The organism is Pedobacter sp. Bi27 (genome assembly GCF_918698255.1).
Taxonomy (GTDB): domain Bacteria; phylum Bacteroidota; class Bacteroidia; order Sphingobacteriales; family Sphingobacteriaceae; genus Pedobacter.
This window is the reverse complement of sequence record NZ_CAKKMW010000006.1, coordinates 230,687-346,029: the sequence shown is the minus strand read 5'-3', so window position 1 is coordinate 346,029 and position 115,343 is coordinate 230,687. Positions and strand designations below refer to the sequence as shown.

The 115,343-nt window shown below is 39.5% G+C and carries 88 protein-coding genes, 1 tRNA gene and 1 pseudogene (2 of these 90 running past the window's edge); 38 read left to right on the top strand and 52 right to left on the bottom strand.

What is annotated here, in order from left to right; genetic code table 11:
* Positions 1 to 2,034 carry the 3' portion of an ATP-dependent helicase gene (locus LQ227_RS20565; protein ID WP_230145372.1) on the top strand. 270 nt of this gene lie to the left of the window's left edge, so 2,034 of the gene's 2,304 nt are visible here — the last part of the coding sequence; the start codon falls outside the window, past its left edge; the stop codon is at positions 2,032 to 2,034.
* Between the two features lie 175 nt (positions 2,035 to 2,209).
* Here the strand turns inward: LQ227_RS20565 and LQ227_RS20560 are convergent, their stop codons facing one another.
* A complete protein-coding gene (locus LQ227_RS20560; RefSeq protein ID WP_230145156.1) occupies positions 2,210 to 2,629 on the bottom strand; it encodes a hypothetical protein in 420 nt (139 codons plus the stop codon).
* A 124-nt stretch (positions 2,630 to 2,753) separates the two neighbouring features.
* Between LQ227_RS20560 and smc the strand changes: the two genes are divergently transcribed.
* On the top strand, positions 2,754 to 6,293 hold the full coding sequence (gene smc / locus LQ227_RS20555) for a chromosome segregation protein SMC (protein WP_230145155.1): 3,540 nt from the start codon (positions 2,754 to 2,756) through the stop codon (positions 6,291 to 6,293).
* 358 nt (positions 6,294 to 6,651) lie between these two features.
* Positions 6,652 to 7,626 (top strand): M28 family peptidase, encoded by a 975-nt coding sequence (locus LQ227_RS20550; protein ID WP_230150805.1) that lies wholly within the window; start codon positions 6,652 to 6,654, stop codon positions 7,624 to 7,626.
* Between the two features lie 79 nt (positions 7,627 to 7,705).
* On the opposite strand, the gene rsmG is transcribed toward LQ227_RS20550, so the two are convergent.
* Together rsmG and LQ227_RS20540 are read right to left on the bottom strand one after the other, a co-directional pair.
* Complete coding sequence (gene rsmG / locus LQ227_RS20545; protein ID WP_230150803.1) at positions 7,706 to 8,341, bottom strand: 16S rRNA (guanine(527)-N(7))-methyltransferase RsmG; 636 nt, start codon at positions 8,339 to 8,341, stop codon at positions 7,706 to 7,708.
* 26 nt (positions 8,342 to 8,367) lie between these two features.
* Complete coding sequence (locus LQ227_RS20540) at positions 8,368 to 9,585, bottom strand: glycosyltransferase (RefSeq protein WP_371824751.1); 1,218 nt, start codon at positions 9,583 to 9,585, stop codon at positions 8,368 to 8,370.
* A 141-nt stretch (positions 9,586 to 9,726) separates the two neighbouring features.
* Between LQ227_RS20540 and tgt the strand changes: the two genes are divergently transcribed.
* The 5 genes from tgt to LQ227_RS20515 all read left to right on the top strand — a co-directional run bounded on the left by tgt (position 9,727) and on the right by LQ227_RS20515 (position 18,168).
* Positions 9,727 to 10,857, top strand: a complete 1,131-nt coding sequence (tgt, locus tag LQ227_RS20535) for a tRNA guanosine(34) transglycosylase Tgt (protein WP_215126823.1) — start codon at positions 9,727 to 9,729, stop codon at positions 10,855 to 10,857.
* 1 nt (position 10,858) lies between these two features.
* A complete protein-coding gene (locus LQ227_RS20530) occupies positions 10,859 to 11,962 on the top strand; it encodes an LptF/LptG family permease (RefSeq protein ID WP_230150800.1) in 1,104 nt (367 codons plus the stop codon).
* A 2-nt stretch (positions 11,963 to 11,964) separates the two neighbouring features.
* The gene (locus LQ227_RS20525) at positions 11,965 to 12,843 is read left to right on the top strand and encodes a DMT family transporter (protein ID WP_230145151.1); all 879 of its coding nucleotides are present in this window, start codon (positions 11,965 to 11,967) and stop codon (positions 12,841 to 12,843) included.
* A 2,237-nt stretch (positions 12,844 to 15,080) separates the two neighbouring features.
* The gene (locus LQ227_RS20520; RefSeq protein ID WP_230150797.1) at positions 15,081 to 17,885 is read left to right on the top strand and encodes a hypothetical protein; all 2,805 of its coding nucleotides are present in this window, start codon (positions 15,081 to 15,083) and stop codon (positions 17,883 to 17,885) included.
* Between the two features lie 4 nt (positions 17,886 to 17,889).
* A complete protein-coding gene (locus LQ227_RS20515) occupies positions 17,890 to 18,168 on the top strand; it encodes a lipopolysaccharide assembly protein LapA domain-containing protein (RefSeq protein WP_230032635.1) in 279 nt (92 codons plus the stop codon).
* A 224-nt stretch (positions 18,169 to 18,392) separates the two neighbouring features.
* Here the strand turns inward: LQ227_RS20515 and LQ227_RS20510 are convergent, their stop codons facing one another.
* From LQ227_RS20510 to LQ227_RS20500, 3 genes are all read right to left on the bottom strand, one after another.
* A complete protein-coding gene (locus LQ227_RS20510; protein ID WP_230145148.1) occupies positions 18,393 to 18,686 on the bottom strand; it encodes a hypothetical protein in 294 nt (97 codons plus the stop codon).
* A gap of 152 nt (positions 18,687 to 18,838) precedes the next feature.
* Positions 18,839 to 19,561, bottom strand: coding sequence for a pirin family protein (locus tag LQ227_RS20505; protein WP_230145147.1), 723 nt, complete (start codon positions 19,559 to 19,561; stop codon positions 18,839 to 18,841).
* A 108-nt stretch (positions 19,562 to 19,669) separates the two neighbouring features.
* Positions 19,670 to 20,350 (bottom strand): DNA alkylation repair protein, encoded by a 681-nt coding sequence (locus LQ227_RS20500; protein ID WP_230145146.1) that lies wholly within the window; start codon positions 20,348 to 20,350, stop codon positions 19,670 to 19,672.
* A gap of 309 nt (positions 20,351 to 20,659) precedes the next feature.
* Between LQ227_RS20500 and LQ227_RS20495 the strand changes: the two genes are divergently transcribed.
* Entirely contained in the window at positions 20,660 to 21,799 is a 1,140-nt protein-coding gene (locus LQ227_RS20495; RefSeq protein WP_230145145.1) for a hypothetical protein, read from the top strand.
* A 183-nt stretch (positions 21,800 to 21,982) separates the two neighbouring features.
* Here LQ227_RS20495 and LQ227_RS20490 read toward each other — a convergent pair whose 3' ends face one another.
* The 3 genes from LQ227_RS20490 to ispE all read right to left on the bottom strand — a co-directional run bounded on the left by LQ227_RS20490 (position 21,983) and on the right by ispE (position 24,591).
* The gene (locus LQ227_RS20490; protein ID WP_230145144.1) at positions 21,983 to 23,149 is read right to left on the bottom strand and encodes a PLP-dependent aspartate aminotransferase family protein; all 1,167 of its coding nucleotides are present in this window, start codon (positions 23,147 to 23,149) and stop codon (positions 21,983 to 21,985) included.
* A 133-nt stretch (positions 23,150 to 23,282) separates the two neighbouring features.
* A complete protein-coding gene (locus LQ227_RS20485) occupies positions 23,283 to 23,708 on the bottom strand; it encodes an OsmC family protein (protein WP_230145143.1) in 426 nt (141 codons plus the stop codon).
* A 79-nt stretch (positions 23,709 to 23,787) separates the two neighbouring features.
* Positions 23,788 to 24,591 carry a 4-(cytidine 5'-diphospho)-2-C-methyl-D-erythritol kinase gene (ispE, locus tag LQ227_RS20480; RefSeq protein WP_230145142.1) on the bottom strand — a complete coding sequence of 268 codons (804 nt, stop codon included), beginning with the start codon at positions 24,589 to 24,591 and terminating at the stop codon, positions 23,788 to 23,790.
* A gap of 476 nt (positions 24,592 to 25,067) precedes the next feature.
* Between ispE and LQ227_RS20475 the strand changes: the two genes are divergently transcribed.
* From LQ227_RS20475 to LQ227_RS20450, 6 genes are all read left to right on the top strand, one after another.
* Complete coding sequence (locus tag LQ227_RS20475) at positions 25,068 to 25,862, top strand: thymidylate synthase (RefSeq protein ID WP_190326103.1); 795 nt, start codon at positions 25,068 to 25,070, stop codon at positions 25,860 to 25,862.
* Positions 25,863 to 25,989: 127 nt separating this feature from the next.
* Positions 25,990 to 26,361: a four helix bundle protein gene (locus LQ227_RS20470; protein ID WP_230145141.1), complete on the top strand. Its 372-nt coding sequence runs from the start codon at positions 25,990 to 25,992 to the stop codon at positions 26,359 to 26,361.
* Between the two features lie 74 nt (positions 26,362 to 26,435).
* The gene (locus LQ227_RS20465; protein ID WP_230145140.1) at positions 26,436 to 26,945 is read left to right on the top strand and encodes a dihydrofolate reductase; all 510 of its coding nucleotides are present in this window, start codon (positions 26,436 to 26,438) and stop codon (positions 26,943 to 26,945) included.
* A 475-nt stretch (positions 26,946 to 27,420) separates the two neighbouring features.
* Entirely contained in the window at positions 27,421 to 30,402 is a 2,982-nt protein-coding gene (secDF, locus tag LQ227_RS20460; protein ID WP_230145139.1) for a protein translocase subunit SecDF, read from the top strand.
* A 359-nt stretch (positions 30,403 to 30,761) separates the two neighbouring features.
* Positions 30,762 to 32,096 (top strand): NAD(P)/FAD-dependent oxidoreductase, encoded by a 1,335-nt coding sequence (locus LQ227_RS20455; RefSeq protein WP_230145138.1) that lies wholly within the window; start codon positions 30,762 to 30,764, stop codon positions 32,094 to 32,096.
* A gap of 133 nt (positions 32,097 to 32,229) precedes the next feature.
* Positions 32,230 to 33,090: a hydroxymethylglutaryl-CoA lyase gene (locus LQ227_RS20450; protein WP_230145137.1), complete on the top strand. Its 861-nt coding sequence runs from the start codon at positions 32,230 to 32,232 to the stop codon at positions 33,088 to 33,090.
* Between the two features lie 161 nt (positions 33,091 to 33,251).
* Here the strand turns inward: LQ227_RS20450 and LQ227_RS20445 are convergent, their stop codons facing one another.
* The 4 genes from LQ227_RS20445 to fbaA all read right to left on the bottom strand — a co-directional run bounded on the left by LQ227_RS20445 (position 33,252) and on the right by fbaA (position 35,846).
* Positions 33,252 to 33,545 carry a GIY-YIG nuclease family protein gene (locus LQ227_RS20445; protein ID WP_230145136.1) on the bottom strand — a complete coding sequence of 98 codons (294 nt, stop codon included), beginning with the start codon at positions 33,543 to 33,545 and terminating at the stop codon, positions 33,252 to 33,254.
* A gap of 177 nt (positions 33,546 to 33,722) precedes the next feature.
* Positions 33,723 to 34,145, bottom strand: a complete 423-nt coding sequence (locus tag LQ227_RS20440; protein WP_116252822.1) for a GNAT family N-acetyltransferase — start codon at positions 34,143 to 34,145, stop codon at positions 33,723 to 33,725.
* A complete protein-coding gene (locus LQ227_RS20435; protein WP_215131748.1) occupies positions 34,120 to 34,626 on the bottom strand; it encodes a low affinity iron permease family protein in 507 nt (168 codons plus the stop codon). Before LQ227_RS20435 ends, LQ227_RS20440 begins: the two co-directional genes overlap by 26 nt.
* Positions 34,627 to 34,766: 140 nt before the next feature.
* Entirely contained in the window at positions 34,767 to 35,846 is a 1,080-nt protein-coding gene (gene fbaA / locus LQ227_RS20430; protein ID WP_029276269.1) for a class II fructose-bisphosphate aldolase, read from the bottom strand.
* Positions 35,847 to 36,167: 321 nt separating this feature from the next.
* Between fbaA and accD the strand changes: the two genes are divergently transcribed.
* The 3 genes from accD (at position 36,168) to LQ227_RS20415 (ending at position 39,560) form a co-directional block, all read left to right on the top strand.
* On the top strand, positions 36,168 to 37,013 hold the full coding sequence (gene accD / locus LQ227_RS20425; RefSeq protein WP_057933455.1) for an acetyl-CoA carboxylase, carboxyltransferase subunit beta: 846 nt from the start codon (positions 36,168 to 36,170) through the stop codon (positions 37,011 to 37,013).
* Between the two features lie 298 nt (positions 37,014 to 37,311).
* Positions 37,312 to 37,776 (top strand): YciI family protein, encoded by a 465-nt coding sequence (locus LQ227_RS20420; RefSeq protein ID WP_230145135.1) that lies wholly within the window; start codon positions 37,312 to 37,314, stop codon positions 37,774 to 37,776.
* Positions 37,777 to 38,012: 236 nt separating this feature from the next.
* Positions 38,013 to 39,560 (top strand): M20/M25/M40 family metallo-hydrolase, encoded by a 1,548-nt coding sequence (locus LQ227_RS20415; protein ID WP_230145134.1) that lies wholly within the window; start codon positions 38,013 to 38,015, stop codon positions 39,558 to 39,560.
* Positions 39,561 to 39,701: 141 nt separating this feature from the next.
* Here LQ227_RS20415 and LQ227_RS20410 read toward each other — a convergent pair whose 3' ends face one another.
* The 6 genes from LQ227_RS20410 to glmM all read right to left on the bottom strand — a co-directional run bounded on the left by LQ227_RS20410 (position 39,702) and on the right by glmM (position 47,831).
* Complete coding sequence (locus tag LQ227_RS20410; RefSeq protein ID WP_230145133.1) at positions 39,702 to 40,706, bottom strand: cytochrome d ubiquinol oxidase subunit II; 1,005 nt, start codon at positions 40,704 to 40,706, stop codon at positions 39,702 to 39,704.
* A gap of 109 nt (positions 40,707 to 40,815) precedes the next feature.
* Positions 40,816 to 42,135: a cytochrome ubiquinol oxidase subunit I gene (locus LQ227_RS20405; RefSeq protein WP_230150794.1), complete on the bottom strand. Its 1,320-nt coding sequence runs from the start codon at positions 42,133 to 42,135 to the stop codon at positions 40,816 to 40,818.
* 619 nt (positions 42,136 to 42,754) lie between these two features.
* Entirely contained in the window at positions 42,755 to 43,654 is a 900-nt protein-coding gene (locus tag LQ227_RS20400; protein WP_230145131.1) for an MBL fold metallo-hydrolase, read from the bottom strand.
* Between the two features lie 80 nt (positions 43,655 to 43,734).
* Positions 43,735 to 43,938 (bottom strand): hypothetical protein, encoded by a 204-nt coding sequence (locus tag LQ227_RS20395; protein ID WP_230145130.1) that lies wholly within the window; start codon positions 43,936 to 43,938, stop codon positions 43,735 to 43,737.
* 1,226 nt (positions 43,939 to 45,164) lie between these two features.
* On the bottom strand, positions 45,165 to 46,313 hold the full coding sequence (locus LQ227_RS20390; protein WP_230145129.1) for a cysteine desulfurase family protein: 1,149 nt from the start codon (positions 46,311 to 46,313) through the stop codon (positions 45,165 to 45,167).
* Between the two features lie 132 nt (positions 46,314 to 46,445).
* Positions 46,446 to 47,831 carry a phosphoglucosamine mutase gene (gene glmM / locus LQ227_RS20385; RefSeq protein ID WP_230145128.1) on the bottom strand — a complete coding sequence of 462 codons (1,386 nt, stop codon included), beginning with the start codon at positions 47,829 to 47,831 and terminating at the stop codon, positions 46,446 to 46,448.
* 272 nt (positions 47,832 to 48,103) lie between these two features.
* On the opposite strand from glmM, the gene LQ227_RS20380 reads away from it, so the two are divergent.
* From LQ227_RS20380 to LQ227_RS20360, 5 genes are all read left to right on the top strand, one after another.
* On the top strand, positions 48,104 to 48,835 hold the full coding sequence (locus LQ227_RS20380; protein ID WP_230150791.1) for a bifunctional 2-polyprenyl-6-hydroxyphenol methylase/3-demethylubiquinol 3-O-methyltransferase UbiG: 732 nt from the start codon (positions 48,104 to 48,106) through the stop codon (positions 48,833 to 48,835).
* Positions 48,832 to 49,395 carry a phosphatase PAP2 family protein gene (locus tag LQ227_RS20375; protein WP_230145126.1) on the top strand — a complete coding sequence of 188 codons (564 nt, stop codon included), beginning with the start codon at positions 48,832 to 48,834 and terminating at the stop codon, positions 49,393 to 49,395. The genes LQ227_RS20380 and LQ227_RS20375 overlap by 4 nt, the downstream gene beginning before the upstream one ends.
* 3 nt (positions 49,396 to 49,398) lie before the next feature.
* Entirely contained in the window at positions 49,399 to 50,115 is a 717-nt protein-coding gene (locus LQ227_RS20370; protein WP_215132493.1) for a ZIP family metal transporter, read from the top strand.
* A gap of 157 nt (positions 50,116 to 50,272) precedes the next feature.
* Complete coding sequence (locus tag LQ227_RS20365; protein ID WP_230145125.1) at positions 50,273 to 50,878, top strand: Uma2 family endonuclease; 606 nt, start codon at positions 50,273 to 50,275, stop codon at positions 50,876 to 50,878.
* Positions 50,879 to 50,950: 72 nt separating this feature from the next.
* A complete protein-coding gene (locus LQ227_RS20360; protein WP_230145124.1) occupies positions 50,951 to 51,556 on the top strand; it encodes a Uma2 family endonuclease in 606 nt (201 codons plus the stop codon).
* A gap of 45 nt (positions 51,557 to 51,601) precedes the next feature.
* Here LQ227_RS20360 and LQ227_RS20355 read toward each other — a convergent pair whose 3' ends face one another.
* The 4 genes from LQ227_RS20355 to LQ227_RS20340 form a co-directional block, all read right to left on the bottom strand.
* Positions 51,602 to 51,748, bottom strand: coding sequence for a DUF5522 domain-containing protein (locus tag LQ227_RS20355; protein ID WP_230150789.1), 147 nt, complete (start codon positions 51,746 to 51,748; stop codon positions 51,602 to 51,604).
* A 131-nt stretch (positions 51,749 to 51,879) separates the two neighbouring features.
* Positions 51,880 to 52,824 (bottom strand): MBL fold metallo-hydrolase, encoded by a 945-nt coding sequence (locus LQ227_RS20350; protein ID WP_230145123.1) that lies wholly within the window; start codon positions 52,822 to 52,824, stop codon positions 51,880 to 51,882.
* A gap of 42 nt (positions 52,825 to 52,866) precedes the next feature.
* Positions 52,867 to 53,484, bottom strand: a complete 618-nt coding sequence (gene coaE, locus LQ227_RS20345) for a dephospho-CoA kinase (protein ID WP_230145122.1) — start codon at positions 53,482 to 53,484, stop codon at positions 52,867 to 52,869.
* The gene (locus LQ227_RS20340) at positions 53,484 to 54,431 is read right to left on the bottom strand and encodes a YbbR-like domain-containing protein (protein WP_230145121.1); all 948 of its coding nucleotides are present in this window, start codon (positions 54,429 to 54,431) and stop codon (positions 53,484 to 53,486) included. The genes coaE and LQ227_RS20340 overlap by 1 nt, the downstream gene beginning before the upstream one ends.
* Positions 54,432 to 54,611: 180 nt before the next feature.
* On the opposite strand from LQ227_RS20340, the gene LQ227_RS20335 reads away from it, so the two are divergent.
* Complete coding sequence (locus tag LQ227_RS20335; RefSeq protein WP_230145120.1) at positions 54,612 to 55,544, top strand: energy transducer TonB; 933 nt, start codon at positions 54,612 to 54,614, stop codon at positions 55,542 to 55,544.
* Positions 55,545 to 55,597: 53 nt separating this feature from the next.
* Here LQ227_RS20335 and yajC read toward each other — a convergent pair whose 3' ends face one another.
* From yajC to LQ227_RS20315, 4 genes are all read right to left on the bottom strand, one after another.
* Positions 55,598 to 55,918: a preprotein translocase subunit YajC gene (yajC, locus tag LQ227_RS20330; RefSeq protein WP_116253395.1), complete on the bottom strand. Its 321-nt coding sequence runs from the start codon at positions 55,916 to 55,918 to the stop codon at positions 55,598 to 55,600.
* 71 nt (positions 55,919 to 55,989) lie between these two features.
* Positions 55,990 to 56,448: a DUF1573 domain-containing protein gene (locus LQ227_RS20325; RefSeq protein WP_230150785.1), complete on the bottom strand. Its 459-nt coding sequence runs from the start codon at positions 56,446 to 56,448 to the stop codon at positions 55,990 to 55,992.
* A 2-nt stretch (positions 56,449 to 56,450) separates the two neighbouring features.
* Complete coding sequence (nusB, locus tag LQ227_RS20320) at positions 56,451 to 57,401, bottom strand: transcription antitermination factor NusB (RefSeq protein ID WP_215132507.1); 951 nt, start codon at positions 57,399 to 57,401, stop codon at positions 56,451 to 56,453.
* Between the two features lie 51 nt (positions 57,402 to 57,452).
* Positions 57,453 to 58,541, bottom strand: coding sequence for a Glu/Leu/Phe/Val dehydrogenase (locus LQ227_RS20315; RefSeq protein ID WP_230145118.1), 1,089 nt, complete (start codon positions 58,539 to 58,541; stop codon positions 57,453 to 57,455).
* A gap of 495 nt (positions 58,542 to 59,036) precedes the next feature.
* On the opposite strand from LQ227_RS20315, the gene LQ227_RS20310 reads away from it, so the two are divergent.
* Together LQ227_RS20310 and LQ227_RS20305 are read left to right on the top strand one after the other, a co-directional pair.
* Positions 59,037 to 60,827: an ABC transporter ATP-binding protein gene (locus LQ227_RS20310; protein WP_230145117.1), complete on the top strand. Its 1,791-nt coding sequence runs from the start codon at positions 59,037 to 59,039 to the stop codon at positions 60,825 to 60,827.
* A 79-nt stretch (positions 60,828 to 60,906) separates the two neighbouring features.
* Positions 60,907 to 61,230 carry a DUF3276 family protein gene (locus LQ227_RS20305; RefSeq protein ID WP_029275977.1) on the top strand — a complete coding sequence of 108 codons (324 nt, stop codon included), beginning with the start codon at positions 60,907 to 60,909 and terminating at the stop codon, positions 61,228 to 61,230.
* A 69-nt stretch (positions 61,231 to 61,299) separates the two neighbouring features.
* Here the strand turns inward: LQ227_RS20305 and LQ227_RS20300 are convergent, their stop codons facing one another.
* Positions 61,300 to 61,761: a hypothetical protein gene (locus LQ227_RS20300; RefSeq protein ID WP_230150778.1), complete on the bottom strand. Its 462-nt coding sequence runs from the start codon at positions 61,759 to 61,761 to the stop codon at positions 61,300 to 61,302.
* A 280-nt stretch (positions 61,762 to 62,041) separates the two neighbouring features.
* Between LQ227_RS20300 and ychF the strand changes: the two genes are divergently transcribed.
* Complete coding sequence (gene ychF, locus LQ227_RS20295) at positions 62,042 to 63,142, top strand: redox-regulated ATPase YchF (RefSeq protein WP_029275975.1); 1,101 nt, start codon at positions 62,042 to 62,044, stop codon at positions 63,140 to 63,142.
* Positions 63,143 to 63,732: 590 nt separating this feature from the next.
* Here the strand turns inward: ychF and LQ227_RS20290 are convergent.
* Positions 63,733 to 64,347: an HAD hydrolase-like protein gene (locus LQ227_RS20290; RefSeq protein ID WP_230150776.1), complete on the bottom strand. Its 615-nt coding sequence runs from the start codon at positions 64,345 to 64,347 to the stop codon at positions 63,733 to 63,735.
* 9 nt (positions 64,348 to 64,356) lie between these two features.
* On the bottom strand, positions 64,357 to 65,733 hold the full coding sequence (gene mgtE / locus LQ227_RS20285; RefSeq protein WP_029275973.1) for a magnesium transporter: 1,377 nt from the start codon (positions 65,731 to 65,733) through the stop codon (positions 64,357 to 64,359).
* A gap of 296 nt (positions 65,734 to 66,029) precedes the next feature.
* On the opposite strand from mgtE, the gene LQ227_RS20280 reads away from it, so the two are divergent.
* Positions 66,030 to 66,101: transfer RNA gene (locus LQ227_RS20280), tRNA-Arg, on the top strand.
* Positions 66,102 to 66,115: 14 nt separating this feature from the next.
* On the opposite strand, the gene LQ227_RS20275 is transcribed toward LQ227_RS20280, so the two are convergent.
* A complete protein-coding gene (locus LQ227_RS20275) occupies positions 66,116 to 66,691 on the bottom strand; it encodes a hypothetical protein (RefSeq protein WP_230150774.1) in 576 nt (191 codons plus the stop codon).
* Between the two features lie 141 nt (positions 66,692 to 66,832).
* Here LQ227_RS20275 and LQ227_RS20270 point away from each other — a divergent pair, with 141 nt between their 5' ends.
* Complete coding sequence (locus tag LQ227_RS20270) at positions 66,833 to 67,780, top strand: EamA family transporter (RefSeq protein ID WP_230145011.1); 948 nt, start codon at positions 66,833 to 66,835, stop codon at positions 67,778 to 67,780.
* A gap of 107 nt (positions 67,781 to 67,887) precedes the next feature.
* Here LQ227_RS20270 and LQ227_RS20265 read toward each other — a convergent pair whose 3' ends face one another.
* Positions 67,888 to 68,421 (bottom strand): DUF6252 family protein, encoded by a 534-nt coding sequence (locus LQ227_RS20265; RefSeq protein WP_230146676.1) that lies wholly within the window; start codon positions 68,419 to 68,421, stop codon positions 67,888 to 67,890.
* A 272-nt stretch (positions 68,422 to 68,693) separates the two neighbouring features.
* Positions 68,694 to 69,716 (bottom strand): LLM class flavin-dependent oxidoreductase, encoded by a 1,023-nt coding sequence (locus tag LQ227_RS20260; RefSeq protein WP_230150772.1) that lies wholly within the window; start codon positions 69,714 to 69,716, stop codon positions 68,694 to 68,696.
* Between the two features lie 120 nt (positions 69,717 to 69,836).
* Here LQ227_RS20260 and LQ227_RS20255 point away from each other — a divergent pair, with 120 nt between their 5' ends.
* Positions 69,837 to 70,361 (top strand): hypothetical protein, encoded by a 525-nt coding sequence (locus LQ227_RS20255; protein WP_230150770.1) that lies wholly within the window; start codon positions 69,837 to 69,839, stop codon positions 70,359 to 70,361.
* Between the two features lie 214 nt (positions 70,362 to 70,575).
* Here the strand turns inward: LQ227_RS20255 and LQ227_RS20250 are convergent, their stop codons facing one another.
* The 9 genes from LQ227_RS20250 to LQ227_RS20210 all read right to left on the bottom strand — a co-directional run bounded on the left by LQ227_RS20250 (position 70,576) and on the right by LQ227_RS20210 (position 92,070).
* Positions 70,576 to 71,337 carry a DUF72 domain-containing protein gene (locus tag LQ227_RS20250; RefSeq protein ID WP_230150768.1) on the bottom strand — a complete coding sequence of 254 codons (762 nt, stop codon included), beginning with the start codon at positions 71,335 to 71,337 and terminating at the stop codon, positions 70,576 to 70,578.
* A gap of 521 nt (positions 71,338 to 71,858) precedes the next feature.
* Entirely contained in the window at positions 71,859 to 73,793 is a 1,935-nt protein-coding gene (locus tag LQ227_RS20245; RefSeq protein WP_230145006.1) for a RagB/SusD family nutrient uptake outer membrane protein, read from the bottom strand.
* Positions 73,794 to 73,802: 9 nt separating this feature from the next.
* Positions 73,803 to 76,898 carry a TonB-dependent receptor gene (locus LQ227_RS20240; protein WP_230150766.1) on the bottom strand — a complete coding sequence of 1,032 codons (3,096 nt, stop codon included), beginning with the start codon at positions 76,896 to 76,898 and terminating at the stop codon, positions 73,803 to 73,805.
* Positions 76,899 to 77,586: 688 nt separating this feature from the next.
* Entirely contained in the window at positions 77,587 to 79,521 is a 1,935-nt protein-coding gene (locus LQ227_RS20235; protein ID WP_230145004.1) for a glycoside hydrolase family 97 protein, read from the bottom strand.
* Positions 79,522 to 79,531: 10 nt separating this feature from the next.
* On the bottom strand, positions 79,532 to 82,003 hold the full coding sequence (locus LQ227_RS20230) for a glycoside hydrolase N-terminal domain-containing protein (protein ID WP_230150763.1): 2,472 nt from the start codon (positions 82,001 to 82,003) through the stop codon (positions 79,532 to 79,534).
* Positions 82,004 to 82,305: 302 nt separating this feature from the next.
* A complete protein-coding gene (locus LQ227_RS20225) occupies positions 82,306 to 84,720 on the bottom strand; it encodes a beta-L-arabinofuranosidase domain-containing protein (protein WP_230150761.1) in 2,415 nt (804 codons plus the stop codon).
* A gap of 19 nt (positions 84,721 to 84,739) precedes the next feature.
* On the bottom strand, positions 84,740 to 86,683 hold the full coding sequence (locus LQ227_RS20220) for an alpha/beta hydrolase-fold protein (protein WP_230150760.1): 1,944 nt from the start codon (positions 86,681 to 86,683) through the stop codon (positions 84,740 to 84,742).
* A gap of 33 nt (positions 86,684 to 86,716) precedes the next feature.
* Positions 86,717 to 87,688, bottom strand: coding sequence for a glycoside hydrolase family 43 protein (locus tag LQ227_RS20215; RefSeq protein WP_230150757.1), 972 nt, complete (start codon positions 87,686 to 87,688; stop codon positions 86,717 to 86,719).
* Between the two features lie 212 nt (positions 87,689 to 87,900).
* Entirely contained in the window at positions 87,901 to 92,070 is a 4,170-nt protein-coding gene (locus tag LQ227_RS20210; protein ID WP_230150754.1) for a hybrid sensor histidine kinase/response regulator transcription factor, read from the bottom strand.
* Positions 92,071 to 92,586: 516 nt separating this feature from the next.
* On the opposite strand from LQ227_RS20210, the gene LQ227_RS20205 reads away from it, so the two are divergent.
* On the top strand, positions 92,587 to 95,211 hold the full coding sequence (locus LQ227_RS20205) for a glycoside hydrolase family 3 C-terminal domain-containing protein (RefSeq protein WP_230150752.1): 2,625 nt from the start codon (positions 92,587 to 92,589) through the stop codon (positions 95,209 to 95,211).
* Positions 95,212 to 97,257, top strand: coding sequence for an alpha-glucuronidase (locus tag LQ227_RS20200; protein ID WP_230150750.1), 2,046 nt, complete (start codon positions 95,212 to 95,214; stop codon positions 97,255 to 97,257).
* Positions 97,258 to 97,426: 169 nt separating this feature from the next.
* Here LQ227_RS20200 and LQ227_RS20195 read toward each other — a convergent pair whose 3' ends face one another.
* From LQ227_RS20195 to LQ227_RS20170, 6 genes are all read right to left on the bottom strand, one after another.
* Entirely contained in the window at positions 97,427 to 97,840 is a 414-nt protein-coding gene (locus tag LQ227_RS20195) for an ester cyclase (RefSeq protein ID WP_230150748.1), read from the bottom strand.
* A 122-nt stretch (positions 97,841 to 97,962) separates the two neighbouring features.
* On the bottom strand, positions 97,963 to 98,478 hold the full coding sequence (locus LQ227_RS20190; protein ID WP_371823062.1) for a Crp/Fnr family transcriptional regulator: 516 nt from the start codon (positions 98,476 to 98,478) through the stop codon (positions 97,963 to 97,965).
* 674 nt (positions 98,479 to 99,152) lie between these two features.
* Complete coding sequence (locus LQ227_RS20185) at positions 99,153 to 100,154, bottom strand: aldo/keto reductase (RefSeq protein ID WP_230144994.1); 1,002 nt, start codon at positions 100,152 to 100,154, stop codon at positions 99,153 to 99,155.
* A gap of 81 nt (positions 100,155 to 100,235) precedes the next feature.
* The gene (locus LQ227_RS20180) at positions 100,236 to 101,141 is read right to left on the bottom strand and encodes an AraC family transcriptional regulator (RefSeq protein WP_230144993.1); all 906 of its coding nucleotides are present in this window, start codon (positions 101,139 to 101,141) and stop codon (positions 100,236 to 100,238) included.
* A gap of 171 nt (positions 101,142 to 101,312) precedes the next feature.
* On the bottom strand, positions 101,313 to 101,705 hold the full coding sequence (locus LQ227_RS20175) for a nuclear transport factor 2 family protein (protein WP_230144992.1): 393 nt from the start codon (positions 101,703 to 101,705) through the stop codon (positions 101,313 to 101,315).
* A gap of 66 nt (positions 101,706 to 101,771) precedes the next feature.
* Positions 101,772 to 102,170: a nuclear transport factor 2 family protein gene (locus LQ227_RS20170; protein WP_230144991.1), complete on the bottom strand. Its 399-nt coding sequence runs from the start codon at positions 102,168 to 102,170 to the stop codon at positions 101,772 to 101,774.
* Positions 102,171 to 102,316: 146 nt separating this feature from the next.
* Here LQ227_RS20170 and LQ227_RS20165 point away from each other — a divergent pair, with 146 nt between their 5' ends.
* Positions 102,317 to 103,354: an AraC family transcriptional regulator gene (locus LQ227_RS20165; protein WP_230150746.1), complete on the top strand. Its 1,038-nt coding sequence runs from the start codon at positions 102,317 to 102,319 to the stop codon at positions 103,352 to 103,354.
* 130 nt (positions 103,355 to 103,484) lie between these two features.
* On the opposite strand, the pseudogene LQ227_RS20160 reads toward LQ227_RS20165, so the two are convergent.
* The 4 genes and pseudogenes from LQ227_RS20160 to LQ227_RS20145 form a co-directional block, all read right to left on the bottom strand.
* A pseudogene (locus LQ227_RS20160) lies at positions 103,485 to 104,075 on the bottom strand (DUF6266 family protein); the annotation flags it as partial.
* A gap of 548 nt (positions 104,076 to 104,623) precedes the next feature.
* Positions 104,624 to 105,883 (bottom strand): DUF2264 domain-containing protein, encoded by a 1,260-nt coding sequence (locus LQ227_RS20155; protein WP_230150740.1) that lies wholly within the window; start codon positions 105,881 to 105,883, stop codon positions 104,624 to 104,626.
* Between the two features lie 8 nt (positions 105,884 to 105,891).
* Positions 105,892 to 107,115: a glycoside hydrolase family 88 protein gene (locus LQ227_RS20150; protein WP_230150738.1), complete on the bottom strand. Its 1,224-nt coding sequence runs from the start codon at positions 107,113 to 107,115 to the stop codon at positions 105,892 to 105,894.
* 339 nt (positions 107,116 to 107,454) lie between these two features.
* A complete protein-coding gene (locus LQ227_RS20145; protein ID WP_230144986.1) occupies positions 107,455 to 108,342 on the bottom strand; it encodes a LysR family transcriptional regulator in 888 nt (295 codons plus the stop codon).
* 92 nt (positions 108,343 to 108,434) lie between these two features.
* Here LQ227_RS20145 and LQ227_RS20140 point away from each other — a divergent pair, with 92 nt between their 5' ends.
* The 5 genes from LQ227_RS20140 to LQ227_RS20120 all read left to right on the top strand — a co-directional run.
* Positions 108,435 to 109,157, top strand: a complete 723-nt coding sequence (locus LQ227_RS20140; protein ID WP_230150736.1) for a class I SAM-dependent methyltransferase — start codon at positions 108,435 to 108,437, stop codon at positions 109,155 to 109,157.
* Positions 109,158 to 109,590: 433 nt separating this feature from the next.
* Positions 109,591 to 111,000 (top strand): S41 family peptidase, encoded by a 1,410-nt coding sequence (locus LQ227_RS20135; RefSeq protein ID WP_230150734.1) that lies wholly within the window; start codon positions 109,591 to 109,593, stop codon positions 110,998 to 111,000.
* Positions 111,001 to 111,072: 72 nt separating this feature from the next.
* Positions 111,073 to 111,663 (top strand): RNA polymerase sigma-70 factor, encoded by a 591-nt coding sequence (locus LQ227_RS20130; RefSeq protein WP_230150731.1) that lies wholly within the window; start codon positions 111,073 to 111,075, stop codon positions 111,661 to 111,663.
* 329 nt (positions 111,664 to 111,992) lie between these two features.
* Positions 111,993 to 113,015 (top strand): FecR family protein, encoded by a 1,023-nt coding sequence (locus tag LQ227_RS20125; RefSeq protein WP_230144982.1) that lies wholly within the window; start codon positions 111,993 to 111,995, stop codon positions 113,013 to 113,015.
* A 169-nt stretch (positions 113,016 to 113,184) separates the two neighbouring features.
* Positions 113,185 to 115,343, top strand: partial view of a TonB-dependent receptor gene (locus LQ227_RS20120; protein ID WP_230150728.1) — the 5' portion only. It continues 1,093 nt past the right edge of the window; the window shows 2,159 of its 3,252 coding nt (coding positions 1-2,159); the start codon lies at positions 113,185 to 113,187; its stop codon lies beyond the right edge, outside the window.

Here is a 115,343-nt window from a genome sequence, read left to right as displayed (position 1 = left end):
GCGAAAATTTTACGGGTAGAGGCCGAGAAAATAGGTTATCCAAGCAATTTTACCATTTACGACACCGATGATAGTAAAAGTGTAATCCGGGCGATTTTGAAAGAAATGCAGCTGGATGATAAATTATATGCGGCAAACTTTGTTTTCAATAGAATTTCATCAGCTAAAAATAATTTAATTTCCTGGGGTGAATATCAAGCTAACGACCAGATACAGGCTGAAGATATTCAGAATAAACGCCCATTGATTGGCCAGATTTACGAGACCTATGCTAAACGCTGTTTCAGAGCTGGGGCAATGGATTTTGACGATTTGTTGTTCAAAACCAATATTTTATTGAAAGAACATCCAGATGTTTTAAATAAATATCAACAGAAATTCAGGTACCTGATGGTGGATGAGTACCAGGATACCAACTTTTCGCAGTATACCATTGTAAAAAAACTGGCTGCTGCTTATCAGAACATTTGTGTGGTAGGTGATGATGCACAAAGTATCTATGCCTTCCGTGGTGCAAACATCCAGAATATTTTAAATTTCGAACGCGATTATCCTGATTTAAAGGTTTATAAATTAGAACAGAATTACCGTTCTACCCAAAATATTGTTGATGCAGCGAGCAGTATTATTGCCAACAACAAAAACCAGCTCGAAAAAAACGTTTTCTCAGAAAATGCAGAAGGGGAAAGAATTAAAGTTTCGCGGGCTTTTACCGATAACGAAGAGGGTAAACTGGTTGCTGAAGCCATTATTCAGGAACGCAGTACAAAAGGCTACCACCACAACGATTTTGCCATTTTGTATCGTACGAATGCACAAAGCAGGGCAATGGAGGAGGGTTTACGCAAACTCAATATTCCTTACCGGATATATGGCGGTCAGTCTTTTTACCAACGCAAAGAAATAAAAGATTTAATTGCGTATTTCCGTTTAACTTTTAATCCGAAGGACGAAGAGGCTATAAAACGTGTAATCAATTACCCTAAACGTGGTATTGGCGATACTTCGATCGATAAAATTATTGTTGCGGCAGACCAGCATGGAAAAACCATGTGGGACGTAATTTCGAATGCACACGAATATGTAGATGGGCGCTTAGCTAATCAATTGAACGATTTTGCCATGATGGTGCAAAGTTTTCAGGCAGAGGCAAAAAAGCTCGATGCTTATGATACAGCTTTGTTTATTGCCCAACATGCAGGTATTTTAAAAGAATTATACACTGATGATAGCGTTGAAGGACGTGCGCGGTATGAAAATATCCAGGAGTTATTAAATGGTATTAAGGAATTTTCAGAACGCGAGGATATTGAAGAAAAAGGCCTCGATATCTTTATGCAGGATGTTGCCCTTTTAACCAACGATGATAAAGATGGTGATAAGAATAAGGATACGGTTTCTTTAATGACGATCCACTCGGCCAAAGGTTTGGAGTTTAAAAACGTGTTTATCGTAGGATTGGAAGAAAATCTGTTTCCATCACAAATGTCGTTAACCAACCGTACTGATTTAGAGGAAGAGCGCCGTTTGTTTTATGTGGCCATTACCCGTGCCGAAGTAAAACTGACACTTACTTATGCCACTTCCCGCTACCGCTGGGGAACTTTAACCAATTGCGAACCAAGCCGTTTCATTAACGAAATTAGTCCGAAATTTTTAGAATTGGATGTTAAACCAGCCAAGTCGAACAGTTTTGAAGGTAATTTTGACGATGACCGCAAAACATGGACCTCGCAGCCGCGTGATTTCTTTAGCAAACCGAAATCAGCGGCCGGCGCAACTACTTCTGCCCCACCTGTCCGCCCGAAAACAACATCGTTATTGGCAAAAGCACATGTGCCAACACCTGGATTTACCCCATCGCAACCGCACGAATTTCAAGGCGGTATGGAAGTTGAGCACGAAAAATTTGGTTTTGGAAAAATTATCAGCCTGGAGGGCACCCTGCCTGATGTTAAGGCTACTGTATTCTTCCAGGGTTTAGGCAATAAACAGCTACTGCTTAAGTTTGCGAAACTGATGATTGTGAAGTAAACGCAGATTTCCTTTTTGCCACGGAAACGGAGAGGCACGAAAAAAACAAAGATTCACCATCCTGATTCCGATTTTCCATCGGGATCAGGCTTTAATAGATAAAACGTAAAGATGCTGAATCAAGTTCAGCATGCCGAGTGCCATTAAAATACGCCTAACCTTGCGTTCTCAATTTTTAATAAATAGATCGATCTTCGAGAAATTCTCCAATCTTGAGTGTAATTAATTGCTCACTGTCCAATGATTTAGCTTGCACATTCCATTCATCTGTTATTTCAATAATTTCTACCATAATACCAAATGGAAAAGATTCGCCTTTATTATCAACTGTAATTTTAACCCTTTCCCCTACTTTTGGCGCTTTAAAGAATAATTGATTTCCGACTATACTCAGCGCTTCAATTTTTTCCAAATCTGATAAAAGATATTTTCGATAAGGTGATTGCGGATTTTGTGAAACCAATACAAAAGACTGGGTCTCCATTTCATATTGAACCTGCATTTTATAGAAAAATTTACCCCTTATTTTATCTCCCAGATAAATTTTCTCGCCTTGCGCTGTAAGACAGCCTGTATAAAAAGATTCTATATCCATAAATTGATTGATAAGATCTGATTTTCCGTTTTAAACACCAAATATGGCTTAAACTTTTAGGATTCTTATTGAAAAAGCACAAAATTATCCTTATCATTGAACTCGGTTCTCCCGATTACAAACCATGCAACTTACTAGGTTAGAAATTAAAGGTTTTAAGAGCTTTGGCGATAAAGTGACCATCAATTTTAATGAGGGTGTTACCGCTATTGTTGGGCCCAATGGTTGCGGAAAATCCAATGTAATAGATGCCATGCGCTGGGTTTTGGGCGAACAGAGCACCAAAGCACTTCGTTCAGAAAAAATGGAGAACATCATTTTCAACGGAACAAAAAACCGTAAACAGGCGCAGCTTGCCGAGGTTTCATTGAGTTTTGATAATACCAAGAACATCCTGCCAACAGCCTATTCACAGGTTACCGTAACCCGTAAACTCTATAGAAATGGCGATAGTGAGTACCGTTTAAACGATGTTCAATGTAGGTTAAAAGACATTACCGACCTTTTTCTGGATACCGGAATCGGCTCTGATAGTTATTCCATTATTGAGCTGAAAATGGTTGATGAAATTATTACCAATAAAGAACATAGCCGCCGTTCTTTGTTTGAAGAAGCATCGGGGATCTCGAAATACAAATTACGTAAAAAACAGACTTTCAACAAATTAAAAGATACAGAAGCCGATTTAGAGCGGGTTGAAGATTTACTTTTCGAGATCGAAAAAAACCTTAAAACCTTAGAAAATCAGGCACGCAAGGCTGAACGTTATTATAAGTTAAAAGAGCAATACCGCGAGTTGAGTGTTCAGTTGGCTACACACCGCATTGCCTTCTTCCGTACCGATTTAAATGCATTAGAAACTCAGGAACAAAATCAGCTGGTAAACCGTGCGGCACTCAGTACCAAAATAGATACCGGTGAAGCCGAACTGCAAAAACTTAAACTAGGCAGTATCAGTCAGGAAAAGAACCTTTCTGTACAACAAAAGGCCACAAATGAGTTTGTTTCCAAAATCCGTGCTTACGAAAGTGAGAAGAAAGTAAAGAACGAACAGATGCGTTTTTTACAGGAAAAAGAAACACGTTTATCGGGTGAGCTCGAAAAAGATAAAAACCAGGTTAACCACATCAAATACAATATTAAACGTTTAAATGAAGAAGTTTTAACAGAAACTGAGGTTTTTAACCGTTTGGAGGCTGATTTAAAAACCTTAAAATCTACACTTGATACTTTACGCGAGCAACAACAAACTGAGAAAAACAGGATTGATAACCTCATCAAATCGGTTAACGAGTTGCAAAATCAGGTCTACCAATCGCAGAAGGAAATTGATATCCTGAATATCCAAAAAGATGCGCTGGTGCAGGAAACCAACAGGAATGTTGATGATACCGAAACCAAAACGTTAGAATTAAAGGCTTTCGATCATGCCTTGGCCGAACTTGATATTCAGGTTAGGGAGAAGCAAGCCAATATTAAAAACCTAACGGAAGCTGAAGGACTTTTAAAAGAAAAACTGGCTGCTTCAGAAATCAATTTAAGTTCGAACAAGGAAAAACTTACGGCCGAAAACCGTAAAAAAGATGCCAAGCAGAACGAATATAACCTGACCAAATCGCTGGTTGATAGTTTAGAGGGTTTTCCTGAGTCGATCCGTTTCTTAAAGAAAAACAACGCTTTTGCTAAAAGCGCCCTGCTCCTTTCCGATATTTTATTCTGTAACGAAGATTACCGTATAGCCATTGAAAATTACCTTGAACCGGTAATGAACCATTATGTGGTTGATCAATATGCAGATGCAGTACAGGCCATTAACCTTTTAACCGATGCGAGCCGCGGACGGGCAAACTTTTTCATTTTAGAAAATGTACCTGATAAAAACCCAATTATTGGTACGCATGAAGGCCTGGTTTCAGCGTTATCAGTTATTGAAGTTGATAAAAAATACCAGCACCTCTGCAATCTGCTTTTGCAAAATGTGTACATCGCAGTAGCTGAGCAAGAAAATCTTTTCAAAGCCACACCAACAGATAGTTTAACCATTTTGGCTAAAAATGGAAAATATGCTCAAACCAAATTTACTTTGGCGGGTGGCTCTGTGGGTTTATTTGAGGGTAAAAGGATTGGTCGTGCCAAGAATTTGGAAAACCTGGCCAAAGAAATTAAAGCTTCAGAATCATTGATTAATCAGTATGATGCTGCAATTAAAGCCGAAACTGATAACATATTTAACCTAAAAGAAGCTTCAAAAATCAATCAGATCAATGCTTTGCAACAAGAAATGAACCGTTTAAACAACGAACATATTTCTGTGCAGACCCGTCGCGATCAGTACCAGGAGTTTATTACGACCAGCGAAAACCGTAAAACAGATATTGCCCAAAAGATCGTATCAATAGAAAAAGCCTTATCTGAAAAATTGCCGGCATTGATTCAATTACAAAAAGACCAGCAAGAAGCACATGTAAATTTACAGGAACAACAACTTAATTATCAGGAAATTGCCGATCAGGTAAACGAAAGTGCTGGCAAATATAACCAGGATAATATCCGTTTTCACCAACAACAAAATAAGTTATCAGGCTTAGAAAAAGATTTAGATTACCGTTTTGTACAGGAAGAAGCTTTAAATAAGCGCATCGCCCAAAACGATAAAGAATTACAGGAGGCATTGACCCAAATTACAGCAACGTTACAGCATACTGACCTGAATGACGATACGCTTTTAGAGATGTATCAACAACGTGAAGAAATGGAAAAAGGGCTAGCAGAAGCTGAACAAGCCTATTTCACGAGCAAAGGAAGTATTAACGAGGTTGAAAACGACCTGACCAATATCCGCAAAACCCGCGAAGAAACCGATTTCTTATTAACCGAGATTAAGGATAAAAAGAACGCATTAAAAATCGATCTGAATGCCTTAAAGGAACGTTTAGCTGTCGAATTCAACATCGACATCAATGATCTTTTAGAAACAGATACCGAAATTGAAGCTTTAGAAAGTGAGTTCGATCTCCGCCAAAAGGTAGAGCGAATGAAACGTCAACTTGATGAGTTTGGCGCCATTAACTCCATGGCAATGGAGGCCTTTAAAGAAATGGAGGAACGTTATACTTTTATCCAGAACCAAAAAAAGGACCTTAATGCAGCAAAAACCGATCTTTTACAAACAATTAAAGAGATAGACGATACAGCTAAAGATAAATTTATGCAAGCCTTTACCCAGGCCCGTGAGCATTTTATCGTAGTTTTCCGTTCTTTATTTAACGAAGAAGATAGCTGCGACCTGATTTTATCCGATATCAATAATCCTTTAGAGGCCGATATTGATATTATTGCCCGTCCGAAAGGGAAAAGACCTTTATCCATCAATCAGTTATCCGGTGGAGAAAAAACATTAACGGCTACGGCACTATTGTTTTCGCTTTACCTGTTAAAACCTGCGCCTTTCTGTATTTTCGATGAGGTTGATGCACCTTTGGATGATACCAACATCGATAAATTCAATAATATTATCCGTAAATTCTCCGATCAATCGCAGTTTATCATCGTATCGCACAACAAACGGACTATTGCAAGCACTGATATTATTTACGGGGTAACCATGGTAGAACAGGGCGTTTCCAGAGTTGTAGCGGTCGATTTAAGGGAAGTAGCGGCTTAGCTCTATGTTTTCGTCATTGCGAGGAGCTACGACGAAGCAATCTTTTATTTGTATTTTCCAATTTGAAAATGAAAGCAATAGCCTTTGGCAGTCCTCAGTCCTGCTGTGCACTATTAGCCTCGCGAAAAGCTCGGGCTGCCGTTTCCATCAGGTTTATAAACGCAATACAGTACTAAAAACAGCGTTTTCTCTTCTATAATCTAATAATTAATATCTTTAAGAAAATTTAACGCGATGGTCGTCCTTTCGAGCGGAGTGCAACGAAGTCGAGAAATCTATTCCGATAGATCTCTCTCCCGACTTAACGTCGGGACGATGCTCCAGTCGAGGTGACAACCCTAACTTATTACAAAGAAATATGAAAATCCTATATATCCTTCCCTTAGCCATAATGCTAAGCTGCTGTTCATCAGTAAAAAACCAAAACAATACGGTTTCCGGCAAGTTAGATACCCAATTGTTAAAAGATGTTGAGGTATTATCATCAGATGCTTATCAAGGTAGGAAAACTGGAACAAAAGGGGCTGAAATGGCCAGGGCATACATTATAGAAAGATTTCAAAAATTAGGGCTAAAATCTTATCCTCAGCATGTAAACTATGCCCAGGAGTTCACTTTTAACGGCAGAGGCAACACAAAAATAAATGGCACCAACATTATCGGCTACATTCCGGGCAAAGGAAGTAATGTTATTGTGGTATCTGCCCATTACGACCATTTAGGCGTAGTAAAAGACGAAGTTTTTAATGGTGCTGATGATAATGCATCGGGAACTGCAGGATTATTAAAAATTGCCGCCTATTTTGCTAAAAACAAACCAAATAACACGATCATTTTCGCTTCTTTCGATGCGGAAGAAATGGGCTTACAAGGTGCAAAGGCATTTGTAGGCAATCCACCAGTGCCTATTAATACTATAGCCATTGATTTAAACATGGATATGATCAGCCATAGTGATAAAGGTGAACTCTATGTCTGCGGGACTTTCAAATATCCTGATTTAAAGAAGTATGTAGATACGACTAAAACCAATATCAAATTACTTTTCGGCCACGACGATCCAAAACAAGGTCACGATGATTGGACAAACCAAAGCGACCAGGGCGCATTTAATGCCAAAAATATCCCCTTTTTATATTTTGGTGTAGAAGACCACAAAGATTATCATAAACCTACAGACGAATATGCTACCATTACCAAACCATTCTTCAGCAATGCAGCTAGTGCTGTATTGGATGTTGTAAAAAGTATCGACAAACAAACCGGCTTACAACAGTTGTTAAAGGATAAAATGATCATGATGGACAATCCAAGAAAGTCAGAAAAATTCTAACAAACGGATTGATATAAATCTAAACCTGCCCTATCCGGCAAGAAGTTACAATTAAAGGCTATCCTCTAAAGAACTATAACTACTGCGGTACGTAAACCACATATTTAGTCTCAAAAAAATCTTCCTCAAAATAAGCTGAAAGCGGGTATAATTCTGCTTTCAGTTTTGATTCTTTGATCTCCTCTTCCAAATCGCCTCCTTTTAAATACAAAATCCCGTTCGGAATGGCATTTAGCGAGTCTTTTTTAAATTTGCCCTGTATCCATGGATAAAATTCGCCCAAACGCGTAACCGCTCTCGATACTACAAAGTTAAATTTCTCTTTAATCTGCTCAGCTCTTAAATGGTCGGCCCTTAAATTCTCCAAACCTAAAGCCGAAGCCACCTCTTTTACCACTTTAATCTTTTTTCCTATAGAGTCGACCAGATAAAATTCTGTTTCAGGAAACAAGATGGCCAATGGAATGCCCGGAAAACCACCACCTGTACCTACATCTAAAACCGATTCGCCAGCTTTAAAATTGCATACTTTAGCGATCCCCAACGAGTGCAGTACGTGGCGCTCATATAGCTCTTCGATATCCTTTCTCGAAATTACATTAATCTGTGCATTCCAAAAGCTATATAAATCGAACAATTGTGAGAATTGAGCAATCTGTTTTTCACTTAGGTTAGGAAAATATTTTAAAACGATATTGGGCTTTACATCAAGCATATTGTAATTGCTAAAGGATTATTGAATTATTTCCAGTTTACTTTTTTCTTGCCAAACAAGGCTAAAAATCCGTTCAGGGTTAGAAACAGAAACAAAAGTATGTCTAAAATCGGGAACCACCAACGCAAATCGCTATAGTTTAAGCGTTTCAGCAATTTTGGATAGATAAAACACCTGATGATGATGCTTAATCCGAGAATTCCCAGCGCTACATATTGCGCCTCGCGGCTAAAAAACATACATGCGGCAAAGAACGCATAAAACAAAAACTGAAAAACAATCTGAAGGCTCAAAATAAACTTGTGCTTCGATTTATAGAACTTTCCAGCACCAAAATGACGTTTTTTCTGCCTCAGGTAACCTCCCCAGGTATTATTGGGTTCGCTCCAAACATGGCTATCGTGGTGTAAGCGGATCTCAGTATTGTATTTATTGGCGTGTGCGTTTACGAATAAATCATCATCTCCTGATGGAATATGCATGTGCGCTGCAAAGCCCTTATTTTTAAAAAAAAGTGATTTTTTATAGGCCATATTACGTCCAACCCCCATATACGGCATGCCTTTTAAGGCGAAAGCCAGGTAATTTACAGCAGTAAAAAAGGTTTCGAACCGGATTAACGCATTTAGCAAACTTCTTTTCTTCATATAGGGCGAGTAGCCCAAAACAATTTCGGTATTCTCATCGGCAGGCTGTTGCATATCCTTTAACCAATGTGCAGAAGCAGGTGTACAATCTGCATCAGTAAAAACCAACCAATCGTACTTAGCGGCCTTTATACCCATGGTTACCGCGAATTTCTTACCTGCTATAAATTTATCGTTATCTAAAATCTTAACAACTTTCAGGTTACGGTGTTTCTTCTCTAATTGTTCTAAAAACTCCTCTGTACCATCCCAAGAGCGATCGTTAACCACCACAACTTCGAACTCCGGATAATCCTGGCTTAATAATGCAGGCAGATACTGCTCTAAATTTACAATTTCGTTTCGGGCACAAACAATTACACTTAGCGGTTTTTGTGCCGATAACGGGATCTCCTCTATGCCTACATTAGCCAATTTCAAATGAACAAAAAGGACATAGTAGAGCTGAACCAAAAGGCAAAAAGCCAATATAGAGAGCAGAATAATTTCAAGCAGGGTTAATATCACGATGGTAAAATAAATAGGCGCAAATTTCTCATTTTTAATCTGTAAATCACTTTTATGTGGATAAAAAATTAAACAAAAATATGCCCTCAATTTTTGCTATTTTTGGCAGATTTTCGACGAGAAAAAACACATATAAACCGCCAACCGTCAAAATAACAATTAGTTTTAATAAAAAGTAATTTGATGGTGGTAAGCTCCACCTAACAATTGGAGAAAAATAAATAGAAACAGATGAAATTTAGTTTACAGGCTAACGATCCACTATCTAAAGCCAGAGCCGGAACGGTAACAACTGCTCATGGCGAAATACAAACCCCTATTTTTATGCCTGTGGGCACCGCAGGAACGGTAAAAGCCGTACATCAGCGCGAACTGAAAGACGATATTGACGCAAAAATCATTTTAGGCAATACTTACCACCTATATTTAAGACCAGGGTTAGATATCCTGGAAAAAGCTGGCGGATTACATCAATTTATTGGCTGGGACCGCCCAATTTTAACAGATAGTGGCGGCTACCAGGTGTATTCTTTAAGTAAAGTTCGTAAAATTAAGGAAGAAGGCGTTACTTTTCATTCCCATATTGATGGATCAAAACACCTTTTCACGCCAGAATACGCAATGGATATTCAGCGTACCATAGGTGCCGATATTATTATGGCCTTTGATGAGTGCACGCCATACCCATGCGATTATACTTATGCAGCGCAATCAATTAAAATGACGCACCGTTGGTTAAAACGCTGTTGTACCCGTTTTGACAGTACAGAACCTAAATATGGTTTCGACCAGACCCTTTTCCCTATTGTTCAGGGTTCGGTATATAAAGATTTGCGCATAAAATCGGCAGAATTTATTGCCAGCATGAACCGCGAGGGCAATGCTATTGGTGGTTTATCTGTTGGTGAGCCAGCTGAAGAGATGTATGCCATGACAGAAGTGGTATGCAATATATTACCAGAAGAAAAACCGCGTTATTTAATGGGTGTGGGCACACCGATCAATATTTTGGAGAATATTGCACTGGGTATCGACATGTTCGATTGTGTAATGCCAACCAGAAATGCCAGAAATGGCATGCTTTTTACCAGAAATGGGATTATAAACATCAGGAACAAAAAATGGGAGAACGATTTCTCGCCGTTGGATGCAGAGAGCGATCTTCATGCTGATTTAGTAACCAGTAAAGCATATTTAAGACATTTGGTACATAGTAAGGAGATGCTTGGCGCTCAAATTGCTACCTTGCATAATCTGCATTTTTATCTTTGGCTGGTAAAACAGGCCAGAGAAAAGATCATTGCTGGTGAATTTTACGAATGGAAAAACAAAATGGTTAAAATATTAGGCAATAAGCTATAAAATGAATCTGTTAAAAGGAAGGATAAAAATCATCGATCAGTATATTATCGGAAAATACCTGGGTACATTTATTTATACGCTGGCCATTTTTGTGATCATTATTGTAGTGTTCGACCTATCTGAAAAGATGGATGATTTTATGAAAAGTGGCCTGAGTTTTTGGGGAATCCTCTCTAAATATTACGCAGGCTCTATTCCTTTTTATGTGAATATGCTTTCACCGCTGATCAATTTTATTGCGGTAATTTTCTTTACCGCAAAAATGGCCGATCAGACTGAAATTGTACCAATTTTAAGCGGTGGTGTGAGTTTTAACCGCTTTTTATTTCCTTATTTGGTATCGGCTACGATTATTTTCTCAGCCAATTTACTTTCAAATCTATACATCCTTCCTTATACCAATACCTTAAAAAATAGCTTCGAGAATACGTATGTAAAACGTAACGACCCTTCCACAAAATCAAACATCCATATGAAACTGGATGACAAAACCTATATCTATATTGATAATTTCGACAACAAAACGAATTCAGGATACCGGTTTTCTTTAGATAATTTTAGTGGAGATGTACTCACCAAAAAGATCGTTTCCGAAAATATAAAATGGGATTCGCTTAAACGCAAATGGCAGTTGAACAACTATTCCATACGCAAGATTGAGGGATTGAAAGAAACCATGATTTACGGTAACGGAAAACAAAAAGATACCATTCTGGATATGCGTCCGGATGATTTTTCGGCATATGACAATGTGGTGCAAAATTTAACCACAAAGGAACTTTCTGATAAGATCAGGAAAGAAAAAATCCGCGGAACGGGCGTAATGAACGATCTTCAGTTTGAAAAATACAAACGTTACCTCCACCCGCTTTCTGCTTTCGTATTAACGCTCATTGGCGTAGCCCTATCGTCGCGTAAAGTACGTGGAGGTGTCGGTGTATCCTTAGGCATCGGAATCTTCATCAGCTTTGCTTATATCGTATTTAATCAGTTCACACAGATGTTTTCTACCAAAGGTGGATTACCGCCTTTTGCGGCTGTTATTATGCCTACATTATTCTTTGGCTTATTAGGTTTTTACCTATTAAGAAAAGCACCAAAATAGCGATGGACGTTACCAAAAAGAATTTACTCATCCTTCATCTTACTGTATTTGTTTGGGGCTTTACGGGTGTGCTCGGCAAACTGATTTCTATCGATGCAGTGCCTATGGTCTGGTACCGGGTATTGATTGCCGCAGCTACACTTTTTGCATGGTTTTTAATCACCAAAAAGAACATTAAGATTACTAAAAAACAGTTTATCCAATTCTTTTTAACTGGAGGAATTGTAGCCATTCACTGGATATTTTTCTTTCATGCCATTAAGGTTTCTACTGTTTCAGTAACCTTGGTTTGCCTCTCTTCCTTCACGTTATTTACCGCAATTTTAGAACCGCTGATCAAAAAACAGCCAATACAAATGGGCGACATTCTGATCGGTTTATTGATCATTCTAGGAATATATATGATCTTTAAATTCGAAGGCCAGTATACTTTAGGAATTATTTTTGGTTTGCTGGCAGCAGTTGCATCAAGTCTTTTTTCAACTATAAATTCTACTTTGGTACAAAAAAGCGAGCCTTCCATCATCAGTTTTTACGAGCTTGTTGGTGCACTTTTCTGGATCACGTTATACCGCTTATACGATGGAACACTGTTACACACAGCATTCAACTTAAATACCAAAGACTGGTTCTATCTTATTCTTCTCGGTACACTTTGTACATCCGTTGCTTACGTTGCAGGTGTTGCGGTAATGAGAACTTTATCGGCTTTTAGAGTTGCATTAATCACCAATCTGGAACCTGTATACGGAATAGTATTAGCCTTCGTTTTCTTTCAAAGCAAAGAGCAAATGACAGGTGGATTTTATATTGGCGCAACCATTATCCTGGCCTCTATTTTTCTCTATCCGATCTACAAAAAGAGAAAGAATCAACTGTAAACACAAACGATAGAAATTTAAATTTTCTTTAGAAATGATACCAGCTGAATGGACAGTTTCGGTTGTACCTATTGGTGGTAGCTAATCCATTCTGAACAGCACAATGCTTACAATTTCTAAATTAAATTTCTTGGTAAAGATTAGATAAAAGTGTAATGAGGAAGCTTATCAAAAATAGTCACTCTAACCTTTATTTAGTATCATAAAAGCCTCCGACTCGCCTTATATAGAGATGCAAAATCACATATTAAAAGCAGCGAACAACCACCCAAAAACATTAGGAATCTAATGTTTCAGAGACATGCAACATAGCCAAGCTTAATCAAATCATCGGAACAAAAAGGATAGTTTCAAATAAGGAAAACCAACTTAAAGAATGCAATTTATCGGAAAGTGAAAGATCAAAAATAAGCATCGGTCACAAGCATGCAAATCTCCATCAAGGTAGATAATGCCCATACAAGAGCATACTTAAAACGAGACGAATAACTATTACAAACCGTTAATCTGAACTAATGTCTCTTTTCAAAATCTACGGATTACCCAACTAAACTTGCTACCATCCGTTGCGGTATTTCAGCCAGATAAAGAAGATAGATAGCCATAACAATAAGTCAGACAAAAGCGAATAAAAACTAAACAAGCAGCTTCAAATCCGACACTACAATACAAGCACATATACCCAATCCTTATGCTTGACAAATGATGGATTTAGTGCTGAAAAACCCTAAAGGGAGACGAAACAAAAACCTGAGTTAAAGGCAGTAGTTCACGTTAAAAAAAGCCAAAATTCAGAACAAAAAAATTGAGCAAAATATTAACAATTTTAAATCAGAAATAGTAGCCTGGTTCTAAGTTTACCCTTGGTCAATATCATTGTGTTTTTAGCTAAATAAGGGTTAAAATAAAAGACAAAAATTAAGAAAAATTACACGCTAAAACCGGATGATTAAGCCGATCAAAACGCTAACAAAAAATTGATTTAAAGCAGTATAAAATAGCGCTAAAATCACAATGGAAAAGATCAAAAATCATATTCAAAATCGACACCATATCCAAGGTATTTTCTATTTAAATTTCATACAGCATTGAGTTGCCAAATTATAAGTAAACCAAGATGACTTGTCTAAACTACCCCAACCTTCCGTACAGGATAGTTTTTAACCACAATAAAAATCTGGCAAAGCAGCATAAAAACATAAAGCATTTTATAGCTAATCAGCATAAAAATAACGGTAAAAATTACAATCAAAACCTAATTTTCAACGTGCTTTTCCCATGCAACTACGGAAAAGTGATCAATTTCGAGTTTCCAGAGGACAAAGCCTAAAAGCGTAAAAAACCGTATTTAAACACCAATAGACAAGCTTTTTTGAGCAAAACAAAAACCAACCTAAAGCATTCCGAAAACACCATTATTCACGAATATCGTCAGGAAATTGCATTATAAGGCTAAATTATTACAGATTTCGAAGTTCAAAACAGCAAAAAAATATACAATTTCAACATTTGAGATCAAATTTAAAGCAAGAAATTGAAGTTAAAAACCAGACTTGAAGCTTGACTAACCCCACAATTCACGGGACATTACCTGCATTTCAACCGCATAATATTCATCAAAACTTAGTAACAAACAAGAAGAGCGAAAAGAAATATTACCAAATTACTCCTCAAGCAATCGCTAAAAAACAAAGACATTTTGTCACATCAATCTAATCTCAAATATTAATAGCGATTTTGAATAGCTAATTTACATCATACATTTTGTTTAAAAGTATTACAAACAGAATGCATTTTACAAGCGGATTTTCGCATGCTTAAAGTCAATTTTAAAGCAGGTAATCCTGACCAAAATGTTAACCATTCGTCCAGCATTAAAAGCCAAAAAATATCCATGAGAATTACAAAATCCAGTTGCATTTTAAGCCATTCCCTGAGCCTGATCTAATTCTAAAAAACTATACAAGAATTTAAAAAGGCAATAAAATTTTTGAAGAAAATCGATTAATAAGTGTAAATTAAATCAATAAAGATAATGCGATTAAAAATATTGAACAAAGCAATAATTAGCCGTAAAATTCAAAAAAAACAAAAGTAAAATAGACAAATAAAGGATTTATATAAAATTCATTAATATTTAAAAATCAACAACTTAAATAAATTTATATAAACTAAGTATTTACAAAAATTAACATTTGTAAATTTTAAAAAACTAAATATTTTAGCAAAGAATTTAGATGAATTTAAACATATCAAACAAACAACTAATTATCAAGTATTTAAGTATAGCTACCTTAAGTTTCACATCACTATCGGTTTTTGGGCAGATTTTCAGCACCGCACAAAACCCACTTAGTGTAAAATGGAACTATATTTATTCAGGTGGCTTTAAAATCATCTATCCGCAAGAACTGGAGAAAGAGGCACAAAGAATGGCCAATACCCTACCCTTTATCTATCCCAAAATAGGACTGGGTTTAAGGCAGCAAAAAACCACTATTCCACTCCTGCTCCAGAACCGCGGAACCGTAGCAAACGGCTTTGTTCAACTCGCACCCAAGAAGTCTGAATTCTATGCAACTCCACCTCAGTTTTTCGATAGTCAAGATTGGCTAAACAACCTGGCAGTACATGAACTTAGACACATTGCTCAGTTTGACAAATTGACAGGAACGCAAGCACACCCCTTTCCTGAACTCGCTTACTTTGCTTACTTTGGCGCGGGCATCCCCATCTGGTTTTTTGAAGGTGATGCCGTAGTTAACGAAACCGCGTTGACCTATTCGGGCCGGGGCAGACAGCCTAATTGGATCATGCCTTACCGGGCTTCAATTTTAGAAGGCAAAAAAATCTCATACAGTAAAGCCTATTTCGGTTCGAACAAAGACGTAACTCCTGGCTACTATCAAACCGGATATTTGATGGTATCGGATATGAAAGAAAAATATGGGCAGTTCATTTCCGATAGCATATTTAGCGACATTAGAAAAAGACCAGTAAGACTGTACCCCTTTTCGCAGAGCTTAAAAAAATTCACGAAGCAGAATACCAGAACCTACTTTCTTTCTACCCAAAACAAGCTCGCTGAAAAATGGAAAATACAGCAAGAAAAATCTATTACAGAAAGCTATGAAAGCTTAAATAAAAAAGCTGACCTGGCAACCGATTATTCTCTTCCTATCCGGCTAAATAAAAACCAGGTTTTAGCCCTAAAAGAAAGCAAGACAGATGCGCGATATTTCGTGATTATTAACGAGGATAAATCGGAACAAAAATTATTCGGAATTGGTTATCAGGAACAGCCTTGGTTTAGCTTAAAAAATGATCTTTTGGTTTGGGATGAAATACGCTACGATCCGCGCTACAAACAACGGAGCTACAGCGTAATCTGTTCTTATAATTTGAAGACCAAAAAATTCAACAAATTAAGCAGCAAAAGCAGGCTCTTCTCCCCCAGCCTTTCTAACGATGGAAAGAAAATCATCGCTTCAAAAGTGGCGCTGAACAATCAGTTCAATCTGGTTGAGTTGGATGCGGTCTCGGGAAAAATTTTAAGGACCTACCCTAACCTCGAAAACGAAATCCTGCAGATGCCTTCATTTGATCAATCAGGAAATAAGGTTACTTATATCAGTGTAAATGAAAAAGGAAAAAGTTTATGGTTGATTGATGGAGAAAAAAAAACGAAATTGATTTCTAACAGCCGACAACAGTTAAGCCGACCGATCTTTATCAACGACAAAATTGTTTTCAATGCGCACTTTAATGGGATCGATAATATCTACAGTATAGATCCCGATTCGAAAAAAATAAATGCACTCAGCGCGTCCAAGTATGGGGCCTTTAACCCTAGCGAAACCACCGATGGAAAAATCATTTTTAACAATTATAAAATCAATGGTTATGAAATTGCAGAAACCGCATTAACCGAAAAACCAATTGGCGAAAATAACTTTGTGGATTTCTCGGCCGCCGCAGAAAAGCAGGAAAACGTAGGGAATGTTTTCGATAAGATTCCCGATAGCACCTACCAAGCCAAGCGCTATCATCAGTCCTTAAATCTTTTCAGTTTCCACAGCATTATTCCGGTTATCGACAACGAATATGTTTTCGGTCTGGAGTTGCAATCAAACAATCTGCTCAACACAATGGACTTTTATACCGGTGCAAAATACCACCGTGATTTAAAACGTTTTGAGTACACAGCAGACATTAGCTATAAGGCACTTTACCCAGTATTTAGTGTATTGTATCGCAACCGCCCGAAAAGAACATTCTACAGAGCTAAAAACGCGGTACAACAAGGTGATTGGAGAGAGAACTACATCAAGCTTAATGCATCGGTTCCGCTATCGTTCAACATGCGCAATGAGAACTATGCTTTTACCTTAAATGCGGCAACTAGTTTTACGCAAAGATACATGCCAGAAAATATGCCTACCGGTTTTATACACGAGCTTAAATTTCCGATGGAATACAATTTTACTTTCAACCACAGTGTGCGCACTACGGAAAGAGATATTGCCCCCAAGTGGGCACAAGTGTTCAGGGCAACTTATAATCACCAACCCTTCGATAAAAACTTAAACGGAGAAATCTTAGCACTCGAAAGTTTCCTTTACTTTCCTGGATTTGCAAAAAACCATTCCTTTTTAGCGAGTTTCAATTACCAGAAAGCAAGTGGTGTAAACCAATACGCTACTGAGATTGCAACCGTTTACGGCTACAACAATATTTTAGCGAAAAGTAAACTGCAAAACAGTCTGCTTTTTAACTACCGTTTCCCCTTTGCTTTTCCCGATTGGGAGTTGGGTCCTTTCGCTTATGTCAGAAATTTTAGGGCGGGTTTGTTTTGCCATTACGAGAACATTGGCAAGGGCACAACCTTTAACGATCCAAAAACTTATGGATTAGAATTAAATACCAGCGTAAACCTTTTGCGCTATCAACCTGTTGTAGATTTAGGAGCGAGATTGGTTTTTGTTAATCAGATTTACAATCAAAATCCGATATTAGAGTTTTCATTTAATTATAGCTTTTAAAACCATGAGTGCAAAAACAATCTCCATCATTATTCTGACTGCATTACTTACCATATTTTTAATGGTGAATACCGAACCTGTTGATTTCGATTTCCTGGTTACCACACTTCCAGTATCTAAACTTCTGGTTATCGGTATTTGCATCATCATCGGTTTTATCATTGGATTTGTTGTGGGCCGACCACGGAAAACAGTGAGCAGTTATGACGATGAGATCGAAAGGCATCAACCGGGTTCGAATAAAAAGGAATTGAGCGACGAGGATAGGGATTATATCAGCTAAGCGTTAGGATTAGTAGGGTTCTACGATCTGATACTCAATAGCAAAATCGTCATCTCGACTGGAACGCAGTGAAATGGAGAGATCTGCTTCGATAGATCTCTCGGCTTCGTTGCACTTCGCTCGAGATGACGGCGACTTGGGACAAACTCTTCTTAAACTTTCCGCCCACATTGGTTTTTATGCAATAGATTATTTATCGAAATGACGGCTATTTTTGTTCGTAGTTAAAGTGCCGACATTACCTCGCCATATAACAACCCACTACCACCTCCGTAATGCTGGATAATTTTTAGGCCTGGCCTTAACGCGAGAAGTTTATTTTTCAGTTCAGCTTCTGATTCCTGATCAATTCCATTTCCAAGTAAAACCAAGTCAATGTGCTGTTCTTTGCAAATGGAAATGGCTTCTTCATTTTTGCAAACACACAAACCTTTCCACTCAGGCCTGGCATTTAAAAGGCGGTTCATTACTGCAGTAATTTCTGTATCCCGGCCAATATAAAGTATAATAGTTTGCATAGTATTAAGTTTAAAATATATCAAAAAACAAATCGCCATTCCGACTGATACACCGATTTTCGTCGGTAAGAAAAATTTGGTCTCTACTCCAAGATTTCTCCTCCAAAGGAATTCCATTGGAACATTTCTGTCGAAATGACGATTCTTTTATATTAATTCAGTTCCATCGGAACATCCATCAATAAAACCTCTGCATCTGCAGTATTGGCTTTAAAACTAATGCTATCAGTGTCCCAAACACCTAATCCATCTCTTTTGCTCAACACTTGTCCGTTTATGGTTACTTCGCCATTGATTACGAAAGCATAAACACCGTTTCCAGCTTTTTTGATTTTATATTCCGTTTCAAAACCTTCATCAAACTTACCTAACGAGAACCAGGCATCCTGATGAATCCAAACACCGGCATCTTCAGCATTTGGCGATAAAATCTGCTGAAAATTGTTGTGCCTCGCTGCAACATCCAATGTTTGCTGATCGTAACGCGGCGTAACATTTTTCTTGTTAGGGAACAGCCAGATCTGCAATAAGTTTAATTGCTCGTCTGCATTTGCGTTAAACTCGCTGTGGCTAACACCTGTTCCGGCGCTCATCACCTGGATTTCTCCATTTTTAATTACCGCCGAATTGCCCATACTATCTTTGTGGGCAATTGCACCAGCCAATGGAATGGTAATAATTTCCATGTTATCGTGCGGGTGCGAGCCAAAGCCCATTCCACCATCAATACTGTCGTCATTTAAAACCCTTAAAACTCCGAAGTGCATCCTTTCTGGATTGTAGTAATTAGCAAAACTGAATGAATGGTGTGCATCTAACCAACCATGATTAGCATGACCTCGGGTGTTTTCTTTGTGCAAAATAAACTGTGACATAAATTTCCTTTCTTGTTTATGATACAAATTTACAGCAGCGATGTTTACCAAACATTGATGTAGGGTAAGAAAGTAGTCGGGAGTCCAGAGTCCTAAGTCTTGGGTCAATCACCGATTGTGCCTTGCCATTACAGCATTGCTGTTAAGCTCCCTTAACGCGTCTAGCGCTACCCAATTTGCTTTTTTATTGTTTTGGGCAAGGATATTGTTTGCGGTTTGGATGGCATGCTCATGCAGGAAAACATTTCGCTTGCCAATTTGCCTCAATGCCCAGTTGATTGCCTTTTTAACAAAATTCCGGTTATCGTAGGCTTCTCTTTCGATGATCGGAAGAAAACCCAGAAAAGTTTCGTTGGGTTCTTTTTTAAGGTGTACAGCTGCCTCGGCCATCAACACAAAACCGGTTCGTTTTACAAATTCGGCTTCAGCCTGAACAAACTCAAAGGCCTTCGACTTAAAATAAGGCGTTTTAACGAAAAGATTTCCGCAAGCCTGATCACATATATCCCAGGAACTAAAATCATTTGCCCACGCATTTATTTGCGTTTCTGATACCTGTTTAAAATCGCCAATAATGGTTGCTAATAGACGGGCTTCATGAAATCCAGTCTCCCAGAGCAATAAAGACAGTTCCTGATTCTTGCCAATTTGCTTTGCCAGTTTTCTGATATTCGGCAAACGGATACCAAAAGCTTTAGAAATATCGATCCCAAAATGAGCCATCTTTTTTAGATAATCAGGCTCGCTCATGGATTTTAATTCGGAAAGGACAAAATCTAGATCATTCATTATACGAATTTAATTTTTTTGAAAGACTTCCGAAGTTTCAAAGACCTGCGCCTTAGGCAAAATCAGGAGTATAGACAAAACAATTGGGGTTATTGCAACATAACCAATCCTTAATACTGTTTCAGCTTTAAGTTTACATCGATCATTTAAACTTGTTTAAATTTAACCATAACAATCAACCTTTTAAAACCCATGCAAAAAAACATCATTTGGATGCTATTAGCGTCTTGCCTATTCACATTTTCCTGCAAAAAGAACAAATTAGCTGAAGAGGAGGCTAGCACAACAAACCAAAAGAAAAATATGCTAATGGCTAACACTACCTTAGCCAGCGCTGCCGCAAGCGTAAATGCCTATTCAAACACATCAGCCTACATCAATACTGGTTTTTCATTTTTAAATCCAACACAAATTGATAAAAACCGCCAGGCTATTGGCGGCAGTGCTTACACCGAGGTATATGGCTTTAATGTCCCAGAAGAAAACCGGGTAAGGGGTATAAGATGGAATGAAGATGATGAAACTACATCCATATGGCGGCCACAGGGAATTGCCGGTTTCTCCAGAAATGGTGTACGTTACTTATTGGTAAGCTGGTACGCCAAAGATGCTGCCGAGAGCAAAGGATCGAGAATAACCCTCATCGACATCAGCCCAAGTTCGAGCACTTATTTAACTTACCGACATATATTATTGGTACAACCTACCCTTCCAACCGGCACACTTGATTATACACAATATGGCACTTATGCGCCCTTAAACGTACATGCCGGTGGTGTAGCTTACTTTAATGGTAAAGTTTATTTAAGCAGTACAAGTTTAGGATTAAGGGTATTTGATTTAGACAAAATTATTGAAGTAACTACAGGAACTGGTACTGATGATAAGTGTGGCAAAGATGCCAGTGGAAATCTTTACGCTTTTAATTACAGATACATCCTTCCACAAATAGGTTATTATAAAATTAACGATGCAAGTCCTTTTTCAACCGTACAGGTAAATTACGAAAACAATCAATTATGGACAGGACAATATTATGCCGGAAGTGCAGATGCATCGATTGTTCCCAAAATATTTGGATTCCCGATAAACACATCAGGAGAATTGCAGAATTCGGGCATACAGACAGTGATTCCAAAAAACAGTCTGTTTACTTCAGATCATGCGCATGGCATACAAGGTGTTTTTAGAAAAGGAAACAGGACCTGGCTTTCTTGCACCGGATCGCCTAGCGAATCGTACGGATCAACCGCCCGCTTAGCAAGATATACAGATGGCGATACCAATACGGTCCGTTACAGGTGGCCATACGGTGCTGAATCTTTATATCTTGAAGCACAATACGGGTATTTATGGAGCTTAACTGAATTTGAACCCAATGCCGGAGCTCAAAACGGCAGTCAGGTTAACCGTTGTATATTTGCTGTAGATTTTTCAAAATACGAATAGCAACCTTATTCAAATACAAGAGGCTGTATCATATCTATAAATTCTATCCGTTGAGAAAATTCGTCATTTCGACTGAAGCGTAGTCCCGAACATTCGGGAGAGAAATCTTTTATCATAGTACAAAGATCTCTCCTCCGAAGGAGTTCCTTTGGAACACTACGGTCGAAATGACGATATCATGCATTAAGCTAATGCTTGTTCAATATCAGCTAAAATATCATTGATATGCTCCAAACCAATTGATAGGCGGATTGAACCTTGCTCAATACCAACTTCATTACGTTGTTCTTCGGTAAGTTTGCTGTGGGTACTGGTAGCAGGGTGCGTTGCAATGGAACGGGTATCGGCCAGATTTGCTGAGATAGAAAACATTTGCAGACCGTCCATAAACTTACGTGCAGCATCGATACCGCCTTCAACCACAATGGTTACAATGCCCCCACCCTGTTTCATTTGCTTTTTGGCAATATCGTACTGCGGGTGCGAGGGTAAAAACGGATACTTTACCAGTTTAATTTTCGGGTGTTTTTCTAAATATTTTGCAACTTTTAAAGCGTTTTCGCAATGGCGGTCCATACGGATGGCCAAAGTTTCTAAACTTTTAGATAAAATCCATGCGTTAAAAGGCGATAACGCCGGCCCACTGTGACGGGCAAAAGCAATCACATCTGCAATTAAATCTTTGGTCCCTAAAATAACGCCACCTAATACTCTTCCTTGTCCATCAATATATTTGGTAGCCGAGTGGATCGAAATGTGCGCACCATATTTAATAGGTTGTTGCAGATATGGCGTAGCAAAGCAATTATCAACAACTAATAATACATTGTGTTTTTTAGCCAGATCGCCCAAAAATTCCAGATCGATAATATCGATGCCAGGATTAGATGGCGTTTCTACAAAAATCATTTTGGTATTGGGTTTAATCAAAGCTTCCCAATCCTGTGGTTTATCCAGATCGGCATAATCGAAAGTTACGCCCCAGTTAGAAAAAACATTGGTTAATAATTGATGTGTAGAACCAAAAACCGATCTGCTCGAAACCAAGTGGTCGCCATTTTTTAAAAATGCACCAAATGTGGTAAAAATCGCAGCCATTCCAGTTGCAGTGGCAAAACCATCTTCGGCACCTTCTAAGAGGCACATTTTTTCGATAAACTCTGATGTATTTGGATTTGAATAACGGCTATATACATTCCCTTCCTTTTCGTTAGCAAACAAAGCACGCATTTCTTCCGCATCTTCAAACTTATAACTCGAAGTAAGGTAAATTGGCGACGAATGCTCTTTGTGTAAACTGCGTTCGGTTTGAGTGCGTATAGCTATGGTTTCAAAATTTTCGGATTTCATTTTTAAGTATCAAGATTTGAGTATCAAGAGATGGGTATCAGGATTTGAGTATCAAGTATCAAGACGTGGTGTGAGAATAAAGTCGTCATCATAAATTTTAAGATGTGCTTCTCGATACTTGCTACTTGGTACTTTATACTTCTCTTTTGTTTATTTTATAAGTAAAATTAATCGTTGCAGAGCGGCCTAAAATATTCGATACAGAGCAATATTTATCGAAAGTCATGGCTAATGCACGCTCAACTTTTTGAACGCTTAAATCGCCGAATAAATCGAAGTGAATATCGATTACATCAAAAATCGGCGGCATTTCTTCCTCTTTTCTGGTCGCGTTTATAGCGATTTTAATATCATCAAGTGGCTCCTTCTGCTTGGTTAATACATTTACCATATCAATGCCACTACAGCCACCCAATCCAATTAGTAACATCTCCATCGGCCTGAAACCTTTTCCTTCGCCACCAATGGCAGCTTTTGCATCCAACTCTACAGTAAAACCGCTCTCGTTTTCTGCTTCAAAATTAAATTTACCGCTCTTGCGGATTAGATTTATGTTCATTTTGTTAGTATCGAGTATTTAGTATCAAGAATCAAGACGCATTTGCTTTAGTCTTTCTGCTTTAACCTTTAAGCTCTATTTAAATATTATAATAAACTAAGTTATTTTTTTCCAGTTCTGGCAACTTAACCGGATGGTTAAAAAGTGCAAAAACCGACGAACCACTACCACTCATTAAAGCGAATGTTGCGCCTGCATCGTATAAACTGGTTTTTATTTGACGAATTTGGGGATACTTTACGAATACCGATGGTTCGAAATCGTTGATAACCTTATTTTTCCATGTTGTTGGATGCAAATGTATAATTTCTTTTAACGATTGCAAAGGTTTTTGCGGTTTTACATGTGCATAAGCATCGGCCGTACTTACATGTACAGGCGGTTTTACCAAAACTTTAAACCAGGCTGACAAATCTACATCACACTTTTCAAATTCATCACCTCTATTAAATGCATAAACAGGTTTATTCTCGATAAAAAAAGCACAGTCTGCCCCTAGTTGGCGGGCATAATTTTCCATCTTATCAACCGACATCCCCAACATGAATTTATCGTTTAATAATTTGATCAGGAAAGCACAATCTGCCGATCCCCCACCCAAACCTGCACCAACTGGAATGTTTTTCAATAAATTGATCTGTTGCGCCGGAATATCAAAATCTTTCTTTACCAATTGATAAGCTTTAAAACACAGGTTATCGTTCGGGTCGCCAGGAATATCAATCCCATGGATTTTGCACGAAGTTACCTCGGCATCGGTAATTTCGACTGAATCCTTAATATTGATCGGATAAAAAACGGTTTCGAGGTTGTGGTAACCATCAGCACGTTTTTCGGTGATATTTAAGCCTAGATTTATTTTTGCGTTGGGAAAAGATAGCATGATAGTCGTGAGTCGTGAGTCTTAAGTCATGAGTCCATGGTGCCGAAACCAGCAGCCGTCTCATATTGCAAACATACAAAAGTGTTTTTACTGGCTTGGGTTTCTTTGCATTTTATGTCTTAGTCTTTTTGGAGCGCAATAACAGTAATCATGGGATACTTTGTTCCCGTGTTACGCTTTTACGCTTCGCTTCGTCATAACCTCCTCGCATCAGGGTAACACTGCACTGGGGCTAAGGGGTCAGTTGCTACTGCTATCGGGGTTGATGAAGAAACCGTAAACTACAAACCTGATTGTAGTGGAAAGCCCACGCAGCGAGGACTTGAAACGAAAATCAGGACAGGTGGCTGCCATTGGCACAGCACATTCATTTCCAAAAAACAATTATCATTACAATGTTAGTAAGTGAACAGTGTGTATAAAAATGATTCTCAACACCTGATAAATTTTAGATATTTGTAAATTATCAGAACAGTATGAAACAATATTTAGATTTAATGCAACATGTGCTTGATCATGGCGCTCAAAAGCACGACCGTACCGGTACCGGAACAATAAGCGTTTTTGGTTACCAGATGCGCTTTAACCTTCAGGAAGGTTTCCCGATGGTGACCACAAAGAAACTGCACTTAAAATCTATTATACATGAGTTAATCTGGTTTTTAACCGGCGATACCAATATTAAATACTTAAAAGATAATGGTGTACGTATCTGGGACGAATGGGCTGATGAAAACGGCAATCTAGGCCCAGTTTATGGTTCACAGTGGAGAAGCTGGCCAACACCAGATGGGCAGCACATCGATCAGATCACCAATATCATCAATACGATAAAGAACAATCCCGATTCGCGCAGGATTATTGTTTCTGCATGGAACGTTGCTGAAATCGAAAATATGGCTTTGCCTCCTTGTCATGCCTTTTTTCAATTCTATGTGGCCGATGGCAAATTAAGCTGCCAGTTATATCAGCGCAGTGCCGATATTTTCCTGGGCGTTCCTTTTAATATTGCGTCTTACGCTTTATTAACCATGATGGTGGCACAGGTATGCGGTTTGGAAGCCGGAGATTTTATCCATACCCTTGGCGATGCACATTTATACAATAACCATATCGAACAGGCCAACCTACAATTAAGCCGCGAGCCTAAAGCATTGCCAACCATGAAAATCAATCCTGATGTAAAAAGCATCTTCGATTTCAAATTTGAGGACTTTACCCTGGAGAATTATGAAGCGCACCCGCATATAAAAGGGATAGTGGCGGTATAATTGGTTCACTGGTCATTGGTTAATTAGTCATTCGTTCATTAGCCATTAGTTCATTTGTTTGGGTGCAGAATTGAATGCCCTATTTAAAAAAAAATCATCCCTTTAATTTACTTAATCAAGAGAAATCATGAATTATAAATTAGAGGACTTAGAAGTGTATAACTTGTCAGAGGTAATTTCAGATAAAATCTGGGATATTGTTATGGAATGGGAATATTTCGCTAAAGATACTATTGGGAAGCAATTATGCAGAGCAGCCGATTCCATTAGTGCAAATATTGCTGAAGGATATGGGAGGTATCATTTCAAAGAAAACAAAAACTTTTGTTATTATAGCCGCGGTTCGATTCTAGAAGTAAAATCATTTCTTCAGAAATCAAAAAACAGAAATTTGATCTCTGAAAATTGTTATTCAGAACTTTATACCGAATTGCAAACAATCCATTTAAAGCTGAATGCGTACATAAAATATATTGGGAAAAATTTAAACAAGTTTTAACTTGTTGACGATGCTGGGATCATACTTAGAAATTATGCTTAATGCACTTGCAGAAACTAATAAACAAATGACTAATGACTAATGAACTAGAAAGCCCTTCGCTTTCAATTGCCGTAGCTGTAGGCGAAAATTTTGCAATAGGCAAAAACAACCAGCTTTTATGGCACATGCCAGCCGATTTAAAATTCTTTAAACAAACCACTTCGGGGCACACAGTTGTAATGGGCCGTAAAACTTTCGATTCTGTAGGTAGACCGCTGCCTAACCGCAGGAATATTGTGATCACCAGGGATTCCAGTTTACAAATCGATGGTGTTGAAGTGGTAAATAGTTTAGATGAAGCTTTAGCAATTACCAAAACAGAAGAAAAACCGGTATTTATTGTTGGTGGTGCTGAGATTTACAGACAAGCCTTGCCCAAAACCACCACGCTTTATTTAACCACCATTCATCACAATTTTGATGCAGATACTTTTTTCCCTGAAATTGACCGGAATGAATGGAAAGTAATCAGCAGTGAAACCCATAAAGCCGATGAGAAGAACAAATACGATTATACTTTTGAGGTTTTAGAAAAAATTTAACTCAAATTAACCGCCAAGAACGCAAAGTTTATCTGATAAGCTATTCCGCTTCTACCCCTGCTAGCTAAACCCGATGGGAGTGGGCATCCCGATTCTTCATCGGGATAAAACGGACAACGGGACTATCGGAGCCGAAGAACCACAGTTATTGCTTTTCAATAAAAAGATCTATTATGCGTCTTGCGTCTAAAACCCACTTGAAGATGCTTCGTACCTCAGCATGACAGCAGAAAAAAGATTAATACATTAGTGGGATGAGATCAAGTCCAAAAGCTGCTACAATTGCTTTCAAAATCAATTTCATTCTAAATTTAGTCCTCCGAAATGAATTCTGCCTGATGAATCTCGAAGGATTATTGCCCAATAAAAATTAATGTTAATAAATTATCAATTAAGGGGTTCTATAATTTAAAAATTTAATTAGATTTGCCGACTTGTTAAAAAACAGCGAAAGACAAATTATTTTAAACAAACAATGCAAGGAAAAGGTTTTATTAAGTTTATAGCGATAGTATTGGCTATCGTTTGTGCGTACGCACTTTCTTTTACTTTGGTAGCATCCAAGGTGGAAAAAGACGCAAAAAACGCTGCGAAGGGTGATTTGGCCAAAGAAAAGGCTTACTTAGATTCGATGAGTACCGTGAAAGTTTATCCAGTAGTTGGATTTACTTATCAAGAGGTAAAAGCGAAAGAGATTAATTTGGGTTTAGACTTAAAAGGCGGAATGAACGTAACGATGGAGATATCGTTAGCAGAGTTGGTAAAATCATTAGCAGGCAACCCTACTGATGCTAACTTTAACAAAGCAGTTCAGAACGCACAGATCCAGTTAAATGCCGGTGGTAAAGATTACATCAAAATTTTTGTTGATGAATTCGAAAAATTAAGCCCTGGAGTAAAACTTGCAGATTATTTTTCTAACCAGGATAACGCATCTCAATTAAAACCTAGCGCAAGCAATGGCGATGTTGAATCTTTCTTGGAAAAAGAAGCTACTAGTGCGATCGATCGTTCATTTACAGTTTTACGTTCACGTATTGATGGTTTCGGTGTAGTTAGTCCGAACATGCAAAAACAAGAAGGTAGCAACCGTATCTTAATCGAAATGCCAGGTGTACAAGATAAAGAGCGTATTGCTAAACTTTTACAAGGTTCTGCAGAATTACAGTTCTGGCAAGTATATCAGGTGCAAGAAGTTGCGCCATTGTTAGAAAACATTAATAAAATTTTAGCTGCAACATTAAAAGCTGATGCGCCTGCAACTAAAGATACAACTGCTGCTCCCGCTGCTGGTGGTAAACTTGCCGGTTTAGAAAAAGCTGCTGCTAAAGATACTACGGCTAAAGGTGGTAAGCTTGCTGGCTTAGGTAAAAAGGATTCAACTGCGGTTAAAGCTGAATTGCTTAAATCTAACCCATTGTATGCTGTTCTTAACCTTCCTATTTACCAAGGCGAAAACGGACAACAACAATTAATGCCAGGTGCAGTTGTTGGTATGTCGTTACAAAAAGATACTGCAAAGGTTAACTCATATTTAAAACTTCCAGAAGTTGCTGCATCTATTCCATCTACGATGAAATTTATGTGGAGTGTTAAACCTAGAGAAGGTTCGAAAATTTTCGAACTATATGCTATTAAAGTGGTTAGTGCTGATGGCAAACCAGATTTAGGTGGTGAGGCAATCAGCGATTCACGCGCAGATTTTGATCAAAAAGGTAAACCAGAAGTAACCATGTACATGACCAGCGAAGGTTCTGCTAAGTGGAAAAAAATTACTGCCGAAGCCGCTGCTGATCCAAACAACAAAAAATCTATTGCAATTGTATTAGATAACCAGGTATATTCTGCGCCTACCGTACAGAACGAAATTGCTGGTGGTGTTTCATCAATCACCGGTAACTTTACACAAGCCGATACTAAAGATTTATCCAACATCCTAAAAGCTGGTAAATTACCTGCTCCTGCACGTATTGCAGGTAGCTATGTAGTTGGTCCAACTTTAGGTGCACAGGCTATTCACGATGGTTTAATCTCATTCGTAATTGCCTTTATCGTAATCTTAATCTTCATGGCGTTGTATTATCACCGTGCAGGTTGGGTTGCTAACTTTGCATTGTTAATCAACTTATTCTTCATCATTGGTATCTTGGTATCACTTGGTGCAGTATTAACATTACCTGGTATTGCTGGTATCGTATTAACCATTGGTTTATCGGTAGATGCAAACATCCTTATTTTTGAGCGTGTACGTGAAGAGCTTGCACATGGTAAAAACACGGCCACTGCGATTAAAGAAGGTTTTAAACATGCAATGCCTTCAATTATCGACTCAAACGTTACCTTATTTATTTTAGGTGCTATCCTTTACGTTTTTGGTAGCGGTCCGGTTCAAGGTTTCGCAACTACATTATGTATCGGTATCCTTTCTTCATTATTTGCAGCTGTAGCCATTTCGAGAGTAGTTTTCGAATCGTTATTAAACCGCAAAATTGATGTAAGTTTCGATAACAGCATTACCCGTAACGCATTTAAAAACATCAGTTTCAACTTCGTTGGCCGTCGTAAAATTTACTACGTAATCTCTACCATCATTATTATTGCTGGTATTGGTATGTACTTCAAAAATGGTGGTTTAAATTTAGGTGTAGATTTTAAAGGTGGTAGAACTTATTTAGTTCACTTCGATAAAGCAGTTAATACTGAAGATTTAAAAGCTAAATTAAACCCGGTTTTCGGTAACGAAACGCCTGAGGTTAAAACTGCAGGTGAAGATAGCCAGGTAAAAATCACTACTACTTTCCACATCGAAGATCAGGACATTAAAACTGATAAAGTTGTAGAAGATGCTTTAAACAAAGGTTTATCAGGTTCTAAATACGAAATTGTAAGCTCACAAAAAGTAACGCCTATCATTGCAAGTGATATCGTAAACGGTGCTTTCTACGCAGTATTGATCTCATGTTTATTCATGTTTATCTATATCGTAGTACGATTCAAAAAATGGCAGTATGGTTTAGGTGCGGTAATCGCATTGTTCCATGATGTGTTAATGGTATTATCTTTCTACACCATTTTAGATGGTATTATGCCATTCTCATTAGAAATCGGTCAGGATTTCATCGCAGCAATTTTAACGGTAATGGGTTACACCATGACGGAGACAGTTGTTGTATTCGACCGTATCCGTGAGAAATTAAAAGAATCTGGTAAAGAAGATTTACACGGTGAAGAGCGTAACAACTTAATCAACTTCGCGTTGAACAGTACATTAAGTCGTACCATCTTAACCTCATTAACCGTATTCTTCGTGTTATTGGTTATCTTTATTTTCGGTGGCGACAGCATCCGCGGATTCATCTTCGCCTTGTTAATCGGCCGTATCATTGGTACATATTCATCATTATGTATCTCTACTCCTATCGTAATCGATTTGGGTAGCTCAGCCGAGAAAAAATAAGAGATTAAGATCTTAAAATATATAAGCGTTCCGATTTATCGGGGCGCTTTTTTTATGCAGCTTTTTTACCACGAAGACACAAAGAACACAAAGTGGTTTCCTATATTTTTTGTTTTGGAAAGCAGTATCTGTAGCGTTTCGGTTCCGATAGTCCTGCTGTTCGTTTTATTTCGCTGCGCTCCATGTTCACTACCATCAGGTTTAATTAATTTAAAACAGTGCTAAGAAACTTACAAAACCCCGCTTCGTCATGCCAGCGTTATATCTTTATTATTAAACAAGAATAACTGCCAAAACCTCATTTATCAAACCTTTTGGCTATCTTTTTGTTACATTAGCAATAGATAAACGATACGAAAATGGATTTACAACTTCCTAAAAGCGAATACCCTAGAGTAGTTATAGTTGGCGGTGGATTTGGAGGAATTGAGTTAGCTAAACGTTTAAAAAACAAACCCTTTCAGGTGGTTATGCTCGATAAACATAACTACCATACTTTTCAACCCTTACTTTATCAGGTGGCTACAGGAGGTTTAGAAGCCGATTCGATCGCTTTCCCATTAAGAAAGATTTTTAAAGGACAAAAAAACCTGATTTTTCGCGTAACCAAGGTTACCGAAGTTAATGCGGCTGAAAATTGTCTACAAACCGACATTGGTAAAATCAATTACGATTATTTGGTTATCGCCACAGGTTCTACCAGTAACTTTTTTGGCAATAAGGAAATCGAGGCTAATTCAATGCCGATGAAATCCATCCCGGAAGCATTGGATTTGAGAAGTTTGATTTTACAGAATTTCGAAAAATCGCTGATCGAAAAAGATTTAGATAAAAAGAGTGCCCTATTAAACTTTGTAGTGGTTGGCGGAGGCCCAACAGGTGTTGAAACCTCTGGAGCCATAGCAGAGCTTAAAAAACATGTGATTCCGAACGATTATCCAGAGATGGATCTGAGCAGGGTAAACATTTATCTGATCGAAAATTCGCCTGAATTATTAGGTGTGATGTCGCCACAGGCACAGAAAAAAGCCAAAGATTTCCTTACCGATATGGGCGTTCAGATCATGAACGAAACCAGGGTAATGAGTTACGACGGACATACCCTTACCTTACAGGATAAAGCACCAATTTTAAGTTCTACCGTAATTTGGAGTGCTGGTGTTAAGGGCGAAGTTTTAGGTGGTTTAGACAACGCAGAAATTGTTCGTGGCGGCCGATTGAAAACTGATACGCAGAATTTAGTGGTGGGTTATCAAAATGTATATGCCATTGGTGATGTGGCCGCTATTATTGATGAAGAAACACCGAATGGTCACCCCGGAGTTGCTCCAGCCGCCATACAGCAAGGACACCAACTGGCCAAAAACCTGGTGAACATCAAAGAAAATAAACCTTTAGAGAAATTTAAATACTTCGATAAAGGCTCAATGGCTACAGTGGGTAGAAACAAAGCCGTTGTAGATATTGGAAAAATCCGTTTTCAAGGCGTTTTTGCATGGTTTACCTGGATGTTTGTGCACTTAATGACTTTGGTAGGCTTCAGAAACAAGATTATTGTTTTCGTAAATTGGGTTTGGAGTTATTTCAGTTATGACAGAGGAACCCGTTTGATTATCAGAACCTTTGCAAAAGACCGAAGCGTTGATTATAGAGACGAGGTACCATCAGTAAAGGAACAAGTTAAAGTATCTTAGTCTTTAGTCTTTAGTCTTTAGTCTTTAGTCTTTAGTCTTTAGTCTTTAAGGTAACTTTTGATGATAAAAATTGTTTCCTTTTTCTTCTTTTCTTTGCGAAAAACTTTGCGCATTTTGCGGGTAAACCAAAAATATGAGCCAAAACGACTTCAAATTAGTAGAATGTCCACGCGATGCCATGCAAGGACTACACGATTTTGTTCCAACTGAACTTAAGGCAGAATATTTGAATCTTTTACTTCAGGTAGGTTTTGATACACTTGATTTTGGAAGTTTTGTTTCGCCTAAAGCCATTCCACAAATGGCCGATACAGCCGAAGTTTTAGCACAATTGGGTTTGAGCAACACGGCAACTAAGCTCTTGGCTATTGTAGCCAATTTAAAAGGCGTAGAGAACGCTGTAAAGCATGAAGTAGTCGATTACCTTGGTTTCCCTTTTTCGATCTCAGAAACGTTCCAACAGCGTAATACCAATTCAAGCATATTGCAATCATTAAACACGGTGGAAGAAATGCTTTCACTTTGTGCTAAAAACAATAAGAAAGCGGTTGTGTACTTGTCGATGGGTTTTGGGAATCCTTATGGCGACGAATGGAATTATGAAATTGTAGAAAAATGGGCTGATGTACTGGTGGGTAAAGGTGTAGCGATTTTATCATTAGCTGATACGGTTGGTGTTTCTACGCCAGAGAAGATAGAAAGCATATTGCCAAAACTGATTTCGAAGTTTAAAAATACCGAAATCGGCATCCATCTGCATTCAACCCCTGCCGAACGGTTTGAAAAAATAGAAGCTGCTTATCGTTCGGGTGTAAAACGTATAGATTCTGCCTTAAAAGGTTTTGGAGGCTGCCCAATGGCTGCTGATGACCTCACAGGCAACATTGCTACTGAAGATGTAATTGCATTTTTGAATGCCAAGGGAGAAAATATCAACCTTAATATGAATAAATGGAATGAGGCAATGGCTTTATCAGGAAAGATATTTGGGTAGATTAGCTTGGTCACCGCCTAGAGTCGTCATTGCGAGGCACGAAGCAATCCTACTACTATAGGTGGGAATAAACAAATTTAGCTCATGCCTAGCGATCGCTTTAAGGTTGCTTCGTACCTCGCAATGACGGACCTGCACAGTACTTCGAAGCAAGGTATTGATCAACCCAACTCGTCATATAAGTCTTTCCAATTTGGATTCATAGATTCAATCAAATCTATTTTCTGTTGGCGGTTTCCTCCTTTAATTCTCTTTTCTTCATCAATGGCTTCTTCGATATTTGGAAAGAATGAGTAGTAAACCAGTTTATAGCATTTATACCTTGAAGTAAAGCTTTTTGGAAATTCGTTGTTTTTATGTTGCCAAACCCTACCCTGTAAGTCTGAAGTTACTCCAGTATAAAAAACAGTATTAAAAGAATTCGCCATGATGTAAACGCATCCTCCTTTTTCCATTATATTTTAGTTGGTATTGGTAATTGTTAGGTCGTCATTGCGAGGTACGAAGCAATCCTACTACTATGGGGGGGGTAAATAATCAATCCAGCGATCGCTTTAAGATTGCTTCGTGCCTCGCAATGACGATTTTTCGTTGAATGCGCTATGCTTTCTGTGCCTCCTGGCTAACTATTCCTAAACCTTCTTCACCATTTTAAAATGCTGTATCCCAGCCTCCTCAAATTGCTCTCCCTCTGCTACAAAACCAAATTTAGCATATAAACTCATGGCATCTAACTGCGAGTTTAGGTAAATATAATGCGCATCTTCTGGCAGATCAGATAAAGCCTCGGCAATTAGCGCACGACCTACACCCTGCCCTCTAAAATCTTTTAAAACTGCGAAACGTTCCAGCTTATATCCATTATCTGTTTTACGCCACCTGCAGGCACCGCAAGGCTGGCCATTATTTGTTGCCAGAAAATGTACAGATTCATCTTCATGCTCCCACTCCAATTCTGGCGGGCAATTCTGTTCGTCTACAAATACAATCTTACGGATCGCAAATACTTTATCTAAATCTTCGGGATGATTAACTTTTTGAACGTGCAGACTCATTATCGTGGTGTTTAAAGTGTTTATTCGATTTTAATTTCGATTCATTTAATGCCTCAGCAACATCAATTGAATGCGAACAATGAATATCGGCCTCTTTTTTGGCAAGTGTGGCAATCGTAACGTAAAATTTATGTAACTGATCCAGTTCTTTTTCGCTCAAATCTTCTATATCAACCATCCGGTTGCTTGCACCCTGCTGCGCAGCAATTAATTCATTTAATTTTAACTGAATGGCCTTGCCATCTTTATTCTGTGCTTTCTGAATCAAAAAAACCATCAAAAAGGTAATAATCGTTGTACCTGTGTTAATCACCAACTGCCAGGTTTCAGAATAATCGAAAAGTGGGCCTGTAACCGCCCAAATCACTACGATTGCCGTTGCCGATATAAATGCAGCAGAGCTACCCGTAAATTTGGTTGCCGCGTTGGCAAATTTCTCGAAAAAATTATTTCTCTTGGTATCATTTTTAGATTTTGCCATTACAATTTGTTTGCTTAAATATAACCATAAAACAAACAAAAGCGCCATAAGTTTTTAAACCCATGGCGCTTTTGTAATTATTGAATGATTGATTTTTTGAATGATTGAATAGACTTTCAATCTTAAAAAATAATCAAAAATTATAGCTTATCGTTAACGTTGATACAGTTCAGATCTTCGAAAGCAGTTGTTAAACGTTTCACAAAAGTTTCTTCACCTTTACGTAACCAAACACGTGGATCGTAATATTTTTTATTTGGTTTATCATCGCCATCAGGATTACCAATCTGACCTTGAAGATAAGCTTCATTCTTTTTGTAATATTCTAAAATACCTTCCCAAAATGCCCATTGCATATCAGTATCGATATTCATTTTAATTGCACCATAAGAAATTGCTTCTCTGATTTCTTCCTGAGTAGAACCAGAACCACCGTGGAATACGAAGTTGATCGGTTTCTCTGCTGTTAAGCTGAATTTTTCTTTGATAAAATCCTGAGAATTTTTCAAAATTACCGGTTGCAATTTTACGTTACCTGGTTTATAAACACCATGTACGTTACCAAAAGCAGCAGCAACTGTAAAACGAGGAGAAACTTTACTTAATTCTTCGTAAGCATAAGCCACTTCGCTTGGTTGAGTATATAATTTAGAGCTATCTACATCGCTATTATCAACACCATCTTCTTCACCACCTGTAACACCAAGTTCGATTTCGATAGTCATGTTCATTTTAGCCATGCGTGCTAAGTATTTAGCAGAAATTTCCATGTTTTCTTCAATCGACTCTTCCGATAAATCCAACATGTGTGATGAAAACAAAGGTTTTCCAGTTTCAGCGAAGAATTTTTCACCGTGGTCTAAAAGTCCATCAATCCAAGGCAATAATTTTTTAGCGGCGTGGTCGGTATGTAAAACCACGGCAACACCATAATGCTCTGCCAATAAATGTACATGTTTAGCTGCCGATACAGCACCTAAAATACATGCTTGCAATTTCTCATTATCTAAAGATTTGCCTGCATAAAACTGTGCACCTCCATTAGATAGTTGAATCATAACAGGCGAATTTACTGCCTTAGCAGTTTCCAATACCGCATTAACCGTATTTGTACCGGTTACGTTAACTGCTGGTAAAGCAAACTGATGTTTTTTAGCCTGCTCAAACAATTCTTGAACGGCATCTCCGTAAATTACGCCTTTGTAGCCTTTTAAACTCATTTCTTGTTAATTTTATTAAGTCCGAAGTTATAAAAAAAAATAACATTCCAAGCTTTTCTAACAACAGAATTATTTGCCTAACAGCAAAATAAGGCCTATTTAGTGTAAAAAAGACATTATCCTTAGTGTAAAAAAGACACACTTAAGTTTTACAATTAGCAGTTAACAGTAGCCCGAGCCGAGTTTTCAATTACCTGTCCAACGCTTGCATTATTGCCAATCGACTATCAACCAACTCACCATTGACTATTTTTACAGCTAATAAGGGTCGACTTTATTATATTTTTCGTTTCTTTGCAATCCAATTCTTCAAAAAATTATATGGCTTGGTTTAAGAGAGAAAAAAAAGGTATCATCACCACAACAGAGGAGAAAAAAGAAGCACCAGATGGTTTGTGGAATAAATGTCCAAATTGTAAAAAACCGCTACATCAGGCAGAACTTCAGGAAAACAAATACGTTTGTCATTACTGCGATTACCACTTGAGAGTAGGCTCAAAAGAATATTTCGAGGTTTTATTTGATAATAACGAGTTTAAAGAGCTGTTCCCTAACTTAACATCAGGCGACCCTTTAAATTTTAACGATAACAAACCTTACACCGATAGAATTAAAGAAAGCCAGGCTAAAACAGGCTTAAAAGACGCTATCCGTGCCGGTGTTGGTAAAATCGAAGGGCAAGACCTCGTAATTGCCTGTATGGATTTTGCTTTTATTGGCGGTTCGATGGGTTCAGTTGTGGGCGAAAAAATTGCAAGATCGATCGATTATAGCATTAAACATAAAGTTCCGTTCCTGATGATTTCAAAATCAGGTGGTGCCCGTATGATGGAAGCCGCATTTTCATTAATGCAAATGGCCAAAACATCAGCCAAACTCGCCTTATTAGGTCAGGCTAAAGTTCCATATATCTCTTTATTAACCGATCCAACTACCGGTGGTGTAACTGCATCATACGCCATGTTAGGCGATATTAATATTGCAGAACCAGGCGCACTGATCGGCTTCGCTGGTCCGCGGGTAATTAAAGAAACCATTAAAAAAGATTTACCAAAAGGTTTCCAAACTTCAGAATTCGTTCTTGAACACGGCTTCCTCGATTTCATTGTAGATAGAAGAGCCATGAAAGCTAAATTGGGCGCTTTTATTAAAATGATGAACAACTAGTTGGTTCAATAGTTCATTAGCCATTAGTTCATTGGTCTACGTACTAAAAAAATCATAATATTTAGAAAAGCAGGGCTTGAATAAATCGGTGAATTCAGTCCTGCTTTTTGCTTTAAGTCCTCGCTACACTCCGGGCTTTCCGCGGCAATCAGGTTTAATTAATATGGGCCGGTGGTTCTTTTGAGGGGTTTTTCCAGCGAATGCTACAACCACCCCGCCCTGCGGGCACCCCTCCAAAGGAGGGGAATAAATAACCGCAATTTTTCTTATTTTTAAACTAACCAAACCATAAACTAAAATGAAAAAGTTATTCCTATTAATCTCCCTAATCACCGTTACGCTCGCTATACAAGCGCAGGAGAAAAAAGCCAAAGCCCCTTATGATGAAGCCTTAGCCAAAAAGCTTGGTGCCGACAACTACGGCATGAAAATGTATGTTCTGGTTATGCTGAAATCGGGTACGAATACCACAGAAACCAAAGCCAAAACAGATAGTTTATTTGCCGGACATATGGCAAACATGGGCAAAATGGTCGAAGCACAAAAACTCGTAATTGCTGGCCCGATGGGTAAAAATGATAAAAATTACCGTGGCATTTTCGTTTTAAATACAAAATCGATCGAAGAGGCAAAACAACTATTGGAAAGCGATCCGGCCATAAAAGCCAAATTACTGGAACCAGAATTGTACAATTGGTATGGCTCTGCAGCACTAGCTGAGTATTTGCCGTTTCACGATAAGATCCAAAAGAGCAGTTTTTAGGGTTGTCTGCCACGGAAGCACAGAAGGCACGGAGAAGTTAATATAGTGAGGTCAGATGTTACATCTGACCTTTTCAGCTTAGTGAATCATTAAGGATTCAACTTGTGAGATTGCCACGGTGATGAAAAATCACCTCGCAATGACGATCCTATTTACTGCAACATTTCCATTAACATCCTTCAACCCCACTCCTTATTTCATAAATTAGCTTATCAAATAATCAACCCTAACTAATTATGAATAAAAAACTACTCTTTTCTGCGCTATTGCTATGCACTTCAACCTGCATATTTGCGCAAGACAAAAAAATAATCGACAATATTGTTAAAGAAGTGAACGAAAACACTCAATTAGAGAAACTCGCTCACGAACTTTTAGATGTTGTTGGACCACGTTTAGTTGGTTCACCACAAATGAAACAAGCCAATGATTGGGCCGTAAAAAAATATAGCGATTGGGGCATCTCTGCAAAAAATGAAAAATGGGGCGAATGGGCCGGCTGGGAAAGAGGCATTACGCACATCGATTTAATAAGTCCGCGGGTTAGAACCTTAGAAGGCACACAATTGGCCTGGAGTCCATCCACAAACGGTAAAACCATTAATGCAGAAGCGATTATTCTTCCAGCAATTACAGACTCGGTATCTTTTCAAAAATGGTTGCCAAATGTAAAAGGTAAAATCGTATTGATTTCGATGAATCAACTATCTGGCCGACCAGAAAAAAATTGGGAAGAATTTGCCACCAAAGATCTGTTCGAGAAATTTAAAAAAGAAAAAGCCGATGCCGCTAAAGCATGGATAGCCAGCATAGCCAAAACGGGTTTAACAGCAAAAACACTTCCCGTAGCGATAGAAAATGCAGGTGCAGTAGCAGTAGTGATCAATAACTGGTCGCAAGGTTTTGGTGTAGATAAAATTTTTGGTGCAAATACGAAAAAGGTCCCAACTTTAGATTTATCTGTTGAAGATTATGGCTTGGTTTACCGCTTGGCGCTCAATGGAGATAAACCTAGGCTTAAAATTGAGGCAGAATCTAAAAAATTAGGTACTGTACCTACTTTTAATACCCTTGCCGAAATAAAAGGCACACAGAAACCAAATGAATACGTAATGCTTTCGGCACATTTCGATTCGTGGGATGGCGCAAGTGGCGCAACCGATAATGGTTCTGGTACCATCTTGATGATGGAAGCGATGCGCATTCTAAAAAAAATCTATCCTAACCCTAAACGTACCATTTTGGTTGGGCATTGGGGAAGTGAAGAGCAGGGCTTAAATGGCTCAAGGGCTTTTGTAGAAGATCATCCGGAAATTGTAAGCAATCTTCAGGCTTTATTTAACCAGGATAACGGTACAGGCCGAGTGGTGAATATTGGCGGGCAAGGCTTTGCTAAATCGAAAGACTACATTACCCGTTGGTTGGCTGCAGTTCCTGATACCATTAAAAATCAGATCAAAACCAGTTTCCCTGGGTCGCCTGGTGCAGGAGGTTCTGATTTTGCTTCTTTTGTTGCTGCCGGAGCTTTGGGTTACTCGTTAAGTTCTACCAGCTGGGATTATGGCACTTATACTTGGCACACTAACCGCGACAGTTACGATAAACTGGTTTTCGATGAGATTAAAAGCAATGTAATTTTAGCAGCCATTATGGTTTATATGGCATCAGAAGATCCTGAAAAAACCTCAACTGAAAAAGCAACAGATTTACCTGTAAACGAACGTACCGGAAAACCAGCAGCCTGGCCGGTACAAACCAAATCGAATAGAAAAGGCGGGTTGTAGATAAAGAATATTTTAAAGAGCATTTGGAAACAGATGCTCTTTTTTCTTGCAGCAACCCTGAATATACTGTCATGCTGAGGCACGAAGCATCTGTTTCATTTATTGCAGATGCTTCGTACCTCAGCGTGACAACAATCGGCATTACTCCTCTTTCTTCTGAAACTTATAAAACAAATATCCCAAAAAAGGCAGAATCAATACACTCCCCAATAAAAGTGCTAAACCTAAACTATAAATGGTTTTTTCGGGCCCTGCAGTTTCGAGAAGTGAGATTGCATCACCATTTTTTAAGCGGATAAAGTTTGGAAAATGCGCGTAGCTAATGGCTAAAAGGATCATCGTTACCTGAAAGCCAGCTAAAATGCGTAAAACTTTTGTTTTACCTTTAATTAGCAGGTACCATAACAGCACAAGAGATAAACTGGCCAAAATAATGGCCGATAACCCGACATTGCTCTTAAAAACCCAATCAATCAACGGAATTTTATCCCGCTGTGCGGCAATAAACACCATGGCACCAAAAACTACGGCAGCCACATTCATAAATTCCGCCTTTTTAATAAAACGGCGTTTATCATGTGCTTCTTTTGTTTCACCTATAAGGTAAATCGCGGCAAGAAAACCGCAGAGCGCGACCGTAAATAAGCCCACAGCAACAGAAAACCAATTCAACCAACCCGAAATATACGCGGTATAAAAATCGTTCGCCTGCGTATCGATATGCCCTGAAATTAAGCTTCCGGCAATAATGCCAAGAAACAACGCAGTTACAAAACTCGAATACCTGAATATGCGGTTATAAAACCACTGCATATCATCTTTAACAGCATCGTAATGGCGGAATACAAAGGCGGTACCCCGGGCAATAATTCCGATGAGCATAATCGCCAATGGAATATGCAAATAAACCGACATGGTGGTATAAATATGCGGGAAACCTACGAAAAGGATTACAATGGCAATAATTAACCACATGTGATTAGCCTCCCAAACCGGACCGATGGCCTGATACATGGTTTTACGGGTTTTACTCCTATTTTTTGTTGAAGTGAATAGCTCTATAATCCCTGCACCAAAATCGGCCCCACCCAATAAAAAGTAAAGCAGAATGGCCATGCATAAAAATGTAATTACAACTTGTTCCATTATTTATTTTTTTACCACAGATTTGCACAGATAAACACAGATTTTGATAATTCGACTGCAAGTCTCAAGCCTTCATTCGTGTTCATCCTTTTTATCTGTGGTTAATTAATTATTTTGTTTCAGGTTTGTTATAGAGCACTGGCACCATTTTAATCTGGCGGTAAAGCAAAAACGTTACAATTAGGCTTAAAGAAACGTAAATGGCCGAGAAGATATAAAATGAGTAAGCAATGCCCGGCATCGGTGTAACGGCATCCTTAGTGCGCATTACCCCATAAATAATCCATGGCTGTCGACCAACCTCTGTAACTACCCAGCCGGCCTCTAAAGCGATGTAACCAAGCGGAATGGCCACAACAAATAATTTCAACAGCCAGCGTTTCTCGGTTAAAGGTTTCTTTTTAAATAAAGTGAAGAAATAAGTTAAGGATACTAAAAGTAGTAGTGTGCCAATTCCAACCATAATCTGGAAAGCATAATGTGTGATGGCTACCGGAGGATGCTCATTTTCTGGAATCTGATCTAAGCCCTTTACCTCAGCGCTAAAATCGCCATGCGCCAGAAAACTTAAAGCACCTGGAATTTCGATTGCACCTTTCACGGCTTTATCTTTTTCGTTCACAATTCCACCAATCAATAGTGGGGCAGGCTTTTCGGTTTTGTACAATGCCTCCATAGCCGCAAGTTTAGCAGGTTGCCTTTTGGCTACATCTTTTGCCGAAATATCGCCACTCAAAGGCTGCAATAATGCGCCAATGCAAGCAAATATGGCTGCTATTTTAAAAGCTTTTAGATGAAATTCTTTATTACGGTCTCTCAGGATCATTAAAGCATGTACACCTGCCACAGCAAAGCCCGTAGCGGTAAATGCGGCCAAACACATGTGTAGCGCCTGACTAAACCATGCTTTATTGAACATGGCCTGTATGGGATCGATATTCAGGTATTGTCCGTTTACAAAATCAAAACCTGCCGGACTGTTCATCCAGGCATTTGCAGCCACAACCAATATTCCGGAGGCTAAACCACTTACCCCTACAACCATCCCGGTAAACCAATGGAACCATTTATTTAACTTATTCCAGCCATACAAGAAAAAGCCAAGGGCTATTGCTTCGATAAAAAAGGCTGTTCCCTCCAGCGAAAAAGGCATCCCGAATATTGGTCCTGCATGATCCATAAACTTTGGCCAGAGCAGGCCTAATTCGAAAGATAACATGGTACCTGATACCGCGCCGGTAGCAAAAAATATCGCTACACCTTTACTCCAGGCCTTGGTGAGATTTTTATATACCTCATCGTTTGTTTTAAGCCATTTATAATGCGATACGGCCATAAAGAAAGGCATAACCATGCCTATGCAGGAAAAAATGATGTGGAAGCCTAACGATAAGGCCATTTGGGAACGGGCTGCGATAAAATCATCCATGAGCTGTAGATTTTGAATTGTAACAAATATAGTTGTTAAACACTAAAGCCTACGGTAATTCAATGATGTTGAAAGGATTATTTTAAATATAGAACGTTTATAAATTGGAAATAGATTTGGATGTTCTTTAACACATAAATACTAAATATCGCTATTTGTCATCCTGAGGGGTAATTTATTGTATAAAAATCAATATGAATGACGTATATATTTGGTTATTGCCCTTGGCTCAACCTTGCCTCGGCTCGCCGCCGCCTAAGGGCTCTTTCTTTTTGGCATCAAAAAGAAACAAAAACTGCCGGCTGAAAATTTTTCTTTCGAAGCCAGCAGGTAGGCTTGGGCAGTGCAGCCCGAAAAATTTGTTAGGCCGGATTTAAGTAGAACGGGGATACCGTACTATGGCCTAGCTGGATGGAAATGCGAAATTTGTTAAAATGTTGATTAATAATTATTTGCAAAATAACGTCAATGGTAGCGTAGTCGAAGGATTAGCCATGGATTAACGCGTTCAAAAATTAACAGCAAAAAAATCCTTTCCTAAATTAGGATAAGATAATAATCACCGCTTATGAGATTGCTTCGTCGGCTGAAAAAGCCTTCTCGCAATGACGAAAATCTTCTAAACCCCTTTCAGCTCGTCATAAGCAGCACCTAAACTCCTTTGAATACCCTCTCCCTTCCATTCTGTTGAATTTGGAATTGAGCTTGCTTTTAGGATGTCTTCTTTGCTTTTTCCTGCTTTGATTTCTCCGCCCACAAAAGTTAAAAGGTTCTGCAGGTAATTTTGAAAAGCTTTAACATCTGCTTTGTTTCCTGTTACTTTCTCAGGATCTAAGCTGTGCCCCCAGATAAACAGGGTATCGTTATCAAACTGGGCCAAAATTTTATCCAATGCCGTGATCCAATTACCGATGTGTGCACCATTTTCCCGATCAATGTAAGGAAACTTACGGTTGAACACCAAATCGCCTACATGCACAATATTTGCATGCTCAAAATGATAAACGGCATCACCATTGGTATGACCAGAGCCATAATAAGAAGCTTTTATGTTCTCATCCCCTACTTTTGCTGCCCATTTTGTTCCAAAAGTAGTATCAGGCAACAACTGTTTGTCTAAATTATTTGCTTTCTCGGCACCTCTTTTCTGGTTAACCAAGGAGTTTTGATGCGCCACAACCTTTTCGGCCAATCCTTTAAAGGAGATATTGCCAGCGGTATGATCGCCATGATGATGGGTATTAATCAGGTATTTGAAAGGTTTTTCGCCTAATTTTTTTAATTCTTCGATTACATGCGGCGCCGAAGTTGGGAACTGGGCATCTACCACCACAAAACCATTGCTCGAATTTAACCAGCCTATTGTACCGCCCTGTTCGGTAAATATCCCTACATTATTGCGCAATGGTTTAAAGTTGTAAGCACGCGTTAGCGCTTGCTGTGCAAAAACATCTGTTTTATAAATTGAAAGCAAGGCCATGGCCAATGCTGAATTTTTGATAAAATTTCTTCTTTCCATTTTGGGATTTAGCTAAAAAACCACAGCAATTGCTGTGGTTTAAATTTAGTCATTTTGTTCGTAAATTATATTCCAACCAGTTATATTCCTGAACCTGGTGTTGGTCCGGGTTCGTGTCCTGGCCCTAGTGGATTATTCTTGCGTTTATCCTCTTTATCAAAAAGATTGGTGGTTATTTTCGATGATTTATTTTCATCTAAAGAATCATGATCTCTCACATCTTCTACTTTTTTATCTAGCAAATCGTTCTCAACAACTTTACCTTTTTCCTTATTTGTTTCCATAGTATTGTAAATTGATGTATTAAAGAAACAAGTGAAAAATAAGATTGTTTTTCTTAATTGTTTTGGGAATGGGTTTATTGCTGAGTAACTTATTAGCCCGTTAATGATAGTCATTGATAAAAGATTCTTCGACTTCGCTCAGAATGACAAAACGAGAGATATATTCCGTGTCTTTCGTGTTTCCGTGGCAAAAACATTTAAGTTAAAAGTCCAGGTTTAATACCTCATCAAATACAGCATAGCATAATCTTATTGGTTGTTGCACTTCAACCAAAGCATTATCTCATAACACAAAGAAGTAAATAGCCTCTCCTTAGAAAGGCCATTAGCATTAATTAAACAGGTTTATCTTCACAATTAAAACATTGCCCCCGGAAGTTTTCCCAATTCGTGAATGCAGCCGAAAGAATGAAATCTTCTTTTATGGATTTTGTTGAAATGGTTTGAAGATTCAAACGAAAATGGATTAAGGATAAACTTGTAAATGTGTTTCCTTTCTTCATTTAATTTTTCTTCCTGCTTCGCGTTCTCTAGATTTTGATTGTTTTGGCTCTTTTCCATGACGATATAGATTGTTGAAAACATGGTTAGTTTTCAGGGTTAACAATTTTAATCAGAATGCCTTTTAACTGCACAATGCGCGAATAAAAAAGCTATTTAAAATTTGCTTAACCTTATACCACGGGGAATTTGATAAGGTTTCGTTCTGGAACAACATTAAAATGGCGTGGATTGCCTTTATCTTAATTAAATATAAGTTTTATTTTTGAGTTTTGCAAGAGTTTTTTTTGCTTCGATATAAGCGGTAACTATTTCAAACGCGGTTTTTTATTTCGGAAATCAGGTACAGTGGTATTAGGCAAGTACAGTCCTGCGCTGCACTTTATCCCGATAAAAACGGGATGTTCGCTCCGATCAGGTTTAGGTGGCACAGCTGGCCGTACTATTTAGGGCTGCAGGGCGCAGAGAATTTATTTACAAAGTTAATTCTTCTTTTGCATTATGCTATAACCGTAAACAGCAGCACCGACTTCTGTACATAAACCTGATTGAAGCGGATACCGGCCAAGTGGCTAAGGCCTGCAGGCGTATAGGTGTAAAGCAGGACAAAAACTTAAAAATGAAATGCTGTCTTTGCTTTCCAAAAAAATGAACTTCAAACTATGTTTTATCACAAAAAAAAGTCCCGATTCTCACCGGGACGCTCCTATTTGGCTAATGATATTTTAAGCTAAAGCATTTTGCTTTACTACCATTTTAACTTTTTCGATTACATAATCTAACTCTTCCTTTGTAGTGTATTTGCTAAATGAAAAGCGCACTGAAGGACGGTTTGGATCGGCATTAATACCATTTAATACATGCGAACCAATATTCGAACCCGAAGAGCAGGCACTGCCACCAGAAGCACAGATACCATTGATGTCTAAATTAAACAACAACATATCAGCCATATCCATCTCTGGAAACGATACATTCAGTACTGTGTACAAACTTTTATCGGCATCTGTTTCGCCATTAAAAGCAATGCCCGGAATTTCGGCGATTAACTGTGTTTTCAGGTAATCTTTTAAACCCTGAATATAGGCCTGATGCTGATCCATTTCGGCATAAGCAATTTCTAAGGCCTTAGCTAAGCCCACAATACCATATACATTTTCGGTACCACCACGCATGTTGCGCTCTTGTGCCCCACCATAAATCATCGGTGGAATTTTAATATTACTGTTTACATATAAAAAGCCAACACCTTTAGGTCCGTGGAGCTTGTGTGCTGCGCAAACTATAAAATGTGCTTTAAGCTCACGTACGTTATGTGGGTAATGCCCCATGGTTTGAACGGTATCGGCATGGTAAATGGCATTGTATTTCTCGCAGATATCGCCAACTTTAACCATATCGGTCAGTGTACCCAACTCGTTATTGGCATGCATTAGCGAAACAAAAGTACGTTCGTTATTTTGAAGCAGTTCTTCTAAATGATTGTAATCGACATTCCCTTTTTCGTCAATATTAACGAAACTTAATTTATCGATTTCACCATTTTTAAGCATCGTATTTAAAGTATGCTCAACGGCATGGTGTTCTATTTTCGAAGTAATGGCATGTTTAATTCCATAAGCTGAAATTCCACAACGGATGGCCGTATTATCGGCTTCAGTACCTCCCGAAGTAAAAAACACTTCGGATGGAGAGGCATTTAACAGACCAGAAACGGTTTTACGGGCTTTTTCTACAAGGGTTCTTACCTCGCGGCCAAGCGCATGAATGGCAGATGGATTACCAAAATAGTTTTCCATCACGTTTGTCATTTCTGCAATTACTGCTGCATCTAAAGGCGTTGTGGCCGCATTATCTAAATAGACCCTTTTCATTTCTACGAATATTTAAAAGTTAGTATGTTGCAAAGATACCTTGCTAGTGGCAGTCTCTGTCTTAAATGTTCAGGGTTTAATCGTTTTATTAAACCCTGAACAGGTATGCTTAATCCTGAAATCCTTTAGAGATTAAAGGTGTAATATTTCTTTAATGTCAGAAATAATTTTGTTAGCCAAATTCTCGGCAATGGTTTCATTTTCTGCTTCACTGTAAATCCTGATGATCGGCTCAGTATTAGAACGGCGCAAATGTACCCAAGTTTTATCAAATTCTATCTTTAATCCATCAATTGTGCTGTATGGTTGATTTTTATACTTCTCTTCTACCTGTTTCAACAGATTATCGATATCCATCTCTGGCGTAAGGGTAATCTTGTTTTTAGAGATGTGGTATTGTGGATAACTGGCTCGTAATACCGAGATCGATTTGCCAAATTTAGCTAAATGTGTTAAGAATAAGGCAATGCCAACCAAGGCGTCTCTTCCGTAGTGCGATTCGGGATAAATGATCCCACCGTTTCCTTCGCCACCAATAATGGCATTTGTTGCCTTCATTTTGTTCACTACATTCACCTCTCCTACTGCTGATGCATTGTATTCTGCTCCTGCTTTTTCGGTAACATCGCGTAATGCACGTGTTGATGAAAGGTTTGAAACCGTATTTCCTGGTGTATTTTTCAATACATAATCGGCAACAGCAACCAAAGTATATTCTTCGCCGAACATGCTGCCATCTTCGTTCACAAAACATAAACGGTCAACATCCGGATCAACAACAATCCCTAAATCGGCATTTTGTTTCTGAACTTCTTTCGATATTTCGGTTAAATTTTCTGGCAGTGGTTCAGGGTTATGCGGAAAATGCCCGTCTGGTGTACAATATAATTCTACCACCTTGCTCACACCTAAAGCTTTTAACAAAGCAGGGATAAAAATGCCGCCGGTTGAATTTACACAGTCGATTACGACTTTAAAATCGGCCTTTTTAATTGCCTCAACATCAACCAATGGTAATGCTAAAACTTTATCGATGTGTTTTTGAAGGTAAGTATCGTTTTTAATTACTTTACCCAATTTATCTACATCAGCAAAATCAAAATCAGCGCTTTCTGCCAAATCTAAAACTTCTTTTCCGTCAGCATCGCTAATAAATTCACCACTGGCATTTAATAATTTTAAGGCATTCCATTGTTTTGGGTTATGGCTTGCGGTTAAAATGATACCGCCACCTGCTTTTTCATCGGGTACAGCTACTTCTACAGTTGGCGTGGTTGACAAACCTAAATCGATTACCTCAATACCCAAGCCTTGTAAAGTTCCAATAACCAGGTTATTCACCATCTCACCCGAAATACGGGCATCACGACCTAAAACTATTCTTTTATTGCCTGTTTTCTGTACCACCCAGCTACCAAAAGCAGCTGTAAATTTCACAATATCAAATGGGGTTAAGCCGTCTCCAGCCCTTCCGCCAATGGTTCCTCGTATTCCTGAAATTGATTTTATTAAAGTCACTGTATATAATTTAATTGAGGCTCAAAAATAAGAAAAAAAACAAGATAGCAGCTATTTAGGAGTGTTTGTGCACTTTAATTTACATTGCTTTTATATCTATTTGCACGATCAGTTTTCCAGAATTGAGACTATGGTCAAAAACAAACGTGTGTTTAATTTGATATCGTATTCATAATATTCTTGCAACTTTATTGCATAAAAGCATATTCTAACTTTACTAGCGACTGTAAAACCTTATATTTGCATCTTTTTAAGATACAAACGGCTTTTATATGCAACGCAAGTGGTTTCAATATTGGTTTAATTCGCCATATTATCATATTCTTTATCAACAACGAAATGATGTTGAAGCCGAATTTTTCATCGATAAACTTACGGAGTTTTTACACCCAAGGGCCGATGCTAAAATGTTGGATATTGCCTGTGGCAAAGGCCGGCATTCAATCTATTTAAACAAAAAAGGCTTTGATGTTACCGGAATAGACCTTTCGGAACAAAGTATAAAATACGCCAAGCAATTCGAAAACAATAAATTACATTTTCTTGTACACGATATGCGAAGGTTATTTTACATCAATTACTTTGATGTGGCCTTAAATCTGTTTACTAGTTTTGGTTATTTCGATACCGAAAAAGACCATGTAAATGCACTTAAAACCTTTCGAAAATGCTTAACAGCTGAGGGGATTTTGGTGCTCGATTATTTTAATACCGAAAAAATTATCCGCAACTTAAATCATTGCGAAACAAAATCGCTTGATGGCATAACTTTTAATATCACCAAAAATGTGATCGACGGAAAAATTATCAAAAAGATAAATTTCGAAGACAAACAAAAGGTATACAATTTCGAAGAACGGGTGCAGGCATTTAGTTTTGAGGATTTCCAGCGCATGCTTACCAAGGCAGGGATGGTTATCGAAAAAACTTTTGGCAGTTATGGTTTAGACGATTTTGACGAAAACAGTTCAGACCGGTTAATTTTAATCTGTAAAAAAGCATGATAGAAAGCATACAGCAATTTGATGTAGAATTGTTCTTGAAAATCCATCGTGGGCTTTCAAACAGCTTTTTTGATTGGTTGATGCCTTTAATGCGTAACCGTTTCTTTTGGTCGCCCCTTTACCTTTTTATTGTTGTTTTTTGTATTAAACAATATAAGAAACAGGGTTATTACATTATAGGCATGGTTCTTTTCACCTTCGCCATGGGCGATTTAATTGCGTCGAGAGTAGTAAAGCCTTGGGTAGCCCGGGTTAGGCCCTGTAATGATTTAAGTTTGGCGAACGATATTATCCACCGTGTTCCCTGCGGGAGTGGCCTGAGCTTTCCGTCTGCACATGCCACCAATCATTTTGCTATAGCCGTTTTTTTAATCTGCATTTTTTATAGCCGATGGAAACCTATTTTGCCTATCGGCATTTTCTGGGCGCTTATCATCAGTTTTGCGCAGGTATATGTTGGTGTTCACTATCCTGTTGATGTAACTACCGGTGCTTTACTAGGCATTACCATAGGGATTATCTGTTCTAGAATATTTAAAAAATTACAACCTGATTTTTAACTTATGGAAATCTGGAAACTCTGCGTACTCTTTTTCTGTGCCTTTTTAGGTGGGACAGCTATATTTTTAGTAAAGAGCGATAAATCTAAACTACTGAAACTGATTTTGTCTTTCAGTGGCGCCTATTTATTTGCCATTACAGTTTTACATTTAATTCCTGACGCTTACAGCGGACCTGACAAATGGCAGATTGGTGTTTTCATCCTGATTGGTTTTTTATTACAGATTTTCCTGGAGCAATTTTCAGAAGGTGTGGAGCATGGCCATATCCATAAACATCACGACGGGCATGTTTTTCCCTTTGGGATTATGATCAGCTTGTGTTTGCATGCTTTTTTAGAGGGAATGCCTTTAGCCAAAGAACAGCACAATGAGCTGATTTTCGGAATTTCGCTACACCACATCCCAGCTGCTTTTGCGCTGGCCAGCATATTAATGCAAAACCATTATAAGAAAAGCAGTATTATATTTTATCTGATTGTATTTGCTATCATGGCACCTTTGGGCTTTTATGTAAGTGTTGGCTTAAGCAATGGCACTATTGGAGGCATTGATGCTTATTTCAATAAAATTATGGGTATTGTGATCGGTATTTTCTTACATATTTCTACCACCATCTTATTCGAATCGAGTGCCGATCATAAAATCAATACCCGCAAAATGATTGCCGTTTTATTGGGGATTGGTGTAGCATTAATTGGTTTCTTTGCAGGACATTAGGGTTAGTAGTCCTTAGTCTAGAGTCCTTAGTCGGCAGTCGATTAACCAATTTAAAAGGTTAACCAATTACCATTCAGGCTAATAGCTCTGTATCCGTTTTAAACGTTTAATCGTTTATAGTTTTGACCTTTACGACAAAACATCTGTAAATTAGTATATGGATGAGATTGTAAACGAACCTGCTGTAGCCTATCAAAAACGGCGTTATACCATTGAAGAATACCTGGAGATGGAAAAAGCATCAACAGTAAAGCACGAGTATTTCCAAGGGGAGGTATTTGCAATGTCTGGTGCGACCTTTAATCATAATCTTATATTTTCAAATGTTTTCGGTCCACTTTTCTTTAAATTAAAAGGTTCGAAATGCATTCCTTTTGGAAGTGATATGCGAATGAATATCCCAGAAAATACATTATTTACTTATCCGGATATTTCTATTTACTGTAACGAAATTAAACATTTAAGTGAGGATGAAAGCACTATTCTGCAACCAACAGTAATCATCGAAATCCTATCTCCATCAACCAAAAATTACGACAAAGGAAAAAAATTTAACTTGTATAAAGATATTCCTTCATTAAAAGAATACATTATGATTGATTCAGAATCAATGTCGGTAGAGGCCTATTATATTAATGAGGAACAAAATTGGGTACTCAACAAACATGAAGAGATTTCTGATACACTAAATCTTATTTCGATGGGATTCGGCGTAGCCTTAACCGATATTTATAACCATGTTTCCTTTAACGCTGCAATGTGATTTCGTTTGTAACTTCAATTGGGCAATTTAAACCATTAACCTTTCGTACCAATTCAATAAATTAGTAAGTATATGGATGAGATTATAAATGAACCTGCTGTAGCTTATCAAAAAAGACGTTATACTGTTGAAGAATACCTCGAGATGGAAAAAGCATCAACAGTAAAGCACGAGTATTTCCAAGGCGAAGTATTTGCTATGTCTGGTGCCGGTGATAACCATAATGACATTTTCAGCAACGTTTTTATTGAAATTGGAAACAAGCTTAAAGGTAAGCCCTGCAGGCCTTATGGAAGTGATAAACGAATGAATATTCCGGAGAATACTTTATTTACCTATCCTGACATATCGATTTACTGTAATGGCTTAATACATAGCGATGTTGATGAGGATACCTCAATTTTACCAACTGTGATTATTGAAATCCTGTCACCTTCAACCAAAAATTACGATAAAGGGAAAAAATTTAACCTGTATAAAGACATTCCTTCATTAAAAGAATACATTATGATCGATTCGGAATCGGTGTCGGTAGAGGCGTATTACATTAACGAGGAAAAAAACTGGGCACTCAATCAACACAAGGAGATATCTGATAAACTAACTATTGTTTCGATGGGTTTTGATATAGCGCTAAGCGATATTTATGATCATGTTCGCTTTAATAAGGAGGAATGAGTTTGTAGATAAATTGAGAAATGTAAACTGGAATTGCCAACTACATTACTTCTTTTCTTTCTTCTTCCTATAACCCCATGGGCAGTGCTTACATTTATTCTTGCAGCAATAACCACGTTTTAAATGGTAGGCTTCGGTAAAAACCATTAATCCATCTTCATTAAAGTAAAAATCTTCGCCTTCTTTTAACATAATTATTGAATGACAGGATTTTGAATGAGTGAATTATGGAATGATTGAATCTTAAATGAGGGAAGTTATTAATCGTCTTTTCTTTATCGCCTAATTCAATCATTCTCTAACGCTATCATTCAATCATTTTTTTATCCATTAAGTATTTTAACTTCAAGTTTGTTTTTAAAATGATCTTTAAGCTGTTTACCATCACCATGTAAAGTCCATACTTGTTTTGGTTTAACTTTTTCTATGGTTTCTAAAATTGCATCCCAATCAGCGTGGTCAGAAATATAGAGTGAAATCCCGTTTTGTTGTTGCAGGTTCTTCCATCCAGAGGCAAAGGCGCGTACTACATTAATCGCCTTATGGTAACTGTGAAAAACCATTGGCGGCACAATATAAACCTGATGCTCTTGATTATTTTTCATCACCTTTCTATCGTACATTTTGTAATGCCCTACTTTCATTCCGTAATCCTCGTAGATTTTAACAAAGGGCATAATACTGTGGTGAACCATAATGTTCTTCGTAGGACAATGCGCATTAAGCAGTTGGATAATCCGCTGGCTCTTACCCAATGCATAAGAACCAAGCATGATATTCGCATTGGTTTCGTTCAGCTTTTTAATTTCATCTATTGGTGAAGGGTGTTTGGTTTCTGGATTAGCAAAGGTACTTTCCGTAATCAACACATCTGCTTCAACAAATTCGAAAGGCGCACAGGTATTATCAGGTTCAATCTTATAATCGCCAGTATAGAGGTATTTTACCCCCTTATACTCCAATAAAACCTGTGCAGAGCCCAAAATATGACCCGCAGAGAAGAAAGTAATGGTAACGTCTTTTATTTTGAAGGATTCGTGATAATTTTTGGTAAAAAAATCGACCGCTGCAAATTTACGGTAGCGGTGTTTCATAAAAGTTGCGGTAGCAGCAGTACAGTACACATTCTGGCTCCCGCCAATGGCATGGTCGCCATGGGCATGCGAAACCACCGCTTCTTTAACAGGCTGTTGCGGATCGAGGTAAAAATCGCCGTAAACACAATACAAGCCCGTTGGGGTAATGGTAATAAAATCTTCTAAAATCATGATCAGGATGAAAGGATTTAAGGATGTTATGATTTAAGTTGATTAAGCTCTGGCATTATTATATTCTTCGGCCGCCTTAAGAAATCCTTGATGTAAAGCTAAAACCTGTTCAATTATAGATTCTTGCTCATCATTTATGATAAAGTGGTTGGCCATTTTCGTTTTTTCTTCGTCGCTCAACTGTTTATCCATACGTGCTTTAACCTGCTCTGCTGTAACCCCATCACGCAGCATTACCCGCTTCATTTTGATTTCGAAAGGAGCAGTAACCAGGATTGTGGTATCGCACATTTTATAAGAGCCACTTTCGAACAACAAAGCAGCTTCTTTTAAGGTATATGACGTATTGGCCGGAATTGTTTCTTCCCAGGCATCAAATGCCCTAAAAACTGCCGGGTGAACCAATGCATTTAATTTTGCAAGCGCTTCCTCGTTATTAAAAACAATGCCAGCGATATGCTTGTTATTTAGGCTTCCATCTTCGAAATAACTTTCTTTCCCGAAAGTAGATTTAATTCCCTCCACCAACAAAAGATCTTTGCACATGATTTCTTTGGCAACGGTATCGGCGTAAAACACCGGGATCCCCAATACTTCGAAAACCTTACAAACCGTTGTTTTACCACTGCCTATTCCGCCTGTTATACCTACTTTATACATTATTTTTCTACAATAAAATCTATTTTGGAAGGCATTACGCTTACCAGTTTACAATAATCAGGAAACTCGGTTATCTTCACCGTAAACTGATGGTGCTTTAAAATTTGCCATTCGTCTACATCAATGGTAGCGGTAATAAAACTTTCGTCAACCTGATCGTAATTGCTTAACGCGACTAAGAAGGTAACTTTAACTTTTTTAGGATATAGTTTAAGATTGTTATAATTCCTATTGTTTGTAATTTTTAACGGCACTTCGATAGTCTTCTCCGTAAATTCATCAACAGGTAATCTAACCTCTACAGATGAAGGATAAATACTTACATTTTTATGGATACTGTGCTGTAGCGCTATCCTTGTAGTACTGCTGCTCTGTATTTTATCCTGCTTAAGCGTATCGGTAGGCCAGAATTTTATTTTGGCCAGTTCTTCAATAGGTCCGGCTACTTTAACATATTTTGGGTTGAGAATAACCTCACTAGAGATACCATATTGCTTTTCAAAGCTCAATTTATCGATCAGTTTTACAGGAACTTTTTTCACTACCCGTTTCGTAAAATCGAAATACAGGGTATCGGGCTTAACAGAAATTACCTTTTGTGTACTTTCTAACTGCCTGTTGATATTGAATAGCTGATCAGAAAAAACAATAAAATCTTTGGTATTGAGCTGACTTAAATTAACTGAAACAGAGGGTGGACTGATCCGTAAACGGGCAAAAAGCAATTGCCAACCAGTTCCTTCTACCTGTAAATCTATCGTATCAGACTGCAAAGGATAAAATGCTCTTTTAGTAGGCGTATTTTTAAACACCAGAACAGTTTTTGCCACATAAATATACTTATTGTTTAACGCCATAAAAAGCCATGCCGCTATAGCCAGCAGTAAGCAGGCCAATAAGCTAAATACACGTCTTTTTTCAATTTTCGTTAATCTGATAAAGGGCATAACATAGTGTAAAATAAAAATGATGCGGATGAAACCGTTATTTAATTACCACAATAGCGTCAAATGTAGCAAAACTAAATAGCTGCTCAAAAACTTATATGTTTAATGATAAATTAATGCAACTAATTCTTGAGATTATGTATTGATAACTATATTCGTAGTCGACAATTAAAAACAGATATGAAAAAACACATTTTAACGCTCATTACCCTAACACTCTGCATTAGTTCTTTTGCACAAAAAAGATCAACTGTATCTTATTTCAAAAAAGACATGATTACCGAAAATAAGGATGATTACGATTACCGGAGGGTTATCCAGGAAACCGATACACCAACCTTATACAGGTTATACGAATTTTATCCAGACAATACGGAAAAAACAATAGGTACAGTTTCAAAATACACGCCAACGCTTGTTTATGAGGGGAGTAGACAAAGCTTTAATAAAAAAGGGATTCTAACATCAAAGGTTAATTATAAAAATGGCGCTCTGAGTGGCGAATGCACTTATTATAACAATAACGGAAAGCTGGAAAACATATTCCAATATGATGACAATAACCCAAAGCAAAGGCGATGGATAACGGGCATCGATTCTTTGGGAAATCAGTTTATTAAAGATGGCAATGGAATATTTAAGAAAAGTGATGAAAAAGGTCAGGGAGAGGAAGGGAACTATAAGGATGGCTATAAAGATGGGACCTGGAAGGGAACAGCAAATAAAGCGACTTATGAAGAAATTTATGAAAATGGAAAATTTAAATCGGGAACTGCCACTTTACAAGATGGCAAGCAGATTACTTATGATAAAATGGAGCAGCAACCAGATTTTAAAGGTGGAATGGTAGAATTTTATAGGTATCTGACTAGAAATTACAAATTTCCTAGTGAAGCTCAAAAGAACCGTGTAGGCGGAAGGTTGTATATTAGTTTTGTGGTGGAAAGAGATGGCCGTTTAACAGATTATGAGTTTAAGAATAATCTTGGGTATGGCACTCAGGAAGAAGCAATCAGGGTGTTAGACCAGTGTCCGAAATGGATTCCAGGCCAGCAGCACGGCATTCCGGTTAGGGTAAAATATAATATTAATATAAACCTGGCCCAGCGGTAAACAAAAAATGCCACCTAATGAGGGTGGCATTTTTAATATTTTTAATTCAAAAACTAAGCTTTAGGCGCTACAACTGCTTTGGTTGCATCTAAAGAAACTGCTGATTTATCGAAACGGATCTTTACACCGCCTTCAACCTCAATTAAAAAAGTTGTTTCATTCATATCGGCAATACGACCGTGAATACCTGCGGTAGTTACGATTTTATCTCCTTTTTTCAGTTCTGCAACCAATTTTTTATGGTCTTTAGCTTTTTTAACTTGCGGACGGATCATGAAAAAGTAGAAAACTACCATGATGAGTACCATTGGTACGATTGTAGTTAGCATGTTACTGCCACCTGCTGCTGCCTGTAATATTACTGTTGATGTCATTTCTTATTTATTTGTGTTTTTTGTGAATAGTTGGTTATTTACGTGCAATTGCCATAGACAATCAACCCAATTTATTTTTTAGCAAGTACCTCTCCTACCAAATGAACAGTGGTTACCGTTGGATTTGCATTTGACGTAACGGTTACTACCTTATCTTGCATGCCCATTTTACCCTCGCTATTAAAAACTACGCTAATTACCCCTTCTTTACCTGGCAAAATAGGTTCGCCCGGTACCTGAGGAACAGTACAACCACATGTTGCAGTTGCATTTGAAACAATAAGCGGACTTTTACCTGTATTTTTAAGTTTGAAATCGTGCTTAACCTTCTCACCTTGCGTTATTTTACCGAAATCGAAAATATCTCGTTCGAAAACAATAACAGGCGCATCTGCCGGAGCAACTTTAGCTGTTTTTGAAGTATCGTTGCCAACTGAAACAGCTGTTGCAGTTTCGCTGGTTTGATTATTTGCATTACGACATGCTGCAAATGAAAGCGCAGCAATAGCCAAGATAAATGTTCTTTTCATTTTTAATCTTCGATTAATCCGCGGCCGATCTTTTTAATCGTATTGTTTTTCTTAAGATCGCCTAAAATTTTGTCTAAAATACCGTTAATAAACGAATTACTCTTCGGTGTACTGTAATCTTTTGATAACTCTAAATATTCGTTGATGGTTACTTTAACCGGAATAGATGGAAAGTTTAACAATTCGCAAATGGCCATTTTCATTAAAATGGTATCCATTAATGCAATACGCTCCGATTCCCAGTTTTTAGTTCTATCGGCAATCATTTCCTGATATTTTGCATCATTCTGCAAAGTATGCACAAAAAGATCCTGAACAAATTTGCTGTCTTCAACCCAATCTGCACTAATTTCGGTCAATTTATTTTTAAAAGGATCTTCGAAAGTAAAGTTTTTCAAGGTTTTGGCCACCATACCTTTCATCACTTCGTGATCTACCTGCCAGTTGATAAATTTCTCTTCGAAAACCTGCAAAATGGCCTGGTTTTTTAAGATGATTTTCCTGAAAATGTATTTGATGATATCTTTTGACGACTCTAAACTTTCGTTTGGATCGGCAAGATAATCTGCATATTCTTTTGATGCTTTTAAGGAATTGTAAACTGTTTTACGGATTTCCGGATCGAACCCCCAATCTACCTTGTATTTTTTAACTGCAGATACGTACTCGGGATTCTGCTGCATTAAAACGCTAAACTTATTGTGCAGCAATTTCATGTTGGGATTAATATCCTCTGCGGTTTTAATAAACTTATTTGCGCGCTCTGCGGCGTCGTTAGCAGTAAATTCGGTAACTTCTACCATTAAAGATAACATCCAGATGTACATTTCGTACACGCTATCGATGCTCTGCATTAAAGTTTTCAAATCACCTTTAATGTCTTTTTTGTCTGCCATGTGCCAAGCAAAAATATTTTGCAAAGCTTTGATTCTTAAGTGCCTTCTGTTTAACATGAATGTAAGAACGAGTGCGGTTTTTTTAAAACCTGTTTTAATAATTATGATTTAATATGACGATTTAATTTTTTTAACATCTGCAATCCGTTTTTCGGCTATGCGATTGGCTGCAATATTGGTTGATATATTTTCGGTTTTGCTTAACTTAATTACACTTCGTGTAGCATCGTAAATATTCTCTGTAAGCTGTACGGTGCGTTTTTTACCAAAGCCGGTCAACTCCGAATAACAAGAAATTAATCCACCAGCATTAATTAAATAATCAGGCGCGAATAAAATCCCTTTCTTCAAAAGTAATTCGCTATCTAAAACCTCATCTTTTAACTGATTGTTTGCTGAACCTGCAATAATTGCAAACTTCATTTTTTCGATGGTTTTGTTGTTAACGGTAGCCCCCATTGCACAGGGCGCATAAACATCGGCATCAGTGGTAAAAATTTTATCGGCTTCGATCGGTTTTGCTTTATATTTCCGGGCAACGTAAGTTAATTGCTCCTGGTTAATATCGCTGATCAAAACTTCGGCGTTTTCTTTTCTTAACAGTGCAACCAAATGCTCACCAACATTTCCGATACCTTGTACTACAATGGTTCTTCCGGCCAGCATATCTGTACCGAAAACTTCTTTAACACTTGCTTTAATGCCTAAATAAACACCTTGCGCGGTAAAAGGAGCCGGATTACCAGCACCACCAATTGATTCGGGAACACCAGTAACATAATTGGTTTCCATACGGATATATTCCATATCACGCGTATTGGTACCCATTTCTTCTGCCGTAATGAATTCGCCATTTAGGTTTTTAATAAACCTACCGTAGCTACGCATTAAAGTTTCTGTTTTATCTTTCCTGGAATCGCCAATAATAACGCCTTTCCCACCACCCAGATTCAATCCGGTTATCGCTGCCTTGTAAGTCATTCCACGCGATAAACGCAGTGCATCTTCTAAAGCTTCGCCTTCTGTACTATAACTCCACATACGTGTTCCACCTAAAGCAGGGCCCAATGTGGTATCGTGTATAGCAATAATTGCTTTTAAACCTGTATCTGGATCGTTGCAAAAAACCAATTTTTTATGGCCATAGGCACTTAATTGATCTAAAATTGAAAAACCTGACGGAGAATTTGCTGGCATATTGAACGTTCGGATAACCTGCTGCAAAATTAAAATAAAAAACCATTATTACACGTATTTAACGAAACTATAACAAAATTAATTCGGTTCTGACTAAATTAATAAACCTTTGAGATTTTTAAAACCTGGTTAAATTCACTAATGTTTGGTTCGTGAAGACACGAACCAAGGCGTACGAAGCGAATGAGATAAACATCCAATGCTTCTCAGTTTCTATAATTAAACTGACAACAGAGTTCGTTTAACCAAGCCCTATTGCCATAGTTAAATAAACCTGATAGCAATGTAAAGCCCGATCCTTCAATCGGCTTGAAATGGATAGCAGGGCTACTATAGCGATGAAAGGCAGAACCACTCGTTTTCAAAAGCAAAAACATTTAAAAGCAAGCCCTACAAATAACATTTTGCGCCACCAATGTCATTAATTTTTAAAGCTTAGACCCGAATAGATAAATATGCGTCATGAAATAACAAAATTAGCTAAGTTTGTATAGAATGAAACATTTAAGCCGATTAAACAAATACTTTCTTAAATACAAATGGTGGATTATACCCGGAAGTATTTTCGTGGTAATTTCTAATATTTTTGGTGTAGTGCCAGCCCAGGTAATTGGATATGCGGTTGACCTGATTACCGAAAACATTCAGGTATTTAATCTGTTTTACGGTTTCGATCGCCAGGCTATAATTTACGATATATTTAGCAGCAATCTTCTGTTTTTTGGTTTGCTGGTTATTGCACTTTATTTATTGCGGGGGCTTTTTCTGTTCTTTATGCGCCAAACCATTATTTTAATGTCGCGGCATATAGAGTTCGATATGAAAAACGACATCTACCAACATTATCAGGAGCTGAGCCTGGGTTTTTACCGCCGAAACAATACCGGCGACTTAATGAACCGTGCCACAGAAGATGTTAACCGGGTAAGGATGTACGTTGGTCCGGCGATTATGTACACGATTAATACTTTTGTGTTATCGGTACTTATTATATGGTCGATGTTTGATGTAAATGCAAAACTAGCCATTTACTGCTTATTACCCCTCCCTTTTCTGGTGGTGATTATATACTATGTAAATACTTTGATCTTTAAAAAAAGCGGGAAGATACAGGAACGTTTATCAGATCTTTCGAGTTTTGTGCAGGAACGTTTCTCGGGGATCCGGATCATTAAATCATATGTCCGTGAAGATTATACCAGAAACATGTTCTCCATCCAGAGCAACGATTATAAAAAAGATTCGATGAGCCTGGTTAAAGTATCGGCACTGTTTTATCCAACCATGCTTTTATTAATTGGCCTGAGTACCATTTTAACCATATATATAGGTGGTATCCAGGTAATGAATGGCAGCATCACCGCAGGGAATATTGCCGAATTTATCATTTACATCAACCAGTTAACCTTTCCGGTAACCATGTTGGGCTGGGTTACTTCTTTAATTCAGCGGGCTGCCGCATCGCAAAAACGGATAAATGAATTTTTAGATATCCCCTCTGACATCCAATCGAAGGAAACTGTTGAAATTGAGCTAACCGGCAATATCAAGTTCAACCAGGTAAGTTTCACCTACCCAGATACAGGGATTGAAGCCTTAAAAGATGTGAGTTTCGAGATTAATAGTGGCGAATTTGTAGCCATTATCGGAAAAACGGGCTCCGGGAAATCGACATTGGCCAATCTGATTATGCGGATGTATGATGTAGAAAATGGTGCCATTGATATTGATGGAAAAAATATTAAAGCTTTAAACCTTAAAGATTACCGCAGCCAGATTGGCTTTGTACCACAAGAGGTTTTCTTATTCTCTGATACCATAAAGAACAATATTGCCTTTGGTTTAGACCAGGTTACGGATGAAGAAGTGCATACTGCTGCTAAAAATGCCTCGGTTTATACCAATATTATCGATTTTGAAGAAAAATTCGAAACCATGCTTGGCGAACGTGGAATAACGCTCTCTGGAGGACAAAAACAACGCGTTTCTATCGCCAGAGCATTGATTAAATCACCTAAGATTTTAATATTCGATGATTGTCTTTCGGCGGTTGACACTAAAACCGAGGAGGAAATACTACAAAATCTTGGTAAAATTATGGATGGAAAAACAAGTATTTTAATTGCCCACAGGATTTCTACCATTAAAAATGCGGATAAGATTTTGGTGCTGGATAATGGCAAAATCATTGAACAAGGCACACACAATGAATTACTTAGTTTAAATGGCAGCTATACGGAGCTTTATAACCACCAACTTTTGGAGGAGGAAACCCGAACTATTTAAATTGTATTAAAATTGTATTTTGAACTTTAAATATTTGCTTTATATTTACCGAAACCAAAAACCAACATCAATACCAACCATGGGAGAATTCGACAACAAGGAAAGAGAAGAAGTTTTTTCAAAGAAAGTAAGAGCAGGTAAGAGAACTTATTTCTTCGACGTGAAGGCTACTAGATCGGGTGATTATTATTTAACAGTTACCGAGAGTAAGAAAAGATTAGAAGACGGTGTGTTTGTAAAACATAAAATCTTTTTATACAAAGAAGATTTCGAAAAATTTGCAGAAGGACTAAATGAAACTGTTGATTACATCAAAACTCACCAAGATGTGGTTGAAAAACGTTATGAATATTCTGAAAATGGAGAACATAGCACTAAAGCAAGCGACGATTTTACTTTTTAAGTAATATAATTTCAATAAAAAAGCCTCCTGATTTTAAAAGTCGGGAGGCTTTTTCGTGTGCGTAATATTTTATTTTATGCCTCCGCCTGAGAGTACCGCCAACAGCAAAAGAAAATAACTGGCTATCAATACGATGGTCATTATACCCCAAAATTTAAACAGCGATTTTACATGAGCAATGGCATCATTTAAATTTTCCTGATCGCCGAACAAAACCCCTTGTTTAACTTTGGCCGAAAAGCGCAGCAGCAATAAACTAGGGTAAAAAAAGAACAAAGCCAACAGCAGGTAAAATATGGTGATGCCTGTGGCGCCAATACCACCCAATGGCCCCAATTGATTGAGCATCCCTGGATTAGCCGTTACCGCAGCCCCTATTCCAAATGAACCCAGGGTTAAAAATGCCGAGATAACAAAACCCACAACTGATAAAAATCTTGCCCATTTACTCATATCGTAAAAATAGCTCCGCATTTCTTCGGTAACAACCAACTTTACTTCCTGGGGCACTTCACTTTCAAAATCTTCCATTTATCTCTATCTATTTTGGGCTAAACTTAGATAAAATATAGATTTGATACAATAGCAAGGGTTTAAATAAAGGTTTTAAAAGCTTATCTTTGCGCGGAATTTTAGGCGGAAGGCGGAAGGCGGAAGGCGGAAGGCGGAAGGCGGAAGGCGGAAGGCGGAAAAGGTAAAATGGTTAATGGAAGATGACCAAAACTAAAGCTTGACAACGAAACACAATGGCTATTGACCATAATACTATGAACCAATAGCTAAAAACTAAAGAAATAAAGACTAATAAATAATGGCATTACAATGTGGTATAGTTGGTTTACCAAATGTTGGGAAATCGACTCTTTTTAACTGTTTATCAAATGCAAAAGCGCAGGCAGCAAACTTTCCCTTTTGTACTATTGAGCCCAATGTTGGCGTAATTACAGTACCTGATGATAGGTTAACCAAACTAGCCGAGTTGGTTAAGCCAAACAAAGTACAACCAAATACAATCGAGATTGTAGATATTGCGGGTTTGGTAAAAGGTGCATCGAAAGGTGAAGGCCTGGGAAACCAGTTCTTAGGAAATATCCGCGCCACCAATGCAATTATTCATGTTTTACGTTGTTTTGATGACGGAAATGTAATTCATGTGGATGGTTCTGTTGATCCGATCCGTGATCGTGAAATTATTGATACTGAGCTACAGCTTAAAGATTTGGATACCGTTGATAAACGAATCCAAAAAGTTGAAAAAATGGCAAAAACAGGTGGCGATAAAGATGCTAAACGTACTTATGAGATTTTAACGGTGGTTAAAGCACATTTAGAAGCTGGCAAATCTATCCGTACTGCAGCGTTGGCTCAAGATGATTTCGATTTTATTGAAGATTTAGGCCTGCTTACGCAAAAACCGGTAATGTATGTTTGTAATGTTGATGAGGCATCGGTAATTAATGGAAATAAGTACGTTGATTTAGTGAAAGCAAATGTTGCTGATGAAAATGCTGAGGTTTTAGTGATCTCTGCTAAAATTGAATCGGAAATTGCTGAACTGGACAGCTACGAAGAGCGTCAGGAGTTTTTAGCTGATTTAGGCTTAACCGAATCTGGTGTAAATAAATTAATCCGTGCAGCTTATAAATTATTAAACCTTTACACTTACTTTACCGCTGGTGTACAAGAAGTTCGTGCCTGGACGATTACCAAAGGTTTTACAGCGCCACAAGCTGCTGGTGTAATCCACACAGATTTCGAAAAAGGATTTATCCGTGCTGAAGTAATCAAATACAACGATTTCGTAACCTTAGGTTCTGAAAATGCCTGTAAAGATGCTGGTAAATTGGGTGTTGAAGGAAAAACCTATGTAGTGGAAGATGGTGACATTATGCACTTTAGGTTTAATGTATAAGCCCTAAAGCCCCTAAAGGGGACTTTGAAAAAGCATAACAATATAGAGCCACTTGAAAGAGTGGCTTTTTTGTTTGAAGACTTTTTTGCCACGGAGACACAGAAAACACAGATACCCACTCGATTGTCATGCTGAGCGGAGTCGAAGCGTATTGAAACGCTTAATTAACCACAGATAATACAGATTAACACAGATAATTATTTTTACAAACTCTTTTCTCAAATCTTAGCCACTGAGGCACAGAAAAACGGAATTATATTACTGCGCCCAGCCTAAATATCAGCAACTAAATTGCCAATAAACCCGATTAAAATGGAAAGCCCACAACGTTGGACTTGTAATGAAAAGCGGGAGCAAGCTTTAAAAATATCTACTGCCATTGCTTTTCAAAAAAATCATTTTAGCTATTGGTAGATAGCATTTTTTAAACCGAAAGCTGGAAACTTAATAAGAAATAGTTTCGTGGTGTCAGATGGTAACATCTGACACCACGAAAATGCATTAAAGATTCCCGTATGCACGGGAATGACGGTCATTTGGTTAATTTATTCTGCAGGAATAAGCGAGATCTGCGGGAAATAACTTTAAAATTAAACCACCAACCCATAAGCGGCCAACTGTACCTTAGTATCTTCGTAATCGGTATGATGAATGCCTTTTAAACCTAAACCTTCAGCAACCTGTACAAAAAGCATACGGTCATCAATATATAAACTCGTTTCTACATCGCTCTGCGAAATATCGATGGCCACCTTAAAAATATCGGCATCGGGTTTACGGAAATGCACAAAACTAGATGACACGAAAAAATCGACAAATTCGTTCAGTTTAAAGGTATTGATGCGGTATTGGTTTAGTTCTCTGCCCTCGTTGCTGATTACGGCTACTTTTAGGTTATATTTCTTTTTTAAATCGCAGATCAACTGAATCATTTCTGGATAAGGAAGCGATTTTTTGAACATAAACTCCTTAAAATCATCGTAGCTAAAGCTACGTTCTTCGAAGAAAACGATACGCTCCAAATATTCATCAAGGGTTAATTTACCCACCTCATAAGTATCGAAGGTAAGATGATGGCGCTCTTCGAGATCAACCGAGTCGAGGTTAAAAAGAACAGAAGCTTCTCCCCTTGCATGCCTGTCCCAGCCATTGGTTAATAAAACGCCACCGATATCGGTAAAAAGTGTGGTAATTTTCTTTTGCATGATTTAGATTTAGAGTAAAACGCCTTTTAAAATTAATACGGCAACACTGAAATAGATCACAATCCCGGTAACATCAACCATAGTGGCTACAAATGGCGCTGATGAGGTTGCTGGATCTAATTTCAGTTTTTTCAAAATAATTGGCATCATCGAACCGATTAAACTGCCCCATAATACAATGCCAACAAGGGTAAAAAATATGGTAGCTGCAATTAAAAACCAATGCGGACCATAATTATAGAGGTGCAACTCTTGCCAGGTTACAATGCGGATAAAACCAATCGTGCCTAAAATAATGCCCAGCAAAGCTCCAGAAACCAATTCACGTCGCATTACGCGCCACCATTCTGCGATGGTTACTTCACCTAAGGCCATGGCTTGGATAATTAAGGTTGAAGCCTGGGAACCGCTGTTACCGCCACTACTCATAATCAATGGAATAAAAAGCGATAATACTACTGCTTTTTCGAGTTCAATTTCGAAGTGCTGCATAGCTGTTGCGGTTAACATTTCGCCTAAAAAGAGTACAATTAACCATCCTGCACGTTTTTTAACCAGTTTTAGGATTGGGATATCGAGATAAGGTTCATCCAAAGCCTCAGTACCCCCAATTTTGTGCATATCTTCTGTATATTCCTCATTTGCAATCCACAAAATATCATCAACGGTAACAATACCTAAAAGAATGTTATTTTCATCTACCACAGGTAAAGCCACACGGTTGTTCATCCTAAAGATATTGATTGCATCTTCCTGAGGATCGTTTGCTTTTAGGGCAATAAAACGTTTATCGGTAAGTTCGCCGATAATTGCTTCAGGATCGGCCAGTAAAACCTCACGGATCCTGATATCATCCAACAGTACTCCTTCTTTATCGATCACATATACTACATCAATGGTTTCGGAGTTTTTTCCATAACGCCTGATGTGCGCCAAAACCCTGGTGATAGACCATTCGGGTTTTACGGCGATGTAATCGGGCGTCATTAAACGGCCAATACTATCTTCTTTGTAGCCTAAAAGTGCAAGCGATTCTTTACGTTCTTCGGGTGGTAAAAGCGTAATCATTTTTTTTACCACATCGCCTTTTAACTCGCTAAAAAGCGCTGTACGGTCATCGGGTGGTAGATCTTTGATAATCTGATTGAGTTTATTGCCCGAAAGTTTTTTAATGATACGCTCTTGCGTAGGGAAATCCAGAATCCGAAAAACGTTTACCGCCCGGTTAAGGGATAAGGTTTCGATAAATTTAGCTGCATATTGTGGAAGTTCATCAATCAGTTCTTCAACATCCGAAATATTCAGTTGATCGAGATATTGCTTTAAAGCCTTATCATTTTCTTTTTCAAGCAGTTCCTGAATCTCTTCCACAACCAATTCTTCCATAAAATACAATCTAATTTATTACATGCCTAAACCTCTATTAACGGTTCGCAAAGGTGCATTTTTATTTCTTAAAAAGCCAACGGTGTAGGTTTAAAATTAGCCAGAAAGGTTTCTTAAATTAAAAATAAAGGGGAAATAAACTCAATAAAGCAGCCCGTTGCTTTATGATTTAATCATTTTTTAACATAAAAAATATCTCAACAGCAGGAAGTTAATTTTGATATGAACTTACAGATTAAAAATAGACTTGTTTTTGTAATGAAATGATTTTGATTTTTCTATATTTGCAGCCTTATGCTCCCGTAGTTCAATGGATAGAATTATGGTTTCCGGTACCATCGATATGAGTTCGAATCTCGTCGGGAGCACTTAATGAGACAAATCAGTTTTTATGCGGTTTGTCTCGTTTTTTTAAGCTGCCATCTGGCCCGATAAACTTAAACTCAAACTCTTCCAGCACCCTTCCACCCATGGAAACAAAGGTACCCCATAGTCCCCTCCAGTCTTCGGTGTCCTGCGCTTTTTCTGTATCCCATCTCACCAGTCCGTAAAGCCCATCAGGGGCGTCCTTTAACACCAGCCCATATTCTCCACTTAGCCAAACAATACTCCCCGGCAGGAACTCCTGGTTGCGTTTCCACCAGTCAGCCCTTTTAAAAACAGACCTGCCCAGTTCAAACCCTTGCCTTCCCATCAGCCTATCCCAATCGGCGTTTGGCGCAAACCATTCCCGTACCCTTGAAAAATCAGGATTGTTTGCTCCTTCAAGCTCACCCAGTTCTTCTGTAAACCAGTCCTTAAAAGCAATAAAATCAATACGGATATCGTCTGTATGCTCCAGAACAGCCTTTACCCTGTCCAGATCATCGAAAAGTGCAAATAATTCAAATGCCTTCCAATAGTCTACTTTGGATAAAACAGGTGTAGTTTTTTTCTTACCGAAGAGCCAATTGAACATGGAGTGTTAGTAGAATGAGCAGATAAAAGATCAATAAATATACATCAATTTGCATTCCATCCAATAAATAGTGTTTTACATTATGTGGCTTAATAAGCCCTAAGATTTTATGATATTTGTTAGATCAACATTATAGCAACTGTGAAAATCGCAAAATATTACCTGGCCGCTATATTCGCTTATGCGACCTGGGGCTTTTTTAGTTTAGTTTTAAAACCTTTGAGCGGATATTCTTCGGTAGATATTTTATTTTACCGCATTTTTAGCTGTGCCATATTGATGCTATTCATTACCGCCTTATTTAAACGTGCCGAATTGGTTAAAACCTTTTCTAACTTTAAAGCCTTACCTGCTAAGCAGAGACGAAATGTGCTTTTGCTGAATGTAGGCGGAAGTATCTTTTTAAATATCAACTGGTTTTCGTTTATTTATGTGCTTAACCATGTAAGCATTAAGGCTACCTCGCTTGCCTACCTGGTTTGCCCCATTATTACCACATTGCTTGCTTACTGGCTTTTGCACGAAAAGCTCAATAAAGTACAATGGGTGGCCGTTGCGTTAAGTATACTTGGGTGCTTAATGCTATCGTATGCCAATATTATGGATATGGTTTACGGCATTGTTATTGGGTTTACTTATGCGGCTTATCTGGTAAGTCAGCGTAAAAGTGTTGGGTTTGATAAATTTATCCTGCTCACGTTTCACATTTCGCTTTCTGCGATAATGCTGCTGCCTTTTTACCCTGCATACAGCGGACCTGTACCAGCAGCAACGCAATTTTGGTTACTGATAGAGGTTATAGCAGTTGGTTTTACCGTGATTCCACTCTTTTTGAATTTATATGCCTTAAAGGGCTTGAACTCATCAACAGTGGGTATGTTGCTTAACATTAACCCAATTATTGGATTTGCTATAGCAGTTTTGGTATTTCATGAGCCCATTACCCCATTACAAATGGCGGCATACAGTATCATTTTCGTATCGGTTGTTGTTTTTAATGTGCATTCCCTTTTTAAAAAAAAGCGAAGGAATCTGCCTGGTAGGGATAATCTGGATTCTGCCACAGAACCTGGTTACTTAAAAGAGTAAAAATAATGCAGCTTTTCATTATGAGCGCATAAATAGTCAGGCAATTAAACCTCAGCATTAACGTGGTGAAACCGTTGGTTACCGTGGAATAGTTACTGTTGCTTCTATTAAATTTTTAGATCAAATCTACCTTCAGTAGCATTTATGATTTCGCAGCCCTGTTTTTCAAGAACAAACTCAAAGGAACCAGTAATTACTTTCTCAGTCAGGTCCAATTTGGTAATTTTCAGGACACCTTTTGCAACAATTTGATGGGAGCTGTAAGTGCAACTTCCTGTTTTATAAAAGCTCACAAGAACTTTGTCTTTATCAATAGAATAGGTTCCTGTTTTACTGATATTGTAACTGGCGATCGCTACGCTTTGAAACTGGTCTCCATCCAGATACCGATGTGCAGTAATATTCAGGGTTCCACCATTGAAGTTTGCATCATACGTAATATTTAGCTTATCCTGGAGCAATGCCCCTTTTGGCAGCCATACCTTTCCATTGAGTACAAAGCCAAAGGTGTTAGCGCCCTTCTGGGTTAATGCAGGCAATTCCTCCTCTTTGGTTAATGATGTTTCCTTTTTGCATTTCACGCCGCTCATAGAAAGGCAGCAGACTGAAATGATCAGTAATGTGAGTTTGTTGATTTTCACGCGTTTTAGATGTGACATAAAAATAAACCAAAAAAGTTATGGATTGGATTTTTAACGTTAAGTTTTTGTTAAATCATTCCACTAATAGATACACATTATTCGGAATACTCTGCAGCAATGCTTGAAGTCCTTTTCTTATGCTGTAAATACACGATAAAACAAGAAAGCGGGAAAAACCAAAGGCTCTTCCCGCTCATCTAAATTAACGCTCTCGGAATATAAACGCCATCTCAGGCAATATATTTTGTGCGATTTAAAAAAATCAAACTAATCTATTTCCATCCAAGTCCCGGTGCAACGTGCTCCAGAATGGCAGATAGCACATGAATATTGTAATCTACGCCCAAGGTATTTGGAATGGTCAATAATACCGTATCCGCTTCCTGTATTGCCTCGTCGGTAGCCAATTCCTTTATCAGCTGATCTGGTTCTGCGGCATATCCCCGACCGAAAACCGCCCTTTGGGTTGGCTCGATATAGCCAAAACTATCCGTCCCTTTCCCCTGCTGCCCGAAATAATACCTGTCCTGATCGTTCATCAGCGCAAATATTGAACGGCTGACAGAAACCCTTGGCTCGCGATCATGTCCCGCTTTTCTCCAGGCTTCCTTGTACAGCCTGATCTGCTCGGCTTGCTGGATATGGAACGGCTTACCGTTTTCATCAAACTTCAAGGTAGAACTTTGCAGGTACATCCCGTTCTCTGCCGCCCAAACAGCAGTCGCATTGGAAGCGGCTCCCCACCAGATACGCTCACGCAGTCCCTCCGAATACGGTTCGAGCCTCAAAAGTCCAGGAGGATTAGGAAACATGGGATTGGGATTAGGCTGTGCAAATCCTTCGCCTTTCAATCTTTCCAAAAACTCCAAAGCCTTTTGCCTTCCCATATCAGTATCGTTCTCCCCATCCTTTGGTGCAAAACCGAAATACCGCCAGCCTTCGATCACCTGCTCGGGCGAACCCCTGCTGATGCCCAGTTGTAACCTGCCACCAGAGATCAGGTCGGCCGCGCCAGCATCCTCAACCATATATAAAGGGTTTTCATAGCGCATATCGATAACGCCCGTTCCGATTTCGATCTTAGAAGTTTTTGCGCCAATTGCCGAAAGCAGCGGAAAGGGCGATGCCAGTTGCCTTGCAAAATGGTGTACCCTGAAATACGCTCCGTCAAGGCCGATTTCTTCAGCCGCAACGGCAAGGTCGATAGATTGTAGCAAAGTATCACTAGCGGTACGCGCCTGATATGAGGGATGTTCCGACCAATGCCCGAACGATAAAAATCCGATTTTCTTCATTTCATTAATTGATAAATCCAAAGTTACCATTACTCCTATAACGCAAAGGTCATTGTGTAGTCATAACCAATACCACCCTTCAGCAAACAATAGCCTGAGCTAATTGTTCCAAAGTCAGTCATGTCAAGAAGAAAACAGATACGGTCAAAGGAGCAGTTCGCTGCTGCGCTCGAACTGGAAAGAGCGGGCGATAATGCTGCCGCATTAAAACTTTACCAGAAATCTGCAATGACAGATCCTGCTAATTCCCACGCCTGGAACAGGCAGATGGTGCTTTTGCGCAAAGCTAAATCAAAAGAAGCTGAGGTTAAGCTCATCAAACTGGCCATAGCCGAATACCAGAAATCTCACAAAATCAAACAACAAGATTGGCTGAAAGAAAACCGAGCCAAGGCAGACAGCACCCGGGAACTGGCCCGTGTACTCGGTCTTTTGGAACCAACAGGCCTTCCGAAAAGCGACGACACCATCATCGAGAAATGGCAGACCAGGCTGTACCTACTTGAATACCGCATCAAAAATGCACGGAAGAAGAAAACCCCGTCCAAAAAGCCTGTAAACAAATCGCCAAAAAGTGCAACGCCTGCACCTAAAAAGCTTAACCAAAACACCGCTACTAAACCCAAGCCAGCAAAAAAGCAATAAGATCAATCCAATCTGAACAGGTCCTCATTGCCGTTCACCAGCGATCTTCTGAACCTGATTTTTAACAGCTCAAATTCTCCAAGCATTGAAAACACGCCAAGTGCAGATATTTACGCTCATTACAGGCCCAACACAACGGCGCAATACCCATGTTCGCTTTCCGATCTTATAAAGGCAGCCCAAGCCTGCTTTTCCGGCAAATGCCCAGCAAATACTAATAGGTATCCCTAACAATCTGGCGCAGCATATTCAGGTTGGCATGGGCCTCTCCCATGGTGTTATTGAAGTACACGAACACCTTTTTGCCCTCCGAAAGCCACTCGGTCACATAGCTTGCATACTCATACAATACGTCGTCAGAATAGCTTCCCCTATAGTTTCCTCCCGGACCATGGAACCTGAGGTAGATAAAATCGGGATGGCTTTCTCGCACAGGAGAACTGGCAGGCGACTTATCGTGGACCACCATACCAAGCTCAAACTCTTCCAAAAGCTCATACACCTCATCTATATATAAAGAAGCATGCCGAAATTCCAAAGCGATCTTCCATTCGCCACAAGGATCATTATCCCTAAGCACCGACATCAGAAAGCGCAGCTGCGCAAAATGAGAAATCCTTACGCTCGGGGGGAACTGTACCAAAAGACAACCCTTTTTCTCCTCAACATGCGAAATGACCGAAAAGAACCTGGACACGACCTCTGGATCAAAGGCCAAGTCCTTGTTATGGGTAATCTCCTTGAAAAGCTTAAAGGTAAAACGAAATTCCTCAGGCACATCCGCCGCCCACTTTTTCATCGTGGAAACCTGCGGCACCTTATAAAAGGAAGAATTGATCTCGATAGAATCCATCAGCGAGGCGTAATAGCACAGCCTGCTCTTTTCCTGGAATTCTTTCGGGTAGTGCAATTTATTGGGAACCGGTAACAGTAGCCCGCTGGTACCCGAGTAATAGTTTTCAAAGGGGATGTCCATATTCTCCAAACAACTTGGACAGAAAATTGTTGAGTGGGGCCAGATCAGAAGAAAACAAATCCTGTCCGAATGCTATTTATCCCTCACCTAAGCTAATCGTTTCAGCCTTGCCAAACGGAAAGCTACTAACGGAATAAATTGTGATTTCGCTCATAAATAGGTTGACTAGTGAACGTAAGGTTAAGGTTTCACTGTGGCTTAATGAAATTAATGAATAATCTTGATTTCATCACTTGTTTTAACAATTAACTAAATAAAAGGGTTGTGCCACAATAAGGCAGATGACGGTCGAACGCTAGTTTACATCGCTGAAATTCTACCTTAGACTAAGCAAAGACTATGAGAAAACAGCCATATGTCCGTCAGAAGTAGCAATTTAAAACGGCCTCTAGCGATCTATATTTCCATCATAAAGTGCTGTTGATGTCGGTTTTTAAAACGCTTAACATTAATCGGTAGGATTACGATAATTCTGAAAGAAAAACAGGCAGATTTCTTTGGAAAATCTGCCTGTTTTAAATTTAGTAGCCAGGGTTTTGATATGCTTTCTTTGCCTCGTCAGACATTTGCATGCCATCTATCTGCCCTTGTGGAATTGGACGGAGATAAAGATTTGGTGTAATCGTTCTGGTAACCGTTACTGGTGTATGGTCGCCATATCCTGTACCACAAATACTGAAAGTAGTGGATAACTCTGCCCATTTTTGCGTTCTAATGAGGTCGAATCTCCTGTATCCTTCCGCATAATATTCACGCGATCGCTCTGCTAAAATATAATTGATATCAATTGTTGCTGGGGTTGCGGCAATCATGGCTGCACTATTGTCGGCTACTTTTGCCACATTGCCATTATTATCCCAACGCCATTTTCCGGCACGGGCCCTCACCACATTGATCAGTTCGCGTGCACTTTTACCTGCTTTGGGTGTAGCACCTTTTACAGCAGCTTCGGCAGCTACGAAGTAAAGTTCAGAAAACTTTGCAATAGGGTAAGGCCGGGTACTACCTGCATTTGGTTGACCTAAGCCTGTGCCATTATCTGTACGGTAAGGACCCAGTTTCCAAAGGCCCGGATAAACGATTCTGCTTATTCCCGATGGGGAAATTACATAATCTGCCCTTCCTGGCAATGTGCCGGCGCCAACATTACTTGTTCCGGCTCCACTTGGATAACTTACGGCGCTATTATCAGCATCCAGAAAGGTTAAAACGGCATTTCCGGGAACGATAGACAAGCCATTGGCATTAAGCAAAGAGGCAGGGGCAGATTCAGGAGGGTTATATCCTTTAGGCCAATTCCCACGATATACCGTTGTAAAGGTGCCATCATAACGTGAATCCAATGTTTTATCGGCAAAAGTATTTTTAAACACTTCAATAGGTGGAGCCATCCGGTTCCATGGCCTGCCAAGGTGTTGCTCTGCTTCACGCTGAACCGAACTAATTCCTCCGCTTCTGATATTGGTGTAATTCCAGGTCATCATCCAACCTGCAAAATTATCAGGCGCCCCACCGCTACCGAAAGTTAAACTACCGCCATTAAAACGTTCGCTCGTTTGGGTATGATCAGCATATAGCAGCATTTCTTTGTTACGGTCATTTGATCCTAAATTCACATCGTAATAGGTATCTACCAAACCGTAAGATCCAGGACTTTCGATAGCTGCAGTTGAAACATCATAAGCTTGCTGAAAATACCAGTTTGCGTCATGTCCGTCAGGATCAGTTCGGTTTGCTGCAGGATAGGTTGGGATATTGTTAGGGTTTTGCAACCACCACCCATAAGTTAGGTAAGCTTTTGCCAAATACAATCGTGCCAAAGTTTTTGTTACCCCTCCTGTAACGCGGGCAGCAACTGGTAAATCGACAACGGCAGTCAATAAATCAGGAAACACTGCCTTTGTATATACCTCGGGCACTGTATTGCGAACTGATGTTCTTACGGGACTGGTATTGAATTTAAGTGGTCCGGCACCCAAATCGAGTGGCACCCCACCAAAGGTTTGTACCAGCAAAAAATAATCAAAGGCGCGGAAGAATCTTGCTTCAGCAACCAATGAAGGGGCAATACCTGCAGCACTGGCATTCTCAATTACACCACTTGCTGTATTAATGTTCGGAAAGGCTTCTCCCCATAATACGCTACTGGGATAACTTGTAGAAAGGATTGACCCAACACCTGAGCAATCCATATCCTTAAAATTACCATCAGCATCTTTGCCCCAGGTAGCCTCATCGGTACCGGTAATGAGCGAATTATAATAATAGGCCTGCCCATACATGTTGCGGAGGTGACCGTACATTGCTGTAAGACCACCATTTACCCCTGTTACTGTTTTAAAGTAATCTGGTGTAAAGATACTGCGGGGCTCTTCTTCAAGAATTTTTTTACAGCCTGAGAAAACGACCATCCCAAGCCAAACGCTCAATGTTATATTTAAATGTATACGTTTCATATCGGTATATTAAAATGTTAAATTAAGACCAGCTACATAGTTACGGGTAGACGGTGTATTGGTACCAATCGTTAAAATTCTCCGCGGATAAACCGATGCTACCGCAGCGTTTTCATCGCCATATGAATTTGTTTCCGGATCCATGCCCGACTCGCGATGATATGGAGAGAACATCACAAAAGGATTTTGAACGGTTAAGTACATCCGGAGCTTTAATCTGGAATCTTTTAACAAACCTCGATTGAAATCATATCCTAAAGAGATGGTCCGGATTTTTAAGAAAGAAGCATCAAAATAACCTAATGTACTTCCATACTTAGGGTTATCACCACTTGCGATACCGCCAGGTTTTGGATACTTTGCGCCTGTATTTTCAGGTGTCCAATAATCAACTTTAACGTTATTTCTTCTACCAGATAAGAGATTCAGGTATCCGGAAGAACCATATAAAGTACTAAGCAAAATCCCGCCGTCTTTAAATAATCCTACCACATTGAGGTCAAATCCTTTATAAGCAACTCTTGTATTGAATCCTCCTGATAATTTAGGATCCACATCCATGATCTGTCTATCTGCTGCGCCGATAGGTCGTGTTGGTTTGCCGGTCGCATCAAAATCGCCCGTGTATTTTACTTTAATCATCCCCACATTCCCGCCTGGCTCTAAAACATTCAGATATGGATCTCCAGCCTGCCACAAACCTACTTTTTCATAATCAAAAATGGCATTGATGTTATGGCCTACGAACCAAGCATTCCCTTCGTCTCTGGTTTGGCCTGATGCAAGGGCAACGAGTTTGTTTCGGTTTGCATAAAGATTAAATCCCACATCCCATGACCAGCCTCCTTTATCATTAAAAATATTACCGTTAACACTCAGTTCCCACCCTTTATTCTGCGTTTGTCCGATGTTTGCAGTATAACTGCCCACACCTGCGGTAGAGGGCAATGCAACGCCTAACAATATATCTTTGGTATTGGTTACATAATATTCAAATGTTCCTGTCAACCTGCTTTTTAGTAAGGAGAAATCAAGGCCATAGTTCCAGGTCTGTGAATATTCCCAGCCTAAACCCGGACTTGGCAACTGAGAAACATAATATCCAGTGGCATAGTTATTATCGCCAAAATTGTAAGGGCGCGAATTTAGTAAACCAAGGGTTTGATATGGATTTACTGCCTGGTTTGATGTTTGACCGTAACCCACTCTGATCTTCAACCTATCGATAGCCGTTATCCCTTTCATGAAATTCTCATTCATCAGGTTCCAACCCACAGAAACAGCCGGATAAGTATTCCATTTATGCCCTGGCGCCAAGCGTGATGATGCATCAGATCTGATGGTTGCACTGATTAAATAGCGATTATCATAGGCATACATCACTCTTCCCATGTAAGACATCAATCCACTTAAGCGGTAGTCACCGTTACCAATTGTTAACTCTCCATTGGCCTGGCCAAGATTGTAAAACTGAAAAGCATCAGACGGAATATCACGTGCTGACATGGATGAGGAATTGAACTTATTCTGTTCAGCAGAATATAAGGCCACTACATTGATGTTGTGCTTTTCTGAGAAGGTTCTGTCATAAGTCAATAAATTCTCAAGTGTCCAATGGTAGGTTTGCGAATTGCTCACCCCGGCGGTAGAAACCGTAGTAGCAGTAGCACTTCCAATTCCAACACCTGTATAGTTACCATTGTTGCTCTGGATAAAATCAAGGCCGAGATTGGTACGGTATTTTAGTCCTTTTACCCATGGAATGTTAACCTCACCATAAAATGAATTATAGGTAGCAAAGCCACGCGTTTCATTAAGCCATTTATCACTGAGATTCTTGGTGAGTTCGCGGGTGTAAATCCACGATTCATCCTGAGGCATTCTGATTGTTCTTTTTAGGCTGCCATCTGCATTGTAAGGATTTGCAATAGGCGAATTGCTAAGGATGCCATAAACGCCGAGCTGGTTGCCTTCACTTAAATTGTAATTGTTATTGGTGGTAAATCCAATCCTTAAGAAACTGGCAATCTGTTGATCCATGGATGCTTTCATTGAATAGCGGGTGTACTGTTGGGTTGGGATCAGACTTTGATTCTGATAATAGCCACCCCCAAAACTGTAGCTGCCTGTAGTAGATCCACCAGATACACCAACATCATGACTGGTTACAACTGCCGATTTATTATAGAATAAATCTTGCCAATCGGTGTTTACGTCGTTTGCTTCATCTGGGCCATTGGTTGTAAATAATCCAGCTGCCTTGCGCAGGGCAACGAATTCTGGTCCATCCATCATTGGATATTTGGCAAAAAGGGTTTGTAAACCAGTATATGAATTATAGGATACTTTGGCAGGAGCTCCTTGTTGACCACGGTTAGTGGTGATCAATATCACTCCATTCGCTCCCCTTGAACCATAAATCGCTGTAGCAGAAGCATCTTTCAAAATATCTAAACTTTTAATGTCGTTGGGATTGATATCACCAATAGAGCCCGGAAATGGGATCCCATCAAGCACCACCAACGGATCATTACTGGCTGAAAGTGAACGCTGACCTCGGATCAGAATCTGCATGGTTGCACCAGGTTTGGTAGAAGTTTGTGAAATGTTTACTCCTGCTATTCGACCTTGGATAGCCTGTGCCACATTCGGTGCGGGTATTTCACGAACTTTATCGCCCGATATGTTTGCCACAGAACCAGTTACCGATTCTTTGCGCTGGGTTCCATAGCCCACCACTACAACTTGTTCAAGTTCAGCAGCGCTCGGGAGTAATGTCACATTGATTTCGGTTTGATTTCTGACCGGAACCTCGCGACTTGTAAATCCGATGTAAGAAAACACCAGTACCGAATTGCTTGTTGGAACCGCAATACTGAAGTTTCCTGTTCCCAGGGTTGTTGTACTGGTTGAGGTTCCCTTGATCAGAATACTTACCCCTGGAAGAGCATTTCCCTGATCATCCACAACACGCCCTTTTACCTGGGTTTGTGCATGTGCAGCAACCACAAAAAGTGCAAAAAAAGCAATCAGTGATAGTTTGGCTAAACATTTGGAAAGTCCTGCACCAGGCTTTACAAAAAACTGTAAAAATTCATTCCTCATAAAAATTTGGTTTATAATGGTTAAAGTTCATGCTTCACTCAGTAATGAGCCGACTGATTATCCATAAACTGGATAATGAGCATCTCTATCAAGAGTAGACGGGCATGATAGAAGTAAAGTTATTCGATGAGAAGAAAAGCATAAGTGTCAATTGTTCATAAATATGGAATAAATGTTCAAAGGAAGGAATCGACTAAAAATGATTATTAAACGAGGAAAAGATTTTCGACCACAAAATATAAAGCCATCTTATGCAATCGATTGTAAACTAACCAGATGCAATAAAAAAGCCACTTCACAATCTTTAACGACAACAAATATTGAGGGAAACCGCTTTGATTATTTATTTTTTCGAAGCTATAAAAAATTGTAGTACGACCTTTTCAAAAACTCGGAAATTACGAATGTTGTTGGTGCTATAAGTAAAGATGGCAACCCGTAGCTCAGGGGTGAATTACACTTAATTTTATATTTATAAGAATTTATTGTTGGTTAAATCATAATAGGATAACCAGGTAATACTTACCCGGGATCCAGAACAAGTTTGCGGCCCGATCTATCATTTGACAGCTGACAAGCGCTTGCCCTGAATCCGAGAAGTACGCTAAACCAAATTTAATTTCTTTTTCTCCATGCATTATTTTGACAGCAAAAAAAATGCTATTTGTGGATTATTTTCAGGTATTAGTTACTCAAAAACGGCTACGAAACCATCATTCTTTTTCAGGTCGATTTTCAATCCTCCAGAAGCTGGTATTTTTATTTCTTTAGCAACAAACCCGTTGTGGCTGTCGTTATCGTTTCCTGAAGAAATGAGTTTACCTGTTTTGTTTTTAATAAAAGTAAGATTTAACGTAAGGGATTTGTCGATTGCTTCTCCATTCAATCCTGTAACGTACCATTTGGAACCCGATTTTCTGGCTACAACATATAACTTGCCCGGGTATCCATCAATAAATTTTACATCATCCCATTGAGCAGGCAACGCTTTTAAGAAATCTTTAACCTCAACAGGCACATGGCTCATTCCATCCGGTGTTTCGGCATAGTGCTGTATGCCCGATAAAAAGGCCACTGATGTAGCCAGTTCGAATGCAGCGGTTGTTCGCCGTTCAATATTGGGGATTTTGTATAAACACATCGGTGTGAAATCCATCGGATCAAAGGCATTTCTGATCATGGCACTGTTAACCATGTGTTGAGGTGCTTTGTTGGCTGCATCTTGCCCAAATGTGATCATTTCGTATCCCAGTACGGCTTCTGCGGTCATTAAATTTGGATAAGTCCGTTGCAATCCCCTGGGCAGTGTAGCCCCATGAAAATTGACCAACAAATGGTGGGTGGCGGCATCGGTTAAAATATCATGGTAGTAAGCAATCATAGATTGTCCGTCGCCACCAAAAAAATCGATTTTGATGCCTTTAACGCCCATTTCTTCAAGCCTGCTAAACTCCTTCACCCGTTTCTCATGCGTCAGCAGCTTATCTCTCGGTGTAAATTTTACGGTATTCCAATCCCCTGCTGAGTTATACCAGAGCAACATGCCCACATTTTTTTTTCTTGCGTAGTCAACCAAAACCGCAACCGAATCATATCCAATGGTCTGATCCCAATTTGCATCGATCAAACAATACTGCCAGTTCATATCGGCAGCGTAATCAATATATTTTTTCTGGACTGGGTATATCGTTGCCTTATCCTTTTCCAACACCCAGCTCCATGCGGCTTTTCCAGGTTTTACGAACGATAAATCTTTTAATCTGGATGCAGGGGCAAGATCTGTACCGAGGGTCGATTCCATAATTGTAGCCAAATCGCCTATTGCAATGATCCGCCAGGGCGTAATCCATGGAAGCGTAGATTCGGGATAAAGGGCTCCTCCTTTTATTTTTTCAGCTTCTTGCGGAAAATTGATCCGATATTCGCCGTTCGGTGATAAACGTTGCAAAGAAGTTCCACAATAATTTCTCTCCAGTCCTGCTTCCGTAAGCATCACCCAGGTATCGCCTGTTTTAAATAAAGCCGGATATACCCACCCGTTAGCACTGGAAGATGGCGTGCCTACCGGGATAGCCATATTATAATATACCTCATAGGAAGGATTGGTATGTTCAAATCCCGTTTGTGCCTCGGCTTTGGCCTGTAACCAGGCCAAGGTACCTTCGGGAAAGTGAAAACTTGTCTGTTCTGACTGTATTTTTCTTAGCGATGGATCTTTTTCCAGAAATTCGTAACGAAAGGCGGCCCCATCATTAGAAACACGAAAAATAATATTCATTTTTTTGCCTGTTGGCGTTTTGGTCGATATCGCCAATTCATTTGCGGTATAGGTAATCGATTTCTTTTTTGCATTGCCCATTACATAGGTCTCTTTCAGTTTTCGCTCCGCAGTACCAACGACTTTTAATGACCTTGTAAAGTCTTCATCTTCCCGGATAATGCCCAGTTTGGAATTTTGTAAGACTGTTTTTTTACTCCTGGCAATGCTGTAGGTTCCCTGAGCGGGATTGCAGGTGAGAACAATTTTCCCGTCAGGACTGGAAACATGATAGCTTACTGCTTCCTGCGCATAAATGCAGGTACTTACAAGGGTGAAAATGATAAATAAACGGATAAATTTCATGAGGTTCTAATTATTTGAGCAGCAGCGTATATAATCTGCCTGGTGTGGTTGATATATCGTAAACAAAAGTCTTTTTCAATGAATTAGCGGTCAAATGAGCTTCGGGCACTATAATAGGTTCCTGAGTTTCGGTAATGGAATAGAACATATTTGGATTAGTACCGACTGCATTTTTCAACTCAATAATGTCGCTTTTCATTTCATTGGGGACCCTTAACCGTAAATTTCCGCCAAGCGTTGATTTAATTACCGCTTTGATTACTTGCCCATTAGACCATTCGAGGCTGATTACCTCAAAACCTCCCCTGGCCCTTAAGCCTTTAATGAAACCTTTTTCCTTCCATACATCTGGCAAAGCGGGCAATAAATGTAATGCCTCATCGGCACTTTGCATCAGCATCTCGGTAATACCGGAGGTACAGCCAAAATTACCATCTATCTGAAAAGGTGGATGGGCATCAAAAAGATTATTGTATGTTCCACCACCGCCGGGATTAACGCCTAGTGGTGTGAGTTGGTTTTGAATCAGGCGATAAGCATGATTTCCATCCTGCATCCTTGCCCACCAATTTATTTTCCAGCCCATACTCCACCCGGTAGATACATCGCCTCTTTGAAGCAGGGTATTTTTTGCAGCGGCGTAAAGTAAGGGTGTACGGTAGGCAGAAATCTGGTTGGAGGGGAACAAACCATAAAGGTGCGAAACATGACGGTGTTTATCGTTTGGACTGTCTATATCATCCAGCCATTCCTGTAACTGGCCATGTTTGCCAATGTGCATAGGCGATAATTTATTGCGCATCTGCAATAAACTATCAGTAAAAACAGCATCAACTCCCAGTATTTTGGCAGCACGGATAGCGGTAGAAAACACATCGAAAACGACTTGATTATCCATGGTGGTGCCTGCATCAATAGAAGAGCCACCATGTGCCGCAGGTGCATTTTCAGGAGAAGTACCTGGATTAACCACCAAATACTTCAGTGTTGGGTGCAGCACCAGAAAATCTTTGTAAAAAGTTGCGGCATCTTTTAAAACAGGATAGATGCTTTTAAGGTATTTACGATCTCCTCCATAAAGGTAATGTTCCCAAAGGTGCTGACTTGCCCAGCCACCCCCACCGTTCCAGATTCCCCAGAATGCACCATCCACTGGGCCGGTGCTTCTCCAGATATCGCTGTTGTGATGCGCCATCCAGCCCCTTGCGCCATACATGTTTTTAGCAGTGGCCTTGCCCGTTTCAGCCATTTCACCTACCATTTTAAGAAAGGGTTGGTGCAGCTCAGACAAATTGGTCGGCTCAGCAGGCCAGTAATTCATTTGAGCGTTAATATTAATGGTGTATTTACTGTCCCAGGGTGGGTAAAGCTTATCATTCCAGATGCCTTGCAAATTGGCAGGCTGACCATCGGGCTGAGAAGAACTGATTAACAGATAACGGCCAAACTGGTAATATAGATTAACAAACTGAAGATCTGTTGTATTCCTGAACTTTATGAGTCTTTTGTCTGTTGGTAAGTCCGTACCACCGCTCTCCCCTAAATCAAGCTGAACACGATTGAAGTATTTGTGATAGTTGGTGAGGTGGGTAGCCAGGATTTTATCATAAGATTTCGCCGAGGCCCGGTTCAGGTAAGCCAATGCCCGTTTAGCGGCATTGCCGCTGATGTCATTATAATGGTTAAAATTGGTAGCAATGGAGATGAAAATGGTTACCGCATTGGCATGCTCCACAACGATACTCGAATCGGTAGCTTTTAATGTGCCGCCTTCATTACTGAATCTGCTGATTACGTTGTATTTTACAAGTCCTTTGACACCTTCATGATCGCTGGTCAACCCTTCCATTACCAGATCTTTAACAGCTGAGGTACTGATTGAAACCTTTTTATGCGGGGTGGCGTAATTTGCGGTAAAAGAAATGCTGCTGGCTTTATTGGCGGTAAGTTTCATGACCACTACGCGGTTACCGTGTGTGGCAAAAGCCGTTCGGGTATAGGTTACATCGCCAATGTTATAACTTGTTTTACTTAGGGCATTTTCAATATCAAGCTCTCTATAGTAGTTTTGATACTTTTCATGACCAGGAAAAACGAGTTGAAGATTACCTGCCGGTTGAAAGATCTGTCCGGATGATTTTTTCCCAAACATGATTTTATTGGCCAGATTTTCAGCTTCCTTGTGCTTCCCCTGAAAAATCAGTGCGCGGATTTCAGGTAAGTGGCTCAAAGTTTCGGGAACATCATTTTGATAGGGGCTACCACTCCACAGGCTATGCTCATTGAGTTTTATCACTTCTTTTGCCACGTTACCATAAATCATTGCCCCTAAAAAGCCATTACCAACAGGAAGTGCATTTTCCCAAACAGCACCTGCAGGTTCTTCGTACCAAAGCTTTAATTTTGATTTTACAGGCACTTGTGCAAATGCTAAAGTGCCTGTAAAAAGCAATAAAATTATCTTAGCGAATCTTAGTATCATGTTATGGATGTTCATTGAAAAAGGGATCTAATTGTTAAATTCTTAATCGTTATTTTGAAACTGTTGGTAGTACAACAATGCCATTAAGTTAAGCGCTTTTAGCCACAGATGTGCACAGATAAACACGGATTTTCATATCTGTGTGCATCCCTTCTATCTGGCGGTGAAATTATTTTCACTTGTGCCGATGGCTTAACTTAATGACATTAAGCATTACCATGTTTGATACTCGTTCATCCGGAGTGGTTTTTCTTGATCCACAGGGCCACTCAGCGTTCAGAACCATGTTTTTCATCCCTTAGTTATTTCTTTACCAACCTCACATAAAATACCCTGGCCGTTGATTTTCCATCTGAAGGTGAAAATTTAACCGAAATCCGTTTTTTGCCTTTTAACATTTCTGCAGGGATTGGGTATTCCTGGTTGTAGAAGCCTGTTTTTTGTGGTCCCTGCCCCGCATCTACACCAACCAGTTTTTGATCATCAAGATAAATATCAAATTTATCACGGCCGCCACTTGTATGGTAACGAACATTTAGGGCCAGCTGATCTGCACCCTCCGTATTCATTTCGTAGCTAAAGAAACCATTTCCCGTTGCATTGCGCCAAAATTGATCCAGATAGGATCCGGTGTGGGAATTATTGTTTTTCATCTGGTGATCTACCTCTGGCTGCTGTTCTCCTGGTGCAACAAAATCTACTGTACGACTTTCCAGTGCAAGTTTTTCATTTTCTACACGGGCAGCAGAATCGAGGTAAGCGGCATACTGGCCAGGTGTGAGCGCCATCCAGTACATCATGTAACGTGAATCGTGAATGCGGTAAAAAGGCTCTAGGGTAATTTTTTCAGGGTTTTCTATCCGCTCATTCACAAAAGAGAACTTCATCGACTGCCCTTTTATTGGCTCGATTTTCTTGCCGATATCGTCAATGTGCTCATCAATAAGAATAGGTGCCTTATTAATGGGCAGTTTTTTGCCACTGGCAATATGCCCCCAACGGCTATCGCCTGCTACCAGTCCGTTAAGTGCTTCCGTTCCGGTTTTAGCACCCAATAAAATCGGTCCGTGCATAATTGCCACATATTCTGGCAAATTGGGCATCCGTTCGATGGTGGTTTTCATGGGCAGGCTCAGCTCTACCACGTCTCCTTTTTTCCAATTACGGCCAATTCCCAGATAAGCGTTCGGTAGCAACTTATAGTCGGCTTTTTTACCATTGATTTTCACTTCCATCATTTCCTTGCCGACCCATGATGGCTTTCTGATCATCAACATAAACCGGGCGTTACCATCTACAACAATCAGTCTGGTTTTTTCCTCGTCCGGAAAAGTAGTTTCCTGCCTTATGCTAATGTTTTTTTCTTTCCAGTTGAGCTCCGAGGCAATAAACAGGTTAAGATATAAAGTATCTTTTTGATGGGTGTAAATAAATTCGTTGTACTTGCTGTGGTTCTCCATACCACTGCCCACGCAACACCACATCCCTTCATTCGGGGCCGAATATACGCGGTAATGCCGTGGCCGGGCAGGCGTAAAATAAACATAGCCTCCATGTTCGGGATGCTGGGACGAAAGAATGTGGTTATACAGCGCTTTTTCGTAAAAGTCTACATATTTTGCATCGGGCTTTTCCCTGAAAAGTCCTTCGGTCAGTTTCAGCATATTGTAGGTGTTGCAGGTTTCTGGCCCTTCCACATCATCTACAAAATCAGCACTGGCAACAGCACTTGGAAAAAATTCCCTGCGACTGTTTCCGCCAAAGGCCAAAGATCTTTTGCCTGTTACTGTCTCCCAAAAAAACTGACCGGCCTGATCATAATTCCGTTGATGGCTCAACTCTCCGATCCGCTGGAAACCAACTGCTTTGGGCACCTGTGTATTGGCGTGTTTATTATCAAGGTTATCCTGCCCCTTAGCCATAGGCGTAAGCAATTGCTGATGAGAAAACCGCATCGCTGCGTTCAGGTATTTTTCATTGCCGGTAATCTGAAAGGCATCAGCCAATACTTCATTCATCCCACCGTGTTCTGTGTCTAACATTTGCTGCATCTGTTGCTCATTAAGCTTCGAGGTAATGGCTATCGCCCAATCGCAGAATTTTAAAAATACCTCCTTCGCATCTTTACTTTCCCCATAAATCCAGGCGTCGCGCAAACCCGCAAAAGTTTTATGAACATTATACCAGGGCACCCAGGCAGATTGATAAGCTTTAAAGTTTCCTTCTTTAAGTTTCATCCAGATCTCCTTACTATTGGGAACGCCTCCAGCATACCCTATTCCCCATTCTGGGTGTGAAGTGGTATTTTTATGCTGGCAGGCTTTCAATGTTGTTACGATTTTTTCCATCCTGCTTTTGCATTCTGGATTACCTGTTGAGGCATAATTAAGTGCAAGTGCACTCAGGTAATGTCCGGCAATATGCCCATCCAACCCTTCCCAGTTATCATAGCCTTTTTTATCTGTAGGAAGCGCTGCCTGCTTAAGGTAAGGATAAAGCAACCGATCTATATCATAAGCCAATAACGTTTTTATGTTAAGGTCTCTGGCGTGATCGAATGATCCACTAAGCAGTTTTACCTGTTTTAAAGGAAAAGAATTGGCATAAAATCCCTTTTGCGCCCCAACATTTCCACAGAAGCCAATATTAAATAGAACAGAAATGCCTAGGCAAAGGAAATGCTTTTGCAAAAGATCGTATTTTGGGAATGTCAACATATAATTTACTCAGAAAGGTTTATTTAAATAAGGTAGAGGAAAATTGATAAAGGTTATTTCGCCAAACAGGCCAGGTATGCCCTCCCGGATACTCGTGATAACTAAAATTGATATTCAACTCTTTAAACTTATCCATCATAATCTGGCAGTTATTATAGGCAATATCTTCTTTCCCGCCCATGGCAATCCACAATTGCTTTAGGTTGGCATTTATTTTTTCACGGTTGTTTTTCATCCCTGCATACTGAAGTTCGGCTATTGTGTTTTGACGTGGTACAACCCATCCTGAACTGAATACACCAAGGTACGCGAATTTATTGGTATTGTTAATCCCGGTATATAGCGTGTGCATCCCGCCCATCGATAAACCGGCCAATGCCCTGTTTTGCGCATCGGTTTTGGTGCGGTAAGTACTTTCAACCAATGGAATAATTACTTCTTTCAATTCTGATTCGAAAGTTTTTAACCCGGCTTCGCCAAAGGCAGCGCCACCTACATTTGCACTGGGCATTACAATAATCATCGGTTTGGCTTTTTGAGCAGCAATAAGATTGTCGAGAATCAGATCTGTTTTACCCTGGTTCGCCCAGCCGGTTTCATCTTCTCCCCCTCCATGTAGGATATAAAGTACCGGGTATTTTTCGTTTACCTGTGCATCATAAAATGGGGGTGTGTAAACATAAAGCTGCCTCCATGACCGGGTTACTTTTGAGTAATATTTTTTAATCCGGAGCTCGCCATGTGGAACATCCTTCAACGCATAATAGTCGCCTTTTGAAAAAGGGATTTCAATTCCGCTGGCCATGCGCCCCATGCCGAAATAAGACTTACTTGCCGGATCTGCTACAGGAAGGCCGTCAATGATGAGCGAATAATAATGAAATCCTTCACCCAAAGAATCGGTTGTTACAGTCCATCTGCCCTTTTCGTTTTTGACCATATCATACTTTCGGCCCAGATCTACCTGAACACTGTGCGCCTTAGGTGCTGAAAGATTGAAAACAACTTTATGGTCATCGGTGATCTGTGGATAGCCGCCAGCGCCAATATTGGTTGTGGCTGGCGCTCCTGCTACCGGGTATTTTGAAAAAGTGGTGGTATCAACTGGTTTAAATAGCAATTGCGAAAACATATATAACCCATTCTTCCAAACTTTAAAATCGTGAAAACCAGGCTCGATAAAATAGATATGTGGCACCTTGTTTTTAGTCAGATAATCGTGCGTGCGCTTACTATTGATAATGAGGTTATCACTAGCCCCACAGGAGATAAATAACAATTTGAGCATGGTTGATGCCTTTTTTGGATCAGGCACAAGCACTTCTGGCATTTTGGTATTTGGTGCTGAAGAAAAGCCAGCTATCCAGGCAAACTTATTCAGATTTCCCAGTCCAAAATTCAAAGCCTGTCCTCCCCCCATTGATAAGCCTGCAATCGCCCGGTGTTCGCGGTCTTTATACACGCTAAACTTCCGTTCCACAAATGGGATAAGATCATTAATTAAATCTTTTTCAAAAGTGGCAAAGGCCTGCACTTTATCCTTGTCCATAATGTTACCGATGGCGCGGTCATCTTTCATGGCTCTACCGTTCGGCATAATTACCACCATAGGTGCCAACTTACCGGCGGCATAAAGATTATCCAGAATCACCTGGGGATTACCTCCATTAAGCCATTCTTTTTCATCCCCTCCGATACCATGCAAAAGGTATAAAACCGGATATTTTAATTGTTTACTGTAACCTGGCGGCGTATATACCAATGCTTTACGGTTATTGCCCACAGTTTTCGACGAATAGACCAAAGTATCAATTTTTCCGTGCGGAATTGCAGGCTGAATGACATCAAAGCCTTCTGGGCCACTGGAAACGATCTGCTGAGCAAAACCATCAAAGGCATAAGCACTTAAACTGATAAAAAGCACTGTTATTTTTACGAAGAGGGATTTATTTGTTTTTTTCATATCTGGTTAGGTTAAGGGTATGTTATTGGCTGTTTATCTGCCTTTTACCGGGCTAACACCGGTAGTGGTTTCTACAATTTTTTGTATGGTGCCATCCTCATTATAGTGCATATCATCAACACAGATAGACCTTCTATAACTACCACCTGTAGGCAAGGAGCCATTGTGGTAAAAAAAGTAAGATCTACCCTTAAAATCGATAACACCAGGGTGAGTAGTAAAACTGTTGGGAACATTTCCCTGAATAATACCTTTGTATACCCAAGGTCCCTGTGGCCCCTTAGCCATGCAGTATTCGATCATTTCGGGTTTGGTTCCCGCGCCCGCATAGATTAAATAATAGTTGCCTTTTCTTTTGTAAACCCAAGGGCCTTCAATATAGTTTTTGATGTCAAGCACCTGGATTTCTCCATCCATCTCAATCATATTTTTTTTCAGCTTAACACTTTTACAACTTCCGTTGCCCCAAAACAGATAAGCCTGCCCATCATCATCGATAAAAACAGTGGGATCAATATCATCCCAACCATGTTTTTTATCGGTAGTCATCTCATTGGTTACCAAAGCCTTGCCAATTGCATCTTTAAATGGCCCAACAGGACTATCAGAAACCGCTACGCCGATCGCCATCCCACCTTTACTCTCCTTATTTTTTTGGTGGCCTGTTGATACATACCAATAAAACTTTCCATCCCTGTAAATACACTGGGCGGCGTACGCATCTCCGCCGGCCCATGAAAATGCCTTTGGCGAAAGCAGCATGCCGTGATCTTCCCAGTCGACCATATTTTTTGATGAGAACACATGCCAGTCGGGCATTTTATAATTGGTATCTTTCACCGTTGCGGTATCATGCCCAACATACAGATAAACTTTATTTTTATATACCAGTGGTGCCGGATCAGCAGTAAACATGTGTTTGATAATTGGGTTTTGCGCCTGCGATTTAAAATGCACCGCAAAAACCAGCGTTGATAACAATAGGAAGAGGGCTTTAAATTTCATTATTATTTTTATTTGGTCAGTAATCAGTTTTGTTTGACGATAATGTTTTCACGCTTCAAAGTGTACTATCTGGCTTTTATTTACCATTCCTCATATATTTGGTTTAGCGAAGCTACCGGATCTGATGTTTTTTTATAGGAAGATTTGATTATTATAATAGAAAATATGTTCATCGGCTGTATTTTTCACCTACTTTGGGGTTAAATGTATGTTCAACTTTCTTTTACCAAACGGTCTTCTACTTTTCTTTTAACACTAATGTATTCGGAAGGCTGCATATTAAATTTTGCTTTAAATGACTTGGCAAAATAATTAGGCGTAGCAAATCCAACCATGTAAGCAATTTGCGAAACATTCAAATCACTTTTTTCCAATAAAACAGCCGCCTTATCAAGTTTAACCGACCGGATATATTCAATTGGCGAAAGCCCTGTTAATTCGAGTATTTTATGATACAGTGAACCTCTGCTCATACCTACATGTTTGCTTAGGTCTTCTACCGATAGTTTAGGGTTGTTTAAATTATCATCAATATAAACTGCCACTTTCTTGAACAGACGGTCGCTGTGTGATTCGATTGTTACCGCTGCTGCCTCCACCTTGATCTGTTTACTATAAGTGTCTTTGAGTCTTTTGTTGAGGGAAAGCAGGTTTTTAATCTTTGCATTTAAGATCTCGAAGTTGAACGGCTTGGTGAGATAATCGTTTGCACCAGTTTCCAGGCCTTTTATCTGTTCCTCTTCCCCGGTTAAAGCGGTTAGCAATATGATTGGAATGTGGTTGGTCCGTTTGTCTGATTTAACTTTTTTACACAGTTCTATCCCGCTCATATAAGGCATGTTGATATCGCTTACAATGATCTGAGGATGGTTCGACAGCGTTTTTTGCCACCCTTCTTGTCCGTTGCTGGCCTCGTGTATCCTGTAGAAAGGCTGCAGTCCATCTTTAAGATAGGCACGAAAATCCTCATTGTCCTCCACTAATAGAATAGAAGGGATATCTGTATCCCGATCCGGGCGGGATGTGACGGTGTTCAACTCCGGTGCACCTTTATCTCCAGCATCCGAAAAATCGATCATCAATTCGGCTGCAGACCAAACATTTGAGAACGGGATTTCGATGGTAAAAACACTTCCCTGACCAACTATACTCCGTACAGCGATTTTTCCGCCATGTAGTTTCACAAATTCCTGTGCAATTGAAAGGCCTATGCCACTTCCCTGATTCAAGATGGGCGCTATTCCATCTGCCTGGAAAAAGCGTTGAAAGATTCTTTCCTGATCCGTTTCTGAAATGCCTATGCCCGAATCGACAACTGTAATAATCAGCGTAGCTGCATGTGCTGCGCCGGGCAGTGTAACCTGCTCCAGTTCAACTGAAATCCTTCCACCAACCGGGGTAAATTTGAATGCATTGGATAAAAGATTAAACAGCACCCTTTCGATCTTATCATGATCAAAAGGCGCATTAAAATAGCTCAATTGACTTTTGAACACCAACTGTATCTGCTTGCGTTCGCTCAGATCGTTGAATGATTCAAGAACCTCTTTAATGAAAGAAACGATATCTGTTTCAACAGCATTTAAGGTCAGTTCGCGGTCCTCGATTTTTCTGAAATCCAGGATCTGGTTAACCAGGTTTAACAACCGCCTTGTATTGCGCTTGATCATCAATAAGGGATTGGCAACGTGCTGATCAGTCTGTTCGGCAATCAGCTTATCTACAGGCCCCATGATGAGTGAAAGCGGGGTCCTGAACTCATGACTGAGATTTGTCAGAAACTTGATTTTGAGTTTATCCAAGGCCCTTAACTGTTCGGCTTCTTTATTGTGCTGCGCTAAACGCTGCTCTGCCTTCATTTTTTCCTGAACAAGGGCAAACTTTCTTTTGAGTTTCTGGATCCCCAGATGCCGTATATAGAAAAGCGTACCAACAATGCTGAGGATATAAAAAATATAGGCATATGTGGTTTTCCAGAGCGGAGGGCTAACATCAATTGCGATGGAAGTTTCTGAGGCATTCCAGATGCCATTACTGTTGTTTGCTTTAACATGAAAGACATATTCTCCTGGATCAAGATTGGTATAGGACACAGATTTTGTCGAGCCGGCCTTTATCCAATCCTTGTCAAACCCTTCTAATTTATAGAAATACTGATTATCCTCAGGGACGGTGTAATTGATGCTGACATAGCTGAGCGTGAAACTCTGTTTAAAGTCCAGGTGAATATTTTTGGCAATAGATATATGCTCCTGGATCGGACTGGCCTTGCCGGGCAGCACCGATAAGTTTGAAACCTTGAGATCCGTAAAGATCACCGAGGGAACACTTCTGTTTTTTTTAAAGAACTTCGGGTTAAAATAATTGAAACCAGCGGCCCCTCCAAAATAGATCTCCCCTCCGGCAGTTCGCATCCCCGCACCACGGATAAAATTGTTGTTCTGAACACCATTATAAACCGTGTAGTTTGTAAATACTTTTGTCCTGGGATCAAAACTGCTGATGCCTTTATTGGTACTTACCCAGATCAGCCCCTTTAAGTCTTCAACTATAGCATATACTGTAGCGTTGTTTAATCCATTTTTTTCAGAGAAGTTGACAAACCTGTTCTTTTTACGATCATAGCGGCTCAGCCCCCCACTGAAAGTTCCGACCCATAAATTGCCTGACCGGTCTTTTAATATCGACAGCGTGAGATCATTCGGCAGGTTATTGTTTTTTTTGTTCAGAACCGAAAATTTATGGGTAAACTGATCAAGTATAGATATTCCCGACCCGTAAGTGCCGATCCACATATGATTTTGATCATCTTCTTCTATGAACCTGATGAAATTATTCCCTGGAAAATCCACCTCATTGGCCGCCTGGGGGTTCTTGCAGTATTTTAAAACCACTTTAGCATTCGGGGTCATCAGGTTCACTCCTCCTCCATTGGTTCCTACCCAGATTTTACCTGTCCTGTCTTCTTTTAAACAAAAAACGTCGTTCGAATTCAGCCCATCGGCTTTGGTGGAGCGTTTAATCTGCAATAGCTTATCCGTTAATAGATCCATAGATACCAAGCCATTTGAATAGGTTCCCATGAGCAGTTTTTTTTCTTTGGTGATGGCCATGGCTATTATGGAAATATTGTTCATTGCACTTCCATCAGGCAATCTGGCATTGAACCTTTTTATCAGCTCGGTACGCGGATTGAAAAGATTTAGCCCACCACCATCTGTGCCCACAAATATTTCATCTCTGTACTGCGCGAAAGAAGTGATTACAGATGCACTCAAACCATTGGGATCGAAAACATTGCTTTGCTTTAGATTAAAAAGATTCAGATTGGAATCATATTTACTTATTCCGCCATGAAACGGGCCTAGCCAGTAGATCCCGTCATTAATATAAATACTGCTGATCGATTTGCCCGTGAGCGAGTAGGAATCTCTGTAGTTTGGCCTGTAGGATGTAATAGCGGCACTCTTGAGATCAATAATTTTCAGTCCATCATCAGTACCTGCCCATAATTGATTGTTTTTATCTATTGCCAGACTGATCACCCTGCTACGGGCAAGTGCATTGAGGTCGCCGGCCCTATAAACAAAAGCACTGAATCCACCCTGGTCAGGCAATTTCCTGCATATTCCCCGCGCGGTACCAAACCAGATATTTCCTGATTTATCCTCACAGATCGTGTTGATCTCGTTACTGATCGGAGTGGACGCATCAGAGGGGCTGTGGCGGTAAACCTTGAAAGCCTTTTCTTTCCTGTCATAAAGATACACCCCATTATTTGATCCGATCCACAATCTGTTCTTACTATCTTCTAACAGACAGTTAAAAGATAATTGAGCTGAAGATTTTCTGTTTGGGCTTTGCCTGATGTGATTAGTGATCTTATTTGTTTTTGGATCCAGCTCATCAAGCCCATTATAAGTTGCTACCCAAACATGGCCTAAATGGTCTGTAGTCACAGCATGAATGAGATCGCTGCTAAGCCCGCCCTCTACATTGGCAGGATAGGTGATGAAGGAATTGTTTTTACGGTCAAATAAACTCAAAGACCCAAGAGAGCTCCCAACCCATAGGTTACCCGAACTGTCCTCATGTAAAGCCCTGATATCATTGGACCGCAGGCTTGTCGGATCATTTTCATTAAACTTATAAACGGTGAAGTTGCTGCCGTCGTATTTATTCAGTCCGTCCTCTGTGCCAAACCACATAAAACCAAAGTGGTCTTTTATTATCGCATTAACTGTGTTGGATGATAGGCCATCTTTTATCTGCAGTGATGTGAAATTTATTTTTTGCCGTTGCGCGTAGTCTTTTACTGGGAAAATCAGAAGTGAGAGCGCAAAGCACAGGAATATTTTATTAAAAGCAGATTTAAAAATCATGGGTTTATTTTTTGATCTGAGTAGTAATACTGATATCGGGCCTGGACAGGCCCGTTTACACTGCCTTCTAGAAAACTAAAATCCCGCGTAACCAAACTGGCTGGCCCGCTGCAGCACATGGAAAATATTTTAACCGGGTGAAGATATGACAACAGGGAAATTTTGATCACCCTGCAAGTAAAGCTATGGCCCATATTATCTATTTGTTTATCAGTTAGGTAGGTAGCAGCCAGAACTGAACATATCTGGTATTTAATCAGCGCACATGGTTTTCGCCCATGGTTTCCGAATTCAAGCTAAAATAACCTGATTATCTGATGAGCGTTAAGTCAATTGTGAAAATTACAGCAATAAATGTTCAATATTCCACAATGTTCGTCCTAATTTATCAGATGAAATAAAAATTTAAAGGGGCCAAACAACCAGATCGAAACATTTGTCATAGGTTTTTATCCAAATGTACACCTCCCGAAGTCAAACTATTTGGAACTTGCAAAAGTTAAGAAAACCAAATATATGAGACGATTATTCTTTTTAACCATATTTACCACGTTAGTTCTTCTACACATTACCAGTCCAATTCAGGCACAGGAATATCCATTTGAAGATTACAAATTACCTTTTGATAAAAGGGTTGATGATTTGGTGTCCAGATTAACACTTGAGGAAAAAGTTTTTCAGATGCTTAATTCAGCACCTGCCATTCCAAGATTAAAAATTCCGGCTTACGATTGGTGGAATGAAACACTGCACGGGGTTGCCAGAACGCCGTTTAAGGTTACCGTATATCCGCAGGCCATTGCAATGGCAGCCATGTTCGATCCTGCAGCACTTGCTAAAATGGCAGACTATTCTGCTTTAGAAGGGCGGGCAATTTACAACAAGGCGGTTGCGCTTGGCCGTACGAATGAACGCTATCTTGGATTGACCTATTGGACACCCAATATCAATATCTTTAGAGACCCGAGATGGGGACGCGGTCAGGAAACCTATGGAGAGGATCCTTATTTAACTGCTACACTTGGAGATGCATTTGTGAGGGGTTTGCAAGGCGATGACCCAAAGTACCTGAAAGCGGCTGCTTGTGCGAAGCATTATGCTGTACATAGCGGACCAGAGCCGCTACGCCACGTATTCAATGCAGATGTTAGTGCCTTTGATCTTTGGGACACTTATTTGCCAGCTTTTGAAAAACTGGTTACGAAATCGGAAGTTGCCGGAGTGATGTGTGCTTATAACGCATTTCAAGGCCAACCATGTTGTGGCAGCGATCTTTTAATGACCGACATTTTAAGAAAGAAATGGGGGTTTAAGGGCTATGTTACTTCAGATTGTTGGGCCATTGATGATTTCTTTAAAAATCACAAAACCCACAAAGACGCAGCAAGTGCTTCGGCTGATGCCGTTTTTCATGGAACCGATCTAGACTGTGGAACTGATGCTTATAAAGCTTTACTTACTGCGGTTAAAAACGGGATTATAACAGAAAAAGATATTGACGTATCGGTAAAAAGACTGTTCATGATCCGGTTCAGGCTTGGCATGTTCGATCCGCCTTCGATGGTGAAATACGCCAATACGCCAATAACAGTTTTAGAAAACAGTGCCCACAAAGCACATGCACTTAAAATGGCAAGGGCATCGATGGTTTTGTTAAAAAACGAATCCAACACACTCCCGTTGAAAAAGAATCTTAAGAAACTTGTGGTGCTTGGCCCGAATGCCAATAATGATATTTCGGTGCTTGGAAATTACAATGGTACCCCCTCAACCATTACAACGGTTCTTCAGGGCATAAAAGATAAATTGGGAAATCAAACAGAGGTGATATATGAGCAGGCAATTTCGTTTGCGAGCGATACAATCCTACATTATCGAAATTTAGAGAACCAATTAACTGCAGAAGGCCACAAGGGTTTCAAGGCCGAATATTACAAGGGTATAGAACTGCAGGGAGCACCTTTTTTAACGCGGTTCGAAGAATCAATAAACCACAACTGGCAAGAGGGCGAGCAAATTGGGGAAGGTTTGGCGGCAAACCATTTTTCTGCCAGGTTCAGCACGGTGTTTAAAGCTTTAAAGTCAGAAGAAATTACCTTTGAAGTAGATGGGGATGATGGCTATCGTTTAAAGGTAAACGGGCAAAAAGTTTTAGATGCCTGGTCTAAAAACAGGTGGGGCGCTAAGACGTATAAAATTCCTGTTTCAAAAGATTCTACATACAAAATTGAAATGGAGTACTGGCAAGGTGAGGGTGGAGCAAAGATCCGCTTTGCGGGAGGTACCTTTGGGCGCACAGATTTTACCGAGTTGGTTGCACGCCATCGCGATGCAGACGCATTTATATTTGTGGGCGGCATTTCTCCACAGCTTGAAGGCGAAGAAATGAAAGTAAATGTACCTGGTTTTAATGGTGGCGACAGAACTTCTATCATGCTTCCCCAAGCGCAAACCTCACTGATGAAAGCTTTAAAATCGAGCGGCAAGCCAGTTGTTTTTGTGATGATGACAGGGAGCGCCATCGCCATTCCATGGGAAGCCGAAAACATACCTGCTATTGTTAATGCCTGGTACGGCGGCCAATCGGCAGGAACTGCAGTAGCTGATTTGTTGTTCGGTGATTACAGCCCTTCAGGAAGACTTCCGGTAACCTTTTATAAGAGCGATGAGGATCTAAAAGATTTTAATGATTATAATATGGAAAATCGGACCTACAGGTATTTCAAAGGCAAACCTCTTTTCGGATTTGGATATGGATTAAGCTATTCTACATTCAATTATCACAACTTTATCTTACCTTCAAAGCTTAAATCAGGCAAAGGAACAAGTTTGTCTGTAAAGATTACTAATACCGGTAAAATGCAGAGCGACGAGGTTGCCCAGTTGTATGTAATGCATAACAATTTAAAAATCAAATCAGCAAAAAAAGCCCTTAAGGGATATCAAAGAGTTAGCCTGGCACCTGGTGAAAGCAAACTTGTTCATTTTAAATTATCACCTGATGAACTTAGTTATATTGATGATAAGGGAACAAAAAGACCACTAAAAGGCGAGATCACATTATCGATTGGTGGAAGCCAGCCCGATGAGAAGCTGAAAACAAGCGGTAATATTGTAACCCGAAAACTAATAATCAACTAGATGAAAAAGATTATCCTGCTATTGATTATCATTACAGCTACCACGCATTTTCTGAAGGCTGAAGATGGACACCAACTTTGGCTCCGCAATACCGCTGCCAAGCAGGTAAAGGTGGTATCGCCAAGAAAGTCGCCGGTATTAAGCATTGCTACAAAAGAAATTAAAAACGGGTGGTTGGGAAAAGACGGCGCAGAACTAAAATTTTATTTTGTTAAAGATGGTTCGATTACCGATGATGGATTTCGTTTGGAAGGTGATAAAATTGTCGCTAAAACGGATCTGGGAATCCTTTATGGAAGCTACGAGCTCCTTAGAAGGCAGTATTTAGGAAAGTCTGATCAAAATTATTCATCCAATCCCTCCTATTCAAGAAGAATCCTTAACCATTGGGATAATCTGGATGGTTCTGTAGAACGCGGGTATGCTGGAGGTTCAATATTTTGGAGACAGGGCGATTCTTCGCTTCAACTTAGTGAGGCAGATATCGCGTTGTACAAAGAATACGCAAGAGCCAATGCCTCCATAGGCATAAATGGCACAGTGCTCAATAACGTAAACGCATCTGCAAAAATCCTCACCACGGCCTATCTTCAAAAGGTTCAGTCTATTGCTACAGTATTGCGCCCGTATGGCTTAAAAGTCTATTTATCGGTCAACTTTTCCTCACCCGTTACGGTTGGAAAACTTAAAACCGCCGACCCTCTTGATCCTGCTGTTAGGCAATGGTGGGCAGCTAAGGCCAAAGAAATTTATTCACTTATTCCTGATTTTGGAGGATTTCTTGTAAAAGCCAATAGCGAAGGGCAACCTGGCCCTCAAAATTTCGGAAGGACACACGTTGATGGCGCCAATATGATGGCTGATGCGCTCTCCCCTTTTGGAGGGATTGTCATGTGGCGTGCCTTTGTATATCAACCAAGCAATGAAGACCGTACGAAACAAGCCTATAATGAGTTTTTAAAATTTGATGGTAAATTCAAGAAAAATGTAATTATCCAGATCAAAAACGGACCACTTGATTTTCAACCCCGAGAGCCATTCAGTCCCCTATTCGGAGCCATGATTAAAACCCCTGTAATGCCAGAGTTTCAGATCACGCAGGAGTATCTGGGCTGGTCTAATCACCTGGTTTTCTTGTCTACCCTTTGGGAAGAATGTTTACAAAGCGATACCTACCGAAACGGTAAAGGCAGCACTGTAGCGGCCTGTACAGATGGGACATTGGATAAACGCACCTTCAGTGCAATTGCAGGGGTATCCAATATTGGCCTGGAGCGAAATTGGACCGGGCATATTTTTGCACAGGCCAATTGGTATGCTTTCGGCAGACTTGCCTGGGATAACAAGTTTAAGAGTGAAGACATTGCGGATGAATGGATTAGGCAAACTTTTTTAAGTCCTACGGAAAAGAAAATGGAGGGAAATCTGGTAAAGCCGATAAAAGAGATGATGATGCAGAGCAGAGAAGCAGCTGTGGATTACATGATGCCTTTAGGATTACACCACATTTTTGCCGAAGGCCATCATTACGGGCCCGCCCCATGGTTCTCGAATAAAGCCATCAGGGCCGACTGGACCTCTGTATACTACCACAATGCAGACCTTTTAGGACTGGGTTTTAACAGAAGCAGCACAGGCAGCAATGCCGTTGAACAGTACCATGAACCACTCCGATCTACATTTAACAGCCTGGAAAGTTGTCCGGAAGAATATTTGTTGTGGTTTCACCATGTGCCATGGACTTATAAACTTAAAAATGGAAACGACCTTTGGACAGCGCTTTGTTATCGTTACGATTCGGGTTTGCAACGCGTTCGTGCGTTCCAGCGCATCTGGGACAGTACCAAGGGCTTGGTTGATGATGATCGGTTCAAATCCGTGCAATCCAAACTCAAGATCCAAAGCCGTGATGCACAGGTTTGGAAGGATGCCTGTTTGTTATATTTTCAGCAGTTTAGCAAAAGAGAAATTCCATATGACTTGGAACGCCCAATATATGAACTGGATACTTTGAAAAAGCTGACCAAAAGTAAGGACTATGAATAGCCTGTTTTCATCAAGACAAAACCAAAAAAAGGGCATTGCGAAATTTTGATTGCAAAAAATGCAGCAGCTTGCTTAGAGAACCTAGATCCTGATATCAGCCAATTTATTGTAGTTGTGATAAACAGTACTAAATTACCATGAATTCAGGTTTGTTTCTGGCCTGGAAGAATCACATTGCGGGTACAGCTCCGATTTGAGTCAGTAAAGCAAGCAGATCTGGTTGCCCTACTTCCTCTATAATCTGGTTGTTAAACAAACGGTAAAAATTTATTGCTGCAACTGCAATAGGTTTTTCAGTTGCGGGTACGCCAAAGAAAGTTCCTCTATGAGTTCCTTTCATGGTAAACCTAACCGCTACCCTATCATTCTCAGTGATCATCTCTTCAATATTCCACTGAATATCCGGAAAGCCGCTGCGCATCATTCCGATAATCGTTAAATAACCTTTAGGCCCTTGTAGCGGGTCAGCCTGAAAAGGCACATGGAACTTTGCTGCCGGACTTATTAATTGTTGTGCTAAATTTTCGTCAGCAGTATTAATGAACTGTAAAAATTGATCAAAAAATTCTTTTGTTGCTCCCATTTTCTATTTTTTTATAGCTTGTAATATGCACTTGTTTTTATAATGTAAAGGTGACACATAATTACCTTTCTAGCCAATAAACAAGCTTAAGAAATAGTCTTAATGTAGCTTAAGGGTAGATGTTATTTTAATGATATATTTTTTCTGATCTTGCTGAGAAATTCGGGTGTGATGCCCAGATAGGAAGCGATCTGCGTATTGGGTAATCTTGAAGCCAGCGCTGCATATTGTGCCAGGAAATCCAGATAGCGTTGCGATGCATTTGAACTGAAATTTTGTAACAAGCGGTTTTGAAGTTCAATGAACTTTTCCTCCACGATCACACGAAAGTTTCTGTCAAACTTTGGCGAATTTACATAAAGATAAAGCAAGTCCTGATGCTCAATCTGTAGAATAGTGGAAGGTTCAATTGCTTCTATAAAAAGCTTGCTTGGTTTTCCCGAATAAAAACTTCCAAGGTCGGCAACCCAATCATTCTCTGCTGCAAACCCCAGATTATGCTCCGTCCCTTTTTCATCGATGCCATACATTTTAAAGCAGCCTTTCTCCACAAACGTATAATGTTTGCAAACAAAGCCTTCCTGCAAGATCATTTGCCTCCGTTTTATTTTTCTGTGTGTCGTTCTTTCGGCAAGCAAGTTTATTTCCCCGGAATTTAAAGGAAGGTATTTTTTAAAATATTCGATTAATGGCAGTATCGTCAACTTTTTTAATATTAGTTAAGATGAATATTTAAATGAATCATCGTTTTACAAATATGATAAAAGTGTAAGTAATTAGATTACTGTTTAAAAGAAAAGTATACCTATAAAAAAGGTAACTCTCAAAGCTGGTGCGAGCTTGTAGCCCGTATCCAAATTAACTTAAATTATATCCCAAGCTGGTGCGAGCTTGTAGCTCGTATCCAAATTAAGTTAAATTATATCAATCTCTAACACACGCCTTTTCCCAAGCTGATGCGAGCTTGTGGCTCGTATCCAAATTAACTTAAATTATATCAATTTCTACCCCCCTTTCTCCAGAAAAATCTATTGCACTACTATACTTCCAATGGTAGTCTTCTGTTACAAAGCCTGCCTCAACCGGATTATTATGTCTCAAAAATTAGGAAAGTTTAGGATTGCGATTTTCTAAATTTCAGAACTATGGTTTTTTTATATTGGTACGAGTTAAAAACTCGCACCAGCATAATTTATCTAATTGCAATATGTTCGGACTAGCAGGGGATTGGGACTTTCTAAATTTTAGAACTATGGCTTTTTATATTGGTACGAGTTAAAAACTCGCACCAGCACAAGTTATAGAAGCTCCGTTAATGGTTAACCATCTTCATTGCGCCTTCACTATAACGCTCGCCAGTTATAGGGTATCGTTTGATCAGTTCATCAACCGCTGTAAGATCATCACCTGTCAGCTCAACTTCAATCGCACCTACATTGTCTTCCAGGTATTTTCTTTTTTTCGTGCCTGGAATCGGGATAATATCCTCGCCCTGCGCCAGCACCCATGCCAGGGCAAGCTGTGCAGGTGTGCAGCCCTTGGTACCTGCCAGTGCCGCAAATTCAGCTATGAGCCTATTGTTACCGGTAATATTTTCCTGCTGGTAACGTGGCAGGGTTCTTCTAAAATCATCGTCAGCCAAGGTGTTTACGTCAAGTGCATTGGTAACCAGTCCCCGCGCCAACGGAGAATAAGGCACAAGTGAAATACCAAGCTCACGGGTAGTCTGCAATATCCCATTTTCCACATCCCTTGTAAGCAAAGAGTACTCACTTTGCAGCGCAGCAATCGGATGCTCGGCATGTGCTTTGCGTAAAGAAGCGACAGAAGCCTCACTCAGTCCAAGATAGCGTACCTTTCCTTCTCTTACCAGATCGGCCATAGCGCCAACAGTTTCTTCAATCGGAATGTTCGGGTCAACCCGATGGGCATAATAGAGGTCTATGGTATCGATTTTCAATCGTTTCAGGCTCTGTTCAACAGCAACTCTCATCCAGGCCGGAGAACCATCAAAATAAGTTCCCGTTGCGCTGCTGGGGCCCGCAATTCCATCTTTAAAACGGAATCCAAATTTAGTTGCAATAAATACCTTATTCCGGTTAGGCACTAGTACCTTAGAAATGAGTTCTTCATTCGCTCCGTTTGCATACATGTCGGCCGTATCCCAAAAATTGATCCCAAGATCAAGTGCTTTTTCAAGCGTCGCTAAACTTTCTTTGTCGTCTGTAGGGCCATACGCAAAACTCATGCCCATGCAGCCTAAGCCAAGTGCAGACAGTTTTTCGCTGGTTGTTCCTAAATTTCTATATTTCATTTTGATCAGATTTTGTTCCTTCAAATGTAGATAAGAAAGCAAAACCGCGACTTATAAGCATCAAACAGATCGTTATAATATTCAAACAGTTTCTCTCAGTTTAGTCGGTGCTGAGCCGGTGTGTTTTTTAAAGAATAGTGTAAAATATGAAGGGTATTCAAAGCCCAGGCTGTAGGCCACATCACCGATATTCCAGTCGGTATGCTGCAATAGTGCCTTAGCCTCTTTAACGATCCGGGCAGCGATATGAGCGCTTGTGGTCTTACCGGTTACCTCTTTTACAGAACGGTTGAGGTGATTGATGTGTACGGATAAAGCATCGGCATAATCGGCAGGGTTTTTCAGTTTGAGTATAAGCGCAGGAGAATCAATTGGAAACTGTCTTTCCAGCAGTTCAAGAAATAAGGCAGAAACCCTTGAAGAGGCATTGGCATAGGTATGAAAATTTGTGGCCGGATTATTTTTCATCGCCTCATGAATCAACAGGTGCAAATAGCTACGCAATACATCGTACTTGTGCGGATAAGTAGAGTGCATTTCTGCCTGCATCTTTTGGAATATAGCCGAAAATTCGCGCAATTGAACTTCATCCGGAAAGAACACCGGATTACAGCCGACCTTAAACAAAGGCGAATCGCGCAGGTTATTTACCCGTTCACTATGCTGAATAAAATCTTCGGTAAAAAGACAATACCAGCCCGACTGCTGATCTGACTCTGCTTCCCAGGAATAAGGCACAATAGGGTTTGAAAATAGTAGTGCAGGTCGGTCAATCTGTATCCACTTATCTGCATAGTAGATCTTTCCCTTACCAATGATAAGTGAAACCTTATAAAAATCGCGGCGACTGTATGGACTTACCACGGCGCAGTTCTCTCTTGTGAATACGTTGATGTGGCCGATGCCAGCATTATCAAGTGGAACATCGATGGGCGCATGGTCTGGCAGCCTGTTGTAAAAATCGATAACGGTCTCTGCTTGTTTCATACTGTAAATTTATAAAAATCAAATAATATACTTGCATAAACCAAATTGATTGATCCCGACCACCAATTCCAGAAACCCCTGAAACAAACTGCTTATCAGCATTAATTAACAATCTGTTTTGATGAAGAGCGATCCATAGACTGTATTTTCACAACCCATCATCCAAAGCCCTTACCAAACCCAAAGTATCTTCCAATAGTCTGTATTTAATGATCCCTCAACAATGGTTATTTCGGTGAAAAACAGCGATTTATAAACTTTGTTTGTTTTCACCATCCGAGTTTCAAAATTCCCCGAACTAATTACTACATTTCCAACGACTGCTATATGATCAATCATTGCAGAAACGGCTTCTGTATTTTGCCATAACAGTTCAAAAAATTCCCTTACCTGATCACAGGTATTGCGAGTTCCTAACCAGGGCGCGATTGTTTCGTCTCCAGGAATATACCAATCAAGCTCTTCTGGGAACATTGCTATTATCTTTTCGATATTACGTTCACCTAATGCAGAATAATAGCTCAAGACTACATCGATGGGGCTGTAAGATTCAGTTGCTTTCATCTATTTTTAGTATTACAAGATCACAGGCCGGACAGTGCGAAATAGTCTGTCCGGCATTTATTTTGCTTAGTTTGTCCAGAAGCCATCCTCCTGCACCTGGTCAGCAGAAAAAATCTCTACATTACAGATTTTACCATGCTCAACCGTGTAAATATCTATATTGTAAACGTCGAGTTTTTCTCCAGAGGGTTTCTCTGCCATCCAATGCAACAGGCATGCAACGCGGTTACCGTTTAAGCTAATTGATTGGTAGTCATATAACTGTAGTGTGTTACCGGAAATCTCGAACATCTTACCTACCATTTCGAATACCTCCTGCTGTGAACGCTTTAGGCCTGAGATCTCGTTGCTGCCAGGCTGCGACCAATTTACCTCGGGAGACAACAGTTGGCCAATTTTTTCAAGATCGACCGCTTTAACTGAGGCCAAAAATTCTATCACTGTTTGTTTTGATTGATTTTCCATAATATTTTCTATTTAGTATCTGAACCAAAGGTCGCAGGTTCAACTGAAGTTAAGATTACCATTAAACGACATTAAGCTATCTTTTTCCGTCAAATTATTTTTATTCCCTACTATATTGATATTTTAGCTTTAAGTATTTATCTATTATGGAAGACCAGATTAAAAATTTCATATCAAGACTGATTGGTTACGCAGTTCAAAGAGACATATCGGCAGAAAAATTGCTCCGCGCCTCAAACATCACCATGGATGAACTGACCGCGTCAAAAAACCCGCTTACGGCTAAACAGATCGACGATGTCTGGTTTAATGCTGTATCTGTGACCAGAGACAACTTGTTCGGTCTTCATTTTGGGGAATCCTTACAGCTACAGGCATTGGGAATTGTAGGAGAAATAATAAAAACGAGCAGTACAGTGGGTGAAGCGGTAACTAATGCTGCCCCATTGGCTCAAATCATCTCGGCATCGGTAGAACTTAGAATTTTCAGAGATGACCATCATTTTTCGATAACATTTGTACCGGCCAACCGGGATTGGGCTCAAGATACAACTGAAATACAAACTGTTGACCTTTTAATGGTTCTGGTTATACACGAACTTGACGGGTTATTGTTTAAAAAGCTTTATCCAAGTTCGGTGAGCTTCGCCAGATCGCTGGATAACCTTGAGGAATATGAGCGTGTACTTCGTTGCAGGCCTGAAATAAATGCAAAAACCACTCAAATTTCATTTGATATTGCCTACTGGGATGAAAGAATTATAAGATCAAAACACGAGCATCAGCAAGTTCTGCTTTTGGAAGAAGGCCTCTGGCAAAATACGCATGTATCTGACCAGGCATTAAAAAAGCGTATTTACAATTACATATGGTCAAACTCTTATCTAAAAATGGTTACCCTGGAAGATATTGCATGTAACTTTAACCTCAGTCCGCGCACACTCCAGCGTAAATTAAAAAATGAGGAGATCAATTTTCAGCAGCTAGCTGATGAAGCCCGTAAAAACCTTGCTTTAATGTATTTGAAAGATGATGCTCTTCAGATAAAAGAAATATCTACCATGCTTGGCTACAATGAAGTAAGCGCATTTATACGTGCATTTAAACGATGGACGGGAGCGGCACCTACTGATTATCAAAAAAATTGTACCTCTCCTAGTAGAAAAATTCACACTATTTTTTAACGGCTATTATCGTTGTTATACTATTGTACAATTGAGACGGCTGCAAGTAAACCTATGGCGATAATCGGCCTGGCAAACTATAAAAAGCATAATTTAGGAGTCGCCGATGGAATGGCTGGTTACTGGTATCCTAAATGATAATATTCCCTGTGTAGCTACTCATTGCAATAGACTGCCTGTCATCCGAAATAAATGAAATCCAGGTATGCAGTTCATTATCTTTTTCAAATGCGGGGATTTCAATTGTCTCCATGCCATCAAGTCTTCTTGCGCCACTGAGTTTAAAATAAGTCCGCTGTGCTTTAACATTATAAGCAATTACCATCACCTGATCTGTTTCCCTAATCGAGTTATTAGCTGTATTATTTTTCCAGCTGAAATGAAGGCCCACATCGTCTTTAACTACGTTGGGCTTTTCTGCACCAAATAAACCTCCAAAGGTTAGACATACCTTTGCACAATCAATTTCGCCTTTTGCGTCCAATGCGTTGAGCATATTGTACGACTTGGCTGCATTATGCGCAGTCATCATCCTCAATTTAGATTCGAGATTGTACCCTACCCTAATGAATGTAATTAAGGGCTTAAGGAAATGCTGCATCCTGGTAAAACCAAACCTGCAACGCTTTTGTTGGGCTGTTCCTTTCTTGTTTTTTGCACTGGATTTAGGTGAAGCTTTCATCACCCATTGTCCATTTAGCTGATAGCCTATTACGCTCCCAACTTTCCCGGTGAAACACCGTTGATTCCTTGTTTAAATATTGCCATAATTTTAAAAATTATGGGATGATTAACACTAAGATAAAAAAAGAATTGTAATCAATATACTATTTCAGCAAATTTAACAGGGGTTTAAAACATAGTTAGTTCGGGTATAATTGTCACAACTCTGTTTTAAGTCCGAACCAACTCCGAACCAATGCCATCCTAATCCTTAGTTTTTCCGAACTGAATATATATGCTAAAATAATCTTGCAAATCTAATTTGCTCTTCTCAAACTTACTTTGCGTTTATTTCTTTTTCCCATTTTTATTCCGGATATCACTCAGTCTTACTTCTAAAGCACCACCTTTGCAAGCATGTTCTGTTGAAATCGAAAATTGTTCAGCAATACTCCATTAATTCAACGGATTGAATATATATTCTGAGTACAGAACACACCTCAGCCTCATTTCCCCCCAATAGCGCAACTCGTTTTGGATGAACATTTGGGTAAGAACAATTCAAATCGAATTTAACTTTATGATACAGTCTCCTTTTTTCTTAGGTTAAAAATCTACATGATAATCTTTGGCGAATGGTTTTGCTGCCCAGGCTTTTTTCGATGTCCAATCTACAGAAGGTGCGGCCCAAAATTCGTCGGTAGCTGGTAAACCCAAAGGAAGAAACGATAATGTAGCCATGTACAAACTACCCGTAGAGGTATAATAATCTGCTATTTCAGGGTCATGCCCGCAAAAACCAAGCTGTAACCATCCTTTTGCATCAAAAGTTCCAGGGATATCATACATATTCTGTTTTACTTTAGTTAAGGCAGAACGCACTTGAGCGGGCTGAATAGTGCCTGGTAACTTATGCATTAGCGCAATTTGGCTTAAAGCCTGAAAAGCACCTGTTCTATAGGTGATCGAACGCCCAATTGGTGGATAGGTTCCTTCAGGAGAAATCATGCGCTCTTGCCCTACTACGTAACGCTGCATCCTTTTTACGGCAAGATCATAGCGTTCTTTTTTGATTAGCTTTTTATCAAGCATAACGGCTAGCGTATCCACCATCATCGGGTGGATTACAAAAGAGTTGTAATAATCAAAAGCCATGTTTACGCCATCCCCATACCAACCATCTCCTTTATACCATGCGTTTAAGGTATCTACCCCCTCATTTAAGCGGCTTTCATCGTGTGGTTCGCCAATCGATAATAAAAAGGCTTCGGTAATAGACCCAAATAACAACCAGTTATTTTTAAAGGGTTTTCTGTTCCTCAATGATTTAAACGAAGCAATAATTTCGCGTTTTGTTTCGGGCTTTAACGGCTCCCATAGGGCTTTAGGTGCCCTTAAAAAAGTTTGTGCCAGGTAGGCTGAATCAACAATCGGCTGATAATCCTTGGTAAAATTTAGTTTATCAGGACTATTTACTGCAAAACAGCTATCCAATCCCTGAATGGCCTGTAATTTCAGCTTGTTTCTTAAAACACCTTCCGTTGTAGTATCATCAGGTAACGAAAGCCAGGGTGCAATTCCGGCATAAGTACGGCCAACAGCTTCCAAATACGATACAGCAGGTGTTCTGGAGTCGAATTTCGGTGCCGTAACTACTGGCATATTTTTAATCAAAGTCCCATTGGCTAAATTGGAAACAACGGGGCTGGCAATTTTATACAGGAGTTTATACCAATATTCTCTGTCGTTTTTTGGTTGAGCGCTTGTCCTGTTATTAGTTTTTGTAGCGGCTAAAATTTCGTTAGGATTAAACAGCCCAAATACGCCGGTTAATGACAACGCGCCTATAAATTTTCTTCTTTCCATTTTATGTGTTATAAATACCAGTTTTTGTAGCGCATTAGCGCCTCGAGATAGTAATAATCGGCGTAGCTTAGCGGAACGTCGACTTCTGATTTCAGCGGTAAGGCCCCAGTACTGTGCATTAGTAAAAAACCACCATTTTCACCGAGCTTTGCAGTATATGCATCAGATGAGAGTGAAATGATCATTTTTTTTGCTGTGCCTACATATAATTTTCGCTCGCTTTTTGTTGCATACTGTCCTAATTCTAACAAACCAGAGGCAATAACCGCAGCGGCAGAAGCATCACGATAAGTATCTGGAATGTTCGGTGCATTAAAGTCCCAGTATGGAATCTGATCGGCAGGCATATTTGGGTGGTTGATAATAAACCTGGCGATGTTTTTTGCCAGATTGAGATAATGTTTGTTTTTGGTAAAACGGTACATCATGGTATAACCGTATAATCCCCAACCCTGGCCTCGGCTCCAGGCCGATTCGTCAGATGCGCCCTGGGCCGTACCTCTTTTAAGTACTTTGCCAGTCGTCATATCGTAATCTACTACATGGTAGGAACTATAGTTCGATCTGAAATGGTTTTTAAGCGAAGTATCGGCATGGCTGATGGCAATTTTCTTGTATTTCGGATCGCCACCATGATCAGACACCCATGCCAACAACTCCAGATTCATCATATTATCAATAATGACAGGGCCTTTCCATTGTTTACTGCTGTTCCAAGATTGAATTACGCTAGCAGCGGGGCGGTAGCGCGTGGCAAGCGAAGCTGCAGCTGTATCGATGGTTGGTTTATATCGCGCATTACCTGTAATGCGGTAGGCATTGCCGAAACTACAGAACATCATAAAACCTAAATCATGGTTTCCGGTATAATGTTTCTCCTTCTCTAGTACGGCAAGGCGTTTTTCTGCCTCTTTTAAGGTACCTATATCTTTGGTGTATTCGTAAATGTAAAGTAGCGAACCTGGATAAAAACCACTGCACCACCATTTGGTATCGCTCGTTTCCAGTTTATTATTTTTTGCATAATAGGTTTTAGGCATGCGGTCTGCCGGTGTGTTTTTGGCCAGTAACTGATATTGTTTCTGTGCAAATTCAAATTGCCTGTCGAGCAGATTTTTCATTGCTTCTTTTTCATCAGCTGCCTTTTGTGCATGAGCAATAACTACTGTAGCCAGAAAACATATGGCGAACAATAATTTCTTACATGGGTTAGGTAAACTTGTATAATTCATTTTGTGTTAAGCCTTAACACAGGCTTTTGATCTTGGTTGCGGCAAATTTGTGCTTTTACAAGTTTAAAAGAGGTGAAAATCGGAAATGATATGGTAGAAAATCGGAAATCAACTACCTTTTTGGGGCTAATTTTACATCAATCGATTTTACTGGCCGTGTTTTATGCAGTTGACCGTTTCTTTTGAAAAATAATACCCAATGAGTGGCTATAGGATTTTGAAATTTGTAAAAACGACTGCCTCCCATTAGAAAACGGCCTTTCTTACAATTTCATCGGTCGTTAATCAATGTATATTGATTAACGGTACTGGATTTCATTATACTTATCTTATTGAAAATCAATTGATTTTTAACTCGGCATAATGTTTAATAAACCAGCTTAATGCCGGGTTTTTATTTGATTCTTTATAAGCCAGTACCACCTCTGTGTTGACCGGAATAGCATCAAATTCAATAAAAGATACTTTCAACTGTGCATATTGTTTTTTTAACGACAATGGCAAAATAGATACCCCCAGGCCTGCTTCTACCAATTGTAATATGGAGTGTACATTGTTGGCCTCGTGGGTAATATCGGGACTAAAGCCCATCCGCTGGCAAATTTCCATAAGTTTCTGGTTATACTGAGGCGCAAAATCTTTATTAAAGAATATAAACGGGCTTTTTCTCAAAAAATCAGCAAGTCCGTTTTTCGCATCAATTTTTTGGTCAGTTAAAGGAATAACCACTACAAATGGATCAAAAAACAAAGATTCTACTTTCAATTTTTCTGATAGAACCGGTGCTCTTAAAATCCCCACATCTAAACCACCATGTTCCAGCTCTTTAATTTGAGCAAGTGTGGGCACTTCGAATAAACTCGTCTTCAAATAAGGGAATTCCTGGTGCATCAATTTTAAAATTTCTGCCAGTTGCGATTGGTAAACCGAACTGATGTAGCCAATCTTTAATTCGCCGCTAACGCCTTCATGAATTTTACGAACCACTTCTTTACTCTCTTCCAGTTTGGCAAACATGGTGTCTACTTCAGCCTTAAAGTACTTTCCGGCATTTGTTAATGCAACCCGCTTATTACTCCTGGTAAACAATTGTACTTCGAGTTCTTCTTCCAGTTCTTTAATCTGCCTGCTCAAAGGAGGCTGCGAGATAAAAAGTTTTGTTGCTGCTTTAGTAAAATGAAGTTCTTCTGCAACAGTTTTAAAATACAACAAATGTCTGAGCTCCATATCTATAATACTTAATAGGTATCGTTTTATGCTGAAATTGATATTTTACAAATATGATCAACAGCACTAACTTTACAAAAAAAATTAAAGCAATGAGTAAAGATTATTCGCATAAGGCAACAAATGAAGAAATTAAAACCAGGTTTGATAATGATGTAGAACGTTTCTCGAACTTAGAGAGTGGACAACAAACCACCATCGATGCGCCACTTACCATGGAGCTTTGCACCGGAGCGGCCAAATATATTAATCCAAATGCAAAAGAACTGTTGGATATTGGATGTGGCGCGGGGAATTACACGTTAAAAATGCTCAGTAAAATCCCAAACCTTAACTGTACACTTAACGACTTAAGTTTACCGATGCTGGAACGGGCAAGCGATAGGGTATCGGTACAAACAACCGGAACAGTAACCGTTATACAGGACGATATGCGGAACCTTAATTTACCCGATAATCATTTCGATATTATACTTGCTGCTGCAACATTTCATCATTTGCGCACTGATGCCGATTGGGAGCTTGTTTTTACAAAAGTTTACCAGGCTTTAAAACCTGGAGGCAGTATCTGGATTTCAGATCTCATTGCGCACGATTCAGTTTTGATCGATAACCTTTTTAAAGATCAATACGGGGCCTACCTGGAAACACTTGGCGGTGAAACATATAAGCAAAAGGTATTTGATTATATTGAATATGAAGATACCCCACGTTCTTTAAACTATCAATTGGCATTATTGCAAAAAGTTGGTTTCAGTGTTACCGAGATCCTGCATAAAAACTCTTATTTTGCAGCATTTGGAGCAATAAAATAAACAAAAAGAGGTTGTATCACAAATATAGATTTGTCATCTTGCCCAAAGGACTCCTGTGGAGAGCTCGTCGAAGGACCTGTTTAAATACTCTTTGAGGTGTTTCGACAGGCTCAACATGACACCTTCTGGGCTGAAATCGTCTTTATGATACGCCCTCTTTTATTTTCAGCTTAAAAATTTAATATATCTCTTGATTCTTATTATTAATCAAATAAGTGGCTTTTCCGTTTTTGGCGTCAATGGGTTTACCATTCTGAAGGTAAATTAAGCCATTTCTATATACAGCCAAACTGGATTTTCCTCCAGCTAAGTAGTTGCCTGGAACAGGAATATCTCCTTCTTGTTCAAATATGCGATAGATAAGTCCACTTTGAAAATTAATCTCAAGTTAACAATAGTAGCTTTAAGTTTGTTCCTAAAATTCGAAAAGGCGATGACAAACCCCATAACCCTCTTAAAAAGAACAACTTATTACAGCATTTATCTTATCATTCTATTTTTAGCCATTCTGCCATCCTGCAAAAAGAGCAGTAAAAATCCCGATTATCCAATTGGAAGCAACGAGAATACCAACACCTGGATACTCGATAGCCTTAAACGCTACTATTATTGGAATGAGCAATTGCCCGCCAATCCTAATCTCAGTTTATCGCCAAAAGATTTTTTTAATTCCCTCCGCAATGTATCCGATCGTTTTTCCTATATCAACATCCCTAACGACCAAAGTACCACAATACCGAGCAATAGAAATTTTGGCTTTGATTATGCAACGGTAAGCGACCAAAACAGCGCAAAGGTTATTGGGATCGTTAAAGTTGTATTAAAAGATTCTCCGGCTTCGAGAGCGGGTTTAAAACGCGGAGATTACATCAGTAAAATTAACGGCAAAACTTTAACTGCTACCAATGCACAGGCTTTACAAACCGAAATCTTAAACAGCGACCGTTTTTCTTTAGGTTTAGCTGAATTGAACAACAATACCTGGACAGATACCCGCACTGTTGACTTAAGCAAAGGTGTAATACTCGATCAACGGGAGATTAGCAAGGTTATAGAAAGCGACGGAAAAAAAATCGGTTACCTCTATTTTCTGGATTTTAATGGGGGTTTGGCTAGCTCACTCACTCCTGTTTTCAGTAACTTTAAAGCAGAAGGCGTATCAGAACTGATCCTCGACCTCCGTTATAACGCTGGTGGTCAGGTAGCAGAGGCAGCTGGACTATGTGCCATGATCGCTAAAAATATATCGTTCGATAAACCTTTCATTACCTACAGGGGCAATAAAAATGGAGGAGCCAAAACAGAATCTATTGGTACTGCAGCTACTTTTGATGGTACTGTAAATTTTAACACCATCTTGCAACAAAACCTTAGTCTAAACCGGGTTTATATTTTATCAACAGCCGCTACAGCATCTGCATCAGAAGTAATGATCAATAACCTTAAACCTTTTATTCAGGTGGTGTTAATTGGCGAAAAAACAAGGGGAAAAGATGAAGCATCATTCAGGATATTTGATGCCAGAATTCCGAAACAGGTGAACTGGGAGATGCACCCGATTGTTTATAAACTTTTTAATGCAAATGGCAGCGGTGGGTATAGTGCCGGAATCAACCCCGATATCGCAATCAATGAAATGAGTATTTTGCCTTTGCTTCAACTGGGTGATGTTGCAGATCCTATGGTAAAAGCAGCAATCGCTGCGATAACTGGCAAAGCCATCAAAACATCGATTGCTATAAATAATGCGGTTTCCGAGCGCTTTCGGACTGATCATATTTTAATGGATTCGAGGGCAGAATCTGCCCAACAGAGTATCGTAACTACGCACCGATTAAAGTGATAGAAAAGGTTTTCATTGTGTTAACATTAACTTTAAACGCGACCGCTAACTTGCCTCCCATAACCGCTACTTATGGAACAGTTGGAAGATTTTAAAAACGCAAAACTCCTGAATGCAGTAAAAAATGGCAATTCAGCTGCTTTTAATGAAATTTACCACCTGTACCGTAAAAAAATATATGGTTATGCCTTCCATTTTACACGAGGCAAAGAAGAAGCTGAAGAACTTACGCAGGATGTTTTTGTAAGGCTTTGGGAGAACAGATCGAAGATAGATCCGCAAAAGAATTTCGATGCCTTTCTTTATACACTTATCCGCAATAATTTCCTCTCTACACTTCGTAAAAAAGCCAGAGAAAAAGCTTACAGTAGCGAAAACCTTAAGCATGAGCAGTCTTTTAATGCCATAGAAGACGAACTTAATGCCAAAGAAACTAAACAGATTGCGCAGGAAGCAATAGAAAGTCTTTCTCCGCAGGTAAAAAAAATATACCTGATGAGTAGAAATGACCACCATACGCATGAGGAAATATCTCAACTGATGGGTATCTCCAAAAACACGGTAAACAATCACCTCAAAAAATCACTGGGTATAATGCGGAAATATTTTAACACTTATTCTCCAGAAACGATATTATCTTTTCTATTGGTGTTGTTTTGTTAACCAGTTGGCGTGGAGCGTTAAGATAAGTTCCCTCTCCTAATTTTTTACATCCGTTTTCCATCCTTAAGGAATAAGGACGTTAAGGTTTTTCTGGCGCAATCCAAGCGGCGCGTCCTCCTGAACTTGTTTGATTAGCTGTGCTTATTGATTTTTAGGCCTAATAGCTACTTCATGGTCAGGATCTATCCTACCTCCGATCACAAAAATTAATCACCTGTTAAACAGGACTTTACATTTTATTCTAAAAAAAATATTTTGCTGAATAGCTGTATCCAAAGTTTCGTGCATATATACAGTAGCGCGCAGCATAAAAGCTTACAAACATTAAAGTGAAAGAAAACATTAAAATACTATTTGAACATTACTTAGCAGGTAAAACCAATCCGGAGCAAGAAAAAATCCTGATGGATTACCTTGCCGACCCGGCAAACGCCGATTCTGAATTTCACCATGTAATGGAAAAAGCCTGGACAAAACAAAGGGGAGAAACCGATTACTCTTTAGCCGCAGTTCAAGGACTGGCACAGATATGGGATAAAGTTCAGGAACGCCAACCAAAAAGCCGATCACTCTTCCCGCTATTAAAATATGCCGCCGCAATTGTGGTCATCATTTCTGCATCACTTGGCTGGTATGCATATAAGAAAGCGCAACAACCTGTACAAACAGCCATTGCTTTTTTAAGTAAAACCACCCAAAAAGGCGAGAAAGTAAGGTTGATTTTACCTGATAGTTCTATTGTATACCTGGGAGCCGGAAGTAAACTTACCTGGCCATCACATTTTATGAAGGGCGGTTTAAGAAAAATAGAGCTTGATGGAGAAGCTTTTTTTGAAGTAAAGCGCGATACCACCAGCCCCTTTATTGTACATAGCGGCCAGATGCAGACACAGGTTTTGGGAACCTCGTTTAATATCTATGCTTACCCGAAAGATGGAACCTTTAGTGTTGCCGTACGTACTGGTAAAGTGAAGGTTTCGGAGAACAGCCAAGGTAAACTAAAAGAACTTTCGCTACTTACTCCTGGCATGAAACTATTTTATCATTTAAAGGAACATAATTATACAGTACACACTGAACGGGTAACAGAAGTAAATGCATGGATCAAAAACAGCTTCGCTTTTAAAGATGTAACGCTACCAAATATGCTCAAATCATTGGAAAGATATTACAATGTAAACATTGAGCTAAAGAGTAATAAACTCAATCAATGCAGGTTTAATGCCACCTTTTCGAACAAAAGCATAAGCAACGTAATGGAAGAACTTCATGTGATGAGTGGGAAACACCTGAAATACAAAATAGATACAGGCACTAAAACATTTACCGTATGGGGGGAGGGCTGCCAATGATAGGTTAGCTATACTTTATGGCGCAGCAGGAATGCGCAACATTACCGGATTTATACCTATGAAAAATAAATTAAACCTCTTAACACAAACAAGGAGCCGGATTGCTCGAACAATCCAGCTCCTAAACAAAAGTTTTTAACCCGTGAGAATTAAAAAACATCTTGAACCTATGAAAATAGGATTTTATGAATATATAAAAGAATATATTATCCATTTCGATTACAAGCCAGTGGCGGTGATGTTAATGTTATGTACTTTTTTATTTAACCTGGCTATAGCAAAAAGCTTTGAGCAAACACCAGGAGAAAACAATGTAAGCATCAAAATAGCCGAAATGAGCATCCCTGATGCACTTTCACTACTTGAAGAAAAAGCAGGCTTGTCGATTAATTACAATAAATCGATTTTTAGCCAGAATAGCCGGATCAGCCTCGAAGTAAAAAATATGCCGATTGAATTAATCCTCAGAAAAATGCTTAGCGGAACAAGGGTAGCCTATAAATTTGCTGAAAGTAATACCATACTACTTTACAAATTACCAGATCCTGTAAAACCTGGCCGGATATCGGGAAAAATATTCGACGAAAAAGGAGAAACCCTTCCTGGTGCTTCCATTAAGGTTATCCAAACAGGAAAAGCCACGCAAACCGCCAGCGATGGAAGTTATACTTTAAGCGTTGAACCCGGCATTTATACCATAGAGGTAAGCTATATTTCTTTTGTTACCCAGCGCATCAGCGAGGTTAACGTAAAGGCTGACAAAAACACACCATTAGACATTTCGTTAAAACCTGATACAAAAGGCCTTCAGGAAGTGGTGGTAACGGCCAGTTACAAAAAAGCATCGGTTGAGGGTTTATTGGCCCGGCAAAAAAATGCATCCGAAATCAGCAATGGAATTAGCGCCGAGCAGATTACCAGAACTCCGGATAAAAACATCGGTGAAAGTTTGAAACGCATCAGCGGTGTAAGCTCGATAGACAATAAACTGGTACTTGTGCGTGGTATTGGCGAGCGTTACAATACGGCCCAGTTAGATGGAGTTACCCTGCCGAGTACTGAAGCGCAAACCCGAAATTTCTCTTTCGATTTAATCCCCTCGAGCCTGGTTGATAACGTAGTGGTAAGTAAAACGATTACCCCCGATATGAACAGCAGTTTTGGTGGTGGTTTGATCCAGATTAACACCAAGGATATCCCCACTGAAAATTTTATGAGCTTTACTGCGGGTACTGCTTACAACGACCAAAGTACAGGCAAAGATTTTTTAAGTCATCAACGTGGTAAAAACGATTACCTCGGTTTTGATGATGGCCGGAGAAAATTCCCCGAAGATCTTCAACATACCGACCGTACCATTGCCCCCAACAATGTCCTTACAGATGAGCAGTATAAGCAGAAACTGATTGCACAAAGTCAGAAATTTACAAACGATAATTTCACGATGTATCAATATAAAACTGCCCCATCGCAAAATTATCAGTTTACTATCGGCAAGTTGATCGGGATTGATACCACCAATAACAAAAAACTGGGTTTTACGGCATCGCTAAACTACCGCAATACGCAGAATATAAACACCATCGATCAGCAAACCAGAAGTGACTGGAATCCAAACACCACCAATACCGGCAGTAAATATATGTTTAACACCACTTTGGGGGCTATGTTAAATGTAGGTATACAGCTGAACAAGAACAAGTTCAGTTTACGCAATACCTATACGCACATCTACAATAACGATCTTGTTCGAACCATTGGTTATGACAGTGATGAAGGTGGGGCTTTCTTTACTGCAGGCTTAAAGCCCAACAGGATTGTAGAAGCAGATGATCCTACTTATACCGATCTGTTACAAAATAAGTTGAACGGTCAGCACCAGGTTGGAAAGGTAAAATTAGAATGGAATTTATCCAGAACATCTATAGACCGGAAAGAGAAAGACCTTGGCATTGCCACACAAAACTTAAGAAAAGCAGGTAATGATTACGAGTATTTTTATGCATCGAGTGCACAAACCGAAGGTTATATCAAACCCACATCACGCCATAACTACAGTAATAATGAACATCATTTTGCGTGGAAGGGAGATGCCAGCATCCCATTTAAAACCGGGCCATTAAATAACATTTTCAAAACAGGTTATTTTGGTATTCATAAAGAAGGATCATTAAACTGGCAAATTGCATCACTGGTGCAAAGCCCGACAATAGCCGATAGTTTAAGGTATATCCCGATTGCCCAAATGATTGATCCGGCTAAAATCGGCAATAATGGCTATAACTTCTACATCAACAACTATTTCTTAAACGGTTATAAAGGAAAGAG

Coding starts and splice junctions, on each gene's coding strand:
- LQ227_RS20560 (WP_230145156.1), bottom strand. CDS start 2,629: ATGGATATAGAATCTTTTTATACAGGCTGTCTTACAGCGCAAGGCGAG.
- smc (WP_230145155.1), top strand. CDS start 2,754: ATGCAACTTACTAGGTTAGAAATTAAAGGTTTTAAGAGCTTTGGCGAT.
- LQ227_RS20550 (WP_230150805.1), top strand. CDS start 6,652: ATGAAAATCCTATATATCCTTCCCTTAGCCATAATGCTAAGCTGCTGT.
- rsmG (WP_230150803.1), bottom strand. CDS start 8,341: ATGCTTGATGTAAAGCCCAATATCGTTTTAAAATATTTTCCTAACCTA.
- tgt (WP_215126823.1), top strand. CDS start 9,727: ATGAAATTTAGTTTACAGGCTAACGATCCACTATCTAAAGCCAGAGCC.
- LQ227_RS20530 (WP_230150800.1), top strand. CDS start 10,859: ATGAATCTGTTAAAAGGAAGGATAAAAATCATCGATCAGTATATTATC.
- LQ227_RS20525 (WP_230145151.1), top strand. CDS start 11,965: ATGGACGTTACCAAAAAGAATTTACTCATCCTTCATCTTACTGTATTT.
- LQ227_RS20520 (WP_230150797.1), top strand. CDS start 15,081: ATGAATTTAAACATATCAAACAAACAACTAATTATCAAGTATTTAAGT.
- LQ227_RS20515 (WP_230032635.1), top strand. CDS start 17,890: ATGAGTGCAAAAACAATCTCCATCATTATTCTGACTGCATTACTTACC.
- LQ227_RS20510 (WP_230145148.1), bottom strand. CDS start 18,686: ATGCAAACTATTATACTTTATATTGGCCGGGATACAGAAATTACTGCA.
- LQ227_RS20505 (WP_230145147.1), bottom strand. CDS start 19,561: ATGTCACAGTTTATTTTGCACAAAGAAAACACCCGAGGTCATGCTAAT.
- LQ227_RS20500 (WP_230145146.1), bottom strand. CDS start 20,350: ATGAATGATCTAGATTTTGTCCTTTCCGAATTAAAATCCATGAGCGAG.
- LQ227_RS20495 (WP_230145145.1), top strand. CDS start 20,660: ATGGCTAACACTACCTTAGCCAGCGCTGCCGCAAGCGTAAATGCCTAT.
- LQ227_RS20490 (WP_230145144.1), bottom strand. CDS start 23,149: ATGAAATCCGAAAATTTTGAAACCATAGCTATACGCACTCAAACCGAA.
- LQ227_RS20485 (WP_230145143.1), bottom strand. CDS start 23,708: ATGAACATAAATCTAATCCGCAAGAGCGGTAAATTTAATTTTGAAGCA.
- ispE (WP_230145142.1), bottom strand. CDS start 24,591: ATGCTATCTTTTCCCAACGCAAAAATAAATCTAGGCTTAAATATCACC.
- LQ227_RS20475 (WP_190326103.1), top strand. CDS start 25,068: ATGAAACAATATTTAGATTTAATGCAACATGTGCTTGATCATGGCGCT.
- LQ227_RS20470 (WP_230145141.1), top strand. CDS start 25,990: ATGAATTATAAATTAGAGGACTTAGAAGTGTATAACTTGTCAGAGGTA.
- LQ227_RS20465 (WP_230145140.1), top strand. CDS start 26,436: ATGACTAATGAACTAGAAAGCCCTTCGCTTTCAATTGCCGTAGCTGTA.
- secDF (WP_230145139.1), top strand. CDS start 27,421: ATGCAAGGAAAAGGTTTTATTAAGTTTATAGCGATAGTATTGGCTATC.
- LQ227_RS20455 (WP_230145138.1), top strand. CDS start 30,762: ATGGATTTACAACTTCCTAAAAGCGAATACCCTAGAGTAGTTATAGTT.
- LQ227_RS20450 (WP_230145137.1), top strand. CDS start 32,230: ATGAGCCAAAACGACTTCAAATTAGTAGAATGTCCACGCGATGCCATG.
- LQ227_RS20445 (WP_230145136.1), bottom strand. CDS start 33,545: ATGGAAAAAGGAGGATGCGTTTACATCATGGCGAATTCTTTTAATACT.
- LQ227_RS20440 (WP_116252822.1), bottom strand. CDS start 34,145: ATGAGTCTGCACGTTCAAAAAGTTAATCATCCCGAAGATTTAGATAAA.
- LQ227_RS20435 (WP_215131748.1), bottom strand. CDS start 34,626: ATGGCAAAATCTAAAAATGATACCAAGAGAAATAATTTTTTCGAGAAA.
- fbaA (WP_029276269.1), bottom strand. CDS start 35,846: ATGAGTTTAAAAGGCTACAAAGGCGTAATTTACGGAGATGCCGTTCAA.
- accD (WP_057933455.1), top strand. CDS start 36,168: ATGGCTTGGTTTAAGAGAGAAAAAAAAGGTATCATCACCACAACAGAG.
- LQ227_RS20420 (WP_230145135.1), top strand. CDS start 37,312: ATGAAAAAGTTATTCCTATTAATCTCCCTAATCACCGTTACGCTCGCT.
- LQ227_RS20415 (WP_230145134.1), top strand. CDS start 38,013: ATGAATAAAAAACTACTCTTTTCTGCGCTATTGCTATGCACTTCAACC.
- LQ227_RS20410 (WP_230145133.1), bottom strand. CDS start 40,706: ATGGAACAAGTTGTAATTACATTTTTATGCATGGCCATTCTGCTTTAC.
- LQ227_RS20405 (WP_230150794.1), bottom strand. CDS start 42,135: ATGGATGATTTTATCGCAGCCCGTTCCCAAATGGCCTTATCGTTAGGC.
- LQ227_RS20400 (WP_230145131.1), bottom strand. CDS start 43,654: ATGGAAAGAAGAAATTTTATCAAAAATTCAGCATTGGCCATGGCCTTG.
- LQ227_RS20395 (WP_230145130.1), bottom strand. CDS start 43,938: ATGGAAACAAATAAGGAAAAAGGTAAAGTTGTTGAGAACGATTTGCTA.
- LQ227_RS20390 (WP_230145129.1), bottom strand. CDS start 46,313: ATGAAAAGGGTCTATTTAGATAATGCGGCCACAACGCCTTTAGATGCA.
- LQ227_RS20380 (WP_230150791.1), top strand. CDS start 48,104: ATGCAACGCAAGTGGTTTCAATATTGGTTTAATTCGCCATATTATCAT.
- LQ227_RS20375 (WP_230145126.1), top strand. CDS start 48,832: ATGATAGAAAGCATACAGCAATTTGATGTAGAATTGTTCTTGAAAATC.
- LQ227_RS20370 (WP_215132493.1), top strand. CDS start 49,399: ATGGAAATCTGGAAACTCTGCGTACTCTTTTTCTGTGCCTTTTTAGGT.
- LQ227_RS20365 (WP_230145125.1), top strand. CDS start 50,273: ATGGATGAGATTGTAAACGAACCTGCTGTAGCCTATCAAAAACGGCGT.
- LQ227_RS20360 (WP_230145124.1), top strand. CDS start 50,951: ATGGATGAGATTATAAATGAACCTGCTGTAGCTTATCAAAAAAGACGT.
- LQ227_RS20355 (WP_230150789.1), bottom strand. CDS start 51,748: ATGTTAAAAGAAGGCGAAGATTTTTACTTTAATGAAGATGGATTAATG.
- LQ227_RS20350 (WP_230145123.1), bottom strand. CDS start 52,824: ATGATTTTAGAAGATTTTATTACCATTACCCCAACGGGCTTGTATTGT.
- coaE (WP_230145122.1), bottom strand. CDS start 53,484: ATGTATAAAGTAGGTATAACAGGCGGAATAGGCAGTGGTAAAACAACG.
- LQ227_RS20340 (WP_230145121.1), bottom strand. CDS start 54,431: ATGCCCTTTATCAGATTAACGAAAATTGAAAAAAGACGTGTATTTAGC.
- LQ227_RS20335 (WP_230145120.1), top strand. CDS start 54,612: ATGAAAAAACACATTTTAACGCTCATTACCCTAACACTCTGCATTAGT.
- yajC (WP_116253395.1), bottom strand. CDS start 55,918: ATGACATCAACAGTAATATTACAGGCAGCAGCAGGTGGCAGTAACATG.
- LQ227_RS20325 (WP_230150785.1), bottom strand. CDS start 56,448: ATGAAAAGAACATTTATCTTGGCTATTGCTGCGCTTTCATTTGCAGCA.
- nusB (WP_215132507.1), bottom strand. CDS start 57,401: ATGTTAAACAGAAGGCACTTAAGAATCAAAGCTTTGCAAAATATTTTT.
- LQ227_RS20315 (WP_230145118.1), bottom strand. CDS start 58,541: ATGCCAGCAAATTCTCCGTCAGGTTTTTCAATTTTAGATCAATTAAGT.
- LQ227_RS20310 (WP_230145117.1), top strand. CDS start 59,037: ATGAAACATTTAAGCCGATTAAACAAATACTTTCTTAAATACAAATGG.
- LQ227_RS20305 (WP_029275977.1), top strand. CDS start 60,907: ATGGGAGAATTCGACAACAAGGAAAGAGAAGAAGTTTTTTCAAAGAAA.
- LQ227_RS20300 (WP_230150778.1), bottom strand. CDS start 61,761: ATGGAAGATTTTGAAAGTGAAGTGCCCCAGGAAGTAAAGTTGGTTGTT.
- ychF (WP_029275975.1), top strand. CDS start 62,042: ATGGCATTACAATGTGGTATAGTTGGTTTACCAAATGTTGGGAAATCG.
- LQ227_RS20290 (WP_230150776.1), bottom strand. CDS start 64,347: ATGCAAAAGAAAATTACCACACTTTTTACCGATATCGGTGGCGTTTTA.
- mgtE (WP_029275973.1), bottom strand. CDS start 65,733: ATGGAAGAATTGGTTGTGGAAGAGATTCAGGAACTGCTTGAAAAAGAA.
- LQ227_RS20275 (WP_230150774.1), bottom strand. CDS start 66,691: ATGTTCAATTGGCTCTTCGGTAAGAAAAAAACTACACCTGTTTTATCC.
- LQ227_RS20260 (WP_230150772.1), bottom strand. CDS start 69,716: ATGAAGAAAATCGGATTTTTATCGTTCGGGCATTGGTCGGAACATCCC.
- LQ227_RS20255 (WP_230150770.1), top strand. CDS start 69,837: ATGTCAAGAAGAAAACAGATACGGTCAAAGGAGCAGTTCGCTGCTGCG.
- LQ227_RS20250 (WP_230150768.1), bottom strand. CDS start 71,337: ATGGACATCCCCTTTGAAAACTATTACTCGGGTACCAGCGGGCTACTG.
- LQ227_RS20245 (WP_230145006.1), bottom strand. CDS start 73,793: ATGAAACGTATACATTTAAATATAACATTGAGCGTTTGGCTTGGGATG.
- LQ227_RS20240 (WP_230150766.1), bottom strand. CDS start 76,898: ATGAGGAATGAATTTTTACAGTTTTTTGTAAAGCCTGGTGCAGGACTT.
- LQ227_RS20235 (WP_230145004.1), bottom strand. CDS start 79,521: ATGAAATTTATCCGTTTATTTATCATTTTCACCCTTGTAAGTACCTGC.
- LQ227_RS20230 (WP_230150763.1), bottom strand. CDS start 82,003: ATGATACTAAGATTCGCTAAGATAATTTTATTGCTTTTTACAGGCACT.
- LQ227_RS20225 (WP_230150761.1), bottom strand. CDS start 84,720: ATGTTGACATTCCCAAAATACGATCTTTTGCAAAAGCATTTCCTTTGC.
- LQ227_RS20220 (WP_230150760.1), bottom strand. CDS start 86,683: ATGAAAAAAACAAATAAATCCCTCTTCGTAAAAATAACAGTGCTTTTT.
- LQ227_RS20215 (WP_230150757.1), bottom strand. CDS start 87,688: ATGAAATTTAAAGCCCTCTTCCTATTGTTATCAACGCTGGTTTTTGCG.
- LQ227_RS20210 (WP_230150754.1), bottom strand. CDS start 92,070: ATGATTTTTAAATCTGCTTTTAATAAAATATTCCTGTGCTTTGCGCTC.
- LQ227_RS20205 (WP_230150752.1), top strand. CDS start 92,587: ATGAGACGATTATTCTTTTTAACCATATTTACCACGTTAGTTCTTCTA.
- LQ227_RS20200 (WP_230150750.1), top strand. CDS start 95,212: ATGAAAAAGATTATCCTGCTATTGATTATCATTACAGCTACCACGCAT.
- LQ227_RS20195 (WP_230150748.1), bottom strand. CDS start 97,840: ATGGGAGCAACAAAAGAATTTTTTGATCAATTTTTACAGTTCATTAAT.
- LQ227_RS20185 (WP_230144994.1), bottom strand. CDS start 100,154: ATGAAATATAGAAATTTAGGAACAACCAGCGAAAAACTGTCTGCACTT.
- LQ227_RS20180 (WP_230144993.1), bottom strand. CDS start 101,141: ATGAAACAAGCAGAGACCGTTATCGATTTTTACAACAGGCTGCCAGAC.
- LQ227_RS20175 (WP_230144992.1), bottom strand. CDS start 101,705: ATGAAAGCAACTGAATCTTACAGCCCCATCGATGTAGTCTTGAGCTAT.
- LQ227_RS20170 (WP_230144991.1), bottom strand. CDS start 102,170: ATGGAAAATCAATCAAAACAAACAGTGATAGAATTTTTGGCCTCAGTT.
- LQ227_RS20165 (WP_230150746.1), top strand. CDS start 102,317: ATGGAAGACCAGATTAAAAATTTCATATCAAGACTGATTGGTTACGCA.
- LQ227_RS20155 (WP_230150740.1), bottom strand. CDS start 105,883: ATGGAAAGAAGAAAATTTATAGGCGCGTTGTCATTAACCGGCGTATTT.
- LQ227_RS20150 (WP_230150738.1), bottom strand. CDS start 107,115: ATGAATTATACAAGTTTACCTAACCCATGTAAGAAATTATTGTTCGCC.
- LQ227_RS20145 (WP_230144986.1), bottom strand. CDS start 108,342: ATGGAGCTCAGACATTTGTTGTATTTTAAAACTGTTGCAGAAGAACTT.
- LQ227_RS20140 (WP_230150736.1), top strand. CDS start 108,435: ATGAGTAAAGATTATTCGCATAAGGCAACAAATGAAGAAATTAAAACC.
- LQ227_RS20135 (WP_230150734.1), top strand. CDS start 109,591: ATGACAAACCCCATAACCCTCTTAAAAAGAACAACTTATTACAGCATT.
- LQ227_RS20130 (WP_230150731.1), top strand. CDS start 111,073: ATGGAACAGTTGGAAGATTTTAAAAACGCAAAACTCCTGAATGCAGTA.